This is a genomic window from Photobacterium sp. 270122K, from assembly GCF_059941365.1.
In genome coordinates this window covers 57,672-173,014 of sequence record NZ_JBPOEN010000002.1, presented here as the reverse complement: position 1 = coordinate 173,014, position 115,343 = coordinate 57,672, and the positions used below count along the sequence as shown (strand labels likewise).

The 115,343-nt window shown below is 51.0% G+C and carries 114 protein-coding genes and 2 tRNA genes (1 of these 116 only partly in view); 32 read left to right on the top strand and 84 right to left on the bottom strand.

The window, feature by feature from the left end; all coding sequences use genetic code 11:
* The 27 genes from ACSF8W_RS04025 to ACSF8W_RS03895 all read right to left on the bottom strand — a co-directional run.
* A protein-coding gene (locus ACSF8W_RS04025) for a protein-glutamate methylesterase/protein-glutamine glutaminase (protein WP_500845270.1) crosses the window boundary here: on the bottom strand, nt 1–280 show its beginning. It extends 971 nt beyond the left edge of the window; 280 of the gene's 1,251 nt are visible here — the first part of the coding sequence; it begins with the start codon at nt 278–280; its stop codon lies beyond the left edge, outside the window.
* A 211-nt stretch (nt 281–491) separates the two neighbouring features.
* Nucleotides 492–2,903 carry a chemotaxis protein CheA gene (locus ACSF8W_RS04020; protein ID WP_500845268.1) on the bottom strand — a complete coding sequence of 804 codons (2,412 nt, stop codon included), beginning with the start codon at nt 2,901–2,903 and terminating at the stop codon, nt 492–494.
* Nucleotides 2,904–2,912: 9 nt separating this feature from the next.
* Nucleotides 2,913–3,632 (bottom strand): protein phosphatase CheZ, encoded by a 720-nt coding sequence (locus ACSF8W_RS04015; RefSeq protein WP_428479541.1) that lies wholly within the window; start codon nt 3,630–3,632, stop codon nt 2,913–2,915.
* Nucleotides 3,633–3,665: 33 nt separating this feature from the next.
* Nucleotides 3,666–4,037, bottom strand: a complete 372-nt coding sequence (gene cheY, locus ACSF8W_RS04010) for a chemotaxis response regulator CheY (RefSeq protein WP_047876291.1) — start codon at nt 4,035–4,037, stop codon at nt 3,666–3,668.
* Between the two features lie 53 nt (nt 4,038–4,090).
* Complete coding sequence (locus ACSF8W_RS04005; RefSeq protein WP_500845265.1) at nt 4,091–4,813, bottom strand: RNA polymerase sigma factor FliA; 723 nt, start codon at nt 4,811–4,813, stop codon at nt 4,091–4,093.
* Nucleotides 4,806–5,693, bottom strand: a complete 888-nt coding sequence (locus tag ACSF8W_RS04000; protein ID WP_500845263.1) for a MinD/ParA family protein — start codon at nt 5,691–5,693, stop codon at nt 4,806–4,808. Before ACSF8W_RS04000 ends, ACSF8W_RS04005 begins: the two co-directional genes overlap by 8 nt.
* Nucleotides 5,686–7,494: a flagellar biosynthesis GTPase FlhF gene (gene flhF, locus ACSF8W_RS03995; RefSeq protein WP_500845261.1), complete on the bottom strand. Its 1,809-nt coding sequence runs from the start codon at nt 7,492–7,494 to the stop codon at nt 5,686–5,688. The genes ACSF8W_RS04000 and flhF overlap by 8 nt, the downstream gene beginning before the upstream one ends.
* Nucleotides 7,495–7,569: 75 nt before the next feature.
* Nucleotides 7,570–9,669, bottom strand: a complete 2,100-nt coding sequence (gene flhA, locus ACSF8W_RS03990) for a flagellar biosynthesis protein FlhA (RefSeq protein WP_500845259.1) — start codon at nt 9,667–9,669, stop codon at nt 7,570–7,572.
* Between the two features lie 492 nt (nt 9,670–10,161).
* Nucleotides 10,162–11,292, bottom strand: a complete 1,131-nt coding sequence (gene flhB / locus ACSF8W_RS03985) for a flagellar biosynthesis protein FlhB (protein WP_500845257.1) — start codon at nt 11,290–11,292, stop codon at nt 10,162–10,164.
* Nucleotides 11,293–11,573: 281 nt separating this feature from the next.
* Nucleotides 11,574–12,611, bottom strand: coding sequence for an IS110 family RNA-guided transposase (locus tag ACSF8W_RS03980; RefSeq protein WP_500845256.1), 1,038 nt, complete (start codon nt 12,609–12,611; stop codon nt 11,574–11,576).
* A gap of 483 nt (nt 12,612–13,094) precedes the next feature.
* On the bottom strand, nt 13,095–13,877 hold the full coding sequence (fliR, locus tag ACSF8W_RS03975; RefSeq protein ID WP_500845254.1) for a flagellar biosynthetic protein FliR: 783 nt from the start codon (nt 13,875–13,877) through the stop codon (nt 13,095–13,097).
* 7 nt (nt 13,878–13,884) lie between these two features.
* Nucleotides 13,885–14,154 (bottom strand): flagellar biosynthesis protein FliQ, encoded by a 270-nt coding sequence (gene fliQ, locus ACSF8W_RS03970; RefSeq protein WP_500845252.1) that lies wholly within the window; start codon nt 14,152–14,154, stop codon nt 13,885–13,887.
* The gene (gene fliP / locus ACSF8W_RS03965; RefSeq protein ID WP_500845250.1) at nt 14,151–14,993 is read right to left on the bottom strand and encodes a flagellar type III secretion system pore protein FliP; all 843 of its coding nucleotides are present in this window, start codon (nt 14,991–14,993) and stop codon (nt 14,151–14,153) included. Before fliP ends, fliQ begins: the two co-directional genes overlap by 4 nt.
* Complete coding sequence (gene fliO, locus ACSF8W_RS03960; protein WP_500845248.1) at nt 14,980–15,321, bottom strand: flagellar biosynthetic protein FliO; 342 nt, start codon at nt 15,319–15,321, stop codon at nt 14,980–14,982. Before fliO ends, fliP begins: the two co-directional genes overlap by 14 nt.
* Before the next feature lies 1 nt (nt 15,322).
* Complete coding sequence (fliN, locus tag ACSF8W_RS03955; protein ID WP_428476700.1) at nt 15,323–15,712, bottom strand: flagellar motor switch protein FliN; 390 nt, start codon at nt 15,710–15,712, stop codon at nt 15,323–15,325.
* A gap of 26 nt (nt 15,713–15,738) precedes the next feature.
* Nucleotides 15,739–16,806, bottom strand: coding sequence for a flagellar motor switch protein FliM (gene fliM / locus ACSF8W_RS03950; RefSeq protein WP_500845246.1), 1,068 nt, complete (start codon nt 16,804–16,806; stop codon nt 15,739–15,741).
* A gap of 7 nt (nt 16,807–16,813) precedes the next feature.
* Nucleotides 16,814–17,311, bottom strand: coding sequence for a flagellar basal body-associated protein FliL (gene fliL / locus ACSF8W_RS03945; protein WP_500845245.1), 498 nt, complete (start codon nt 17,309–17,311; stop codon nt 16,814–16,816).
* Between the two features lie 100 nt (nt 17,312–17,411).
* Nucleotides 17,412–19,076 carry a flagellar hook-length control protein FliK gene (locus ACSF8W_RS03940; RefSeq protein WP_500845243.1) on the bottom strand — a complete coding sequence of 555 codons (1,665 nt, stop codon included), beginning with the start codon at nt 19,074–19,076 and terminating at the stop codon, nt 17,412–17,414.
* A gap of 105 nt (nt 19,077–19,181) precedes the next feature.
* Entirely contained in the window at nt 19,182–19,631 is a 450-nt protein-coding gene (gene fliJ, locus ACSF8W_RS03935) for a flagellar export protein FliJ (protein ID WP_500845242.1), read from the bottom strand.
* Nucleotides 19,632–19,698: 67 nt separating this feature from the next.
* Nucleotides 19,699–21,018 (bottom strand): flagellar protein export ATPase FliI, encoded by a 1,320-nt coding sequence (fliI, locus tag ACSF8W_RS03930; RefSeq protein WP_500845240.1) that lies wholly within the window; start codon nt 21,016–21,018, stop codon nt 19,699–19,701.
* Nucleotides 21,018–21,914 (bottom strand): flagellar assembly protein FliH, encoded by an 897-nt coding sequence (gene fliH, locus ACSF8W_RS03925; RefSeq protein WP_500845238.1) that lies wholly within the window; start codon nt 21,912–21,914, stop codon nt 21,018–21,020. The genes fliI and fliH overlap by 1 nt, the downstream gene beginning before the upstream one ends.
* Before the next feature lie 53 nt (nt 21,915–21,967).
* On the bottom strand, nt 21,968–23,008 hold the full coding sequence (gene fliG, locus ACSF8W_RS03920; protein ID WP_500845236.1) for a flagellar motor switch protein FliG: 1,041 nt from the start codon (nt 23,006–23,008) through the stop codon (nt 21,968–21,970).
* Nucleotides 23,001–24,746 (bottom strand): flagellar basal-body MS-ring/collar protein FliF, encoded by a 1,746-nt coding sequence (fliF, locus tag ACSF8W_RS03915; protein WP_500845234.1) that lies wholly within the window; start codon nt 24,744–24,746, stop codon nt 23,001–23,003. Before fliF ends, fliG begins: the two co-directional genes overlap by 8 nt.
* Nucleotides 24,747–24,761: 15 nt before the next feature.
* Nucleotides 24,762–25,073, bottom strand: coding sequence for a flagellar hook-basal body complex protein FliE (gene fliE, locus ACSF8W_RS03910; RefSeq protein ID WP_500845232.1), 312 nt, complete (start codon nt 25,071–25,073; stop codon nt 24,762–24,764).
* A 74-nt stretch (nt 25,074–25,147) separates the two neighbouring features.
* Entirely contained in the window at nt 25,148–26,638 is a 1,491-nt protein-coding gene (locus ACSF8W_RS03905) for a sigma-54-dependent transcriptional regulator (protein ID WP_500845230.1), read from the bottom strand.
* Entirely contained in the window at nt 26,635–27,699 is a 1,065-nt protein-coding gene (locus tag ACSF8W_RS03900; protein WP_500845228.1) for a sensor histidine kinase, read from the bottom strand. Before ACSF8W_RS03900 ends, ACSF8W_RS03905 begins: the two co-directional genes overlap by 4 nt.
* Nucleotides 27,700–27,854: 155 nt before the next feature.
* Nucleotides 27,855–29,321: a sigma-54 dependent transcriptional regulator gene (locus ACSF8W_RS03895; RefSeq protein ID WP_500845227.1), complete on the bottom strand. Its 1,467-nt coding sequence runs from the start codon at nt 29,319–29,321 to the stop codon at nt 27,855–27,857.
* 78 nt (nt 29,322–29,399) lie between these two features.
* On the opposite strand from ACSF8W_RS03895, the gene ACSF8W_RS03890 reads away from it, so the two are divergent.
* Complete coding sequence (locus ACSF8W_RS03890) at nt 29,400–29,531, top strand: hypothetical protein (RefSeq protein WP_500845225.1); 132 nt, start codon at nt 29,400–29,402, stop codon at nt 29,529–29,531.
* A 169-nt stretch (nt 29,532–29,700) separates the two neighbouring features.
* Here the strand turns inward: ACSF8W_RS03890 and fliS are convergent, their stop codons facing one another.
* From fliS to ACSF8W_RS03795, 19 genes are all read right to left on the bottom strand, one after another.
* A complete protein-coding gene (gene fliS, locus ACSF8W_RS03885; RefSeq protein ID WP_500845902.1) occupies nt 29,701–30,102 on the bottom strand; it encodes a flagellar export chaperone FliS in 402 nt (133 codons plus the stop codon).
* Nucleotides 30,103–30,117: 15 nt separating this feature from the next.
* Nucleotides 30,118–30,402, bottom strand: coding sequence for a flagellar rod protein FlaI (locus ACSF8W_RS03880; RefSeq protein ID WP_500845223.1), 285 nt, complete (start codon nt 30,400–30,402; stop codon nt 30,118–30,120).
* Nucleotides 30,403–30,442: 40 nt separating this feature from the next.
* Nucleotides 30,443–31,825 (bottom strand): flagellar filament capping protein FliD, encoded by a 1,383-nt coding sequence (fliD, locus tag ACSF8W_RS03875; RefSeq protein WP_500845221.1) that lies wholly within the window; start codon nt 31,823–31,825, stop codon nt 30,443–30,445.
* A gap of 28 nt (nt 31,826–31,853) precedes the next feature.
* Entirely contained in the window at nt 31,854–32,378 is a 525-nt protein-coding gene (locus tag ACSF8W_RS03870; RefSeq protein ID WP_500845219.1) for a flagellar protein FlaG, read from the bottom strand.
* A 69-nt stretch (nt 32,379–32,447) separates the two neighbouring features.
* Nucleotides 32,448–33,596, bottom strand: coding sequence for a flagellin (locus ACSF8W_RS03865; protein ID WP_500845217.1), 1,149 nt, complete (start codon nt 33,594–33,596; stop codon nt 32,448–32,450).
* 282 nt (nt 33,597–33,878) lie between these two features.
* Entirely contained in the window at nt 33,879–35,045 is a 1,167-nt protein-coding gene (locus ACSF8W_RS03860) for a flagellin (RefSeq protein WP_500845215.1), read from the bottom strand.
* A gap of 254 nt (nt 35,046–35,299) precedes the next feature.
* Complete coding sequence (gene flgL, locus ACSF8W_RS03855; RefSeq protein ID WP_500845213.1) at nt 35,300–36,490, bottom strand: flagellar hook-associated protein FlgL; 1,191 nt, start codon at nt 36,488–36,490, stop codon at nt 35,300–35,302.
* Between the two features lie 15 nt (nt 36,491–36,505).
* Nucleotides 36,506–38,383 (bottom strand): flagellar hook-associated protein FlgK, encoded by a 1,878-nt coding sequence (gene flgK / locus ACSF8W_RS03850; protein WP_500845211.1) that lies wholly within the window; start codon nt 38,381–38,383, stop codon nt 36,506–36,508.
* Between the two features lie 311 nt (nt 38,384–38,694).
* Nucleotides 38,695–39,747 (bottom strand): flagellar assembly peptidoglycan hydrolase FlgJ, encoded by a 1,053-nt coding sequence (gene flgJ / locus ACSF8W_RS03845; protein WP_500845209.1) that lies wholly within the window; start codon nt 39,745–39,747, stop codon nt 38,695–38,697.
* Nucleotides 39,748–39,784: 37 nt separating this feature from the next.
* The gene (locus ACSF8W_RS03840) at nt 39,785–40,846 is read right to left on the bottom strand and encodes a flagellar basal body P-ring protein FlgI (RefSeq protein WP_500845900.1); all 1,062 of its coding nucleotides are present in this window, start codon (nt 40,844–40,846) and stop codon (nt 39,785–39,787) included.
* Nucleotides 40,847–40,888: 42 nt separating this feature from the next.
* On the bottom strand, nt 40,889–41,641 hold the full coding sequence (gene flgH, locus ACSF8W_RS03835; protein WP_500845899.1) for a flagellar basal body L-ring protein FlgH: 753 nt from the start codon (nt 41,639–41,641) through the stop codon (nt 40,889–40,891).
* Nucleotides 41,642–41,677: 36 nt separating this feature from the next.
* Nucleotides 41,678–42,466: a flagellar basal-body rod protein FlgG gene (gene flgG / locus ACSF8W_RS03830; RefSeq protein ID WP_428476678.1), complete on the bottom strand. Its 789-nt coding sequence runs from the start codon at nt 42,464–42,466 to the stop codon at nt 41,678–41,680.
* Nucleotides 42,467–42,485: 19 nt separating this feature from the next.
* Nucleotides 42,486–43,235, bottom strand: coding sequence for a flagellar basal-body rod protein FlgF (flgF, locus tag ACSF8W_RS03825; protein ID WP_500845207.1), 750 nt, complete (start codon nt 43,233–43,235; stop codon nt 42,486–42,488).
* Nucleotides 43,236–43,575: 340 nt separating this feature from the next.
* Nucleotides 43,576–45,000 (bottom strand): flagellar hook protein FlgE, encoded by a 1,425-nt coding sequence (gene flgE / locus ACSF8W_RS03820; RefSeq protein WP_500845205.1) that lies wholly within the window; start codon nt 44,998–45,000, stop codon nt 43,576–43,578.
* A gap of 23 nt (nt 45,001–45,023) precedes the next feature.
* Nucleotides 45,024–45,737, bottom strand: a complete 714-nt coding sequence (gene flgD, locus ACSF8W_RS03815; RefSeq protein ID WP_500845897.1) for a flagellar hook assembly protein FlgD — start codon at nt 45,735–45,737, stop codon at nt 45,024–45,026.
* 19 nt (nt 45,738–45,756) lie between these two features.
* Nucleotides 45,757–46,173, bottom strand: coding sequence for a flagellar basal body rod protein FlgC (flgC, locus tag ACSF8W_RS03810; protein WP_428476674.1), 417 nt, complete (start codon nt 46,171–46,173; stop codon nt 45,757–45,759).
* A 3-nt stretch (nt 46,174–46,176) separates the two neighbouring features.
* Entirely contained in the window at nt 46,177–46,572 is a 396-nt protein-coding gene (flgB, locus tag ACSF8W_RS03805; protein ID WP_500845203.1) for a flagellar basal body rod protein FlgB, read from the bottom strand.
* Between the two features lie 415 nt (nt 46,573–46,987).
* The gene (locus ACSF8W_RS03800) at nt 46,988–47,818 is read right to left on the bottom strand and encodes a CheR family methyltransferase (protein ID WP_500845201.1); all 831 of its coding nucleotides are present in this window, start codon (nt 47,816–47,818) and stop codon (nt 46,988–46,990) included.
* Nucleotides 47,819–47,835: 17 nt separating this feature from the next.
* Complete coding sequence (locus tag ACSF8W_RS03795; RefSeq protein WP_500845199.1) at nt 47,836–48,753, bottom strand: chemotaxis protein CheV; 918 nt, start codon at nt 48,751–48,753, stop codon at nt 47,836–47,838.
* Nucleotides 48,754–48,845: 92 nt separating this feature from the next.
* On the opposite strand from ACSF8W_RS03795, the gene flgA reads away from it, so the two are divergent.
* From flgA to ACSF8W_RS03780, 3 genes are all read left to right on the top strand, one after another.
* A complete protein-coding gene (gene flgA, locus ACSF8W_RS03790; protein WP_500845198.1) occupies nt 48,846–49,553 on the top strand; it encodes a flagellar basal body P-ring formation chaperone FlgA in 708 nt (235 codons plus the stop codon).
* Between the two features lie 180 nt (nt 49,554–49,733).
* Complete coding sequence (gene flgM, locus ACSF8W_RS03785; protein WP_500845196.1) at nt 49,734–50,054, top strand: flagellar biosynthesis anti-sigma factor FlgM; 321 nt, start codon at nt 49,734–49,736, stop codon at nt 50,052–50,054.
* Between the two features lie 23 nt (nt 50,055–50,077).
* Nucleotides 50,078–50,506, top strand: coding sequence for a flagella synthesis protein FlgN (locus ACSF8W_RS03780; RefSeq protein WP_500845896.1), 429 nt, complete (start codon nt 50,078–50,080; stop codon nt 50,504–50,506).
* A gap of 174 nt (nt 50,507–50,680) precedes the next feature.
* On the opposite strand, the gene ACSF8W_RS03775 is transcribed toward ACSF8W_RS03780, so the two are convergent.
* Together ACSF8W_RS03775 and ACSF8W_RS03770 are read right to left on the bottom strand one after the other, a co-directional pair.
* A complete protein-coding gene (locus ACSF8W_RS03775) occupies nt 50,681–51,106 on the bottom strand; it encodes an LPP20 family lipoprotein (RefSeq protein WP_500845194.1) in 426 nt (141 codons plus the stop codon).
* 35 nt (nt 51,107–51,141) lie between these two features.
* Nucleotides 51,142–51,777, bottom strand: coding sequence for a FlgO family outer membrane protein (locus ACSF8W_RS03770; RefSeq protein ID WP_428476667.1), 636 nt, complete (start codon nt 51,775–51,777; stop codon nt 51,142–51,144).
* Between the two features lie 259 nt (nt 51,778–52,036).
* Between ACSF8W_RS03770 and ACSF8W_RS03765 the strand changes: the two genes are divergently transcribed.
* From ACSF8W_RS03765 to ACSF8W_RS03755, 3 genes are all read left to right on the top strand, one after another.
* Nucleotides 52,037–53,173 carry a flagella assembly protein FlgT gene (locus tag ACSF8W_RS03765; RefSeq protein WP_500845192.1) on the top strand — a complete coding sequence of 379 codons (1,137 nt, stop codon included), beginning with the start codon at nt 52,037–52,039 and terminating at the stop codon, nt 53,171–53,173.
* Between the two features lie 60 nt (nt 53,174–53,233).
* Nucleotides 53,234–53,310: transfer RNA gene (locus ACSF8W_RS03760), tRNA-Arg, on the top strand.
* 204 nt (nt 53,311–53,514) lie between these two features.
* Entirely contained in the window at nt 53,515–54,810 is a 1,296-nt protein-coding gene (locus tag ACSF8W_RS03755) for a mechanosensitive ion channel family protein (RefSeq protein WP_500845190.1), read from the top strand.
* Nucleotides 54,811–54,917: 107 nt separating this feature from the next.
* Here the strand turns inward: ACSF8W_RS03755 and ACSF8W_RS03750 are convergent.
* Both ACSF8W_RS03750 and gltX read right to left on the bottom strand, forming a co-directional pair.
* Nucleotides 54,918–54,993: transfer RNA gene (locus ACSF8W_RS03750), tRNA-Ala, on the bottom strand.
* A gap of 283 nt (nt 54,994–55,276) precedes the next feature.
* The gene (gene gltX, locus ACSF8W_RS03745; RefSeq protein ID WP_500845188.1) at nt 55,277–56,701 is read right to left on the bottom strand and encodes a glutamate--tRNA ligase; all 1,425 of its coding nucleotides are present in this window, start codon (nt 56,699–56,701) and stop codon (nt 55,277–55,279) included.
* 610 nt (nt 56,702–57,311) lie between these two features.
* On the opposite strand from gltX, the gene ACSF8W_RS03740 reads away from it, so the two are divergent.
* A complete protein-coding gene (locus ACSF8W_RS03740) occupies nt 57,312–57,509 on the top strand; it encodes a hypothetical protein (RefSeq protein WP_500845187.1) in 198 nt (65 codons plus the stop codon).
* A gap of 79 nt (nt 57,510–57,588) precedes the next feature.
* On the opposite strand, the gene ACSF8W_RS03735 is transcribed toward ACSF8W_RS03740, so the two are convergent.
* The 4 genes from ACSF8W_RS03735 to zipA all read right to left on the bottom strand — a co-directional run bounded on the left by ACSF8W_RS03735 (nt 57,589) and on the right by zipA (nt 63,476).
* On the bottom strand, nt 57,589–58,284 hold the full coding sequence (locus ACSF8W_RS03735) for a DUF2057 family protein (protein ID WP_500845185.1): 696 nt from the start codon (nt 58,282–58,284) through the stop codon (nt 57,589–57,591).
* A gap of 70 nt (nt 58,285–58,354) precedes the next feature.
* Nucleotides 58,355–59,383, bottom strand: coding sequence for a porin (locus tag ACSF8W_RS03730; protein ID WP_500845183.1), 1,029 nt, complete (start codon nt 59,381–59,383; stop codon nt 58,355–58,357).
* Between the two features lie 554 nt (nt 59,384–59,937).
* Nucleotides 59,938–61,953 (bottom strand): NAD-dependent DNA ligase LigA, encoded by a 2,016-nt coding sequence (gene ligA / locus ACSF8W_RS03725; protein WP_500845181.1) that lies wholly within the window; start codon nt 61,951–61,953, stop codon nt 59,938–59,940.
* 140 nt (nt 61,954–62,093) lie between these two features.
* Nucleotides 62,094–63,476, bottom strand: coding sequence for a cell division protein ZipA (gene zipA, locus ACSF8W_RS03720; protein WP_500845179.1), 1,383 nt, complete (start codon nt 63,474–63,476; stop codon nt 62,094–62,096).
* A gap of 435 nt (nt 63,477–63,911) precedes the next feature.
* On the opposite strand from zipA, the gene cysZ reads away from it, so the two are divergent.
* From cysZ to crr, 5 genes are all read left to right on the top strand, one after another.
* On the top strand, nt 63,912–64,673 hold the full coding sequence (gene cysZ / locus ACSF8W_RS03715; protein ID WP_500845177.1) for a sulfate transporter CysZ: 762 nt from the start codon (nt 63,912–63,914) through the stop codon (nt 64,671–64,673).
* Between the two features lie 212 nt (nt 64,674–64,885).
* Nucleotides 64,886–65,854: a cysteine synthase A gene (gene cysK, locus ACSF8W_RS03710; RefSeq protein WP_500845175.1), complete on the top strand. Its 969-nt coding sequence runs from the start codon at nt 64,886–64,888 to the stop codon at nt 65,852–65,854.
* A gap of 315 nt (nt 65,855–66,169) precedes the next feature.
* A complete protein-coding gene (locus tag ACSF8W_RS03705) occupies nt 66,170–66,427 on the top strand; it encodes an HPr family phosphocarrier protein (RefSeq protein WP_500845173.1) in 258 nt (85 codons plus the stop codon).
* Between the two features lie 52 nt (nt 66,428–66,479).
* A complete protein-coding gene (ptsI, locus tag ACSF8W_RS03700; RefSeq protein WP_500845171.1) occupies nt 66,480–68,207 on the top strand; it encodes a phosphoenolpyruvate-protein phosphotransferase PtsI in 1,728 nt (575 codons plus the stop codon).
* A gap of 40 nt (nt 68,208–68,247) precedes the next feature.
* A complete protein-coding gene (gene crr / locus ACSF8W_RS03695; protein ID WP_500845169.1) occupies nt 68,248–68,757 on the top strand; it encodes a PTS glucose transporter subunit IIA in 510 nt (169 codons plus the stop codon).
* 314 nt (nt 68,758–69,071) lie between these two features.
* Here crr and ACSF8W_RS03690 read toward each other — a convergent pair whose 3' ends face one another.
* The 3 genes from ACSF8W_RS03690 to ACSF8W_RS03680 all read right to left on the bottom strand — a co-directional run bounded on the left by ACSF8W_RS03690 (nt 69,072) and on the right by ACSF8W_RS03680 (nt 71,195).
* A complete protein-coding gene (locus tag ACSF8W_RS03690; protein ID WP_500845167.1) occupies nt 69,072–69,968 on the bottom strand; it encodes a Dyp-type peroxidase in 897 nt (298 codons plus the stop codon).
* A gap of 353 nt (nt 69,969–70,321) precedes the next feature.
* A complete protein-coding gene (locus tag ACSF8W_RS03685) occupies nt 70,322–70,726 on the bottom strand; it encodes a hypothetical protein (RefSeq protein ID WP_500845165.1) in 405 nt (134 codons plus the stop codon).
* The gene (locus ACSF8W_RS03680) at nt 70,710–71,195 is read right to left on the bottom strand and encodes a DUF2919 domain-containing protein (protein ID WP_500845163.1); all 486 of its coding nucleotides are present in this window, start codon (nt 71,193–71,195) and stop codon (nt 70,710–70,712) included. Before ACSF8W_RS03680 ends, ACSF8W_RS03685 begins: the two co-directional genes overlap by 17 nt.
* 500 nt (nt 71,196–71,695) lie before the next feature.
* Between ACSF8W_RS03680 and ACSF8W_RS03675 the strand changes: the two genes are divergently transcribed.
* From ACSF8W_RS03675 to ACSF8W_RS03665, 3 genes are all read left to right on the top strand, one after another.
* A complete protein-coding gene (locus ACSF8W_RS03675; RefSeq protein WP_500845161.1) occupies nt 71,696–72,046 on the top strand; it encodes a DUF2956 domain-containing protein in 351 nt (116 codons plus the stop codon).
* A 31-nt stretch (nt 72,047–72,077) separates the two neighbouring features.
* Nucleotides 72,078–72,542 (top strand): DUF1499 domain-containing protein, encoded by a 465-nt coding sequence (locus ACSF8W_RS03670; RefSeq protein WP_500845159.1) that lies wholly within the window; start codon nt 72,078–72,080, stop codon nt 72,540–72,542.
* Between the two features lie 71 nt (nt 72,543–72,613).
* Nucleotides 72,614–72,805 (top strand): hypothetical protein, encoded by a 192-nt coding sequence (locus tag ACSF8W_RS03665; protein WP_500845157.1) that lies wholly within the window; start codon nt 72,614–72,616, stop codon nt 72,803–72,805.
* Nucleotides 72,806–72,957: 152 nt separating this feature from the next.
* On the opposite strand, the gene ACSF8W_RS03660 is transcribed toward ACSF8W_RS03665, so the two are convergent.
* The 6 genes from ACSF8W_RS03660 to napF all read right to left on the bottom strand — a co-directional run bounded on the left by ACSF8W_RS03660 (nt 72,958) and on the right by napF (nt 77,534).
* Nucleotides 72,958–73,095: a TIGR02808 family protein gene (locus tag ACSF8W_RS03660; protein ID WP_500845156.1), complete on the bottom strand. Its 138-nt coding sequence runs from the start codon at nt 73,093–73,095 to the stop codon at nt 72,958–72,960.
* Nucleotides 73,096–73,110: 15 nt separating this feature from the next.
* Entirely contained in the window at nt 73,111–73,686 is a 576-nt protein-coding gene (locus ACSF8W_RS03655; protein ID WP_500845154.1) for a NapC/NirT family cytochrome c, read from the bottom strand.
* Between the two features lie 30 nt (nt 73,687–73,716).
* A complete protein-coding gene (locus ACSF8W_RS03650) occupies nt 73,717–74,184 on the bottom strand; it encodes a nitrate reductase cytochrome c-type subunit (protein ID WP_500845152.1) in 468 nt (155 codons plus the stop codon).
* Between the two features lie 97 nt (nt 74,185–74,281).
* Nucleotides 74,282–76,768: a periplasmic nitrate reductase subunit alpha gene (gene napA, locus ACSF8W_RS03645; RefSeq protein WP_500845150.1), complete on the bottom strand. Its 2,487-nt coding sequence runs from the start codon at nt 76,766–76,768 to the stop codon at nt 74,282–74,284.
* Entirely contained in the window at nt 76,765–77,040 is a 276-nt protein-coding gene (locus tag ACSF8W_RS03640; RefSeq protein WP_500845148.1) for a chaperone NapD, read from the bottom strand. Before ACSF8W_RS03640 ends, napA begins: the two co-directional genes overlap by 4 nt.
* A gap of 2 nt (nt 77,041–77,042) precedes the next feature.
* Nucleotides 77,043–77,534: a ferredoxin-type protein NapF gene (napF, locus tag ACSF8W_RS03635; protein WP_500845146.1), complete on the bottom strand. Its 492-nt coding sequence runs from the start codon at nt 77,532–77,534 to the stop codon at nt 77,043–77,045.
* Nucleotides 77,535–77,904: 370 nt separating this feature from the next.
* Between napF and narQ the strand changes: the two genes are divergently transcribed.
* A complete protein-coding gene (gene narQ, locus ACSF8W_RS03630) occupies nt 77,905–79,659 on the top strand; it encodes a nitrate/nitrite two-component system sensor histidine kinase NarQ (protein ID WP_500845144.1) in 1,755 nt (584 codons plus the stop codon).
* Nucleotides 79,656–80,282, top strand: coding sequence for a response regulator (locus ACSF8W_RS03625; RefSeq protein WP_500845142.1), 627 nt, complete (start codon nt 79,656–79,658; stop codon nt 80,280–80,282). Before narQ ends, ACSF8W_RS03625 begins: the two co-directional genes overlap by 4 nt.
* Before the next feature lie 65 nt (nt 80,283–80,347).
* On the opposite strand, the gene ACSF8W_RS03620 is transcribed toward ACSF8W_RS03625, so the two are convergent.
* Nucleotides 80,348–80,629 (bottom strand): winged helix-turn-helix domain-containing protein, encoded by a 282-nt coding sequence (locus ACSF8W_RS03620; protein ID WP_428476639.1) that lies wholly within the window; start codon nt 80,627–80,629, stop codon nt 80,348–80,350.
* A 324-nt stretch (nt 80,630–80,953) separates the two neighbouring features.
* On the opposite strand from ACSF8W_RS03620, the gene ACSF8W_RS03615 reads away from it, so the two are divergent.
* The 4 genes from ACSF8W_RS03615 to ACSF8W_RS03600 are packed head-to-tail and all read left to right on the top strand — an operon-like array spanning nt 80,954 to nt 83,375.
* Nucleotides 80,954–81,307 (top strand): ArsC family reductase, encoded by a 354-nt coding sequence (locus ACSF8W_RS03615; RefSeq protein ID WP_500845140.1) that lies wholly within the window; start codon nt 80,954–80,956, stop codon nt 81,305–81,307.
* A 14-nt stretch (nt 81,308–81,321) separates the two neighbouring features.
* A complete protein-coding gene (dapE, locus tag ACSF8W_RS03610; protein ID WP_500845138.1) occupies nt 81,322–82,452 on the top strand; it encodes a succinyl-diaminopimelate desuccinylase in 1,131 nt (376 codons plus the stop codon).
* Nucleotides 82,452–83,159, top strand: coding sequence for a M15 family metallopeptidase (locus ACSF8W_RS03605; protein WP_500845137.1), 708 nt, complete (start codon nt 82,452–82,454; stop codon nt 83,157–83,159). The genes dapE and ACSF8W_RS03605 overlap by 1 nt, the downstream gene beginning before the upstream one ends.
* The gene (locus ACSF8W_RS03600) at nt 83,160–83,375 is read left to right on the top strand and encodes a DUF2897 family protein (RefSeq protein ID WP_500845135.1); all 216 of its coding nucleotides are present in this window, start codon (nt 83,160–83,162) and stop codon (nt 83,373–83,375) included.
* A 430-nt stretch (nt 83,376–83,805) separates the two neighbouring features.
* Here ACSF8W_RS03600 and ACSF8W_RS03595 read toward each other — a convergent pair whose 3' ends face one another.
* From ACSF8W_RS03595 to vcdP, 7 genes are all read right to left on the bottom strand, one after another.
* Nucleotides 83,806–85,062, bottom strand: a complete 1,257-nt coding sequence (locus ACSF8W_RS03595) for a glutamate-5-semialdehyde dehydrogenase (protein ID WP_500845133.1) — start codon at nt 85,060–85,062, stop codon at nt 83,806–83,808.
* 33 nt (nt 85,063–85,095) lie between these two features.
* The gene (gene proB / locus ACSF8W_RS03590) at nt 85,096–86,280 is read right to left on the bottom strand and encodes a glutamate 5-kinase (protein ID WP_500845131.1); all 1,185 of its coding nucleotides are present in this window, start codon (nt 86,278–86,280) and stop codon (nt 85,096–85,098) included.
* A 114-nt stretch (nt 86,281–86,394) separates the two neighbouring features.
* The gene (gene crl, locus ACSF8W_RS03585; protein ID WP_500845129.1) at nt 86,395–86,799 is read right to left on the bottom strand and encodes a sigma factor-binding protein Crl; all 405 of its coding nucleotides are present in this window, start codon (nt 86,797–86,799) and stop codon (nt 86,395–86,397) included.
* Between the two features lie 155 nt (nt 86,800–86,954).
* Nucleotides 86,955–88,214: an esterase FrsA gene (frsA, locus tag ACSF8W_RS03580; RefSeq protein WP_500845127.1), complete on the bottom strand. Its 1,260-nt coding sequence runs from the start codon at nt 88,212–88,214 to the stop codon at nt 86,955–86,957.
* Between the two features lie 158 nt (nt 88,215–88,372).
* Nucleotides 88,373–88,831 carry a xanthine phosphoribosyltransferase gene (gpt, locus tag ACSF8W_RS03575; protein WP_428476630.1) on the bottom strand — a complete coding sequence of 153 codons (459 nt, stop codon included), beginning with the start codon at nt 88,829–88,831 and terminating at the stop codon, nt 88,373–88,375.
* Between the two features lie 54 nt (nt 88,832–88,885).
* On the bottom strand, nt 88,886–90,175 hold the full coding sequence (locus ACSF8W_RS03570; protein WP_500845125.1) for an NCS2 family permease: 1,290 nt from the start codon (nt 90,173–90,175) through the stop codon (nt 88,886–88,888).
* A gap of 558 nt (nt 90,176–90,733) precedes the next feature.
* The gene (vcdP, locus tag ACSF8W_RS03565) at nt 90,734–90,823 is read right to left on the bottom strand and encodes a small protein VcdP (RefSeq protein ID WP_489685889.1); all 90 of its coding nucleotides are present in this window, start codon (nt 90,821–90,823) and stop codon (nt 90,734–90,736) included.
* A 681-nt stretch (nt 90,824–91,504) separates the two neighbouring features.
* Between vcdP and ACSF8W_RS03560 the strand changes: the two genes are divergently transcribed.
* Nucleotides 91,505–92,965, top strand: coding sequence for an aminoacyl-histidine dipeptidase (locus ACSF8W_RS03560; RefSeq protein WP_500845122.1), 1,461 nt, complete (start codon nt 91,505–91,507; stop codon nt 92,963–92,965).
* Nucleotides 92,966–93,251: 286 nt separating this feature from the next.
* On the opposite strand, the gene dinB is transcribed toward ACSF8W_RS03560, so the two are convergent.
* The 10 genes from dinB to bolA form a co-directional block, all read right to left on the bottom strand.
* Nucleotides 93,252–94,337, bottom strand: coding sequence for a DNA polymerase IV (gene dinB, locus ACSF8W_RS03555; RefSeq protein WP_500845121.1), 1,086 nt, complete (start codon nt 94,335–94,337; stop codon nt 93,252–93,254).
* 117 nt (nt 94,338–94,454) lie between these two features.
* A complete protein-coding gene (gene nqrM / locus ACSF8W_RS03550) occupies nt 94,455–94,676 on the bottom strand; it encodes a (Na+)-NQR maturation NqrM (protein WP_428476626.1) in 222 nt (73 codons plus the stop codon).
* Nucleotides 94,677–94,686: 10 nt separating this feature from the next.
* Complete coding sequence (locus ACSF8W_RS03545; RefSeq protein ID WP_500845894.1) at nt 94,687–95,682, bottom strand: FAD:protein FMN transferase; 996 nt, start codon at nt 95,680–95,682, stop codon at nt 94,687–94,689.
* A 167-nt stretch (nt 95,683–95,849) separates the two neighbouring features.
* A complete protein-coding gene (gene nqrF, locus ACSF8W_RS03540) occupies nt 95,850–97,073 on the bottom strand; it encodes an NADH:ubiquinone reductase (Na(+)-transporting) subunit F (protein WP_500845118.1) in 1,224 nt (407 codons plus the stop codon).
* Nucleotides 97,074–97,094: 21 nt separating this feature from the next.
* Complete coding sequence (nqrE, locus tag ACSF8W_RS03535) at nt 97,095–97,691, bottom strand: NADH:ubiquinone reductase (Na(+)-transporting) subunit E (RefSeq protein ID WP_428476624.1); 597 nt, start codon at nt 97,689–97,691, stop codon at nt 97,095–97,097.
* Nucleotides 97,692–97,698: 7 nt separating this feature from the next.
* A complete protein-coding gene (locus tag ACSF8W_RS03530) occupies nt 97,699–98,331 on the bottom strand; it encodes an NADH:ubiquinone reductase (Na(+)-transporting) subunit D (RefSeq protein ID WP_500845116.1) in 633 nt (210 codons plus the stop codon).
* A complete protein-coding gene (locus tag ACSF8W_RS03525; RefSeq protein ID WP_500845114.1) occupies nt 98,324–99,118 on the bottom strand; it encodes a Na(+)-translocating NADH-quinone reductase subunit C in 795 nt (264 codons plus the stop codon). Before ACSF8W_RS03525 ends, ACSF8W_RS03530 begins: the two co-directional genes overlap by 8 nt.
* Complete coding sequence (locus ACSF8W_RS03520) at nt 99,108–100,352, bottom strand: NADH:ubiquinone reductase (Na(+)-transporting) subunit B (protein ID WP_500845112.1); 1,245 nt, start codon at nt 100,350–100,352, stop codon at nt 99,108–99,110. Before ACSF8W_RS03520 ends, ACSF8W_RS03525 begins: the two co-directional genes overlap by 11 nt.
* Before the next feature lie 3 nt (nt 100,353–100,355).
* Entirely contained in the window at nt 100,356–101,696 is a 1,341-nt protein-coding gene (locus ACSF8W_RS03515; RefSeq protein WP_500845111.1) for a Na(+)-translocating NADH-quinone reductase subunit A, read from the bottom strand.
* A gap of 836 nt (nt 101,697–102,532) precedes the next feature.
* Entirely contained in the window at nt 102,533–102,847 is a 315-nt protein-coding gene (gene bolA, locus ACSF8W_RS03510) for a transcriptional regulator BolA (protein WP_500845109.1), read from the bottom strand.
* Between the two features lie 202 nt (nt 102,848–103,049).
* Here bolA and ACSF8W_RS03505 point away from each other — a divergent pair, with 202 nt between their 5' ends.
* The 9 genes from ACSF8W_RS03505 to yajL all read left to right on the top strand — a co-directional run bounded on the left by ACSF8W_RS03505 (nt 103,050) and on the right by yajL (nt 111,409).
* Nucleotides 103,050–104,180, top strand: a complete 1,131-nt coding sequence (locus ACSF8W_RS03505; RefSeq protein ID WP_500845107.1) for a methyltransferase — start codon at nt 103,050–103,052, stop codon at nt 104,178–104,180.
* Nucleotides 104,181–104,243: 63 nt separating this feature from the next.
* A complete protein-coding gene (locus ACSF8W_RS03500; RefSeq protein WP_500845106.1) occupies nt 104,244–104,813 on the top strand; it encodes a YajG family lipoprotein in 570 nt (189 codons plus the stop codon).
* Nucleotides 104,814–105,359 (top strand): peptidylprolyl isomerase, encoded by a 546-nt coding sequence (locus ACSF8W_RS03495; protein ID WP_500845104.1) that lies wholly within the window; start codon nt 104,814–104,816, stop codon nt 105,357–105,359.
* 49 nt (nt 105,360–105,408) lie between these two features.
* Nucleotides 105,409–105,771 (top strand): hypothetical protein, encoded by a 363-nt coding sequence (locus tag ACSF8W_RS03490; RefSeq protein ID WP_500845102.1) that lies wholly within the window; start codon nt 105,409–105,411, stop codon nt 105,769–105,771.
* 231 nt (nt 105,772–106,002) lie between these two features.
* Nucleotides 106,003–107,376 (top strand): AmpG family muropeptide MFS transporter, encoded by a 1,374-nt coding sequence (locus tag ACSF8W_RS03485; protein WP_500845100.1) that lies wholly within the window; start codon nt 106,003–106,005, stop codon nt 107,374–107,376.
* 369 nt (nt 107,377–107,745) lie between these two features.
* A complete protein-coding gene (locus ACSF8W_RS03480; RefSeq protein ID WP_500845098.1) occupies nt 107,746–108,501 on the top strand; it encodes an outer membrane protein OmpK in 756 nt (251 codons plus the stop codon).
* Nucleotides 108,502–108,885: 384 nt separating this feature from the next.
* The gene (locus tag ACSF8W_RS03475) at nt 108,886–109,710 is read left to right on the top strand and encodes a nucleoside-specific channel-forming Tsx family protein (RefSeq protein ID WP_500845097.1); all 825 of its coding nucleotides are present in this window, start codon (nt 108,886–108,888) and stop codon (nt 109,708–109,710) included.
* 180 nt (nt 109,711–109,890) lie between these two features.
* On the top strand, nt 109,891–110,793 hold the full coding sequence (panE, locus tag ACSF8W_RS03470; protein WP_500845095.1) for a 2-dehydropantoate 2-reductase: 903 nt from the start codon (nt 109,891–109,893) through the stop codon (nt 110,791–110,793).
* Nucleotides 110,783–111,409 carry a protein deglycase YajL gene (gene yajL, locus ACSF8W_RS03465; protein WP_500845093.1) on the top strand — a complete coding sequence of 209 codons (627 nt, stop codon included), beginning with the start codon at nt 110,783–110,785 and terminating at the stop codon, nt 111,407–111,409. The genes panE and yajL overlap by 11 nt, the downstream gene beginning before the upstream one ends.
* 248 nt (nt 111,410–111,657) lie before the next feature.
* Here the strand turns inward: yajL and thiI are convergent, their stop codons facing one another.
* From thiI to pomA, 3 genes are all read right to left on the bottom strand, one after another.
* The gene (gene thiI / locus ACSF8W_RS03460; protein ID WP_500845092.1) at nt 111,658–113,106 is read right to left on the bottom strand and encodes a tRNA uracil 4-sulfurtransferase ThiI; all 1,449 of its coding nucleotides are present in this window, start codon (nt 113,104–113,106) and stop codon (nt 111,658–111,660) included.
* A 230-nt stretch (nt 113,107–113,336) separates the two neighbouring features.
* On the bottom strand, nt 113,337–114,251 hold the full coding sequence (locus ACSF8W_RS03455; RefSeq protein WP_500845091.1) for a flagellar motor protein MotB: 915 nt from the start codon (nt 114,249–114,251) through the stop codon (nt 113,337–113,339).
* Nucleotides 114,252–114,259: 8 nt separating this feature from the next.
* A complete protein-coding gene (gene pomA / locus ACSF8W_RS03450; protein WP_500845089.1) occupies nt 114,260–115,021 on the bottom strand; it encodes a flagellar motor protein PomA in 762 nt (253 codons plus the stop codon).
* Nucleotides 115,022–115,343 lie beyond the last annotated feature (322 nt).

Here is a 115,343-nt window from a genome sequence, read left to right as displayed (position 1 = left end):
CCAGCGTGGCTTTGGCACCTTCTTGCGTCAGGGATGAGAACATCAAAATCGGGGTAGGATTGGCCTGCATGATCTCACGCACCGCCGTGATCCCATCCATCACGGGCATTTCGATATCCATGGTGATCACATCAGGTTGTAGCTGACGTGCCATCTCTACCGCTTCTTTTCCATTAACGGCATTGCCAATCACGCTTAAACGCGGATCCGCATTCAATATTTCACTCACACGTCGGCGGAAAAAACTTGAATCATCCACCACCAATACTTTCACGGCCATGCTTATTGTTGTCCCGTTAATGTGCTTTATACCCAAATCCCCTTCCGCTCACGCCTACGCGGCGAGGAAGCAAAAAGACAAAGACATTTGGGTATCTACAGATAAAAAATGCGCTATTAAGGCGTCGGATTTTAGGTGATAAGCCTCACTCTTCACCCGAGTGAGGCTTGTTTCATGCCACTGTGTGTGGCTAGGTCTTTAGCGCGATGGCTTAGCGACCGGCGTAATGCTTGAGCAAGTTCGGTACATCCAGGATCAAGGCAATGTGACCATCACTGGTGATCGTCGCGCCCGCCATGCCCGGTGTCCCTTGCAGCAAGTCATCCAGCGGTTTAATCACCACTTCTTCTTGCCCAATCAAGGTATCGACCACAAAACCAATACGCTGGTGGCCAATCTGCACAATCACCACGTGACCATGGTCGCGAGCACGTTGGGTCGAGCGCATACCCGACAACCAATCTTGCAAGTAGAACAACGGAATGGCTTTATCACGCACGATGATCGTCAACTGGCCATCAACGGTGTTGGTCTTGCGCAGATCCAAATGGAAGATCTCGTTCACGCTCGCCAATGGCAAGGCAAACGGCTGCTCACCCACGCCCACCATCAAGGTCGGTAGGATCGCCAAGGTCAACGGCACTTTGATGTCAATCCGGGTGCCTTTGCCCAACGCAGAATCAATGGAAATCGATCCGTTCAGCTGGCTGATCCCGGTTTTCACCACGTCCATGCCTACGCCACGCCCCGAAATGTCCGAGATCTCTTTCTTGGTCGAGAAGCCCGGCGCAAAGATCAGGTTGTAACACTCGCTGTCCGTCAGACGGGACGCGGCATCACTGTCCATCACACCGCGTTCAACGGCAATCGCACGCAGTTTGTCTGGATCCATACCGCCGCCATCGTCTTCGATGGTCAACAGAATGTGATCCCCTTCCTGCGAGGCTGACAGCAACACCGTCCCCTGACGCGGTTTACCGGCTTTTTCACGCACATCTGGCATTTCAATGCCATGATCGACCGAGTTTCGCACCAAGTGCACCAACGGATCCGCCAGCGCTTCCACCAAGTTCTTATCGAGATCGGTTTCTTCACCGCGCATTTCCAGCTCGATGTCTTTATTCAGGCTACGCGCCAAATCACGGACAACGCGAGGGAAACGGCCAAACACTTTCTTGATCGGCTGCATGCGGGTCTTCATCACCGCACCTTGCAAGTCCGCCGTCACCACATCCAAGTTCGCCACGGCTTTCGCCATGTCTTCATCGTTGCTGTTCAGGCCCAAGCTCACCAAGCGGTTACGCACCAATACCAGCTCGCCCACCATGTTCATGATGGTATCGAGCGTGGAGGTATCCACACGCACAGTGGCATCAGCCACTTTGGCTTTTTCTTTTGCGGCAGCACGCACAGGCGCGGCTGGCGCGGCTGCTTGAGCGGCATACACCGCAGCGGCCGCAACCGGCGCGGGATCCGCAACCACAGGCGCAACAGGCGAGGCATTCATCATGCTCGAGGCAACAGAAGCAGCGAACGCATCGTCCACTTCCACCGCCGAGGCACTTGGCAATGCCGCCGCCGAGGCTAAGACGTCATCCAGCATATTCATGACCGGATTGGTCGCTATATCCAGCTCTTCCGCAGAAGGGCCTTTGCCGCTACCGTGCAATTCATCCAGCAGGCGCTCGAACTCGTCGTCGCTCATCAGATCATCGCTGTCGCCCATCATGCTGACACTGGCAGCCGGTGCCGCGGAAACTGGCGAAGAAGCGGCAGGCGCTGACATAACCGGTACGTCAACAACCGCAACATCGGCGCTGACGCCCACGCTGCCTGGGGCGTTGCCCGCGCCGTGCAATTCATCCAGTAAACGTTCGAACTCGTCGTCCGTAATGTCACCGGTTTCGGTTTGGATTTGGCTTACAATGTCGTTGCTGACGGGTGCCACAGTTGCAGATGCAGCCGGCGCAGAGTCCAACGCCATGCCCGGTGCACATCCCATTCCGTGCAGCTCATCCAATAGACGATCAAATTCATCCTGCGTCATGTCATCCACTGAATCGCCCGCAATTGCCGTTGATGCCATTGCCGGTGATGCAACCGAAGCCGCAGGGAGATCAAACGCTGACATATCCAAGGCTGGGACAGCTATCGGCTCTACCTTCTGCTCAGCAAGCTGTTCAACAACCTGCTCAATAACGGGCGCAGCAGCCTGTTGCAGCTCGGCGGCTGTCGGTGGCAAGCTGAAGCGGTGCAGGGCTTCCAGCAACGCCGGATCCGCCGGATCAACCGGTTCACGATCTTGCACCTGACCAAACATGACATTGATGGTATCCAATGCCTGCAAAATCACGTCCATCAGCTCGGCATTCACGACACGTTTGCCGGTACGCAGCAGGTCAAAGATATTCTCAGCCCCGTGGCACGCGTCCACCAGCTCGCCGAGTGACAAGAACCCTGCCCCGCCTTTGACGGTATGGAAACCACGGAAGATAGCGTTCAACAATTCACCGTCATCAGGACGGCGTTCCAACGCAACCAACTGCTCAGAGAGTAACTCTAAGATTTCCCCGGCTTCTATCAAAAAGTCCTGCAGGATATCTTCGTCTAAATCAAAGCTCATTTCGTTCCCCTAAAATCCTAGGCTCGATAGCAGGTCGTCGACATCGTCCTGGGTAGACATGACATCTTCGCGCACTTCGCTGTTCACGATTGGGCCTTCTGGTGCCAATCCACAAACAGGACGAGGTGTGTCCGTGTTGTCATCTTGTTCCATACCAAAAGCTTTAAGGATTTCAACCAGCTGATCTTCCACTTCATGCACCAGTTCAATCACCCGACGGATGATTTGACCAGTCAGGTCTTGGAAATCTTGTGCCATGAAGATCTCAGTCAAATGGCTGCGCAGCACCGTACCGTCACTCTCGACCTGAGTGAACAGATGATCAATGTCGTGACAAAGCGATTTGAATTCCATCAACTCAATCTGTCCGGCCATCAGCCGTTGCCAGCGCGGGTGAATTTCTTGCAGGGTCTCCCCCATGCGATCCGCCAAAGGCTGAATGGCATCCACCGCATCCATGGTTTTATTGGCTGCTGCTTCCGTTTTATCTATTACATACATTAAGCGATCGCGGGCATCCGGGATGTCCGTCTTCGCAAGATCGTTAATACGCGGATCGAGGCGGAAATTGGCCAGTGAATCATGCAACTGGCGTGTTAATCGGCCCACTTCGGCATACACAGGATCGTGACTGTCTGAAACGAGGCCTGTCAGCATCCTGTTCGCATCGTCTTGGTTACCCGCTTCAAGCAGACTGACAAGCGTTTTGGCCTGATCAAGTGTAATCATGGTAATGGTTGTCCTTTTACGCCCGACGATAACTTATTGCATGCGCTCGAAAATTTTATCCAATTTTTCTTTCAGAGTGGCTGCGGTGAACGGCTTCACGATGTAGCCATTCACGCCCGCCTGTGCCGCTTCGATGATCTGCTCACGCTTGGCTTCCGCCGTGATCATCAATACAGGCAAATGGCGTAGCTGCGCATCGGCACGGATATGCTTAAGCAAATCGATACCTTGCATACCTGGCATGTTCCAATCTGTCACGACGAAATCAAAGTCACCTTTTTTCAACATCGGCAGCGCTGTCAATCCATCGTCCGCCTCTTGGGTGTTGTTAAAGCCCAAGTCACGTAGCAAGTTCTTAACGATTCGGCGCATTGTTGAGAAGTCATCAACAATGAGGATTTTCATGTTTTTATTCAAAGTTGCCTCCACTGCGGTCACAGTGTTTTAGCTAATGGGTATTACGCCGTCCAAGCTTTGAGCTTGGACCGCAAACGTTGCATCGCCTGACTATGTATCTGGCAAATTCGGGATTCACTCACCCCAATCACAGCCCCTATCTCTTTGAGGTTGAGTTCCTCGTCATAGTAAAGCGATAGGACCAATGCCTCTCTTTCAGGCAGTGTTTTTATGGCATCCGCCAGTGACTGGCGGAAATTATCGTCTACAACCCCCTGAAAAGGAAGGTTTTCATCGATAGATTCATCATTAGAGACCACATCTTCCGCGACACCCAGATCATCCATCCCCACTAAACGACCACAATTGACGTCATTCAGGGCTTGGTGATACTGCTCAAGCGGCATCTCAAGGTGGGCGGCAATTTCCTGATCATTGGGATCGCGCCCTAAGATGCCTTCAAGCACTGAAATGGCTTCGGTGATGCGGCGGCTGTTTTTGTACACCGAGCGCGGCACCCAATCACCGCGGCGAATGTCATCTAACATTGCGCCTCGGATCCGGATCCCGGCAAAGGTTTCAAAGCTGGCCCCTTTGGTCGGATCGTAATTTTGCTGCGCCTCCAGCAAGCCAATCATCCCGGCTTGGATCAAATCTTCCAGCAAGATGTTGGGGGGTAATCGCCCCATCAGGTGGTGCGCGATGCGTTTTACCAGCGACGTATAACGCGTGATAAAAGCCTGCGGACTTTCCTGATAACGGCCATAGGTCAGTGCTTTATTCACTGAGCGACACCTCTTGCTGTGTGCGCTTGATCAGGAGTTTTTCCACAAAGAATTCTAAGTGGCCACCCGGACTCGCCGGTACCGGCCAGGTCACGGCTTTGTTCGCCAGCGCATTCATCGCTAACGCGGCAGGGCTACGTGGGAAGGCTTCCACCACCACACGCTGACGTTTCACCGCTTGGCGCACGCTGTCATCAAGCGGAATACACGCGACCAATTCCAAATTGGCCTGTAAGAAACGTTCGGTCACGCGGGTCAGCTTGGTGAATAAATCTCGGCCTTCACGGTAGCTACGTACCATGTTGGCGACAATTTTAAAGCGCTGAACATCGTATTCACGGCTCAGAATTTTGATCAGTGCATAGGCATCGGTAATCGATGTAGGTTCGTCACACACCACCACCAATACATCTTGCGCCGCGCGTGAAAAACTCAGCACCATGTCTGAAATGCCCGCGGCGGTATCCACCAGCAACACATCGATGTCGTCTTCTAACGTACTGAATGCACGGATCAATCCCATGTGTTGGGCGGCGGTCAGTTCGGCCATGTTCTGCGTACCGGAAGACGCCGGGACAATTTTCACCCCGTACGGCCCTTCGACGATGATGTCTTGCAAATCACAGACACCCGCCAACACATGGGACAAATTACGGGTCGCACGCACCCCGAGCATCACATCCACATTGGCCAGACCCAGATCGGCATCCAACACCATCACGCGCTTACCTTGGCGAGCCATGGCAATGGCCATGTTCAAGGTGACGTTTGTTTTTCCTACGCCGCCTTTACCGCCCGTAACCGTAATCACTTTGGTCGAGGTAAGCTGTGTCATACGGCGCAAACCGCTCGCTTGATCGTACATGCTGGTCTCAATCATAAAAGTCTGCCGACTGGTTGTCAGAGCTATCGCTAGTCCAGTAATGGGGTTGCTGACTTAACTCTTGTTCTAATAATTCATTTGCTCGTGCAACCAAGTAGTTACCCGTAGCGACCTTGATATCTTCTGGCACGCGTTGCCCGTCGGCCAAATAGGCGATCGGCAACGCATGTTGAATCGCGACACAGACCACTTCTCCGAGGCTGAGCGATTCATCCAATTTGGTCAGCACGCATCCCGACAACGGAATACGGCGGAAATGTTCGATGGTTTCATGTAACACGCGGCGTTGAGCCGTCGCCGGGAGTACTAAGAAGCTGCGGATCTGTGATCCACTGTTTTTCATCAAAGTATCCAGTTGCTCAGACAAGCGAATATCACGCTGGCCCATACCGGCAGTGTCTAACAAAATCAGGCGGCGATGACGAAGCTGATGAAGTATATCGGCCAACTCTTCGGCATCTTTAGCCACGCGTACCGGACAACCCATAATGCGGCCATAAGTAGCCAGTTGCTCATGTGCCCCAATACGGAACGTATCGGTGGTGACCATGGCGATCTGATCCGGCCCAAAGTCCATCGCTGCGCGCGCTGCCAGTTTGGCGATGGTGGTGGTTTTCCCCACCCCCGTCGGCCCCAGCAACGCCACCACGCCACCGGTATTTAAAATGCAATCGTCCGTTGTGCTGATTTGATCGGTCAGCAGATCTAATAACGCTGGCCACGCTTCATTGGGCGGCACATCTTCTGGGATGTAACACGCCAGCTGGTCCGCCAATTCTGGCGACAAGCCCATTTTTTCCAAGCGCTTGATCATCATGGCGCGCATCGGTTCACGGCGTTCCACTTCCTGCCACATCAACCCGGATACTTGGTGTTCCAGCAAACGGCGGATCGAGGCCAGCTCATTGCGCATGGCATCCATTTCCCCTTCGCTGTGCTGCTGGGCTTTCGGATCATAACGGCTCGGATCGAGTCGGTTGCCGCCACGGTGATATTCGGATGCTGCCGATGTTCCCTGCGAGGCATGACGACGTTGTCCGCCCACGCTGTCAGGCTGGCGCACTTCCGGCCGGCGGTAATCACCGATGTCCAGCGCGTGTGGCTGACGACCATAACCTTGTGCCGGCTGTGATGGCGCACCTGAAGCATGAGCCGATTGCCCCATTCCACCGCCGTACGGGCTGCGCATTCCATTGTCTGCAGCACGCGATCCTGCTGAGCGCATGGCCGGTGATGCGGTACGTCCCGCCGGTTCGCGGTCATAACCGCCCTGTCGGAACCCCGCATTCAGGGGATCTTGGTCTTGATAGCGGTAATCACCGTGCATCTCACCACGCGGAGCACGCTGCCCTTCTCGATGCGGCTCTCGGTGCGACTCGCGGCGTACGTCTTGATGCGTTTGAGCATGGGACGGTGAATGCGTGTGCTTCGATTGGCGCTGCAACAACGCCGACAAGGAATCGGCTTCTGGCTCCACCTCTGCCGCGTCGCTGCCGGTGTCACTGCCGGTATAGTTTTGCAATACATTGGCAAAACGGCTGACGCTGGATGACTGCTGCAACTGCACTTTGTCATCCACCAGCTTACGTTTTGCCTGACCCAAACGCTCTGCCAACATGTGGCGCGTAGACGTCGATGCTGGCGGCGTGTTGTCGGCATCGGTATCTACCGCCGCCACAATCTCCACCCCGCCCGTCACTTTCTTGTTGGACATGATCACGGCATCCGCGCCCAACTCTTCTTTAACCTGACTCAGGGCTGTGCGCATGTCCTTGGCAAAAAAACGTTTAATTTTCACTGTTATAATCCTGCTTCATCATGCTGTGTCTCTGACGCTTACCCGCAACGCGATACTTCACGTACACCTTTGGCATTACTGGTTACCCACGGCACTGACGATACGTATTTGTTTCTCGTCCGGCACTTCTTGATAAGAGAGCACCCGCAAAGAAGGAATGGTATTTTTCACAAACTTCGCCAACGTCGAGCGCAACACGCCCGATGTCAGCAAAACAGCCGGTTCGCCTTTCAGCTCCTGCTGTTGGGTCGCTTCTGCCAAGGAGCGTTGTAAACGCTCCGCCAGCCCCGGTTCAATGCCCGTGGATTCCCCACCGGCAGACTGCATTGTCTTATGCAATATCTGTTCCAACTCAGGCACCAACGTAATCACCGGCAACTCAGGCTCTATGCCATTGATTTCCTGACAAATCAGGCGTTTTAGGCTAATACGCACCGCTGCCGTCAAAATGTCAGGATCTTGACTTTTTGCCGCGTACTCAGACAAGGTCTGAACAATGGTGCGCACATCACGGATAGGGATCCCTTCATGCAGCAAGTTCTGCAGCACTTTCACCACCGCACCCAACGGTAACTGCTCCGGCACAAACCCTTCCACCAACTTCGGTGTGTTCTGCGCCAGCATTTCCAGCAAGTTCTGCACTTCTTCGTGACCCAGCAATTGCGAGGCACAATTGGTGAGGATTTGGCTCAGGTGAGTGGCCAACACGGTGGCGGAATCCACCACGGTGTAACCCAAGGCTTGTGCGTGCTCACGCTGGGATTCCAAAATCCACACCGCGTCCAACCCAAAGGCCGGATCACGGGTCGCTTCGCCGTCAATGTGACCAAACACTTGGCCGGGATTAATCGCCAACTCCATGTTCGGGTGAATATTCGCTTCACCGCAGGCGACCCCCATCAGACTGATCCGATAGGTATTGGGCGGTAATTCCAAGTTATCGCGAATGTGGACCGGCGGAATAAGGAAACCAAAATCTTGCGACAGTTTTTTACGCACGCCTTTCACGCGGTCAAGCAATTCGCCGCCTTGCTCTTTGTCCACCATCGGGATCAAACGGTAACCCACTTCCAAGCCGATGATATCAACCGGTTGCACATCATCCCACGACAGCTCTTTTTGTGGCGCGGGCGCCGTAAGATCGGTCGCTGGTTTCTCCGCTTCTGCAACCGCGGCGGCTTGCGCTTGTTTAATGCGCCAGTAGGCAAAGCCCCCCACCAGGGCAGCGAAGAGCAGGAACGGGATATGCGGCATGCCCGGCACAACCCCCATCACAAACAAGATCGCACTCGTAATGACTAAGGCTTGCGGGTTGTTGAACATTTGATGGGACATTTGCTGCCCCATGTCTTCGTCAGTATTTTGACGCGTCACCAACATTGCGGCGGCGATAGACAGTAACAATGAAGGGATCTGCGCAACCAGACCATCACCAATGGTCAGCAAGCTGTAGATTTCCATTGCGGCACCAAAGCCAAGGCCATGCTGACCCATGCCGATCACGACCCCGCCGATAATGTTCATGAACAAAATCAAAATACCGGCAATGGCATCCCCTTTGACAAACTTTGAGGCACCGTCCATTGAACCGTAAAAGTCGGCTTCTTTGGTCACTTCAAAACGGCGGGTACGGGCCTGATCTTGGTCAATCAAACCGGCATTCAAATCGGCATCGATCGCCATCTGTTTACCCGGTAAAGCATCCAAGGTGAAACGGGCACTCACTTCCGAGATACGCCCCGCACCTTTGGTGACGACCATGAAGTTGATGATCATTAAAATCAAAAACACCACCAAACCAACGGCATAGTTACCACCAATCACGACAGCACCAAAGGCATGGATCACATGGCCCGCCGCTTCGGGGCCTTCATGACCATACAGTAAGACGACACGGGTTGAGGCCACGTTCAATGCCAAGCGCAACAACGTCGCGATCAGCAATATAGTCGGGAAAGCGGCAAAATCCAGCGGACGACGGGCATAAATGGTGACCAATAAAATCACCATCGCCAAGGCGATGTTGAAGGTAAACGCCATGTCCAACAGAATGGGCGGCATCGGCAAGATGACCATGCCGAGCGTGGCAAGCACCATGATCGGTGCGCCGATAGCCGGCATCGACCCTAGCCGTGAAAACGGTAATTTATCGGAAAAAGGTAAAGAAAATTTCATGTCATCCGGTTACGGCAGTAAAGCACTCTGTAATACGCAATTATTTAACGATATTGCGCTAATAGTTCCGAATTGCTTGCAATAATCATTCCAATAAAGCGTCAACAAAATGACAGGGATGTGTAGGGGCGAGTTTTAAGTCTAAAGGGACGAGGGGCGAGTCACGCTTCGCTTCGAGGGACGAGTCTCGGGTAAAAGCGGAAGGGTAAAAGAGCTTATGGGATCCTGTGGTCCGACAGTATCGAGTAACTAGAAACGAGATCCTAGAAAAAGCAAAAGCTGGTACGAATAACACGAAATTCACCCGCCTTAGCTTTTCGCTTTGACGCGCTTCTCGGCGTGAAGCATCACTCGATACTCGTTACCGCACTTACTCGCCCCTTTAGACTCGTCCCACGTCCCTACTTTGCTTTCCCATAGGGCCTCAGGGCCTTAGCTCCGTTTTCCTTTCCGCTCTTACTCGTCCCTCGAAACTAGGTTCTCGCCCCTTCCTCAATACTGAAATTCATTCGGAATATTGGTCGCTTCTTTCGACAAGGCCGGTTTTCTGCCCTGCCCTTTACGGTATTGCTTCAACTGGAACACATACGCCAGCACCTGTGCCACGGCGCTGAACAGCCCATCGGGAATTTGCTGTTCGATTTCCGTGGTATGGTATAACGCACGGGCTAATGGCGGGGCGGGCACAATATCAATCTTATGCTCGTTGGCAATTTCCCGGATCTTCAACGCCAAGAAGTCGGTGCCTTTGGCAATCACCACCGGCGCAGCATCGATTTCTGGCTTGTAACGCAATGCCACCGAAAAGTGCTCCGGGTTGGTAATGATGACGTCAGCCTGCGGCACATCGGCCATCATACGGCGTTGGGCCATCTCCCGTTGCAACATACGAATACGCCCTTTCACTTCCGGTTTCCCTTCGGTTTCTTTGTATTCGTCTTTGATTTCCTGCTTGGTCATTTTCAACTGTTCGTTGTGCTGCCAAATTTGGTACGGCACATCAATCGCCACCACGATCAACAGTGAACAGCTGATGAGCAAAACAAAACCGAGCAAGAGATCGAGCGCATGAAACAGGTTCTGCGGGTAGACTTCAATGGTTAACTGGAACAAGTCTTCCAATCGGCTCTTCATCAACACAAACGCCATGCCCGCCACCAGCACAACTTTGAGGATGGATTTGATCAGCTCGACCACGCTCTGTTTGCCAAACATCCGACCGAAGCCACTGATCGGATTGATTTTCGACAGCTTCGGCATCGCCGCTTCCATCGAGAAATTGATCCCACCTAACCCAACCGCACCAATAATGGCGGCCACAAACAAAAACACCAGCAAGATAAACAGCGGCATCGTCACATGCATGACCGCCGCGCTGATCACGGCAAACAGCCGGTTAAGATCGAAGATCTCCTCCCGACTAAGGGTAAACAACTTGGTCATCATGTCCGCTAAGCTACGGCCAAGCGGTTCACCAAACCACATTAACCCAACGGCACCGGCAACCAGTACAGCGGCAGATGCTAATTCTCTTGAGCGCGGTATTTGCCCTTTTTCCCGCGCCTGCTGAAGCCTTCGGGCCGTGGCGTCTTCGGTACGTTCTTGACCGTCAGCGTCTGACATGGATGCATCTCACGTAAAAGTTGATGGAAAAATAGGGGCGAGGAAGATCAAAAGGGGTCCTGTGGTCCTTATATGGACTCCTAGAGAAAATCAACAAACAGCATGAAAGCAGGAATTGATACGCGCTTATATACGGGCTACTTTGAGGAGCGACCTCGCCCTACTATGTATTCGCACCAACAAGCTTATTCTATGGGGCGGTATAACTTACCATGAACCACAACGAGCTTTTGTTGGTCGGTCTGACCTGTTTCACATCGTAATTTGTTGATTACTCATATTCATAAAGCCAAACAAACAGGCTTATATTCTGAGTCATGTTTTAGTAGTGCGTACGCGGTACGCACTGTTTTGTTAGCTAACGCTATAGCTGCAATTTTCTTACCTCGACGCTCGATTAAGGATTTCAGCCAAGCTTCTTTTTGAGTTCGTGGTTGGATATGAACCACCTTACACACTACGGCAAGCGCACCTTGAAAAAGGATACTACGGAGTCGCTTGTCTGCATTACGTTTAGAGATCCGCCCTAAGCGCTCTTTCTCACCCGAACTATACTGCTTGGGGGTTAAACCGATACTGGCTGCTGCATCTTTGCCATTAACAAAATTTTCGCCTTTACCCAAGCGGATAGCTAATCCAAGCGCCCCAATTGGGCCGACGCCCTCTAACGCCATCAACTTTTGACAAGGAGCATGAGCTGCTACCAAAGCTTCCAATTGCACATTTAAACTATCTACATACTCAAGCTGCACTAATAATCTTTGCCAGGCCTGAAATAATGTCTCTCTGAAACTATGAGGTAAGCCGTTCTCGGCATCTTCTAAAATCAAAGGTAGGCTACGTTTTAACGCTGATAGACCTTGAGGAAAAATGATACCGAACTCACTGAGTAACCCCCTTAGTTGGTTACTTAATTCAACTTGTTGAGCAATCGCTAACTCACGCACTCGAGATATAGATTGTAGGCCTTGCTCCTCTTCAGATAACACCCTCACACTATGAATGTGTAATTGCGTAGCCGCTACGGCTATTGCAAGCGCATCATTTCGATCTGTTTTCTGCTTATGTTGGAATGGCTTAACAGCCCTAGCACTCATCATCTTTACTGAATGCCCGGCCGACTTTGCAAGTCTTGACCAATAATGCGCGCTGGCGCACGCTTCCATTGCGACCAGCGAAGGCTTTTCTTTCCATATCAATTCAATGAGCTTTTGTCTGGACAACTTTCGGTTGTATAGCACGTTGCCTAACGGGCCAACTTTGCAAACTTGAAAAACATTTTTTGCCAAATCGATGGCAAGCACATTATGGTTACTCATGTATGGGCTCCTCTTTGGCTAATTCTTGCTTGAATTAATACCGTACTCCCCTTGGTGGGAAGGAGTCCATACATCTGTGGTCCTGTGGTCCTGTGGTCCTGTGGTCCAGTGGTCCAGTGGTCCAGTGGTCCAGTGGTCCGACAGTATCGAGTGGCTAGAAACGAGATCCTAGAAAAATCAAAAGCAAAGCACCACTAAGTTAAATCAGTACCGATTCTTTGCTTTTTCTCGTCCCTTTAAACTCGCCCCGCGTCACTGCTCTGCTTTTTCCATAGGGCCTTAGGACCAAGGGCCGCTCTTGCTTTTACTCGGAGCGCAGCGTGACTCGTCCCTAGCCACTCGCCCCTTCAGACTCGTCCCTGCTCCGCTTTTCCCATAGGGCCTTAGGACCAAGGACCGCTTTTAAACCCGCTTTTGCTTTTGCTTCCGCTTTTACTCGAAACTCGTCCCTAGCCACTCGCCCCTTCAGACTCGCCCCTCCCCCTAACACTCCACCCGCACGAGCGAGCAGATTTGGCTGAAGCCGAGTCCCCAGTTGTGTTCATACTGCGGCATGATCCCCCCGACCAGAAACCAGCTGATCACAAAGCCCAACAGCAAGGCCACGGAAAAACCCAAGGCAAAGATGTTCAGCTGTGGTGCGGCACGGGTCATGACACCGAACGCCAAGTTAATCGTCAACAGGGCGATGATCCCCGCCAGCGACATATTCAGCCCCAGCTTAAACATCAGGCCGAACCACGTCGCCAAGTCGTAATAATCGCTCGGCCGTAACATCAATTCGCCCACGGGCAAGGTCTGGAAACTGACGATCACCAATTGCAGCAATGCCAGATGCCCGTCGGTGGCCAAAAACAACATGATCGATAACATCATGTAGAGCTGGCCGAGTACCGGGGTGTTTTGACCGTTAGCCGGATCCACCATCGAGGCAAAACCGATACTCGATTGCATCCCCAAAATCTGCCCGACCAAGACAAACACTTGGGTGACAAACTGCGTCACCAACCCCATCGCCACACCGATGATCACTTGCTGAGCCGTGGTCAATAAACCGGCAAACGACAGCAACGCAATCTGATCGTTGACTTTGGGTAGCATTGGCATCGCCGTGAAGGTGATCGCCAAGGCTAAATACAGTCGGATTTTGGCCGAGACAAAGCGCGCGCCGAACACGGTCATCACCATCATCATGGACGAGATGCGCGTCAACGGCCACATGTAGTTGGCGACCCAATCAAGCAACACTGCAGAGGTGAAATTCATCGTGTTCTCAGTACAGTAAGCTCGGGATCTGTTCAATGATGCGGTGGAAATAGTCCATCAACATCTGCGTCATCATGTGGCCAAAGAACATCAAGGCCAGCAAGGTCACGATCAAACGCGGCAAAAAACTCAGCGTCTGTTCGTTGATGGAGGTCGCGGCCTGAAACACCGCCACCACCAAGCCGATCAACAAACCGGGGATGACAATCACGCAGACCATCACCAGCACCATGTACAGCGCTTCTTGAAAGATCTCGACAAACGCTTCTGGGGTCATGTACCAAAGCTCCCTGCCAAGGTCGACAATATCAAGTTCCAACCATCGACCAACACAAACAACATCAGCTTAAACGGCAACGACACAATCATCGGTGACAACATCATCATACCCATGGCCATCAGCACCGACGCGACCACCAAGTCAATGATCAAAAATGGCAAGAACAACATGAAGCCGATTTGGAAAGCGGTTTTCAGCTCCGAGGTCACAAACGCGGGGATCAGCACCGTCATGGGCACGGTTTGCGGATCCGTTGCGGTCGAACCGGAGATTTGGACAAAGGTTTCGAGATCTTTGACCCGCGTTTGCTTGAGCATGAACTGGCGCAGCGGCTCTTGCGCCGCCTCAAACGCTTGGGTCGCGGTGATTTGTGCATTGATATACGGTTGCACCGCGTCTGTATTGATCTTGTCTATCACGGGTGACATAACGAAGAAGGTCAGGAACATCGCGATACCGATGATCACCTGATTCGACGGCGTTTGCTGCAAACCCATGGCTTGACGCAAAATCGACATCACCACCACAATACGGGTGAACGAGGTCATTAAGATAATAATGGCCGGCAAGAAACCGAGTGCCGTCATTAACGCCAAGATTTGCAAGGTGACCGAGTAGTCTTCGCTGCCGTCCGGATTCATGGTGACCGAGAACGCAGGAATGCCGCCGCCTCCGCCTTTGGTCAAGGTCATTTGGGTTGACCCCGCTTCCTGCTGCATCTGGCTCAGCGTGACACTTTGTGCCGCGCCGACCGACGTGGTTTCCGCCAAGGCCGGGAAAACCCACAACAACGAGAAAACCGCCAGAACGGCGGCAATCAGATTACTTCTTTTCATTTTTCTTCAACATCTTGCTCAGCTGTTGGGCAAAGTCGCCGCCAGGCTGCTCAACATCGGTGGGCAACGGCGTATCCAGTTTCCCCAAAAGGGAAATCTGCTGTTGCGTCACTCCCACCAGCATCTGCTCATCACCCACTTGCAGCAGCACAATGCGCTCGCGCTGCCCCACCGGTAACTGGCGAAGAATACGCAGGGGAGAAGGCCCACCCGGCATTCCCGCCCACTTCATGCGTTTGATCAACCATGCCAGCAAGACGATCACCATCAACACCACGATTAACGCGGCAAAGGTGGTAGCAAGGTTTAATTCCGGTCCGGTAGCCATGTTAGCGCAGCTTCTTAATACGTTCGGTTTGACTGATCACATCCGTCAAGCGGATCCCGAATTTATCGTTGACCACCACGACTTCACCGTGGGCAATCAAAGTACCGTTGACCAGCACATCCAGTGATTCACCGGCCACGCGATCCAGTTCAACTACCGACCCTTGGTTCAATTGCAGCAGGTTACGGATGCTGATTTGAGTGCGCCCCACTTCCATGGAAATGGTGACGGGAATATCCAGGATCGTGTCGAGCTTACGGCGCTCATCCTCACCGATCGGGGACGGTTCATCCGTTAATTCTTCCAAGGGTGCCAAGTGCGTGCTTTCGTCCAAGGCTTGCTCAGCCAGTGCCGCCGCCCAATCATCAGCCATTTGTTGGTCATTAGACATGTTTCTACCTCTTTGGACAGGCGTCCTTAGTTATTGCTGTCTTCGTTATGCAGGTTCAGCAGCGCTGTCCCTAATTCATCCCGATCAAGGAAAGCCAAATCGCTTTTCACCATATCCGGACGTTTTAATTTATCGGTAATTTTCAGCGCCACGTTGTCGCCCGACTTGCCCATTTTGGCGCGATAGGTCGGCAGATCTTCCACAAACACGGTCGCGGCTTCTGGCATATCAATCGGGATCACATCCCCCGGTTGCAACTCCATCAAATCGCGTAAGGTCAGCGTCACGTCCAACAACTTGGCGCGCATGTTCACCGGTACATCCATGATTTCGTCACGCAGGGCTTTGCTCCAACGCACGTCGGTATCCATCTTGTCACTCTGCACACCGGCATCAAGCAATTCGCGGATCGGCTCCACCATGGAATACGGCATCACCACATGAAAATCACCGCCGCCGCCATCCACTTCGATATGGAACGAGCTCACGACAATCACTTCCGTCGGGCTGACGATGTTGGCCATGGTCGGGTTCACTTCCGAGTCAAGGTATTCAAACTCAACCCCCATCACGGGTGACCAGGCTTCACGGTAATCTTCAAACACCAACTTCAGCAGCATCTGAACAATACGGCGCTCTGTGGGCGTAAACTCACGACCTTCGATTTTGGCGTGGAAACGCCCATCACCGCCAAAGAAGTTTTCCACCAAAATGAAAACCAGACGGGCTTCCATGGTGATCAGTGCGGTGCCTTTTAACGGGCGAAAACGCACCATGTTCAAACTGGTTGGGACATACAGGGTGTTTTGGTATTCACCAAACTTGATCATCTGCACCCCGTTGATCGACACTTCCGCCGTTTTGCGCAGCATGTTAAACAAGCTGATGCGCATATGACGGGCAAAGCGTTCATTGATCAATTCAAGGGTCGGCATCCGCCCACGGACAATACGGTCCTGTGAGGAGAAATCAAACGAGATAATACTGCCGCCATTGTTGCTACCGCTACCACGGCCAATATCATCATCGTCGTCGCTATCATCGACCCCATGCAAAAGGGCGTCGATTTCGTCTTGGGTTAATAAATCACTCACGGTCAACCTATTGCATGACAAAGCCCGTGAAGAGCACCCGCTCCACCACAGGACGGCCAGATACTTTCACCAGTGCATCTTGCACTGCCTTGAGGGCATACGTGCGCAATTCTGCACGTCCACCTGGGGCTCTTAATTGTTCAACGGTTGCCGCACCAAAGGTTTGCAGCAACGTGCTTTCCACTAACGGAATGTGTTGGTTCGCGGTCGCTTCATTGCGCTCGCCACGCACCAGCAGTTGTACTTTGACTTGCACCAAGCGATCCCGTCGGTCACCTGTCACATTGAAAATAAACGGCTGCGGCAAAATCACATAATACGCAGGCTCTACCACTGGCGTGGTCGTCGCGGGTAAGGTACTGGCCGCCGGGCTCATTGCCGCCGGTGTCGCCTCGTTGCCAAACATCCACCATGCGCCCATTCCGCCGCCCACCAGCAATAGCACAACACCGATGATCAACATCAGGCGTTTTTTCTTGCTACTTCCGTTTGAGTCCTCAGCCATCGCTGTTATTCCTTTACTGTGTCCGTTGTTACGGCTTGCTGTTTGAATTATCAGTATCTATTTTAGGGGCGCCATAGTAGCAGAGTCCCCCTTGTTTCCACTAGGCGTAATAGTCGACGCCGTCTTTGGCTTGTGACAGCCAGAAGTCCTGTGGACTCATGACATCACTGCCGTGTTCTCCCGGTAACGTGCCAGCTCTGGATGCGTCACCCTGTCGGCCATTCCCCGGACCATTTTGACCTTGCTGCGCGTGTTCATGCTGGCCTTGTTGTCCAGCAAACTGACGGCTGCTTTCTTGCTGCACCGAGGTTTGCGCGAGCTGCACCCCTTGCTGATTCAATAGCTCACGCAGGCGTGGCATGGCTTGTTCTATCAATTCTCGGGTCTGCGGGTTTGCCGCCGTAAACTGCACGCTGGCCTGATCGTTATTAATAGATAATCGGATCTGTAAGCGTCCCAATTCCGGTGGATCAAGGCGAATATCGACGTGTTTCAGGTTTTTCGACAGCATCATTTGCAGGCGATCAGCTAACTCATCCCCGCCTTGGGCTTGTGTCAGTAACAACGGCGGTTGAGCATTGGCGGCGGCCGGATCGTTCAATCGCGTTTGCATGGTCTGCATCGGTGACGCGGTGTGTGTTGCACGCACGCCTTCTGCCGCGTCATCGCCCCCTAATGCGGCCAATAAGGCTTTGGTTTCCTGTTCACTGCCCCCGGGGGTCGCAGCCGTCAGCAAGGCTGCATCGGCACCAAGCATGCCCATCGCACTGTCTGCACCGTCTGCACCGTCTGCGGTTACAAGCGTATCAAGCCCGAGGGGCATTTCACTGGTGTCGCCCGCCTGGGTGCTGGTGAGATCAATGGGCATACCACGCGTCTGGCTATCACGCTGCATCTCATCGGCGATCGTTGCCGATGAGGCGGGAGTCCCCGCGACCATCTGCGCTTGCGTGAAGGCAGATGCCGCACGCTGACCATCAGCGCTTTGCATCATGTTCTCGCCCTCTACCGATGTCCCCGTTCCCCCACCAGCATGTTGCGCTGTTGGGGCAAAAACCGACGACCAGACCGGCTCACTCTCAGGCTCACTGGCGCTCTCAACGTCAACCTCGGTACGTTGGGCTTCTGAGCTATCAGCCTCCGCACTCGCTACCTCAGCGTTAAGCTCAGTCACGGTATCGCCATGGGATGCGAATGGGGAGGAAAGCGGCAACATTTTGCCAGCCGCGTCTTCCGTACCGGCGGTAGCCGCTACATCAGAATCACCAAGTACCGTGCTCAATTGACGCTGATACTCTGCCATCTCTTGCAAAAAGGCATCCCCCTCTTGCATCGCTTGCTGGCTATCGACAGCCGCGCTGGCGCTGTCAGCAGACAAGGCTAAATCGGTTTCACCCGTTGGGATATTGTCACTCGCCATGGCTTCGGCAGCATTTTCAGCAGCACTCTCCGTTGCCGATGAAGATAACGAATCCGCCTCTTTTTCAGCGATCTCCTCGATACTGTTCTTGCTGCCTTCCTCAACCGCCGCAGCATCCGCCGCGTCGGAAAGCGAATGCCCAGATGCGCCAGACACCTTGTCGGCGTTGTCCGTGTGTGATGCACGATCAACAGGCTTACGCGCGGCGGGCTCAACGGCATCCGTCAGTCGGTGGGAAAAGTCATCACTCCCCGCCTCACTGACAGCACGCGCCGACGATGAGGCTGTTCGGCTCACCGGGGCGGAAGAAGAAGGATCGGAGGTAAACAAACGCGAAAACATCATAGTAACTCAGGGACTCATCAATCAGGCTAACACCCAGCCGTCAGACGGCTGACTGTCTCTATCAAGGTAAGCATCCATGCAAAAATCAAACCATGTATCTTTCGATCAGCGTTTCTCGACCATCCGGCGGGCAAACTGCAAGGTGGCAAATTCATCTAACATTTTCTGTTCTTGCCGATCGAGAAACTGCTGACGTTCCGTCTGTTTTTTCTCTAGCAACCATTCAATGGAGCGGCGCTTTTTTCGCATTTCATTCCAGTGGTCACTGCACTGCTCAACCTGAAAATCAAACTGGCTGGCGGCTTGTTTTTGTTTGGTGAGGGTTTCGTCAAGTTGGTTCAAAAACTTTTGTAAATGCCCGTAGGAACTGGCGGTTAAGCCTTGCTGTCCCCGCTCCGACAACTGACGGCAGTAGTCCAAGCGATACTGTTCAATCTGCTGGAGCTGGACATAATAGTTGTCCCGTTCAGTACGGGCCTGACTCAGCGCCAGCGAGGCGTTGTGCTCGTCATCTTTGGCGCGATCCAAGATCAGCGCGAGCGCGTGGTTTGACATTCTTTTCTCGATATCACGTTATTCGTCGGGCGCACGTTTATTTGGCTCGTCGTCATGGGACAAGGCCCTACCCGCCGAGCACCGAACGCAGCATGTTGATACACATATCGTACGGCACCGATTCTTTCATGGTCTGCTGCAAGTACCCGTCTAACCGCGGTTTAAAGGTAAATGCTTGGTCAATGGCTTGGTCGGTACCGGGCTTATACGCCCCGATCGACACCAAGTCTTGGTTTTTGCGACAAATCGACAAGATCTGTCGCACGGCCTTGGCCATCAACATGTGCTCTTCGCTCACAATCGCAGGCATCACACGGCTGACCGAGCGTTCCACATCAATCGCCGGATAATGACCGGCATCGGCCATTTCACGTGACAAGACAATGTGACCGTCCAAAATAGCGCGCGAGGCATCGGCAATCGGATCTTGTAAATCATCCCCTTCACTCAATACGGTGAAGAAAGCGGTGATCGAGCCTTGATGTTCGCCACCGTTACCGGCGCGTTCGACCAGCGCGGGCAGTTTGGCAAACACCGACGGCGGATACCCTTTGGTGGCCGGTGGCTCCCCGACTGACAGGGCGATTTCACGTTGCGCTTGGGCAAAACGGGTCAATGAGTCCATCAGCAGCAACACATCCAGCCCCTGATCACGGAAATATTCGGCAATGGTCAGGGCGGTTTGACAGCCTTTCAAACGCATGATGGGCGAGGCATCGGCAGGTGCCGCCACCACCACCGCACGCTGGCGGCCTTCATGGCCGAGAATTTCATCAATGAACTCTTTCACTTCTCGACCACGCTCACCGATCAAACCCACCACGACCACTTGGGCCGTGGTACCTCGGGTCATCATGCCCAAAGTCACCGATTTACCCACACCGGAACCGGCAAATAAGCCGATACGCTGGCCTTTGCCCACCGTCAACAGGCCATTGACGGCTTTCAGGCCGACATCCAGCGGCTCTTTGATCGGTTTACGGGAGAGGGGGTTGATCGGATCGGCGGTAAACGCTGCGCGCTGGGCGGTGTAGATCTCACCGAGCCCATCCAGCGGATTGCCGACACCGTCAATGACGCGGCCAAGCAATTCCATCCCCACCGGTAGACCGGCAGCTTGCAGCACGGGGGTTACCCGCGCGCCCGGCATCACGCCGGTTAACTGCTCACTGGGCATCAAAAACAGGGTATCACCGGAAAAACCGACGACTTCCGCTTCCATCTCGCCCGTTAAGGTTTCGACTTTGCACGTACTGCCGACGGGGGCGCGGCACCCGACAGCTTCTAACGTCAACCCGACGACCCGAACTAAGCGGCCCGATGCGACCGGTCGACGGGCCAAGTTATCAGTTTGATAACGCGCAAGACGCGCTGCCAACGCGGCCATTACACGGTGCCTTGCGGTACATCAGCGCTCGCTTCGCGGTCAGCCTCAGTCGCCTCTGCCGTTGATTCGCTTAATGCGCCATCTTGTGCCGCATCAGCCTGCATGGCCTGTTGGGCGTTACGCCCGATGAAATCGCTCAGCACATCGCGGATCCGGCTTTCCATTTGATAATCCACGGTCGAATCGCCGGCTTGCAGTTGCAAATCCCCCCGCTGTAACGCGGGTTCGGCCTGCAAACGCCACTGACGTTCGGCCAGATTGTCCTCACCGTAGGCGGTTTTCACTACCGCCAAGTCATCCGGATGCAACTGAATGGTCACGGTTTGGTTCGCGATCGGTAAGGTCGCAATACCGTCACGCAGGGTCTGCACAATCACTTGGGTATTGGTTTTCAGTTCCACTTGGATCACCTCGCGGGTCAGGCAAGTCACCAAGCGCAATAGCTCTTGCTCGACCGCGTTATCGACCTGTGCCAGCGGTGTCGCCAGTTGCTCAATCAACTGGGTCAGGTGCGTAACCTGCTCTGTGATTTGCTGTTGGCCTTGTGCCAACCCTTGCGCTAACCCTTGTTCCAGCCCTTGCGCGGTACCCTGCTCAAGGCCTTCGGTTTGTCCTTGTGTAAAGCCGTCCTGATAGCCCGATTCACGCCCTTCGGTCTGCCCTTCTTCATAGGCAGACTCACGGATCGCATCTAAATCAGCCGCGGTGAGTGGCGGCGGCCCCGGCTCTTCCTCGTCTTCAAACGCAGGCTCATGCCAGTCATGACGGTAGTTCAGGGCGTTATCTGACGCACTCTCAACCTCGTCGCTGTAATCGGGGTAAGCCCAACGCTCAAGCTCCTGCGCCTGATGTTCGGCCACGCGCATAAAACCACGGTGACGATCAGTAGACATCATTCACCTGCTGACAGCTATGCCCACGTGTACGGACGCACAAGTTCGACGGCATGTTATAAGAATTCATCCGCGCCGCCCCCTGTCAGCATAATTTCACCGGCATCGGACAAGCGACGCGCCACCGACAAAATTTCTTTCTGTGCCGCTTCCACATCCGCCACACGGATAGGCCCCATGGCTTCCAAATCTTCTTGCAGCATTTCTGCCGCACGCTTAGACATATTGCGTAGGATCTTCTCGCGTAACGTGTCATCCGCCCCTTTAAGGGCTTTCTGCAGCAGATCTTGCGGCACATCACGCAACAAGATTTGAATACCGCGATCGTCCACGTCCGACAGGTTGTCGAACACGAACATCAGATCTTCAATCTGGGTCGCCATATCTTCGTCATTGTCACGGATCTGATCCATCAGTAGCCCCTCAACATTGTTGTCGAGGTAGTTCATGATTTCGGCCGCTGCCTTCAGGCCGCCCATCTTGGCGGCTTGCGCGCCAGCTTGACCCGCAAACTGTTTCTCCATGATGTCATTCAACTCATGCAATGCCGCCGGTTGAACCTCTTCAAGGTTGGCAATACGCATCATCAAATCCAGACGTACACGCTCAGGGAACTGCGACAGAATTTCTGCCGATTGTTCCGGATCCAAGTAGGACAATACGATGGTTTGGATCTGTGGGTGTTCGTTATGGATGATGCTGGCCACCTGACGTGGATCCATCCATTTCAAGGAATCCAAACCACGCGAGCCGGTTCCCATTAGGATTTGATCCACCAAGTTATTGGCTTTGTCTTCACCCAGTGCCGCGATCAGGGTATTACGCACGAAGTCTTCGCTGTCCATCCCGATCCCGGTGTATTTCTGAATATCTTCGAGAAAGTGACGGTGCACAGCCGAGACTTTTTCTTGGCTGAGATCGCTCATGGAGGCCATGACGCCCCCCACGCGTTGCACTTGTTTCGGTTCAAGATGGCGAATAATACTGGCTGCATCCTGCTCGCTAAGGCTGAGCAGCAAAATCGCGGCCTTTTCTGATCCACTCAGTGTGGTCAGATCAAACTTTTTCGTTTCTGTGGTTACAACGTCATTAGCCATCTTCGTTTACCCAACTTCTTACAACTTGTGCGGCGAGATCCGGCTCATTAGCCACCAGCGCACGTACTGCTTTCAATAAATCTTCATCTCGGTGCAGGTTCGGCAGATCCATATTGCTGCTGCTCAGCTCCAGCGCGTCCACGCCATCCAGCTCACCACCCAGCAACTCCACACCGTCTCCACGCGCCAATATCGGTCGGCCATGTTCATCCAGCGGGGTACCGTCAGCGGCTTGGTTCGGATACAGCAACTTACGCATCGCCGGACGCACCAAGACCAGCATCACTACCACAATCACCAGTGCTGCCGCCAGCCAACGGACCCAAGTGTTGAAACTTGGGTGTTCCCATACTGGCAAATCGGCCATCACTTCTTGCTCTGGCACCGCGAACGGCATCGAAACCACTTCCAGCATGTCGCCACGCGCGTCAGAGAAACCGACACCGCCTTTCAGTAAGCGGCTGATCTTCATCAATTCGGCATCACTGACCGGCACACGGGTCGCTTCACCGGTTTCCGGATTCACCACCGACTTGTAGTCAATGGCCACAGAGACCGTTTGACGCTGTACCGTACCGGTTTGCGCCCGCTTGTGGCGGATCGTGGTGTCTAATTCAAAGTTACGGGTCGATTCACGGTGTACCGAGCCATTATCGCCGCTTTTCCCTGATTGCAGCTCCGCCACATCTTGCGGGATGGCACTGTCTGACGGCGGCTGGTTACTCAGCGCCCCCGGAATGCCGGCCACGGTTTTACCGTTGTTATAGTCTTCTAACGTGAATTCACTACGGGTAGAGGCTGTTGTCGGATCGTACTGCTTGTGGGTTTCCTCCACCGCACTGAAATCCATCGCCACATCCACCTGCGAGGTGTAGTTACCCAAGCCCAAAATCGGGATCAGGATGGCATCAATTTTTTCTCGCAACGCCTGCTCTTGTTTGCGCTCCAGCTCATACTCTTTACGCTGCGCGGTGGCGCTCGCATCTTCGGTACCGGAACTGAGCAAACGACCATGTTGATCGGTCACCGTCACGCGGGTCGGTTTTAGCCCCGGCACCGCCGTGGCCACCATGTCCACAATCGAGTCCACTTCTTGCTGGCCGAGTGCGCCGCTGGCCCCCAAGGTCAGAAAGACGGTCGCGGTGGCTTCTTGGTTATGACGCACAAACACGCTTTGCTTGGGCATTGCCAGCAACACCTGCGCTTTACGCACTTGGCGGATCTGCTCAATCGCACGGGCTAACTGGCGTTCACGACTGAGTTTTAAACGTTCTTGTTCAAGGCGCTGAGAGACCCCAAAGCCCATGTCTTGCAGCAGAATGTCGTCCCCTTCCGCCACGCGTTCATTCAGCCCGGCACGGGTCAGCTCTAGCTTCACCGACGCATAGTTATCGGCTGGCACGCGAAGCGTATTGCCTTCTAACGCGTATTCAATTTGCTTTTGGTCAAAGTGATCCAAAATCGGGATCAGCTCGGCGGTTTCATACGTCCCTAACGGGCGCATTTCCGGCTCTTTGATCCACGAGACGACCAACACGATCAAAGCGACACAGATCGCCACCGACAGCACCAAAATCACCTGACGCAGGAGATCCAAATTCCCCAGCATGCTATCGACACGCGACGGGTTTTTCTCTTCCGCTTCCGGCTGAAGGGCTAAATCATTGTCGGCCACTGTCGTTGCAGACGTATTGCCCGCGAGCGCGAGTTCGTTGTTGTTAGTTGAAGGATCTGACACTCAAGTATTCCTGCATTAAACCGGCATGTTCATTAGTTCTTTGTATGCTTCGACCATTTTGTTACGGACTTGCACGGTGGCTTCAAAGGCCACGCTGGATTTGTTGCGCGCGATCATCACATCTGACAGGGACACACTGCGATCCCCTTGATCAAAGCGTGTCGCCAAATCACTCGATTGCGCTTGCAACCCATTCACCGATTTAATCGCATCCCCTAACAGGGCACCGAAATCCGCACTGACCTGCTGGCCCGTGGCCGGACGTGAGGTATTGGTTGCTTCCAGCTTCATGGCCTGCAGCTCGGCTTGGAGTCCATTAATGTTCATTCTGCGTGTTACCTCTGCATAGGGTTATGTGCAGCCGTACCGAAACGGCACGGCGGTGAGCATGATTATGCGCACTAGACCGAGATGTCGATCCCAGCGTCTCGCATTTTGGCTAATTTGTAGCGTAAAGTTCGTGGACTGACCCCCAACTTCTCAGCGATGTCCTTGCGTCGCCCTTCACAGGCGCGAATGGCGTCTAGAATAATCGAAAACTCTTGTTCTCGCAGCTCATTTCCTAGCCCATCCCCCCCTGATGGTACGCTGCCTGTGACCGGTGCGGAGGCGGCAGGCACAAAGGGTGATCCTGCTTCAGAGAACGCGGCAGATGCTGACGCAACAGCCACCGATCCGGGGTCGACCTCACTGCATTGTTGCACGACCGTCAACTGTGGGGAAACGGCCTGTTCCACCGCCTGCTGTAACCCGCCCGCATCCAGCCAATCGAGCCCTTCCAGCAGAATGTCACTGGTACTGATGGTGGCGCCATTGCATAAAATCAGCGCACGCTGTACCACGTTGTCCAGCTCACGCACGTTACCCGGCCAACCATACTGTTGCAATTTGATCACCGTTTCCGCTTCCAGTGCAGGCACCGGCAACCCTTGCTTCATACAGTGGCGTTCCAACAGGTATTGGGCTAACGGGGCGATATCACCCGGACGTTCAGTCAGGGCTGGCCACGTCAGTGGGAACACATTCAGGCGATAATACAGATCCTCACGGAAATGCCCTTCTGTCACATACTGCTTCAAATCGCGGTTACTGGTGGCCAGCACCCGCACATCCAGTTTGATGCTTTTGCGACTGCCAAGACGTTCCACTTCACGCTCTTGCAAAACACGCAATAATTTCGCTTGCAGGCTTAATGCCATTTCACTGATCTCATCGAGCAAAATGGTACCGCCCTGGGCTTGTTCAAACTTGCCCGGACACGCCTGCACAGCGCCGGTAAACGCACCTTTTTCATAACCGAACAGGGTCGCTTCCAGCATGTTTTCCGGGATCGCCGCACAGTTGATGGCCACAAACGGCCCATCACGGCGCATCGAATGGCTATGGATATAACGCGACATCACTTCTTTGCCTGAGCCACTCGGCCCGAGCACCATTACATTGGCGTCGGTTTTCGCCACTTTTTCTGCCAATGCCAGCAATTTCAGCGATTTTTCGTCCGCCACCACCGCATGACCGATCTCTGTCTTCACGGGCGCATAGCGACTGATCATGTTCAGCAGCACTTCGGGCGCAAACGGCTTGGGCATGTAATCAATCGCGCCGTCCTTCATCGCAGACACCGCATCTTCAATGTTGGCGTAAGCGGTCATCAACAAGACAGGCAGTTTCGGCCAATGGTGTTTAATACTGCGCAGCAGACACAAACCATCCATGCCCGCCATTTGTACGTCGGAGACCACGATGTCGACCGCTTCCGCTTTAAGCAGTAGCAGTGCCTGCTCAGCACTGTCGGCTTCCAGCCAGTCATACCCCGCTAAAGCAAGGGTATCGACCAAGGCTTCACGCAAGCCTTCGTCATCTTCAACCACCAATACGCGGCTTTGGTTCATGGTGTTACTCCCATCGTGGTGTCTTCGGTATGGATCGTGGCCGCACAAGCAGCGGAGGTCGCTTTGGGAAGGCTCAACGTAAACGTGGCACCTTCACCCAGTACAGATGCCACCGTCAATTGGCCTTTGTGCGCATGCACCACCATCTGTACCACCGCGAGCCCGAGGCCAGTGCCTTGTTGTCGCGTGGTAAAGAAAGGTTCGAGAATTTTTTGCTGCATATCAGGCGCAATGCCCGGACCATTGTCACTCACGGCAATGTGTACCCACTCCTCTTGCACGCTCAGTTGCAAACGGATCTGCGCCTGTTTGCCTGCCATTTGAATGGCATTGGTGATCAGGTTACTGATGGCACTGGCCAGTGCATTGGCATTGCCCAGCACGGCCACCGCTTCATCATCACAATCGATACTGAAATCCACGTGACTCGCCAACACTTGGGCTTCCACCATGCGCTCAACCTCGTTCAGCAGGGTTTCCAAGCTAAACGGCGCGACCACTTTATTGTCGCCGCCTTTGGCAAACAGCAGCATGTCATTCACTTGCTTTTCCAAGTCATGCAGGCGGTCTACTAACTTGGTTTGAAAGCGTTCACGCGTCGGCTGTGTCAAATTCGGGGACGACAAATTGGCGGCATACAGCAAGGCACTCGACAACGGGGTACGCACTTGATGCGCCAATGACGCCACCATGCGGCCTAATGACGACAAGCGTTGCATGTCACTGATCCGCGACTGCAATAAGCGGGTTTCCGTCATGTCGGTAATAAAAATAAGCTGGCCACTGCTGGAGGCAGAGATCGCCAGTTTAACGCGGCGACCATTGCGCAATGACACTTCATGACCATCATCGTCACGCGGGGCAAACGCACGCTGGATCACATCAAACCAACGGACACCCGTTAACGGTGCGCCGAGTAAACGCAGGGCTTCTGGGTTGGCGTCACACACCACACCGGTAGAATCAAGAAAGATCACCCCTGACGGCATCACATCCAGTGCTTGCTGATAACGCGATACTTGTTGTTGCAGAGAGACTAACGAGGTGTGGGTGTCATCCATGTGTATCCTGATAATGCAAAAAATTGCTATAAAATCGTCATTAATGGACGATATAAAGCATTTTCCGTGCCAATAAAAAATACTGATTATCAGTGAGTTATGGATTAAGGAGGAGAGGTGACGGCGTCAAAAAAATGACACCGTCAAAATAGTACTTAACGCAGGGCTTCTTTGCTTAAGCCGTATTTACGCATTTTTTCGACCAGCGTAGTACGACGCATACCCAACATGTCGGCCGCGCGGGCAACGACACCGGTTTGTGCTTCCAGCGCCTGACGGATCATGTCGACTTCCAATTCCGCCAACATCTCTTTCAGGTTCAAGCCTTCAGGCGGCAAATCGCTCATGTTCACCGCTTCTTCCAACGCAACCGCGACAGCAGGCTCACACGCAAACATGTCAGCCAACGCACCACGCTCTTGCTCTTCCAATGAAAGGAAAGACGTTTCAGGCTGGAATGCCGGGATATCCGCGTAACGGTACTTCATTGGCAGGTGATTCACGTCCACCATTTCGCCCGGATAGAGGATGATCAAACGCTCCACCAGGTTCGCCAATTCACGAATGTTCCCCGGCCAGTTGTGCTCCATCAGTGATGTGATCGCACGTGGCGTGAAGTAAATGGGCTTCGCGCCTTCTGCTTCCATACGTGCCAACAATTCTTGCAGCAACAACGGGGTATCTTCAATGCGCTCACGCAGCGCAGGCATTTCGATTGGGAACACATTCAAACGGTAGTAGAGATCTTCACGGAACACATTCTGTTTGATCATCTCGTCCAAATTGCGGTGTGTTGCCGCCACAATGCGCACGTTCGCCTTGATGGTGCCACTGCCACCGACGCGCTCAAAGCAACGCTCTTGCAGCACACGCAGCAACTTCACCTGCATAGACATCGGCATATCACCGATCTCGTCTAAGAACAGAGTACCGCCTTCTGCCAACTCAAAACGGCCTTTACGGGTTGAAATCGCCCCCGTGAATGCGCCTTTTTCGTGACCGAACAGCTCGCTTTCCAGCAAATCGGGCGGAATAGCGCCACAGTTCACAGGGACAAACGGGCCTTTACCACGGGAGGAATGGTAGTGAATATTACGCGCAACCACTTCTTTACCCGTGCCTGATTCACCCAAAATCAGTACGCTGGCATCAGTCGCAGCCACTTGTTCAATCAAGTGACGGATCTGGCTGATGGCCTCACTGCGCCCCACCATACTGCGGAACAGGGTGTTTTTACGGCTAAGTTGTGGCACTTGGAACGCACGTTTACCTTGGTACTCCTGACAATGGCGCAATGCATCCATCAGGGGACTGTAGGTCAACGGCAAGTCTAGGTTGCCAACATAATTGGGAAAGCCTGCCAACTCACTCTCGTGGTTCGATAAGGCAATCACCGGAATGTGGTGATGAATACGTAAGTAATCCAGAATACGACTCAGTGATTTACCCGTACTGATCTGACCCAGTAAACAGGCACTCCACTCGTTTTCCCAGAGCGTACTGTCGACCTCGGAGCCTGAGATAACTTGATGTGATTCACCCATAAAGCCAAGAATGACACTAAGGTCATGGCGGTGATTAGGATCATCATCAATAACGAGGGTTTTTGCTAAACCTTGCATAGGAAAGATATTGCCTGCCTTTATAGGTGTTTTCTATTCTGTGGCGTTACATCATCTGAATAGTGCGAGTGATGCGCAATGCACAGTCCTTGTGATGTCACAGTAACCGAATTCTTTTTATATGATCTCAATCGCCTGATGGCGACAATCACAGACGATGCGTTTGCATTATCTGCCCATGACGAGATCCGATTTGGTTTAGCATTGTAATAAATGCTCACCAGAAGGCAACTGGGGACAACCAAAAGCTGTGACCCCAGTACAAAGGAAGATGCTCACTCTGGGCGATGTGATGAAAATATAGCCAATTGATATTCCCAAACTTTCATCATCACGGGAGTGATATCTCACAATTTATAACGCCATTCAGGGGATTGGCTTAGCCCAACTGCGTCATGTTGTGGAATTCAGCCGGGATCTGATCCCATGCCGATTTGATTTCACGCAGCATGCCGATAACATCATCCAGCGGCTCTGTCGTATTTTCACGGTTTGCTTTGTAGATTTGGTGGATCATGAAATCGTACAGCGCATCCAGATTCGCCGCAATTTCGCCGCCATCTTCCATCGACAAACAGGTACGCAGACTGATCACGATATCCAGCCCTTTACCGATGCGCTCCCCTTTCACTGCGATGTTGCCTTGCTCCATCGCCGCTTTTCCTTGGATCAAGCGTTCAATCGCCCCTGCCATCAGCATAGAAATCACACGATGGGGGGATGCTGATGTCAGCTGGCTGTCTACCGACACACGTTTATACGCTTGAAGCGAGCCTCTCATTGCCATTTTTATAACCTACCGAAATTTATTGTACATCTGTAACGAGCGTTGCCCGTGTACTAAGCGTTGCATGTGCTGAGCTGATTGTTCGCGATGATGCTGTACGTGCGCCATCAACTGAACGGTGCGGTCAATCGCCGCTTGCCACTGCACTTTTTCAAGCCGCGTGGGATCAGCCTGTAAGTGTTGCAACACCTGCTCACGCTGAGCGAGCAAGTGTTCAAGTAAGGGTGTATCCACCTCGCCGACGTGGGTCAGCAAGGTTGTAAGCTGTTGGTCAAGGTCTGCTAATTGCTGCATGTCGCGTTACTCTGTCTGCGGTTCGGGCGTTTACCGATGCTTACCCCGGCATCATGCTCATCATCGAGCTCAGCTGGCTTTTCATCTGCCCCATCGCATTGTCCATGGCCGTGAACTGATCATGGGTACGCTTTTGCACACTTTCCATGCGGCGATCTAACGTGGCCTGATCGCTGTTTAACTGCGACATCTGATCATTGAGGCTATTTTGGCGACTTTTAATGCTGCCGGTAATGCCGGTATGCGCGTGGATCAAATCTTCAATTTTACGGGCAAAGCCATCTTTGCTATTGAAGAAGGCACCGACATCGGTAAAGTTTTGACTGAGCTGGCGATCCAACAAGTCATAATCAATTTCCAACCGCCCTTCCATGGTGCTCATCACCCCAAGCTCACTCAGGGTTTTGACCGTGTCCGGCGCGCCGGCGACCGGGCTGGAGAACGCATTACGTAGCTGGTTATCCACCGAGCGAATAATGCTATCGCCCACCAGCGGGCCTTTCTCTTGGGTTTCCGGGTCAAATTTCCCCAAGTCTTGCGCCGTGGTATAGAACTGGTTGTACGCATTGACAAATTGCTCGATGGCACCGCCGACCGCGTTGCGATCGTAGGCCACTTCCACGGTCACCGTGTCTTTGATCGACTGGCCGTCTTTTTCCGATGTCATGGAAAGCAAATCAAGATCGACCCCTTTGATCGCATCTTCAATGGTATTGGTGTCACTGGTGACTTCGGCGATGCCGTCAATCAATACCTTGGCATCGGTGGCCGCTTGCATCTGTGTCATCGGGTTGATGTCGTTATGACGGTTAAACCCGAATTTTTGCAGTGTACTGTCAAACGGGGCATCGACCCGCACCTGCACTTGGTTGGCTTCCCCGCTTTTATCGGCGGTTAAGACCAAACGGGCGCCCACATCGTCTTTGATGACCGCCGCCATGACGCCTTTATTGTCAGGATGGCGGTTGATTAAACGCACGACATCCAAAATATTGCTTTCTTCTTTGGGGATCTCGACATCAAACATCGTGGTGCCGAGTGACAAAGACAGCGTGCCCGCGCCCAGCGGTTTCTCGTCATTGAACGGGCCGGAGACAATTTTATGCGCTTGCGCTAATTGCTCGACCTTTACATTGTATTTGCCCGGCAAGGCTTCATAGCTGGCTGTCGCCTTCAGCATGTCGCTGTTATCGGTACTCACGGTGCGCGCTGACAAGGTATGGTTACGGCGAAAATCCGACATCATGTATTTCATGTCGTCGAGCGATCCTTTCAGCTTGCCATAGGCACTGATACTGACATCAATATTGTCGCGCTGACGGGTGATACGCGCTTCTGTCGGCGCACGCTCCGCATCCACAATGGTTTTCACCATTTTATTGATGTCTAAACCAGACGCCGTTGCGGCTGCTCCTATGTTCATGAAATACCTCTTGTCACGGGGGTTGCGTCTACACTTTCGTCGTCACCAGACCACCGGAATGATTCACCAATTGGCGTGACAAGGCGAGCATGTCTTCATCGGGAAGTTGGCGCACCACATCGCCGGTACTTTTATCGTAAATGGTCACGGTATGCTTACCGGACGCTTCATCGATCCGAAAAGCCAACCCTTTGTTTAGCGTCGAACCGACAAACTCTTCAATTCGCTCGACCACTTTTTCTAATGCTTCTCGCTGCTGCTGACGCTGTTGTTCAACATCATGGCTCGATTCGGCCTGACGCGCGTCGTTCACTCGGTGTGTCGGTGATAACGGTGCTGTCGATGAGGCAGAAACAGGCTGTGCCGCGGAGGATGCCGTACCCGTGTTAACGGTGTGCATGGAATGCGATGTCACATCGCCTGCACGCTGAGTGGCATGGGTACCACTGACCACACGTGTAGCACTAGCAACATTTGTGCCAACAGGAGATTGAGAAACCGAGGGGGACGTAAGAGGAGGAAGTGAAGACGCAGAAATTGGGGGAGTATCCATCTTCTTTCACCGTCTAACAACGTGAAACGGCAAGGGAGGCGGGCTCCCTTGCCGTTATCATGTTGCGGATTAACCCAATAGGCTCATCGCCGCTTGCGGCGCTTGTTTCGCCTGCGCAAGGATAGACGTTGATGCCTGAGATAGGATCTGGCTCTTCGTCATTTGCGTGGTTTCTTTCGCAAAGTCTGTGTCACGAATACGGCTGTTAGACGCAGACACGTTCTCGTTCACGTTGTTCAAGTTGTTGATGGTGTGGCTTAGACGGTTTTGTGACGCACCTAGGTTCGCACGGTCTGAGTCAATTTGCTTCAGGGCGTTATCCAGTACGGCTACCGCTTGCTGAGAACCACCCACTGATGACACATCGATGTTCTGTACAGATGCACCGCCTGCGCCCGCTGCTGCGTTCGTCAGACCCAATGCAGCTACTGTTTTCGCGCCTTCAAAGTTGATCGCTTTGTCAGATTCAGTCACGACTTGCAGTGCAAGACCTTTGGTCACGTTGCCAGCTTCGTCTGTGGTTTCTACAGTCGCAACAGAGGCGTTCACGCCGTCAACCGCACCATTGATCTTGGTCGCTAGCTCTTCAAGGTCGTCGCCCGCTTTCATTTCAACTTTGGTGCCGTTGATTTTCAGATCTTCGGTTGCAAGTTCTGCTGACACTTCCCAGTCAGAGCTCACGCCTACGCTACCTTTGGTCGACGTACTGTTCATTGCATCAGCACGTAGATCGCTCATGGTTAGCTGTACCGCTTCACCTGAGTCTGCACCGACCTGAATTGAACGGCTACCGAACGTACCGTTGATCAGCTTTGTACCACCGAAAGACGTGGTTTCTGCGATACGGTTCAATTCGTCTTTCAACGACGTCACTTCGCCTTGGATCGCGTCGCGGTCTTCTTGTGAGTTCGCGCCGTTCGCAGACTGTAGAGACAGGTCACGCATACGCTGTAGGATGCTGGTTGATTCCTGCATAGAACCTTCAGCCGTTTGCGCCATTGAGATACCGTCGTTGGCGTTACGTACCGCAACGTCAAGACCACGGCTTTGCGTCATCAAACGGTTAGAGATCTGAAGACCTGCAGCATCGTCTTTTGCGCTGTTGATCTTGCTACCTGTTGCCAAGCGCTCCATAGATTTTGCCGATGCATCAGTTGCCTGATTCAGGTAACGCTGAGCGGTCATTGCAGAAACGTTAGTGTTTACGGTAACTGCCATAATGTATCTCCTTAAATCTTCAAAATGGCTTGACCAGCCCCGCCGGTAAAACCTCGATATTCTTTATACAGGTTCTGTAACGGCATGCTTTCAAAAACCTTTAAGACTTTTTTTTGAATTTTCCCACAACCGCTGAAAATAGCGTCAGAGTTCCCCACAAGGCTATCTTCAAGCAAGAGTCCAATCCAACTTAAGACAAACAGAAACGGCAAGAGGTTGCCCCCTTGCCGTTTCTGTTTGCCTCTTTGCCTTATCGCTGACCGCTAACGATCCAACAACGACTTACTGCAATAGGCTCATTGCCGCCTGTGGCACCTGCTTGGCCTGCGCCAAAATAGAGGTACTCGCCTGCTGCAAGATCTGGCTTTTGGTCATCTGCGTGGTTTCTTTGGCAAAATCCGTATCACGAATGCGGCTGTTTGATTCCGACACGTTTTCCGACACATTCGCCAAGTTATTAATGGTATGACCCAAACGGTTTTGTTTGGCACCCAGATCCGCACGCTGGCTATCAATGTATTTCAGCGCGGCATCCACAATGCCGACGGCTTTCTGTGCGCCACCCACCGTGTTCACGTCAATGTCTTGTACCGTGGTCGCCGTACTGGTGCCAGCAATCATGCTGGTTGCCGCACTGGCTGGGTTATTTTTGTCTGCCAGACCGGTGGCCATCACCGTGGTGCTGTCAATCACGATAGGCTCATCGCCTTCCGAGAAGATTTGCAGCTCACCCTTTTCGGTTACTGACGCAGACACGCGATCCGTCTGACCGTTAATGCGGGTCGCCACTTCTTCAAGATCATCGCCTTCAGGCAAATCAATGCTGATCTTATTTTCGGGTTTGCTGGCATCGCCCACCGAAAACACAATCTTATTGCCCGCACCGGTTTCCCAATCTGGCGTCGCCTGACCGGTACCTTTCACTAACTGGCCGCCCATTTCTTCATAGTCGCCACGCACACTGGTGATCCCCATGATGATGGCTTCACCCGAGTCCGCACCGATCTGGAACGCGGCTTCACCAAAGGTGCCGTTAAGCAGTTTACGGCCACCAAACGCGGTCGTTTCTGCGATACGGTTCAATTCATCTTTTAACGAGGCCACTTCGCCTTGAATAGCTGAACGATCTTCATCGGAGTTTGCCCCGTTCGCAGACTGGAGGGATAAGTCTCGAATACGTTGCAAGACATTGGTGGATTCCTGCATCGCCCCTTCGGCGGTTTGAGCAATGGAAATACCATCGTTAGCATTGCGCATGGCCACGTTTAAACCACGAGTCTGTGCCACCAAACGGTTCGAGATCTGCAGGCCGGCTGCATCGTCTTTTGCGCTGTTGATCTTACTGCCAGTCGATAGGCGTTCCATCGACGTATTCAGATCACTGGTTGCCTTACTCAAGTAACGCTGCGCAGTCATGGCAGATACGTTGGTATTAACAGTTACAGCCATTTTGCTCTCCTCTGATTTCCGCCCATCGGCGAAATCACCGACCCGTCACCATCAGAATGCTTAAAAAACAACGCGGTGGGATCAGCAATACAATAAATGATGGCGGCAAGGTGTGTCCGTTGCCGCCTAATAGCGACTTATAAGCAAGCTCTATGCCAAAAGTTAAAGCCATTATCGCCATGGCGCATATTGCTGTTGTGCATATTACCCGCATGCATGGCGATGTTACGGCTTGGCGTTTTACGCTTGCCTTATTAGATATAATTGAACAGGTTCAAATCTTTGGTTTTGGCAAAGGCTTGTTGTGAGGCTTGCAGTGCGGTCATGTTTTCGTTCAGTTCAATCACGGCGCTGGCGTAATCGAGATCTTCCAACGTCCCGCGCGCCTGACTCATCACTATTTTGAAATCTTGGTGCATGTCTTCTTGGCGATCCAAGGTTTGCAAACGGGTACCAATTTCCGAACGGGCACGGTTAATGTGCTTAAACCCTTGCGACAGTTCTGCTGATACCTGATGCAACTCGGCGGTCGCACTGGCGTCAGACACCTCGCTATCGGCTAAAGCGATCCCACGCTTGAATGCATCAAACACATTCACCGTGTCTTGTCGCGCCAGGCTGATACTGTCGCCGGGTTTGATTTCCCCTTCCACTTTCACTGCCAAGGTGCCAAATTGGATCCCCTCACGCGCATCGTACGCCGCGCGACTGACCAATTGGTCGTTCTGGAACAATTCATAGTTGGTGCCGTTACCGGACGATGAAAACGCAATACGGTAGGCCGCGTTATCGGTATTGTTGCTGTTGGTCGCTTGCGACAGCAGCAGTAACGAACCACTTTGCAGATCGTACTCTGGCTGATAATCACCAAACGGGTTGGGCACATCCATAAACAGCTTGTCACCGGCATCGTTCACCGGCACGGAGACAGACGCCCCCACTTGTGCCATACGCTGATAACTGTCGCCAGCATAGGTGACGCTGCCCGTGTTATCGCGAAAGAACGGCTGTTTGTCGTATTGGTTACCGGCAAACACATAGTTGCCGGATTCATCTTGGCTGTTAACCTGATTCATGAAGGAATCATACAAGCCTTGCAAATCCTGCTTGTGCGCCAGACGGTCATCACCCGACAAGGCACCGTTGACCATCATCATGGATTTACGTTTGGCTTCATCAAGCAAATTTTCCACCTCGGTGATCGCCGTCTCTTCGTTATCAAGACGGTTACGGGCCAGTGTGATGGTTTTAATCGACTGGTCGATCTGGGTGTTTTGCTGATCGAAATTCTGGATATAAATAGAGGCAACAGGATCGTCACCGGCTGTCAGCACGCGCTGACCCGAGGCAAGTTGCTGCTGATTTTCCGCAACCCGCACCTGCTGACGATTCATGTCATTGGTGACAGATTGGTAGTGGTGAAAACTGGCAATACGACCGATCATACGGGGTCAGGCTCCTTAGCGAGCTACGTTCAGTAGGGTGTCAAACGTTTCATTAGCCACGGTCATGATGCGCGATGACGCCATGTAGGCTTGCTGAAATTTCATCATATTTGCCGCTTCTTCATCGAGGTTGACCCCCGAGATCTCCGCGACACGGCTGGCCGCCGCTTCTTTTTCGACATTGCCCACGTCTTTCAAGCGGGCTGCCGAGGCTTTTTGCACCCCCATTTCGGTGTTTAAGCCTTGGTAGACATCCAGCACGCTGGCGCGGCCTTCATCCATAATTTTGGCACTCTGCAACGCCTGCATGCGCAGCAAGTTACCGTTGTCACCTTGAGCGGCGCGCAGGTTCACGGCGAACACATCGCCACCCGCTGCCCCGCCCGATAACGTAAACGCGGTGCCGTTAACAGCCACTTCACCGCCCGGTGGGTAAGGGGCGGGATCCTTCAAAATGCCGCCCTTCATATCCAGTACCGCGTATTGGCTGGCATCTGGCGAGATCGCCACCTGAAATTCGCTCAATGGCCCCCGTTGGGTCACGGCAAAATCGGCCTGTCCCTGTATTTGCGTGGCAGAGCTTAAATAACTTTGGGCGGCAATTTGGCCCGGATCCTTGATGGCCACGCTGATGTCAGCGGCACCGGTGCGGGTCGGGCGCAGTAAAATTTGCTCACCCGCACGCAACGGGGCGTCCATTTCAACGCGGAAGCCATCCACCGTAAACGCGGCAGGGTTACCGCTCGGCATGATTTTCTGACGCTCACCGTCTGGCGTGACCAACGCATGTTGGCTACCGTCAAACGACAGGGAATATTCGCCCTTTTTCAACGCATTCAGATCATCAATATACACTTTCACATCGGCGGTCGAGTCAGGCGGTAACACCACACGGGACGCCGCCAATGCCGGATCATTCATGTCACGGAACATGACGGCACCCACTTGCCCGTTCAAGTCCATTCCCTGCTGCTGCAGGCTATTCACGCTATGGGCAAAGCCCATTGCCATGCGACCGATTTCATCTTGTGCATGGGTCAGGGTTTCATCGCGGAACTGGAATAACGCCGCCATTTTGCCGCCAATGCCGTCATTACGAATGGTCTTTAACGACTGGCCTTCTTGAATGGCCAATTGGGTTTGTTGCGTATCCGGCTTGCCGCTCACCATGCGCAATTCACTGGCTTCGGTGCCCGAAACCAAGGTGTGACCACTGCCGATCATGATATTGAAGGTGTTGTCGTTTTTGGGCGTGACACTCACCTTGGTGTATTCAGACAGTTCGTTGATCAACGCTTGATGGCGATCCAGCAAATCGTTATTCACCGACGGCGATTTGATCAAACCATCGTGCACATCCACCAACTCTTTGGCGATATCATTCACACGATGCAACGTACGTGACAGCACTTCGCTGGTCTCTGACTTTTGACGCGCCAGCACGCTGTAGTTTTCGTTCAATCCCGCCGCTACCAACTTGGCTTTTTCCATCACGACTTTGCGCGATCCCATGTCATTGGGCGAGTCCGACAACGCTTTCACCGCGTCGTACCAGTCGTTCATGTCTTCCGGGATTTTTTTCGCGCTGTTGGACAACATGTTATCCAACCGGCCCAATTGCGTGTCTCGCTCATTGGCATAGCTGAGATTGGTGGTGGTCAGGTTCAGCTCATTACTGGCAAATTGGTCATAGCTGCGGCGAACTTCTGCCACATGCACACCGGTGCCGTGCTGATTGCCCCCCCACCAAATCGGATCATTGGTCTGCTGCTCCACCGACTGGCGGCTGTACCCTTCAGTGTTGACGTTATTGATGTTATGACTGGTCGTATTCAGCTGCCGCTGTGCGGTAAACAGACCGTGCGAGCCCATATTGAGCAAGTCAAACGCCATAAAGCCCCCTGAAGGTTGAGAAAAAAAGACAATAACGGGAAGATGTTAAGCGAAAATCGTGCCAAGTTTGGGAAAGAAAGGGACGAGTGCCGAGGGACGGGTCTCGCTTCGCTCCGAGGAAGAGCTGGGAAACAGTGGCGAGTATAAAGGAACGAGTAAGAGCGGAAAAACAAAAGCGGTAAATGATAGGAAGAGAAAATATATCGTGGTGCAAGGAAGTCAGTTCGTCATTTATGCTTTTACTTTACACTCGCCGACTCGACACTCGCCCCTTAAAACCGCTCTTCCTAGCCCCTCGTCCCTTCGATTCCCTAAGATCCTGCGCTGTCTACGTCCATATACCCTTTCACGGAATCCATCACGCCAATGATTTTATCGGCGTATTTCGGATCGGTGGCGTAGCCAGCTTGATGCAAGTTACGGATAAACTGCTTAGGATCTTCCGGTTGCGCCAAGGCATCACCGTAGCGCGGGTTGTCATTTAAGAAGCGTACGTAATCATTAAAGCTGTCTTGGTAATTGGCATAGGCGCGAAACGCCGCTTTTTCCTGTACGGGGATCCCTTGGTGGAATTCCAACGTATTCGTGGCCACCTTGCCGCCGTCCCAGCGAGGATCGGCTTTGATATTAAACAAGTTATGGCTTGAGCCTGCGGCATTTTTGATCACCTTTTTGCCCCACCCGGTTTCCAGTGCAGCTTGGGCGATCAATACTGCCGGATCGGTGCCTAAGGCTTTAGCGGCCTTCTTGGCAAACGGCGTCAGGCGGGCCACAAAGTCTTTCGGGGAATCAAACACTGGCTCGGCCTGACGTTTTTCCACTGCCGCAACCGGCGCAGAAAAGATCGAGGCAAAATCCACGCCCGATTCAGCCGACAGCGCCTTTAACACCTGTCCGTTTTGAATGGCTGCATCATTGTCTGGCGAGATATTGGCAGCAGCATGTTTGCTTGCCACCGGCGCGGCTTGAAAAATCTGTCGAATTTCAAATTCATCGCTCGCACGCTCAGCTGACAGCGCAGATTTAGCCTTATCGCCTTCCCCCTGCATTGCCGCTTTTTCTTTTTCACCGCCAAGCTGTTCAACAATCAAATCGGCCAACCCCAAGGAGCCTGAGCTACTCAGTTCACTGGCCATCTGCTCATCGTGCATCTGTTCAAAGAACTTACTGTTGCTGCTGCTCATTAAATCCGATTCAAAGGCTTCGTTGGCCTGTCGCATCGACTTAAACAACATCTGAGTAAAAATGGCTTCAAACTGCTGGGCTGCCGCTTTCAGCGATTCCCCTTGGTCGTTACCGATGCCCGCACGCAAGCGGTCAAGGTTAGCCATATCATGGATAAAACCTGGCGATGTGGTTTTCATACAGCCTCAATCAACGTCAGTAAATTCAATGAACACATTACAAAATGATCAGCTGGCCTTCGATGGCACCGGCTTGTTTTAAGGCCTGCAAAATGGCCATCAGATCTGACGGCGCAGCGCCCACCTGATTCACCGCACTGACCAATTCATCCAAGGTCACGCCCGGTTCAAATTTGAACATGCGTGATTCTTCTTCATTGACCTGCACGCCCGAGTTAGGCAGCACCACGGTTTTACCGCCCGAAAACGCATTCGGTTGGCTGGCACTGTAACTCTCTTTGATCGAGACCGTCATGCCACCGTGGGTGATCGCCGCAGGACGCAGTTTCACGTTCTGGCCGATCACGATGGTACCGGTACGGGAGTTCACGATGATCTTGGCCGCACCCGCCGCCGGATCAAATTCGAGGTTCTCAATCGTCGACAAGAACGCCACACGTTGACTCACATCACGCGGGGCGCGCACACGCACCGAGGTGGCATCCACAGCGGCGGCCATTTGCGGCCCCAAGAAACCATTGATCGCGTCAGACATGCGCTGTGCGGTAGTAAAGTCGGACTCAAACAGGTTAAACGTCAGGTAGTCACCGCGCGCAAACGGGTTCGGGATCTCTTGTTCAACGATCGCACCGTTACTGATCCGCCCCACGGTTGGGGTGTTCCCCACCACTTTAGAGCCGTCCGCACCGGTGGCCGAGAAGCCCCCCACCATCAAGCTGCCTTGGGCCACGGCATACACTTTGCCGTCCAAACCTTTTAAAAAAGTCTGTAGCAAGGTACCGCCGCGCAAGCTTTTGGCGGAGCCCAAAGACGATACCGTAATGTCGATGGTCTGGCCTTGTTTGGTGAACGCTGGCAAGGTGGCGTTGACCGCAACAGCAGCGACGTTCTTGGTTTTCGGCTTGGTGCCCGGCGGCAACTGAATACCGAAGTTTTGCAGCATGGCATTGAAGCTTTGATCGGTAAACGGCGTGGTTTCCCCCGTTCCCGGTAAGCCCACGACTAAACCGTAACCCACCAATTGGTTGCTACGCACACCGGCCACTTGTGAGACATCTTTGATCCGTGCGGCTTGCGCCGACCCGATCACACACATCATCACGGCGCCCAACAAAAAGTGCAATTTCACGCTGTTGTCCTGTTAAATACTGACGTTGAAGAAGCGAGACAACCAGCCTTGCTCTTGAATATCTTGTTGTTCACCCGTCGCCGAGTATTGGATCCGTGCATTGGCCAAACGGGTTGATAACACGGTGTTGTCCTGATCAATGTCGTCCGGACGTAACGTGCCGCTGACACGGATGTACTCTTCACCGGTATTGAGCATCAGCCACTTTTCACCCCGTACTAACAAGTTACCGTTCGGCAATACCTCAATCACTTCGACGGTGATCGAACCTTGTAGGCTGTTGCTTTGATCTGCCGAGGTACTGCCGGTAAAGGAGTTAGCATTGCTCATGCCGTAAGACAGATTACGATCACCAATGGTGACGTCTTTACCCCCGAGCATCACAGGATCCATCGACAAATCGGTCGATTTATCCAAATCAGCACTGGCGCTTTTTTTCGCCTGCGTGTTTTCTTCCAACATGATCGTCACGATGTCGCCCAAACCACGGGGTTTGGTGTCGTCATACAAGTCTTGCATGTAGGCGGTACTGAACAGTGAACCCGTTGCTGTTGCGTAATGTTCTGGCTTTTCTGGCGGGCGGATCGGCGCCCATGCCGGATCCCCAGCTTGCGGGTCTTCACGACGACGCAGTTTATCCACCAAGCCATCATCGGGCTGTGTACTGCCTTCTACCGCATCCACCGTGGTGGTGCCCGCGACCACATCCGACCCTTCGTCCGGTGTTTGCGCGCAGCCTGTCATGAACGCGGCAAGGGCGATCAACAGTGCCCAATGGTTATTTTTCACAGTCATTACTCGTTATAGCTGCTGGTTCACGTAGCTCAGCATCTGATCCACGGTCGAAATCACTTTGGAGTTCATTTCGTACACGCGCTGGGCTTCGATCATATTGACCAGCTCTTCCGTCACGTTCACGTTTGAGGTTTCCAGCATGGATTGGCGAATCGAGCCCAATCCCGCTAAGCCGGGAACGCCTTCCTGCGGATCGCCGCTGGCACCGGTTGGCAAGAACAGGTTCTGACCCACAGGCTCAAGGCCGCCTGGATTGATAAAGCCCACAGTGGTGAGCTGACCCAATACCTGGTTTTCTTGCTGGCCACGAATACGCGCCGACACTTCACCATCGGTACCGACCGTGATGCCAACCGCATCTTCCGGCACCACGATTTCAGGCTGCAACACATAACCGGAGCCCGTCGTAACCAACTGCCCGTCTCCATTCAGGGTGAACTGGCCGTTACGGGTGTAACCCATGTTACCGTCAGGCATCAAGACTTGGAAAAAGCCTTCCCCTTCGATCATCATGTCCATCGCATTATTGGAGGTTTGCGTGTTGCCTTGGGTGAACACTTTCTGTGTCGCCACCACTTTCGAACCCGCACCCAGCATCAAACCGGTCGGCAGTGTCGTATCCTGCGTCGCCTGGCCGCCAGGCTGGTTAATGTTCTGATAAAACAGATCCTCAAACACCGCACGACTTTTCTTAAAGCCCACGGTCGAGGCATTCGCCAAGTTATTAGAAATGGTCGAAATATTGGTTTGCTGGGCGTCAAGGCCGGTTTTACTGACCCATAAAGCTGGATGCATCTGAATTTCCTTTTATCGGTTAGCCTAAACGCAGCAATGATGATGACGCGGCATCCATTTCTTCTGCGGTTTTCATGAGTTTGACTTGCATTTCAAAGTGGCGCTGAAGATCGATCATACTGGTCATCTCCCCCACGGCATTCACGTTGCTGCCTTCCAATGCACCCGTCAGCAAGCTGACTTCCGGCGACGCATCGTAGGTTTCACCGGGAACGTTAGTCTTAAACAAGCCATCGGTATCTTTAAACAGCGATTTGTGGTTTGGCTTGACCAGTTTGATCTGATCAATCACTTCCATCGCATCCGGTGGGGCGCCCTGCGGCAACACGGACACCGTGCCGTCTTTGCCGATTTGAATTTTGCTGATTGGAAGAGGAATGAAGATCGGGCCGCCGCTGTCACCTACCAGCAAGTTACCATTGGTGTTCTGCAATAGGCCGGTTTCGTCTATTTTCAAATGCCCCGCACGGGTAAAGCTTTCTTGGCCCCCCGCATCTAATACGGTCAGCCAGCCATCGCCTTCAATCGCCACGTCGAGGTCACGACCCGTGGTCATCACAGATCCTTGCGCAAAGCTTTGTCCCGGACGTTCCGTCATGGCAAACACGCGGCTCGGTAAGCCTTCGCCATACGCCTGCATGCTTCGGGCCTGTTCGAGATCTGCGCGAAAACCGGTTGTTCTTACGTTAGCAAGGTTGTTGGCGTGTACTTGCATGCCATACATGTCTTGCTTCGCGCCACTCATGGCCAAATACAAAGCACGATCCATTATTGACTCTCCCAATCACTGTTGGTGATTTTTAAGCAATAATTATGCCACCGAGAGAGGCTCACGGTGATTCAAGGCGTTATTGATAAAACGAAGAGAAATGTCACGCTCAACCATGAAAGATACAAGTCATGGCAACAAACAGTCGTCAATATTTTGACGATAAAGATGAAAAGGAAAAGAAAAGGCTTATCGCAACAGAAGATAAAGCGCATCACGCCCCTTTTTACCGCCAATAATATGACGATACGAGAAAGAAGCAGGATAAAAAGAAAGAAGAAACGCGATGGCGAACCGTCCAGTAGACAGCGCCATCGCGCACCATACGTACAATCGCCGATTAACGGATTTGCAAGATGGTCTGCTGAAGCTGATTATCGACTTCCAATGCTCGGGAGTTAGCTTGGAAGTTACGCTGCGCGGTGATCAAGTCCACCAACTCTTGGGTCATGTCAATGTTGGACTGCTCCAGAGAGCCGCTCTTGATCGAACCAAAAGCGCCTTGGGTCGCTTCGCCCCAAATAGCCGCACCCGAATCTTGGCCTGACACCCACTGCGTGCCGCCTTTCGACACCAAGCCTTGCTCGTTCGCTACTCGCACCATGGCCACACGGCCAAGGGTGACGTTCTCACCGTTACTGTACGTGGCAACAATGGAGCCTTTGCCGTCGATGTCTACTTTGGTCAAGAAGCCGGTGGTCGCGCCATCTTCATTAAAACGGCGAATTTCAAACGGCGCTGCGTATTGGGTCGGCTGATCAAAATTGATGTTCAAGGTTTGTGCCATATCAGCACCGTTCATGTTCACCCCTGCGCCGCCTTGCTCTTCACTCGTACCCAAAGCTTGCGTGATGATCGGGTTGCCGTTGTTCACAGACTTCACCGAACCGTCGGTGTTAAATTCAATAAAGTGACCCTGATGACCGGTGCTGCCCATCGGGCCAGACGCCGCGCCAGAGGCCACTTCACCGTCACCTTCCGGTGTCATGTTAATGTCGAGCGCTTTCTCGCCCGTCGAATCGGTCACGGTGTAGTAGACCGCCCAGCGGTTTTCAGCCCCCTGACTTTTTGCACCTTCAACTGGCTGACCATCGGGACCCAATGGCGGCTCAGCCGAATCACCGCCGTTGTCTTTCACGTAATACGAGGTCATTTTGTACGGCTGACCCAGTGAGTCATACATGGTCACTGAGGTGGATTTGTTGTAAGTGCTCGGATCGTTAAAGTCAAAACGCGCCGGATCTTTTGCCGGTGCGGATGCCGGTACGTTCACACCAATATTGATGTTCTGCGATTCACGAGGCTGACCAAACTGATCCGGTACCACCATGGCTTGGGCTTCGTAAGAGCTAACCTGATCCGTGCCTTGGTCGACCTGATACCCCAACAGGTACTGACCTTCGGAGTTCACCACCTGATTGTCTTTGTTCAGGTGGAAGGCGCCGTTACGGGTCAAATTGTTGTTCTGTGGCTGCAATTTGTCATCGGCCACGGCAAAAAAACCGCTGCCGGAAATACGTAAGTCCATCGGGTTATTGGTGTACACACTCGAACCTTCGTGGAACTGCTGTGCGACAACCGATGTTTGCACACCGCCACCCGTGGTGGTTTTGGCGTTAGAAAAAATAGAGCTGGAATACACATCGCCAAACTCAGCACGCGACTCTTTAAAGCCGTAGGTGTTGGAGTTCGCAATGTTGTTACTGGTGGTATTCAGATCTTTTTGTGATGCACCGATACCGCTGAGTGAAATGTTAAATCCCATGGGGTGATTCTCCTACTGTCCGTTTAGACCTGACCGACTTCAAGTACGTCGGACAGTTTGAATGGCGAGTCAAACCCCGCCAGGTTTAGCATCACACTGCCGCTGCCATTGCCCAGCAGCACACTGTTCACGTTGGCATAGGTGGATACATCAAATTCGCGGTTATCACCGCCCACTAAGCCCGCCACTTTCAGGGTGTAACGCCCTTCCGGCAAAGGATTGCCACTTTCGTCTTTGCCGTCCCAGTCAATACGGTGCTCACCCGGTGGTTTCGCGCCCATATCGAAGGTTCTCAATAACTGACCTTGTTCGTTTTCAACACGTACCATCATGTTGTCCAACGCTTCCGGCAAACGTACCATGCCAGCCATGCCCCCCTCGGCCCCTTTCACGGAAGTCGAGCTTGGGATCAACACATCACGGCCAACCAATGACGACGCTTGCAGCGCTTGGTTCGAGGTCATCGCGTCATTCAGACTGCCGAACTGTTCGTTCATCTGGCTGATACCATCCACGGTGGCGAATGACGCCATCTGAGCGATCATCTGATCGTTACCCACGGGTTTAAACGGGTCTTGTTGTGCCAACTGTTTGGTCAGCAACGACAGGAAATCTTCTTGCTTGAGCTCATTCTGCCCGGTCGCTTTCTGGTTTTCCTGCAGCTTTTTCTCTTGCATCCCCTTGAGTTGGTCAAGATAGGACAGGCCGCTTTGACCGGCGCCTTGAATACTGGTCATCACTGAATCTCCTTAATCCTTATTTGCCCATCTGCAAGGTGCTCATCAGCATTTGTTTGCTGGCGTCGGCAACTTGGACATTACTTTGGTATGAACGGGACGCGGAAATCATGTTCGCCATCTCTTCCATCACATTGACGTTCGGCTTGTAGATAAAGCCTTCGGCATTGGCCAGCGGATGATCCGGGTTGTACTCCGCACGCAGTGGTTTTTCGCTTTCTACGATGCCTTTGACTTGTACCGGTACACTGTCTTCACGCTGGTAGCTGGCACTGTCGAGCGCCGCCGCAAAAATCGGATGACGGGCTTTGTACGTTTCATTGGCCGAGCTGCTCACGCTGTTGGCGTTCGCCAAGTTACTCGACGTGGTATTCAAACGTACCGATTCCGCACTCATGGCTGAGCCGGATACATTAAAGATATTAAACAGACTCATGCATTATTGTCCTTTCAATGCCTTGCTCAGGTTTTTAAACTTTGAGCCAAGAAAATCGAGCGACGCTTGATACTCAATCGAGTTCTGCATGAACAAGTTCTGCTCGAGCTGGGCGTCTACGGTATTGCCGTCACCGGTATCCGGTTGGGTAGGTACGCGGTATTTCTGCTCACCCGACACCTGTGTGGAGGCAGAGATATGCCGACCATTGGTGCGGCTGAGGCCAATATTTGCCCCTGACGTTGCCGCATTCAATGCGCGTTGAAAGTCGATGTCTTTTGCCTTGTAGCCCGGCGTGTTGGCGTTGGCCATGTTACTTGCCAGTGTTTCCGCACGTTTGGCACGGACACCTACGGTGTACTGGTGCACACCCAATGCTTTATCAAAAGAGATGGACATAAACTGCCTCCAAAATTCATTGCGAATTAAGAAGCAAAGGTTGTGCCAGTTTTATGAGAGAGGGACGAGGGGCGAGTTAAAAGGGACGAGGAAGAGCGGAAAAGCAGGAAAAACAGGGACTAGGGCAAAGGGACGAGTCAACGAGTATCGAGTTTCGAGGAAAGGCAGAAGAAGCGGGTGGGCCTGTGGGCCGGTTTTCAAAAACCATAAAAAAAGCAAACGCTTTCACGCTTGCTTTTCTATCGTGTCTCGTGCCAAGAACCGCTTTTACTCGTCCCTCGGCGCGCAGCATGACTCGAAACTCGAACCTGCTTTTACGCTTTTACTCGAAGCGCAGCGAGACTCGTCCCTAGAAACTCGCCCCTGCTTTACCCGCTCTTCCTCGTCCCTTCAGACTCGAAACTCGCCCCTGCCCTTATTTCAGCTTATAAATGATCCCAGGATTACAGCGGATCATCTCAAACTTGTCGCTTAGGCCGGTCAAGGACTCGGACGCGCCCAGCAGCAGGTAGCCGCCCGGGTTCAGGCTCATCGCCATTTGGTTTAGCACCTTGGCTTTCATTTCTGGCGAGAAGTAGATCAATACATTACGACAGAAAATCACATCAAACTTGCCCAGTAGCGCGTAGCTGTCTTTCAGGTTCTGCGGACGGAAGTTCACCATACGCTTCACCTTATCATTCACACGCATGCGACCATCGCCATTGTCTTCAAAAAACTGACGACGACGCTCCGGTGACAAACCACGGCTTAACGCCAAGTTGTCGTACGCGCCGGCACGGCACGCATCCAACATGGTCTGCGAAATGTCAGTGGCGGTGATCTGCACGCCACCGGCCAATACGCCCGGACGGCGCATCTGCATTTCCAGTGTCGTCATCGCAATGGAATACGGTTCTTGACCGGATGAACTGGCCGCCGACCAAATTTTGATCGGACGCTTCGACGCCGCCAATTCAGGCAAAATTTTATCAGCCAACACGGTGTACGGGTAAGTATCACGGAACCACAGCGTTTCATTGGTCGTCATGGCATCCACAGAGGCCACGCGCAATTCACGGTTGCGCCCTGAAATCACCAATTGCAGTAATTCAGATAAGGTGGTGAGCGAAAAACGACTGAGCAGAGGCGTCAATCGGCTGCGCACTAAATATTGTTTACTGTCACCGAGAACAATCCCACACTGGGCTTCAAGAAAACGACAAAATTCACGGTATTCTTGATCGTTGATGGTTATGGCTGTCATCTGCTTCTCTAATTGTTTTATTTTGGCATCGCGGCTTTTACCGCTGCACCGAGTTCATCCGGGTTAAATTTGGGAATAAATGCATTCGCACCCACCCTTTCAACCATGGCTTGGTTGAACACCCCACTCAGTGAAGTATGCAAAATCACATGCAGATTCTTAAGCGACGGATCGTTACGGATCTCAGCCGTCAGGGTGTAGCCATCCATTTCTGGCATTTCAATATCCGAAATGACCAAAGCCAACTGCTGATGGATATCGCCTTCCTTCGCCATGTTGCGCAGCGTCGTGATGGCTTCTTTGCCATCTTTCACCAACAGGCACTCACAGCCAATGGCTTCAATCGCGCGCTGCACCTGCTTACGGGCAACACTGGAGTCATCAGCCACCATCACGCGGCGCACCTCTGGCAAGGCATCCACGAGTTCTTCAAGTACGGTGCCAGAAATATCGGTATTCACCGGTGAAATCTCATCCAGGATCTTCTCAACATCCAAGATTTCAACCAACTCACCATCAATTTCCGTCACAGCCGTCAAGTAGTTAGCTCGTCCCGCCCCTTTGGGTGGCGGCAGGATCGATTCCCAGTTCATGTTGATAATACGCTCAACAGAAGACACCAGGAAGCCTTGGATCGAGCGGTTAAACTCAGAGATGATCACAAAGCAGTTATCCAAATCCTCGATCGGACGGCCACCGGTTGCCAAGCTCATATCAATCACTGAAATCGTCTGACCACGGATGTGCGCGATCCCTTTCACCAACGGGTGCAAGTTCGGCATGGTGGTCAATTTAGGGCACTGCAGTACCTCTTTCACTTTAAAGACATTGATTCCGTAACGCTGGCGACGCTGTAACCGGAACGTCAGCAGCTCAAGACGGTTTTGTCCCACAAGCTGCGTACGCTGGTTAACTGAATCCATGATCCCCGACATAAGGATGACTCCATGTTATTCGTTTTTATTTGTTGATATGTGTTCAATGGGAATTATCATGCTAATTCGCCTATCAGTATCGAGTGACACCTGTGATCCAAAGAACAAAATTATCATTCATTTGGTCTATCATCGGCCTCATTGGCATTTTCTTTAGCACATTTATTACGGCTGCGCCTTTATCGCCACAAGAAACCGTACAACAGACGGCTGAACAGTTTGTTTCCGCGCAAATTAACCCGCCCCATAATGCTACGTTGCAGGTTGAAGCCGCCGCACTCGACAGCCGCTTACGCTTTACCGACTGCCCGACACCGCTGGAAGCGACAATACCCGGTAAGCAAACCTTAAGCGGCAATGTCACCGTACTGATCCGCTGTGCCCAGCCGCAATGGCAAGTGTATGTGCCAGTCCGCACCCAGTTGTTATTGCCACGGGTCGTCGCGACGCGTCCACTGGGGCGCGGGCATGTGATCACCGCAGACGATCTACAAGTTCAGCACATTGAGCTGCGCTTTCAGCGCGGTGTGGCCTTTGATCGCCCAGAACAAATCGTCGGAGCCAAAATAAAGCGCAATGTCCAAATGGGCGATGCGGTGCTCGGTAATGATATTTGTGTCGTTTGTCGCAATGATGCGGTGACGATTCGCGCGGGCGGCAAGGGATTGCGTATTATGACCAAAGGCATCGCCCTGTCTGACGGTTCATTGGGCGAGCAAGTTCGGGTACAAAACAGCAAATCTAAACGCATTATTGATGCGGTGGTCACCGGGGTTAGCGACGTGAGCGTCAGCTACTAGGTCACGAATTTTGGACCGATAACGATGGTGCAAATAATTAAGGGACACACCCTAAGTGCTCTTGCGCCTTATGAACTATGCTGTATAGAAATAAAACAGACACAAATTAGGGCTAAAGTTCTGCCACTTACCGCCGACATAAGCCGTGTATTTCGATTTTTTCGTCCAAGGACTTCGTTTATGGCAAGTATTGACGCTTTTCGGTCCAGCCAACCTCTGACTGCCCGTACTTTGCAGAACACTGCAACCGGTTCGTCAGCCGGTGCGACGCAAGGCGCTTCACGCTCAACCTCTGAGCACAAAATGGGAGATGCCGTGTCACTGAGCTCACAAGGTAAAGCTGTCGGTCAGCTTCATCAGCAATTAGCGACAGAACCCAGCTTTGACAGCACCAAAGTGGCGGCGATCAAAGACGCCATTGCCAACGGCAGCTATGTGGTTGACGCGGAAAAGCTGGCATCTAACATGCTAAAATTTGAAGATGAATTACGCGGCATGTAGCGCATGCCAATAGAGAACCCATGATGTCTGCGTCGCTAGAACAATTACTGTCATTACAACACGCCACCTTGGTGTCGTTGTCGCGTTTGCTTGAGCAAGAGAAAGCAGCCATCGTTGAACGCAAAGCGGCGGATATCGCCCAATTGGCGAGCGAAAAACTGGCGTTGATCCATAAAGTCCAACAACACGATCATCAAATTGCCAGTCATGCCCAACGCCAACTGTTAGTCGATGATGCAACACTGGCAGAGCAAGTCACGCAGATCAAACACACCGTGGCTCGCTGTAAAGAGAGCAATCAGATCAACGGCGAAGCCCTGCAACGGGCACAGCTTAGCTTTCACAAACTCAATAACCTGTTTCAGCAAAGCCGCGGCAAACACCAGATGACCTACACCAGCGAAGGGATGGCACAAAACATTCGTTCACTGGGGACGAATATCAAAGCCTAAATCAACACCAGACGCGGGCGCCACTCGTTCACGGCGCTCCAGCTTTTGCTTTTTCTCGTCCCTGTTTTTGCTCTTCCTCAGGCTCTTGCTCGTTCCGCTTCTACTCGCCTTTGCTTCTGCTCTTTCAGCTTTTACGCGTCCCGCCCCTACTCGTCACTCGCCCCTGCGCTTCCCTTAAAACAACGTCTCTTGATGGGTCGGTACTTGATACACTTCACCGTGGCTCTTCATGCGCTCCATGCGGCGCAAATCCAACTGCAGTTCGGTCACATAACTGTCACCCACCGGGTAGCTGCGTAGTACCTCTGCCCCGCGAATAATGCCATCGACGGCGCCATCCGTGGTTTCCATGCCGAGCTGTTGATCTTCCATACCGGCACGGGCGCTGATGCGCATGCCATACACTTGCTCGGTCAGTTCACGGTACGCATCGATTTTCGACGCCCGCATCGCGCGGATACGCTTTTCTTCATCCGTGCGGCCACGCTGCTCGCTGACCGAGGCATAGCCGACCGCCGAGAGCACATTTTCATTGCGAATTTCTGCCAACGGCTGGCAACCCACTAAGCTAAACACCACCAGCCATAACCAGTAACGCATGTTGTTCTCCACTTTTTTCAACTTAAGCGCGGTGCTTAAGGTTTTAAAATCACGTTATTGCGGTCAAATTTCTGTGTGTCACTGCGCATGATCACACCATTTTGAAGGCGCATTTTATTTAAGGTATCCAAATCACGACCAATGCGATCTGCCGGCAAAAAGCCTTGCGCCGAGGCAATCACGACCCGTGAACGCATGCCGATAATACGGGCGTTCACCAAAATACCGCCGCCCTGACGCAACATCGTGCCCGTCAGCACATAATCCACCGGCTGCTCAGACGCTAACTCACGCCAATTACGGCTGATAGCAAAATCCCCTTCCGGCGTCACTTTGATCCCGCCTGTGGCTTTATAGTCCACCACGGTGTAACCGCGTTGCTGCATCTGGTACATAAACCCTTCGGTCACGATGTTGCCTAGCCAGTTGGTTTCATTCATGGCCTGCAAGTCGACAAACGAGGTCACCGCCAACGGCGTTTTTGCCGTCAGGTATTGATTAGAAGTGACAAGCTGCTCGGTCATGCTTTCGATAAAAAAGTCCATGGTATGGCGCGGGGTTTCTTGTAACAGAAACGCGCTCCCGGTGTACGGGGCTTTACCGTCATAGATCGGGGAGTAGGCGCAAGATACGGTCATCATCGCCAGTATCAAGACAATCCAATTTTTCATTCTAACCAGCTCCAGGTAAGGAAAGACGTGCGGCTGTATACCCAATTAACTTGTTATCGTACGACGCGATAAAAACTTTATCGATTCATCCTCAACGGGCTAATTCATCCCATGTTGACTAATGGGAACACTCTTTGCATAACGCTTATCATTGCGGTGATCGAAGGGGGCCAAGCGCCCACACAAAACGGTCCGTTTTCTCTTTCACTTGCCAAAGACTAGCAATATTCATACCCATGTTGAGCCTGAGTGTTAATTAATGAAAAATCGTTGTCTTATCGTGTTGAGTAGCCTGAGCCTGCTGTTCTCTTCTCCCCTGTTTGCAGCGTGGTTTGAAGTCACCGGCTCTGCCGTGCAGCTAGAAAGTGAAAGTGCTGCCCGTCAAAACGCACTCGAAGATGCGGTGTATCAGGCCATGCAGTATTCCGGTGCGAACATTGCCAGCATGCACAATTTGCGTGACTACTTGGCGACAGAGCGCAAAGAGTACCAATTCAGCGGCAGCGAAGTGCGCCATGTGTCGGTGATCAAAACCCGTAAGCGGGGCGGCAAGTTTTACCTCACCGCACGGGTGGATGTGTACCCATCGGCAAAAACTTGCCACAAGGTACAGTACAAGAAAGGCATTCTGCTCAGCGAGTTCACCCTCACGTCGCCACAGCACGCCGCTTTAGGGGCGATTTACCCGATCGGTCAATCTTTTACCCGCATTTTACAGCGTCAAATCAGCCGTCAATCTCAAAGCTTTGTGGTAGCCGATGTGACGCGCGTTCCAATCAATCCAAGCCAAGCCGATGCGATGACCATGCTGGCCGATGATAACGACGCGCAATACATTGTCAGCGGTGAAATTACCGACCTGACCTCCACGCTAGATCAAAAAGGCCGCAATGATGACAACATTCATCGCCAGTTTGCAGCGAGCTTGCAGATCATGGACGGTAAAACCGGCGAAATTCTGATGCAGAACAACTACCGCGAAATCGCTCAATGGCCCTTCGCGCGCGTCAGCCAAGTGGACACCCAGAGTGCACGTTTTTGGCAATCCAGCTATGGCCAAGCGGTTCAGCGCATCAGCCGTAATATGATGCTGGATCTTGAAAGCAACCTTTCTTGCCGCGCTAGCTTGCCGCAGGTGGTCAACAGTTATGGCAATACGGTGCAAATTAACGCTGGCCGCATTCACGGGGTGCAAGCGGGTGATCGCCTGGCGTTATGGCACAGCGCGGGCTTTATTGATCAAAATGGCACCCCACGTAACCGTATGGTACAAACCGGGATCACCTTAACGGTCGACCGGGTGTATGAAAAATCGGCAGAATTACACGTTGAGCAGGCAGAATTGGCAAGCAGCATTCAGCCTGGTGATTTGCTGACCAAACAGATTCAAAATTAAAAGTTACGCTTAATCTCTGGCGATAATTTTGTATAATACCCGCTCAAGCAATGACTTGCTGCTTCCTTAGCTCAGACGGATAGAGCGTCCCCCTCCTAAGGGGAAGGCCACTGGTTCGACTCCAGTAGGGAGCGCCATCTTCATCAAAACGCCCAGCCTATGCTGGGCGTTTTGCTTTCTGTTACCGCTTGCCGCTTTCTCCTCCTCTTCCCTTACCCTTTTGCCTTATTTCCCCTTCGTGAGCATCAATAAAAGCTGATGAGAACTAGACTTACAGTCTGATGGGATGAAAACACACTGCCACGCCATCCTTTTCTTTCTCTCGAGTATGGAAGCCGGCTATGACCTTGAAAGCAAAAGACGAGCTTTTATTGAACCACAGCGTCCGAAAGTACATTACGGAAAAATTAAACAGCACAGGGGCGACTCATTCCCCTTACGATACGGAACTCACCGCGGTCTTCATTTTTGCCGCAATCGGGATCGCGGTGGTGGTCTACCTGATCGTGCACCGGATCCTTGTACGCTTGATTAATTCGATGTTAAAGCGCAATAAAGAAACACTGGGCAACAGCCTGACGCAATTTGAAGTGCTGGAAAAACTCGCCCTACTCATTCCTGTGATGATCCTCGATCAACTCATTCCCGAAATACTGAGCCACGATCACTTACTTTCGACCATCACTGATCGGGTACTGAGCGTGACGTTTGTCGTCATCTTTCTCTGGATGCTGTTTGCCCTACTTGATGCCCTGAATGACATTGCCTCCGTCAAAGGCATCACCCGCCGCATGCCCATTAAAAGTTTTGTTCAGTTAATCAAGCTATTCACGTTTCTTATCGGTATCGTCGTCGGCATTTCAATTCTCTCCAACGAATCGCCGGTCATTTTCCTCAGTGGCTTAGGCGTGGCCACCGGCTTTGTCATGTTGATTTTCAAAGACACCCTTTTAGGCTTTGTCGCGGGGATCCAGCTGTCGGCGAATCGCATGATCAGCCTGAATGATTGGATTGAAATGGACGGCTTCAGCGCGAACGGTACCGTTGAAGAGATTTCGCTGACCACGGTAAAAGTCCGTAACTTTGACAATACCATCAGCATGTTGCCAGCTTATGCGTTAGTGCAAAACCCGTTCATCAACTGGCAGGGAATGTCGGATTCTGGTGGCCGTAGGATCATGCGTTCGGTCTATGTCGATGTCACCTCAATCCGTTTTATGACGCCGGATGAGATTGAAGCATTAAAAGAAGTGAGAATACTGCGCGAGTTTTTGTTTGAAAAAACGAAAGAGATTGATGCCTTTAATGAGGCGCTGGATGACATTCCTCATACCCTCAATACGCGGCAGTTAACCAACATAGGGATATTCCGTGCGTACTTGAGTACATACCTGCGTTCACACAATGACATTCACCAATATATGTTACTGATGGTCCGTCAGTTGGCGCCTACACAAGAAGGGCTTCCATTACAAATTTATGCATTCACGAACAGTACGGATTGGGCGTATTACGAGGGGGTACAGGCCGATATTTTTGACCATATTTATTCGATAATGCCGTTGTTTGACCTGCGCCCTTATCAGGCTTTTGGTGGCTATGATGCCAGCTTAATTGGCACCAAAGAGAGTCAATGAGCTATACCTGATGTTTTATGCCTAACATAAAGCATCTGGCATAAAAAACAGGTATAAAAAACGGGCATAAAAAAAGACCTGACAATGTCAGGTCTTTTTCTGAAATTTGGTGGAGCTAAGCGGGATCGAACCGCTGACCTCTTCGCTGCCAGCGAAGCGCTCTCCCAGCTGAGCTATAGCCCCAAAATCTGAAACTGATAATAAAAACTTAAGTAAATCATGTCAATACACCGATACCAACAATGTATGAGAACACACGAAAACTGAGAAAACGATCACATTTATGCCGAGTATCGAGTATCGAGTATCGAGTATCGAGTATCGAGTATCGAGTATCGACAAGATAGAATCAGAAAAGCAAAAGAAAAGAATGAAGATGAGAAAAAGTGAAAATAAACCGATAAAAAAGCGGAAAGCTTTCGCTTTCCGCTCGAGATTTTCACGCTATCACTACGACAAGCAATGATTAGCTGTTTGCTTCACGCTCAGCAATAAAGTCTAGCGCCATCTGGATACGTGCCATAACGCGCGCTTTACCCACAAGTTGCATCACAGCATCAACAGACGGTGATTGGCCTTGACCGGTAACAGCTACACGCAACGGCATACCCACTTTACCCATGCCTAGCTCAAGCTCTTCACACACTTGTGCAATCACAGCATGTAGGTTTTCAGTGGTCCATTCAGTCAGTGCATCCACTTTCGTCAATGCCAACGCTAGCGCGTCTTTCGCCACTGGGCGTAGGTGTTTCTTCGCCGCACCCGCTTCAAACTCGTTAAAGTCTTGGAAGAAGTAACGAGACTGCTCAGCCAATTCGATCAGCGTATTACAACGCTCACCCACTAGGGTGATCACGTCTGTTACTGCAGGACCGTTTTCAGTCGAAATTTCTTTCTGATCAAGGTGCCATTGCAGGTACTTCGCCACATACGCTGGCTCAGCCGTTTTAATGTAGTGGTTGTTCAACCAAAGTAGCTTGTCAGTGTTGAATGCAGAAGCAGACTTGCTCACTGATTCAAGGCTGAACAGATCAATCATCTCTTGCAGTGAGAAAATTTCCTGATCACCGTGAGACCAACCCAAACGCACCAAGTAGTTCAGTAGCGCTTGTGGTAGGTAACCTTCGTCACGATACTGCATCACGCTTACCGCACCGTGGCGCTTAGACAGTTTCGCACCGTCGTCACCCAGAATCATTGCACAGTGTGCAAACTCAGGCACTGGCGCACCCAATGCTTCATAGATGTTGATTTGACGTGGGGTGTTGTTGATGTGGTCTTCACCACGTACCACTTGGGTAATACCCATATCCCAGTCATCAATTACTACACAGAAGTTGTACGTCGGGCTACCGTCAGTACGGCGGATGATCAAGTCATCCAACTCGCTGTTTGCGATTTCAATACGGCCACGGATCTTGTCTTCAAAGACAACCGTGCCTTCTTTCGGGTTGCGGAAACGGATACAGAACGGAGACGCTTCTGTTGCCGCGGCGTTTGCTGCCACAATTTTCGGGTGATTTGCATCGTAGCGCGGCTTCAGGCCTGCAGCCATTTGCTCTTCACGCAGTTCGTCAAGTAGCGCTTTCGGGCAGTAACACTTGTACGCTTTATCTTCAGCCAGTAGCTGATCAACCACTTCATTGTAACGATCAAAACGTTTGGTCTGGTAGTAAGGACCTTCGTCCCAGTTCAGCTCCAACCATTCCATGCCTTCGATAATGGCATCGATCGCTTCCTGTGTAGAACGCTCTAGATCTGTATCTTCGATACGAAGTACGAATTCGCCACCCATGTGTTTAGCAAACAACCAAGAATATAGCGCTGTACGCGCACCACCTACGTGCAAGAAGCCTGTTGGGCTAGGTGCAAAGCGAGTTTTAACCGTCATTGAACATTACCTAATTAATGAAGTTACAGCGGATCAGATCCCGCTGATCGGGAAAATGGCTGTTATTCTATCACTGTTGGCTAAATCTACAATCATGAAGACAACCTGCCATACAGAGCAACAGCAGGGCATGAGGGCTAAACAACAGGTGCCATCAACAAGCGCCTTCGTAAGCACGACAAGGATCAAGTGCCATTTTCATCACCGCCAACGTGAATATACCGTTCCTCTCGTTATCGTCACTTTTTCATTTATTTAAAATAATAATGCCTCATTAAATCGAGCAGGATAGTACTTATTTTAAATTCATCCTGTCGTAAATATAAGACAATGAAGCGTATTTATATTTACACGAAAAGAAACTTCACTCTTAAAAATAAGAAGCACGATTCACCCCTCATCCCCACAAAACCAATAATAACCATAAGCAACTGAAATAAAAGAAAAATAAATAAAACACTTAATTGAGAATAAAAAATTAGATTTATTTGTGTGTTTTTTTTGATCTTTTGTGACGGCTATACATAAACTTAATTCAACGATAAGCAACGGATTGAATTATCTTCGTTTAGTAAAGGAATACACTTTCCCTACGTTCATCGAGGTGTGTATGAAAGGATTACTAATTGCAGCAATGGCTACGATGCTATTTATTTCTGGCAGTGTTTTTGCGAGTGGCACGCAAGGCGGTGGGGGTAATGGTTCTTCCGCGGCAGGGCCATGGGTTGATTGCAAACTGCCTGACGGCAGCGTCGACTACATCCCATTAATGATCTGCACCATGCAAAAAAACGGCAAGTTGAACTAGTAAAGCAGTCAGGGAGTGGTGAGACCACTCCCTAGGAATACTGTTGGTCGATACGTCAGTTAGACGTATGACAAAAAGATTATTGCTGATTCGCCCATTTAAGGAATGATAGGCGTTGTGCTTCAGATAGGCGCAAGAAATCGGCTTGCATCAGAATCATCGCATTGTTTCCTGACACCACAGGCTGCTGCACTGCAACTGCCGCTTGTGTATCAACGCTACCTGCACCGATAATTTGGAATGTTTTTGGTTCAGGTGCTGGGGCGACTTTCGCTGCTGCTGCAATCGCATAACCTTGTGAGCGATTATACATCGCCAATTCTTTGTCAAAATTACGGCCAAAAAGCGTTGATGTATCACCCGTTTTATTTCTCGGTAAGATATCAATGTTCGCCTTCACGGCACTGCCATTTTTAGCAACAATTTTCATTGATGGGTCAGCATCAAAGTTACTTTGATCAATGGCACTGATCAAGCGCATCGTTGGCTCAATCATAACGGTTTGGTCTTTCGCTTCAAACGTCATCACGATTGGTACAGAGCGGTATTTTTCTAATTGCCCCTGCCCTTCGATTAATTTCGATACGCGGACAACAACTTGGTTTAAACCATTATTGAGTGTGACGTTTTCAGTCGATTCTAAGAGATTAAGCTTTTTTTCTCCATTCACAAACATCGACTCTACGCCTGGTGCAAATTCGACATTTACGGCTGCTTGTGCACTGCTCATTGCGGCAAACACACTGGCAAAAAGTACGGCTTTTCCAAGTTTCATTAATCTCTCCTATAAAAAACGAGCATTGAAAATCAATGCTCGTTCTGGTCATTCTAAATCGGGTTAGGAATTAGAAGTAGTATTCAACACCCATTAGTAGACGCGTTGTGTCGCCTGCATCTGTACCGCCATCCATGTTGTAGTGACGGATGTCAGTGTATAGGTATGCGCTTGGTAGTAGGTAACCTAGACGACCTGTGATTGCCATATCGTCTGTATCAGAACCTGTTGTGCCATCAGCGTAGTCTGCTTCACCTGTACCTGCGAAGCCTACTTTGTAAACCCATGCACCGTTGTGAACGTACTGTGCTGTTGCAGAGTATGCCCACTGGCTGTCTTCACCGCCACCGATGTTATCAACAGTCATGTACTTACCAGCCGCCGTTAGCGTGATGTTACCGAAGAACATCGAACCACCGAAGATGGTGTATGCAGAACCGTCTGATGCCGCTGTTTCTTCAGTGTTTAAGTAGTAACCCGCGTGAACACTGAACATGTCTGCGCTGTAAGATGCAGCAAGGCTGTAAGCGATGTTGTCAGTCGCTGTGTCCATGTTGCTTGCAGTCGCTTGGAAGTTAAAGCCACCAAAGTTTGCAGAGTCAAAACGTAGCACGTGGTTTGCACGGTCTTCGAAGTTTGCTGAAATGTCGTTGTTCCAGTCAAATACGTTACCTAGACCTGGGTTTGAGTGTGGCCAGTCAACGTAGTTGTAAGCAGCAACTAGCTGACGACCGTATTTGAATGAACCCACGCCATCAAAGTCGAAACCTAGGTATGTATCACGGCCACCGAAGCTACCAGTACCGTCAGCGTTACCGCCGCTGTTTGATGCATCACCACCTTCGATTTGCCATACTAGGTTTGGACCGAAGTTGTCAAAATCCACTGTGCCACGGAAACCGATACGTGATTCGATGTTAGCAGTGATAGTGTCATCTTTACCAGCAGCATCAGGTGAATCGTACATCATGAAACCAGCAGCCTGTCCGTAAAGCTGCACGTTGCCGTCTAGAAGATCGATTGCTGCGTTAGCACCTGTTGAAGCCATTGCTGCTGTTGCGATTGCAGCGCCTAGTAGCGTACGTTTGAACATTTCCATGGAAAAAACTCCTAAAAATACTAGCTGTGTTTACTTGCGCCTTAAAGGTTGGCCGCCGAAGGCTGCAAGTAACTCTCCCGATATGTCAGCCGGTGAATCCGACTAATTCATATTTTTTTAGCGCTTTGATTGAACCTATTGGTTGAACCTCTGTCTGCTTCCTCACTAAGACTACTTTCGCCCTGAAAAACATCAATGAGAACTTAATTTATTGTGTTAAAAATATGACTCAGTGCAAACTTTGCGCGTATTAGTGATCGCGATCAAAATACCGCAACCAAGGCAACAAAAAAACAAACAAAACAAATAAAAACAATTACTTGCAAAAAACCTACGTATTAAAAATGCGAGTCACCTCGAAAGAATATTTTATTTAGCAAATTAGTTACATCTGTCATTTTTTGCCTTAACGGCTTCCGTTTACCTGCTAGGTTCGGAGTACAAAAAAACCGTTGCCCGCTATTTTCCTCCACTTGTAAGCAAAAAAAAGCTCCGCCACATGCATGGCAGAGCCTGATCTTTTGACCAAAATTCACACATTTATAGCAATGTGCTTAACGGGCGAGTAAATCAACCAACGCTTGCTCATCCCAAATCTCGATCCCTAACTCTTGGGCTTTCGCCAATTTTGACCCCGCGGCCTCACCGGCGACTAGCAAATCTGTCTTTTTAGAGACACTGCCCGTCACTTTCGCGCCTAGTTGCTGCAAAGCGGCTTTTGCATCCGAACGTGACAGTTGAGACAACGATCCCGTCAGTACCACAACCTTGCCTTCTAGCAGTCGCACTGCGCCCTCTTCCGGCGCTTCAATCACCGGCCAATGAATACCAACGGCAAGCAATTGTGTGATCACATCAAGGTTATGGGCTTCGCGGAAGAAGTTATACACGTGTGCGGCCACAATGGTGCCCACGTCCGGCACTTCAATCAACTGCTCTTTTGATGCTGACTGAATCGCTTCCAGTGTCTCAAAATGGTTAGCCAGGTTCGCAGCGGTCGCTTCACCGACTTCGCGAATGCCTAATGAATACAAGAAACGTGGCAACGTTGTGAGCGTGGAAGCCGCAAAAGCATCCACCAGCTTTTGTGCCGATTTAGGCCCCATACGTTCCAATACCGTCACGACGCCTGCTGACAGGGTGAACAGATCGGCTGGTGTCGTCACCATTTCACGATCAACCAACTGCTCGATGACCTTTTCACCACAACCATCAACATCCAACGCTTTACGTGACACAAAGTGCTTCAGGGCTTCTTTGCGCTGTGCCTGACAGAACAAGCCACCGGAACAACGCGCAACCGCTTCGCCTTCGACGCGCTCCACTTTAGAGTCACACACAGGGCAGGTTTGCGGGAACACAATCGCTTGAGCCTCTTCGGGACGGCGAGATTCCACCACCGACGCCACCTGCGGGATCACATCTCCTGCGCGGCGGATCACTACGGTATCGCCAATCATCACACCTAAACGCGCAATTTCATCGGCGTTATGCAAGGTGGCATTGCTGACCGTTACCCCGCCGACGAATACCGGCTCCAATTTGGCGACAGGCGTGATCGCGCCGGTACGGCCAACTTGAAACTCCACATTTTTCAGCAGGGTCATTTCTTCTTGTGCTGGGAATTTATACGCGATCGCCCAGCGTGGCGCACGCGCTACAAAACCCAATTGTTGTTGAATTTCAATGGCATTGATCTTAATAACCACGCCGTCAATCTCATACGGCAACGCCATGCGTTTCTCACCAATGGATTGATGGTACGCAATCACCGCATCCATCGAATCCAACGCGTGGATCTCCGGACACATTGGTAAGCCCCACGCTTTGAGCTGGACTAAGCGCTCGTACTGGCCATCTGCCAACGTCATGCCTTCCACCACCCCGGTAGAATACGCATAAAAGCTTAACGGACGTGTGGCGGTAATACGGGAATCCAACTGACGCAAACTGCCTGCAGCGGCATTACGTGGGTTAGCAAAGGGCTTCTCGCCTTTCTTTAATGCGCGTTCATTGAGCGCATCAAACCCTTTTTTCGGCATGAATACTTCACCACGCACTTCCAACTGCGCTGGCCAATCGCTTCCTTGCAGTTTCAGCGGGATGGCACGAATGGTACGCACATTCTCGGTAATATTTTCACCGGTAGCACCGTCACCGCGTGTCGCCGCTTGCACCAATACACCATCGACATACATCAAACTGACCGCCAAGCCATCCAGCTTCGGTTCACAGCAGTAAGACACATCAGTGTGACCCGGCAAGCGATCACGCAGGCGTTTTTCAAACGCACGTAGATCGTCGTCATTAAACGCGTTATCTAACGACAGCATCGGGATCTCATGCTTCACTTGGGTAAATCCGTCAAGTGGTGTACCACCGACACGCTGGCTTGGTGAATCCATGCTGATGAGTTCTGGGTGCGCGGCTTCTAATCGCAATAGCTCTTGCATCATGCGGTCATATTCAGCATCCGGGATCTCAGGATTATCTTCGACGTAATAGCGATGACCGTGATAGGCAAGACGATCGCGCAGCGCATTCAATTGCTGCTGAATATCATGACTCATTGTTTTTCCTATTCATATTCGATGACTCCGCCCTCTTTCATGACGGACTTCATGAACAGATATCGCGCAGTACAAAAAAACAAAGCCCTTTATACAACAAGGTATAAAGGGCTCAAAAAATAAAGGTGTCGCCCTGCGGCTTAAGCGTGCGAGTAGCGCATCGCTTTCTCGCGGTATTCCGTGATACGGCGTGGTGTGATCAAGTTACGTTCGTGATCAAGCACATCCGCTTCCAGAACATCCGCAATGCGTTGGACGGTTTGCAACATCAAGTTAAACGACTGATCGGCGCGTCCCGCTTGGCATGGCAACATCAAGTAGAACGCCACCCCAGGGGTTTCAAACTGCTCGTTCCCACCATCCGGGAAGTGCGCAGGGTGCACCATGTTGGTTGCGCAGAACAAACTCGGCCCTGTCCCCGCCATATCACTGTGACGGTGATAGACCGCGTTTTCACCAAAAATAAGATTGTGTTGTTCAAACGCCGTGAAGAGCTTATTACCGCGTAGCACATCACCATGGCGAGCATGCACGTTCAACACCAAGAAATCCGGTGGCAGCACTTCTGGCTCTGGCTCTGGCTCTGGCTCTGGCTCTGGCTCTGGCTCTGGCATAACAATCTCAGGCTGCGGTGCAGCAGGCGAAACCACCGCGGGCTCCGGCACAACAACTGAAGCGTGTTGCGGCTGAGCGATCGGTTGTTCAACCTGAAGAGGTTGGTCGCTCGGTTCAACCACAATCATATCTTCCACTGCCGTTTGTTGCTGGCCGCGTTCAATGTCTTCAATGGTCAACGTCGGCTCAATCACAGATGTCTCATTCATCGCACTTAACGTCGGTTCAACGCGCGTTTGAGCAGCAGGTGCTGCCGATTCTGGCATCGCAGCCGCCGGGGTAACCACAGGCTCAGTGATTGGCGCAGGCGCAGCAGCAGGGGCGGATGCCGCAGAGGTTGCATGTGACACTTGGCGGTGAGTCACTGGATTCTGAGGCGTCTGGCTCTGAGGAACAGGCGCCTGTGCTTGAGGCGTCACAGACACCGCCGGCGCTGTCACTTGCGGGGAGGTTACCTCCGCCGTCGGCGCTACATTTTGTGCCATCGCACGCTGTACAATGTCTTGCGCCGCCGCTTGTGGCGCGGCAACCGGTTGAGGCTCAATCACAGGCTCAGGGGCGACGACTGGCGTACTGTTTGCTGGAACGTTATCCGCAGGGTGACTATCCGCAGAGAAATTATCCAGTAGCGGATCCGCTTCCGGTTTCGCCCCGAAATGTAACGCTGGTTCTTTCCTTTCCGTTCGAAGAGGTTCAACGGGCGCAGCCTCATTGTTCATCACGCGAACACTGCCTACCCCATCTTGATCGAAACCGTCTGAATCACGTGATGAATCATCCAATTTCCCTAATGGTTTCTCACCAAATTTGGCGGGTTTTTCCTTTCGGCTACTCCATAAACCGTGCAACAGCAACGCTGCGATCGCAAGGGCACCGACAATAATAAGAACCAGACGCAATTCCTGCATATGAATACTCTGAATTTACTTGTTACCCATCAAGGGTGAATCAACCAAAAAGCACCACCTGTCTGGATATCCCTTCAGGCACTACCACAATTATTACAAATCCCTCTGTCTCTATTTACCGACCACAGAGAAATGGCGTTGGTTCCAAGGTAAAGAGACGGAACTCTGCTACGTATCACATTTTGACGGTTTCATCGAAAAAAGAGACGCCCACCTAATGTATCAAAACTCAAAACAGAATGAGAAGGTGAATGTGGCGATTCATGCAATATAGCGTTATTGAGCGCACAATCGACCAATCCTTAACCACTTACTGCCCCTCTGATTTATGCTAACGGCACCGATTTGCTTCTCACAAGCTAACACCGTTAATATCATTGATAGTCATGGCCACGCCAAATGTACAAAAAAATCAACGATTGCCAAGGAGCCTTTATGCAACCCCCTCAGCCAATCCAAGCGCCTCTCAGTGGTGCGGGGTATTTTTTCCGTGGATTATCTTTAGCAATGCAACCGGGTACACGCCGTTTTGTCTTGTTTCCACTGCTTATCAACATGGTGCTCTTTGGCACTGCATTCGGCTTTATTCTCAGCCAATTGAGTGACTGGATTGACGGCTGGATGGCGCTGTTACCCACATGGCTCGACTGGCTCTCCTACTTATTGTGGCCTCTGATCACCGTTGCCGTGCTGGTCACTTTCTCTTATTTGTTCAGCACCATTGCCAACTGGATCGCCGCCCCGTTTAACGGACTGCTCGCCGAACACCTCGAAGCCAAATTGACGGGCCAACCCGCGCCCGATGCGGGCATGGCCGCCATCATGAAAGATGTGCCTCGCATCATGCACCGTGAATGGATCAAGCTGAAATATTACCTGCCTAAAGCATTAGGGTTATTCATCTTGCTGTGGATCCCTGCGATCGGCCAGACCGTTGGGCCGGTGCTGTGGTTCTTGTTCAGCGCATGGATGATGAGTATCCAATATGCCGACTACCCGTTTGATAACCACAAAGTGCCGTTTCCCACCATGCGTGACGCGCTAAAAGTCAAACGCGGTAAGTCCCTCAGCTTTGGTAGCTTGGTCATGGTTTGCACCATGACGCCGATCGTAAATCTCTTTGTGATGCCGGTTGCCGTCTGTGGCGCAACGGCAATGTGGGTAGATAATTACCGAGATCAATACCGCGCACACTAACCCTTCCGAATTCATGGCACAGCAAGGCAGATCCTGCCTTGCTTTTCTCCCGTATCAAACACGTATTTCATTGTCTTCCCACCTCGCCTTTTTATTCTGCCATCCTCCTTCATAACAATAAGATATAACCACAAATTCCTTTCCAATCTGCCTGCATTGAGTATGCTGGGTGTGTCATTTAAATTTGAACGTGTTACGAAGGAACGATCACTATGAGTAAGATTTACGAAGATAACTCTCTAACAGTGGGTAATACTCCGCTAGTACGCCTCAACCGTGTCAGCAACGGCAATGTGCTGGCTAAAATTGAAGCCCGTAACCCAAGTTTCAGTGTTAAGTGCCGTATTGGCGCGAACATGATTTGGGATGCAGAGAAAAAAGGCCTTCTGAAAGAAGGTGTTGAACTGGTTGAGCCAACCAGTGGTAACACCGGTGTCGCACTGGCCTTCGTTGCCGCAGCACGTGGTTACAAACTAACATTAACCATGCCTGAAAGCATGAGCCTTGAGCGTCGTAAATTGCTCAAAGCCCTCGGCGCGAAACTCGTGCTAACAGAAGCGCCAAAAGGCATGAAAGGCGCAATTGAAAAAGCCGAAGAAATCGTCGCTTCAGCCCCTGACAAATTTTTGCTGCTTCAGCAGTTTAACAACCCCGCAAACCCTGAAATTCACGAAAAAACCACCGGCCCAGAGATCTGGGATGCCACCGACGGTGAGATAGATGTCTTTGTCTCAGGCGTAGGTACCGGCGGTACGCTAACGGGCGTTAGCCGTTATATCAAGCAGACCAAAGGCAAAGCGATTACCACGGTAGCTGTCGAGCCAAGTGAATCCCCAGTGATCACCCAAGCGCGTAACGGCGACGACATTAAACCTGCGCCACACAAGATCCAAGGGATCGGTGCTGGCTTCATTCCGGGTAACCTTGAATTAGCTTTGATTGATGAAGTGGAGCTGGTAAGCTCTGACGACGCCATTGAAATGGCACGTCGTCTGATGGAAGAAGAAGGGATCCTTGCCGGTATCTCATCCGGTGCTGCGGTCGTTGCCGCTAACCGTGTCGCAGAGCGTCCCGAATTTGCGGGCAAAAACATCGTCGTTATCCTACCAAGTTCAGGCGAACGTTATTTATCCACCGCGCTCTTTGCCGGTATTTTTACTGAAAAAGAAACCCAACAGTGATCACACTTTCACATGATGAGTTACCGTTTTTCAGCTAAAAGCCTCCCCTTGGGGGGCTTTTTTGTTGCATTTTGATTTTAGCTCTAATATAAAACCGTTGTGTATTATTTCTAGCTCCGAAATAAAAGGTCATGAAATGGCCATACCGGAGAAAGAAAAGAGAGAAAAGTCACAAAAAATTGACTTGGATTAATCTCAAACATCGAACTGTTGGGTAGTTTATACTCATGTGAGCGAATAAAGCCCGAACAGGCAAGCTTCACTGACAGTTACGTTAAAAAATTAAATAATTATTATCTATCATCGGGGTGAAAAATGTATCAGAAGCAAGTTGAGATCACTGCAGAAAACGGCCTACACACTCGTCCAGCAGCACAGTTCGTTAAAGAAGCTAAAGCTTTCGACGCAGACATCACAGTGACTTCAAACGGCAAAAGCGCTAGCGCAAAAAGCCTATTCAAGCTTCAAACTCTAGGTCTAGTAAAAGGCACAGTAGTAACTATCGCTGCTGAAGGTGCACAAGCTCAAGAAGCTGTTGACCACCTAGTTGCTCTAATGGACGAACTGCACTAATACGCAGCCCGCTATTACTTCCCCTAGTTTTAAGTTAATTTAAGGTAAGGCTATGATTTCAGGTATCCTGGCGTCTCCTGGTATTGCTTTTGGTAAAGCACTACTTCTGCAAGAAGAAGAGATTGTATTTAACAAAGCTTCTATCGCTGCAGACCAAATCGAGAACGAAATTCAGCGTTTCTTCGATGCTCGAAAAAAATCATCTGAGCAACTAGAAGTTATCAAAGAAAAAGCACGCATCACCTTTGGTGAAGAGAAAGAAGCCATCTTTGAAGGCCACATCATGTTGCTTGAAGATGAAGAGCTAGAAGAAGAAATCATAGCCTTCATTAAAGAGAACAATGCCTCTGCTGATGTTGCGATCCACGCAATCATCGAAGAGCAAGCGATGACGCTTGAATCCCTAGACGATGAATACCTCAAAGAGCGTGCAACCGACATCCGTGATATCGGTAACCGCTTTGTTAAGAATGCACTGGGTATCAGCATTGTTAACCTGAGCGCGATCAACGAAGAAGTGATCCTGGTTGCTAACGACCTCACCCCTTCTGAAACAGCGCAAATCAATCTAAATTACGTGCTTGGCTTTATTACTGATATCGGTGGTCGTACATCACACACCTCTATCATGGCGCGTTCTCTAGAACTTCCAGCTATCGTAGGTACAAACAACATTACCACTCAGGTGAAGAACGGCGACATGCTGATTCTTGACGCGATCAACAACAAGATCGTGATCAACCCATCTGACGATGAGCTAGCCCAATTCAAAGCGATCCGTGACGCGCACCTAGCTGAAAAAGAAGAGCTAGCGAAACTGAAAGATCTGCCTGCTATTACCCTAGACGGTAAGCAAGTAGAAGTGTGCGGTAACATTGGTACAGTGAAAGACTGTGACGGTATCAACCGTAACGGTGGCGAAGGTGTTGGCCTTTACCGTACTGAATTCCTGTTCATGGACCGTGATGCACTTCCTACTGAGGAAGAGCAATACATCGCTTACAAAGAAGTTGCAGAAGCGATGCATGGCGAATCTGTGATTATCCGTACTATGGATATCGGTGGTGACAAAGACCTGCCGTACATGGATCTACCAAAAGAAATGAACCCGTTCCTGGGCTGGCGCGCAGTGCGTATCAGCTTGGATCGTCGTGAAATTCTACGCGACCAACTACGTGGTATTCTTCGTGCGTCTGCACACGGTAAAATCCGCATTATGTTCCCGATGATCATTTCTGTTGAAGAGATCCGTGAACTGAAAGCGGCAATTGAAGAATACAAAGCAGAACTTCGTACTGAAGGTCTGGCATTTGATGAAAACATCGAAATCGGTGTAATGGTTGAAACGCCAGCAGCTGCTGCGATTGCTCACCACCTAGCAAAAGAAGTTGAGTTCTTTAGTATTGGTACTAATGACTTAACCCAGTATACTCTTGCGGTTGACCGTGGTAATGAGCTGATCTCTCACCTTTACAACCCACTCTCTCCAGCAGTGCTAACTGTGATCAAGCAGGTTATTGATGCTTCTCACAAAGAAGGCAAGTGGACAGGTATGTGTGGTGAGCTTGCGGGTGATGAGCGTGCAACCCTACTACTACTGGGTATGGGTCTGGACGAATTCAGCATGAGCGGAATTTCAATTCCTCGCATTAAGAAAATTATCCGTAACGCAAACTTTGCTGATGTAAAAGCTATGGCTGAGCAAGCGCTTGCTATGCCTACTGCTGCTGAAATCGAAGCACACGTAGAAAAATTCATCGCAGAAAAGACCATCTGCTAAAATACCTGCAGATAAAATAACAACGCTTAGGAGCAACGATATGGGTCTGTTTGACAAATTGAAGAAGCTGGTTTCTGACGACAGCACTGAAGCTGGTGCTATTGAAATCATCGCACCACTATCTGGTGAAATTGTAAACATCGAAGATGTGCCAGATGTTGTGTTTGCAGAAAAAATCGTTGGTGACGGTATCGCTATCAAACCTGCTGGCAACAAAATGGTTGCACCAGTAAACGGTACTATCGGTAAGATTTTTGAAACTAACCACGCATTCTCTATCGAGTCTGACGACGGCATCGAGCTATTCGTTCACTTCGGTATCGACACTGTTGAACTGAAAGGTGAAGGCTTCACGCGTATCGCGGAAGAAGGCCAAACTGTGAAAGTGGGCGACACTATCATCGAGTTCGATCTAGCATTGCTAGAAGAGAAAGCGAAATCAACTCTGACTCCAGTTGTTATCTCTAACATGGACGAAATCAAAGAGCTGAACAAACTTTCTGGCGCAACAACTGTGGGTGTTACTCCAGTTATCCGCATCAAGAAATAAGATTGCTTCAATCTTTGCAAAAACGCTGCCTACGGGCGGCGTTTTTTTATACTTAAAATTCGAGTCGCGAGTTTACAGGGACGAGTAAAAGCGGAAGAGCAAAGAAGGGGCAGAAGCGAGTCACGCGTTGCTATATTGCCATAGGGCCTCAGGTCCATAGCACCGCTCTTAAACCGCTTTTGCTTTTCCGCACTGACTCGCCCCTCGGCGCGCAGCGAGACCCGTCCCTAGACACTCGCCCCCTTTCTTTGTCAAAAAAATCCCCGGCCTTTCGACCAGGGATTCATCTTTCAATGCGGATTCCGCTTCAACGCTTACAGCGCAGCAAGCACTTCCATTGACGGTGCAAAGAAGTATGCACCCGTTACTGCGGTGGTAAAGCGCAATAGCTGATCTGTCTTGCCGTCTGTTTCGCCGTACATGCTCTCTAGCATCACATTAAAGTTATGCTGGTTATTACAGTATGCAATGAACAGTAGGCCATGATCGCCCGTTACCGTGCCGTATGGCAGGCTATGGCGTACAATCTTCAGGCCTTTACCTTCTTCTTTGATATCCACACGGCCAACGTGAGAGGCCGCAGGTACGTCTTCCAGCTCGACGGAATCCGCACGTGTACGACCAATCACTTTTTCCTGTGCTTGCATATTCAAACGGTTAAACGCCGGTAGATTGTGTACAAAACGCTGCACCATCACAAAGCTACCACCCGCATAATCACCGCTTTGGATCAGTGCGACATCAGAACGTGCTTCGCGCGTTTTCGGGTTTTCTGTGCCATCGATAAAGCCTGTCATATCGCGAGCATCAAGGTATCGGAAACCGTATGTCTCATCCATCACTTCCACTTGATCCGCAATTGGCTGCATGAACTGGCGTAATAGGTAGAAGTTCAAATCGTGGCGGCTGGAGTTCACGTGCAGCAGAATATCTCCCCCTGTCGCAGGGGCGGTAATGTCGTCTTTGCCCAACGCAACGAAGTTATCGAACTCCGCAGGGCAGCCTTTTTCTAACGACAACCAGAAATCTTTACCAAATGCGATACTTGCACGAAGATCAGAATGCGGCTGCAGTTCGTTCAACGCAGCAACTTGATCATGGATCTGCTGACATTGTGCCAACACCGCTTTTGCGTCACCTGTCACTTTCATTACTGCATACAATGCAAATGGACCTGCCTCAGGCAAAATCAGAGGTTGTGCAGTGGCCATACTCTTCTCCTAAATAGCGAGTGCTGATATGTATCCTGTGTGATCGGACACCGTATATTGCACCAAACGTGGGCATTACGGGCAATCACATCAGGATAAACTGAATTCGCAAGGATTATAGCGCGATTTACATCCGGAAAGTTGATCATTGTCAGCACTCACCAATAACCTAACACGCTCACCAGATTTAATCGTTGTAGCCACAAGAAGGGATTCAGCGGCAGGGAAAAGGCGGTCATTCCGAAAGAGCCGGATAAAGAAAGGCAAGGCGTGGCAAAATCATAGGGGCCGAAAATAAAAAACGCGCCTGATAAGGCGCGTTTTAATGAAGCATAAAAGACAAAATGATTTCCTTATACGGTTGTAACGGCCACCTGTAACTTCACTTGCTCATCAGCACTGTCGGTCGATTCAAACAACGCCGGCGTATCCAACCCCGTCGATAATGTCGGTGCAATCACGGTACGCCAGCCACCGTCATCCAGACGCTCTTTGACTTTAAACGCAATCGTCACTTCTTCCGCAGAAATCGCGAGCAGTTCAGCACTGCCAACCAGTTCACGCGCACTTTGATCGGCATCTGCCGTACCAAAAAAAACAGTTTCTTCACCCGGCAACAATGACAGTGATGTGTTCACTGACTGCGTAATACCCGATGCACCGGTCACTTCAAAATTCACATCTAACAGCCAGTCAGCCATCGCCAGTGGGCTTAATAGCGCACTGAACAGGACTAAGCCTTTACCCCATTCGTTCATGACTCTTTACCTCTTCTAACGGCTTATCCGCAAATGTATTCCTGACCCGCGAACTGCGGTAGAGGTAAAACCCGAGCCAAAGTGTAAGCAATAAACTTAACGCGCGGGTCCAGCTGAACTCACCGTGGGTGAGGATCAATTGGTACACTTGCAAAGCACAATCAACGGTATAGCTAAACAAAAGGACATATTTACCTTGCTGCCATACCCAATTTATAACCTTATTATTTTTGTGTCGGTAACCGGCAAGCCACATGAAGATCACTGCGGGTAATCCCAGCCCCATCGCCAGATACAAATTTTCAGGCAGTGGGTACAGTATCTCGAGCACTTGCGCACCATGTTGTCGACTGGCCCCCGCCATCACAAAGACAATCCATGCCTTCGCACTAAACCATAAACACAGCCACAACATGGCTGACGGTTTCAACAAGCCATGCTTGTCGTAGGCTTCTATTGGATATAACACTGACTTTCCTCATTAACATTGCTCTTTATGCAATGGAGGTGCGTCAGCCATTTTTCAATAGCCAGCCGGCGGGTCGTCGTACACTTGGTCAATACCTCCTCATCTGAAAAAGCCAAGAAGGTGTTGTTGTCATACCGTATCGTCAAGATAATCCTTTCCACGACTACCACCACACCAAACGCTAAATTCTGTGGCGAACCGCACTATTTGGATATACGTCTTGTAAGCCAGATCACGTTTTTTCCGTTCTAAAATGGCGTTTTTCTAATTTTATTACAGCCATCACAACACGTGATCTTATTCAAATCTCACCACGACATACGCACATTACCATTACTTTTCATGAGTTTATTGCATAACAAAAGCATAAATATTGTGTTCACACCCTGTACATTTATTGAAATATAATTACGTTCTTTAGGACATCTTTTACCACCGCTTACCATTTACTTACGCTATCGGTATAATTTACTTATCCTCATTCTGACTGATAATATTTCATGGCGACGAAAAAAGTACATTCAACTCCCTCACCGGAAACGCAACAAGAAGCGATGAATATTGCCCGCGCCACGCAAAAGCCAGGGCAAACCAAAGAACAAACGAAACTCATCGCTCAAGGGATCCAACACGGCATTGAACTGTATAAAAAGCAGCAAAAGGTCAAATCCCGCGAACGCGACAAACAGCGTAAGAAAGGCACCAAGGAAAAGCCGTCTCTCGTAGACAGCGCAGCAGCCACCACTGCCAATACATCTGCCCAGCACACGGTTCCTGCCCGTACACAGTGGCTACCTTGGGTGTTATTGGTCGCCTCTTGGGTTGGATTCATCATCTATACCCAGCTCTGATTCGCGTACGGCCATATAAGGAGATATCACCATGCGCCCTCACCTTTATCGGACACTCACCTTGGTTGGCCTTAGCAGCCTACTGATGGCCTGTGGCAGTCACGAACATACCGACCCGACCGTTAACCGTTATCACATTAACCAGATCTGCAGCGACAGCCCCAATTGTGTCTCTACCCTGGATGAGAGGGAGCAACATGTGCTGTCTCCTTTTGTCCTCACAGACAAAGGCAGTCACCGTTGGAAGCAAATTCAACGCTTAGCCCTGACGTTGCCGGGTGCCGCATTGGCCGATGAGCAAACGCAGTATTTTCGCGTCGAATGTACCAGCATGATTTTCCGTTTTATTGATGATTTTGAAGTCAAGCGGGAGGGTAATCATTTAATAATCCGCTCTGCATCACGCGTCGGGTATTCCGATTTTGGGGTCAATCGAGAACGTGCCGAACAATTTCGCCAGCATTTACTGACAGCGGGTTACTTAGTGCAAGAATAACGCACACAATGATTAATAATGATTCTCAATGCGATCTATACTTCGTACAGTGATGCATTGAGGGTATATCGATGGACAAAGCCAGTTTCCAACTTTTTTGCCTGCTTGGCCTCGCCAGCATGGTTATCTTGCAAGTGATCGACCTCATTGTCGAATCACACACGCTCTGGCTTTTCCTGCAAGAATGGGGACCGATTGACCTGTTATGGTTAGGTTTAGCCGCCATTGCGCTTTTTTCCCCTCACCGAATGCCATCACGCTGACCTGCCAGCCCGGCGACCTCTTTCATCTGAAGATGAATCCAAAATGACAAAAATAAAAAAGCCATGCTGAGACACCAACATGGCTTTTTGAACACTGCTCACACCGCCTTTCACCCGGTGTAGGCGCGTTTATCGCGCCGATCTTTGAACACTCAGTCTTTGGCTTTGTCTTTACCCAGTGAGAGCAACCACACAGAGACAGCCGCGACTGCGACAAAGCCACTCAGGATAATCACCGGCATGGCCGCGTAACCCAAGGTGTGCCAAATGATGGATTCAAGCGTACTCATTCTTCTCTCCTTTCGTTACTGCCAGCCTTCCACACCTTTCATGTCCGGCAGCTTATGGGCAATCCCCTTGTGGCAATCCACACAGGTTTTATCGCCGGATGCCAACGCCGTTGAGTGCTGCTTCACACTGCGTGGCCCTTGCTCTGAGAAATCCATGAACTCGAACTCGTGACAGTTTCGGCATTCTTGCGAGTCATTGTCTTTCATCCGCTGCCACTCACGACTGGCCAAATGCCCCCGTCGCGCCTGAAACTTCTCTTCCGTATCAATGGTCCCTAATGCATGAGCCACCAGCTCTTTTGAAGCCTGTACTTTACGCACCATTTTGTCGGTCCAATTGTGTGGCACATGGCAATCCGAACAGATCGCACGTACCCCAGAACGGTTAGAGTAGTGCACCGTTTCTTGAATTTCTTTCACGATCGGCGCATGACACCCCGAACAGAATGCTTCGGTATTGGTCGCTTCCATGCCGGTGTTAAATGCACCCCAGAACAGCAAACCGCCCATGAAGCCCATGAATAACACCACGCCCACCGCCACTTTACTCGGTGACGTTAAACGGCGCCAAAATGCCTTTATGATTTTCATCTTTAGCCTCTCTCTGCTTCTTGGCGATGGTTAGCGCAAGGCATCAACACGTTTAAAATCGTTACCGACCAAGGGTTTTGCATCCGCTTGCGGCACATGGCACTGCAAACAGAAATAACGCGCCGGTGACACATCTGACAACACCTGCCCTTCACGTGGCGATTGGTAGTGTGTCACGCTGATCTTGGTGGCACCCATTTCTTTGGCATTTTTCCAACTGTGACAAGCCAAACACTTGTTGGCGTTTTGCGACACTTCGTAGTTACGGATAGTGTGCGGGATCAACGGTGGCTGATACACATAATCGCTATCAATCACCCCTTGGTCACGCGGATATCGCTTCATCGGATCCGCCGCGCGCGTGGTCTCTAACTCACTCACCCCACGCAGTGATTCCACACCACCAATGCCTCCGGGATTATGCAGGGCTTCTGCACTCTGGACAGCACCGGCCACCAACATGCCGAGCGCCATCACCGCAATGATTACTTTTTTCATGTTCTTCTCCGCCTACAGGCAAAATTCAGTCAGCACATGTCCCGCCCCATGCTGTAAGGCCAGCGCGAGACATGCACAAATAAAAGGGATGGCGTCGTTAGACTTTCGTGATTTTAATCGGGCATTTTTTGAAGTCAGTCTGCTTCGATAACGGATCTGTCGCATCCAAAATCAGTTTGTTGACCAAAATGCGCGCATCAAAGAACGGCACAAACACCAAGCCTTCTGGTGGGCGGTTACGGCCACGGGTTTCGACGCGACAACGCACCTCACCCCGACGTGATGCCAGCAGCACCTCATCGCCACGGCGTACACCACGGGCTTTCGCATCTGCCGGGTGGATATAACACACCGCATCCGGTACCGCTTTGTACAACTCCGGCACGCGGCGGGTCATGGTACCGGTATGCCAATGCTCTAACACACGGCCGGTACAAAGCCACAAATCGTATTCGCTGTCTGGCGTTTCAGGCGCGGGCTCAAACGGGGCAAAAATAATGTTGGCCTTGCCGTCTTTGTGGCCGTAGAAACGGAATTTCTCACCGGCTGGCACATAAGGATCCGAACCTTCAGCAAAACGCCATTGGGTTTCTTTGCCATCCACCACCGGCCAGCGCAGACCGCGCACCTGATGGTAAGTGTCATACGGGGCCAAATCGTGACCGTGACCACGACCAAAGCGGGCGTATTCTTCAAACAAGCCTTTTTGGACGTAGAAGCCCTGTGCTTGTGCGTCATCATTCAACGGTTGCGCTTCTGACAGCGGGAACTTGTCCACCTCGCCGTTGCGGAACAACACGTCGTACATCGTCTTACCACGGTACTGAGGGGCTTTCACGAGCAGTTCTTCACCCCACACTTCTTCCACGGTAAAGCGCTTAGAAAACTCCATGATCTGCCACAGATCCGATTTTGCTTCCCCGCCCGCTTGGACCTGCTGGTACCACACTTGGGTACGACGCTCGGCGTTACCGTAAGCGCCTTCTTTCTCCACCCACATGGCCGTTGGCAAAATCAAATCAGCCGCTTGTGCCGTGACTGTCGGGTACGGATCAGAACACACAATGAAGTTGGCAGGGTTACGGTAACCCGGCAGGCGCTCTTCATTAATATTTGGGCCAGCCTGCATGTTGTTATTACACATCACCCAGTAGGCATTGAGCTTACCGTCTTTTAGCATGCGATCTTGCACAACGGCATGGTAGCCCGGCTTCGGTGGGATCGTCCCCTCCGGCAGTTGCCAGATATCTTCCGCAATCGCACGGTGTTTCGGGTTCGCCACCACCATGTCAGCCGGCAAGCGGTGAGCAAACGTCCCCACTTCACGGGCTGTGCCACACGCAGACGGTTGGCCGGTTAACGAGAAAGGACTGTTACCCGGCTGCGAGATCTTGCCGGTCAACAAGTGAATGTTGTACACCAAGCTATTCATCCACACCCCACGGGTGTGTTGGTTCATGCCCATGGTCCACAGTGACATCACTTTACGGTTGGGATCCGCATACTGCTTGGCCAATTCAATCAGTTTGTCTTGTGGTACGCCTGACATCTCAGACGCTTTCTCCACGGTGTATTCCGCCACCGAGGCTTTATATTCTTCAAACGTCATCGGGAACATTTTGCCTGAGTTGGCGTGTTTGGCTTGCTGCTGCAACGGATGCTCATCACGCAGGCCATAACCGATATCGGTTTCGGCGCGTTTGAAATGGGTGTGCTTATTGACGAAATCCCAGTTCACGGCATCGTTTTGGATGATGTAGTTGGCAATGAAGTTGGCAATCGCCAGATCCGTTTGTGGTTCAAACACCATGCCGTTATCGGCCAATTCAAACGAACGGTGGGTGTACGTCGACAACACGTTCACTTTCACATGCGGGTGACTCAGGCGACGATCCGTGATGCGTGTCCACAGTACCGGGTGCATCTCTGCCATGTTCGAGCCCCACAGCACGAACGAATCCGCATGCTCGAAATCGTCATAACAACCCATTGGCTCATCAATACCAAAGGTACGCATAAAGCCCACCACAGCAGAAGCCATACAATGGCGCGCGTTAGGATCAATGTTGTTGGAACGGAAGCCCGCTTTCATCATTTTCGATGCCGCGTACCCTTCCATAACGGTCCACTGGCCAGAACCAAACATGCCCACACCGGATGGCCCTTGCTTTTCCAGTGCGGCTTTCCATTTCTCCGCCATCACATCAAAGGCTTGATCCCATGTGATCGGCTGAAAATCACCGTCTTTGTGGAACTTACCGTCTTTCATACGCAACATCGGCGTTTGCAAACGGTCTTTGCCGTACATGATTTTCGACAGGAAGTAGCCTTTGATGCAGTTCAGGCCCTTATTCACGGGCGCTTCGGGATCCCCTTGGGTCGCCACAACGCGGCCATTTTGGGTGCCCACCAACACAGAACAACCCGTACCACAAAAACGACAAGGCGCTTTGTCCCACTTAATTTTGGTTTCATCTGCACTCACAATTAAGTTCGTGGCAGAAGCAGGCAGCGTAATACCGGCTACAGCGGCGGCCGAAACGGCGGCATTTGCTTTCACAAATGCACGTCTTGTCATTTTCATGAATCATCCTCAGATTGCGCGTCAATGTGTTCGATTTGGTGGAACACTAAAAACGTGGTCAGAACGTGTTCTAAGTTGTTAATTTTATCTATGGTGTCAGTCACATAGCCTTGATTTTCAGTTTCAAGCACCACAATGACCTTCCCTTCTTCGCTGTCGCCATATATCTCGGCGTTGGGCATTGCCTCAATCTGCACTTTCACCGATGCCAGATGCTGAGGTTTAACATGCACCACTAAACTCGAGATGTGCACTTCCTGTAATGATGACATTGCTACTCTCCTTCTGGATGTTGTAGGGCAAGGGTGATGGCCGACGTCGGGCAAACCGCCACGCACGCACCGCATCCGGTACAGGCATCCGCCTCAATCATGGGTGTTGCTACCCCGCCCACTTGCAACTTGAAACCGATCGCCTGTGTCTCACACATATCCCCGCAACTGCGGCACTCAACGTTTTGTTGGGCTAAACACCCTGTGTTAATCGTCGCGGTGATGTGCCACGGTGACTCAGCCTGCGGGCGAAATAACGGCTCCGGACAGGCATCCGCACAGCGATAACAAAACGTGCATTCACCTCGCTGAAAATCGACCATCGGAAACCCCCCGTCCCCTTTGGTGATGATCTGCGTTTCACAGTGCGAGACACATTGATTGCAACGGGTGCAGTGATCGGTGAAAGTGTCTTCATCGACCACCCAAGGCAGACGCGGAAAATCCGGTTGCTGGCGTCGCATGAATAAACGACGACGGGAACGATCAAACATCGACACATCCTTTGTAAAAAGTTATGAACAAAATGATCGTGACGGTTGAAGGGCTCAGCCACTACAACGAGGCACACACGACATATATCGGCGTTAGTTGCGACTAATTTTTCACAAATTGTCACTTTTATATGCGGTAGTGTAAATCTCGTCACAATTACCTAAATACCCCGTTAGGGTTAATTAGGGGGCAAAATTGTTTTAGATCAATAAATCAAATTGATACTCTTCACACTATAAGCACGTGCTGCGCGTTGCAGCGTGACATCGCCACCACACGAAGCCAGAAATCGAACGTCATCCTCCACGGCCCCGTGTGCTCGGTACTCTTTGACTATAGTTGAGACACGCACAGACAAGGGCCCCATTGATGCACCTAAAAGAAGGGAATTATTTGCAGACTCAGCCGCTTAAACCCGTCACCAGTACCATCGCCCGCGCCATGCTGGTGATCGTCCTGCTGTCTGTCCTGACCACCAGCTTCGCCTTACTGACGTTGGCATCCAGCTTAAATGATGCCGAAGCGATCAATGTATCCGGCTCATTGCGCATGCAAAGCTACCGATTGGCTTACGATATCCAAACCCAATCACCACAATTGAATGAACATGTGGTGCATTTTGAGCAATCGTTATTTTCCCCTTCCATGGCGGCACTTAACCACTGGACCGTGCCCAGCAGCATTCAACAGCATTATGATCACCTGATCGCCCGCTGGGCGGATTTGTACCCATTATTGCAAAACGGTCATGAGGCACAATTTCTGACTGACGTAGCACGCTTTGTTGATCGCATTGATCAATTCGTCTACGCGTTACAGGAGTTTTCTATCGTCAAATTGCAGTTATTAGCGATTGTTGGCGGGATCGGCCTGAGTTTAATTTTGTTCATCACCCTGTTCATTATTCACTTCACTCAGCGAAAAATTGTCAACCCACTCAACCAATTGGTCATTGCCAGTGAACAAGTACAGAATGGGCATTTTGATCTGGTCTTGCCGGTAAAAAGTGACAACGAATTGGGCGTATTAGCGGGGGCATTCTCCACCATGGCCAGCGAATTGGGTAAGCTGTATCGCAACTTAGAACAGCAGGTGGATGCCAAAACCCGCCGTTTACGCCAAGCCAATGACTCTTTACAAGTGCTGTATGATTGTTCCCAAGAACTCAAAGAAAGCCGCCTGAGCACAAAAAACTTCCATGCCATGCTGGACACCATGATCACCATCGAAGGGCTGACGGCGGCCAAATTGATCATCGAGGAAAGCAACGGCGCCAATACCGAATTAACAGCAGGCCAACCAACCGATGCCAACTGGCACTATCAAGAATTAGAGATCGACGGCAAAGTACAAGGCCACCTTGGCTGGCAATACACCCTGCCTTGTCCGGATCACAGCCTGATCGAAAACATCAGCCGTACACTGGCGCGCGGTATCTATTACAACCGCGCCCAAAAACAGGCCGAGCAATTATTGTTGATGGAAGAGCGCGCCACCATTGCACGCGAACTGCACGATTCATTAGCCCAGTCGTTGTCTTACTTGAAAATTCAAGTCACACTGCTTAAACGGCAAGTGAACAACCCAGATGCCGCCAATACCGTGATTCAAGAGATCGACCATGGCCTGTCTGGGGCCTATACCCAATTGCGTGAATTGCTCAGTACCTTTCGTCTCAGCATTAAAGAAGCCCATTTGGGCGAGGCGTTACGGGCGATGATCACCCCATTGGAAGCACGAAGCTCAGCGTTGATCACCCTTGATAACCGGTTATCGTCTTTGAATTTGGATGCCCACCATCAAGTGCACTTACTGCAATTGATCCGCGAAGCCGTACTGAACGCCATCAAACACGCAAACGCCAACACCATTACCGTGCGCTGCCAGCAAAATCACGCGTCCTCATCCCCCGCTGAACACGACGCGGAAAGCGTCACGATCAGCATTCACGATGATGGGCAAGGCTTTGACCCCAACGATCACAAGCTCAATCACTATGGCCTTGCGATCATGACCGAACGTGCCTCTCGTTTGCACGGTACACTGACTATAACAACCGCCCAAGGCGAAGGTTGCACCGTCAGCCTTCACTTTACGCCCAAGCCGCAAGGATACAGAGAATGACGTGCTGGAAAATATTGATTGTTGATGATCACCCGCTGATGCGGCGGGGGATCAGCCAACTGTTAAGTTTTGAAGGGGAATTTGAGATCGTCGGCGAAGCCAGCAATGGGGCCGATGCCGTGCAACTGGCACTCGATGTTGACCCCGATTTGATCTTGTTAGATTTGAACATGAAAGGCATGTCAGGGTTAGATACCCTCAATGCAATGCGCCTCGAAGGCATTCAAGCGTGCATTGTGGTACTCACCGTCTCTGACAGTCGCGCTGATATGTATGCGTTGATCAAGGCCGGTGCGGATGGCTATCTGCTAAAAGATACAGAGCCCGATCAACTGATCGCCCTGCTTAAACAAGCCTTATGTGGCGGGCACGCCTACAGCGATCTCGTGCGTGAATGTTTAGCCGACAATCAGGTGCAGGATTCTTTGCTCGATACCCTGACCGAGCGAGAAATGCAGATCCTCAAAGAAGTTGCCCGCGGCCACCGCAACAAGCAAATCGCGGATACCTTGTTTATTTCAGAAGCCACCGTGAAGGTGCACATGAAGAGTTTACTGAAGAAGCTGCAAGTGAAATCGCGTACCGCAGCGACCGTGCTTTATCTCGAAAGCCAAGGTCGATAGGCCAGAACGAAAAGCACATCGGCCAATATTTAGCTAATAAAAAACCGCATCACTGCGGTTTTTTATTAGCAAGAGACCGATGAAATGATATCCCTTTCACGCGACTCGACCCACTGTAGATCAAACGGGCCCCAATCACTCAACTGGTAGTAGCCATCGTTGTGGCGCTTGCCATCTTGAACGAATGCCAATTCAATGCCGAACCCCGGCAAAGCTTTCAACACATCCTGAATGGTGCGGCGTGGCCAACCCGTAATTTCAATCAACTTTGGCACGTTTGGGCGTTCAAGTTGTTCAACTAACAGCGCTAAATAAAGACGACGAGCAAAAACCGGATTCAATTCCATTGAGACCTCCATAATTTGAGGATTTCATTATTCCGTCTTCTGCAAATCGGTTGTTGCGTTCGATCAAATTGAGGCACGATTTCACCTCGCCTCACCGCCGTGTTGAGTGACCCTGCTCACAAAACTTTTCACAAATCATTTAAAAACCATAAAAATAACAACTAATCAACAACTTGAGTGTCGATATCATCCCATTTGTGGTGCGACGCTTAGACACATTCAACGCCGACGCGCCATCCCCGCGCCATACCGCCCCGTTGCGCCTGTTGAGGATTCCCGTTATAAAGAGAGACCAAGTTCACAACATAAGTCAGCCGAATAAAAATGAATACCATTGCTTACGGTATCAAGAACTGCGATACCATCAAAAAAATGAAGAAATGGCTTGAAGCCGAACAGATTGCTTACCAGTTCCACGACTACCGCACGGACGGCGTAGATCGCGACATGCTGACACAATTTGAAGCGGCATTGGGTTGGGAAGCGATGGTCAATAAACGTGGCACCACTTTCCGTCAGCTCAACGACGAACAAAAAGCCGGCCTGGATAAAGACAGCGCCATTGCGCTGATGCTGGAACAACCGGCGATGATCAAGCGCCCGTTGCTGGTGCATAACAACCAGTACCACTTGGGCTTTAAGCCTGATCAGTACCACGCCATTTTCAACGATAAATAATGAAGGATACAAGGATGTCAGACAGCCCCGTTATCGCGCTGGCGAAAGATTTAATGAGCCGCAAATCAGTCACACCGGAAGATGAAGGCTGCCAAGACGTAATGATTGCGCGCCTTGAGCAACTCGGCTTTACGATCGAAACCATGGTGTTTGAAGATACTACCAACTTGTGGGCACGCCGTGGCACACAAGCGCCACTGTTCGTGTTTGCGGGCCATACCGATGTAGTGCCTGCCGGTAACCTTAGCCATTGGCATACTCCACCGTTTGAGCCCACCATCATTGATGGTTACTTACACGGCCGTGGCGCGGCAGACATGAAGGGCTCGCTGGCCTGTATGGTTGTCGCCATTGAGCGTTTTCTGGCAGACCATCCGGATCACAACGGCTCTATCGCCCTGCTGATCACCTCGGACGAAGAAGGCCCGTTCATTAACGGGACCACGCGTGTGATCGACACCCTTGAAGCGCGTAACGAGAAAATCGACATGTGCATTGTCGGTGAGCCATCCAGCACCCATGCCGTGGGCGATGTGGTGAAAAATGGTCGCCGTGGTTCCATCACCGGTGATGTGATCTTTAAAGGGGTACAAGGCCATGTGGCCTACCCGCATTTAGCGGATAATCCTGTGCATCGTGCAATGCCAGCATTAGCTGAATTGGCTGCGACGACGTGGGATAACGGCAATGCCTACTTCCCACCAACAAGCTTCCAGATCGCTAACGTGGCAGCAGGTACCGGTGCTTCCAATGTGATCCCGGGCGAGTTCCATGTGCAGTTCAATTTCCGTTTCAGCACCGAACTGACTGTCGATGACATCAAGCGTAAAACCCAGTCTGTTCTGGACGCGCATGGTCTTGACTATGATCTGACTTGGACATTCAGTGGTCATCCGTTCCTCACCGACAAAGGCACCTTATTGGAAGCCGTTGTCGCTGCGATTGAAGAAGTAAACCACCAGCAACCGGAATTACTGACCACCGGTGGCACCTCCGATGGCCGCTTTATTGCCCGCACCGGCGCGCAAGTGGTGGAGCTGGGCCCGGTGAATGCCACTATCCATAAAGTGAATGAGTGCGTGAAAGTCGCGGATTTGGAAAAGCTGACGGACATGTACCAGAAAGTGTTGGAAAAAGCCCTTTGATGTTCACACATCCTACACATGCTCGGCCCCACACGGCCGAGCAACTGACAGGCCAAGACACCAGCCATCTTGTGGTCATTAACCCGACCACCGGCCAACTCGTGCATACCGATATGGCACCGGCCATGCTTGCCTTACAAGCCGCTGCGCTTGAAGCCGGTTTTGATATGCGACTGGCCAGCGCGTTTCGTCCGTTTGATCGCCAGCTGTGGATTTGGAATAACAAGTTCACCGGCCAGCGACCTATTCTGGACTGCAATAGCCAACCACTGGATACCGATGCATTAAGCGATATCGAGAAAATTCATGCCATTCTGCGTTGGTCTGCCCTGCCGGGTGGCAGCCGCCACCACTGGGGCACCGATGTGGATGTGTACGCCGCCAACTGCCTACCAGAAGGCACTGCTCTGCAATTAGAGCCGTGGGAATATGAAATCGGCGGTCACCAGCATGCCTTCGCACAGTGGTTACACCGCACCATGCCGGATTATGGTTTTTACTTACCTTACGCCGAAGAGCGACAAGGGGTTGCCTGTGAGCCTTGGCACATCAGTTACTTTCCGGTCAGCCAACACTTACTGCAACAACTCACACCAGACATGCTCAGACGCACACTGCAAGACACCGACATCGCCGGAAAGTCGCAGATAGTGGCAAACATTGATATTCTGTATGCAAGGTACATTGCAAATATCAGTGAGGTCTAAATGGAATGGCTATTTAACCCTTGGGTGATCAGCTTCATCGTCGTCGCAGTGGTCGTCAGTAATATCGCCGCATTGAAGTACACCGCCCACATGAAATTTGGCCAGCGCGATAGCGTGAAAGGCACCCACGAGAAAAACAAACGCGAGCAAGAGTTGGATGATCTGATCAGTAAACAGGCAGAGAACGACAAAATCACCCGCCGTCATGAGAAGTAATTAAGCGTATTAAGGGGCGAGTTTGCGAGGGACGAGTAAAAGCAGAGATAGAGCAGGAACGAAAGGCAGATGTGGTCCTGTGGCCCTGTGGCCCTGTGGCCCTGTGGCCCTGTGGCAGGATGTTTGATACTGTCGTAGATACAAACACTTACATCCCTATTCATGCCTCACGCTCACGGTTCCGAGCTCTTCCATAGGGCCTCAGGGCCGCTCTTGCTTTCTCGCGCTTAACCCGCTTTTCCTCGTCCCTTTAGACTCGCCCCTGCTCTCCACATACAAAAAATCCCCAGCCTTTCGACCAGGGATTTTATAATTCACCGCGTATTATTTCTCAGTCAGCCTTGTGAGAACAAAGCACAAGCGCGGCGTTTATGACCATAAATGAGTACTTTCGATGCAGTTATCGCTGATTCTGACACAGTGAAAGAGATTAAGCCCGAGAAAGGTAGTCCGCGATGCCAACCCACTTATAGCTCGTCAGCTCTTCCAACCCCATCGGGCCACGGGCATGCAGTTTCTGCGTCGATACCGCCACTTCTGCCCCTAAGCCAAACTGCGCACCATCGGTGAAGCGTGTTGACGCATTCACGTACACGGCAGCAGAGCCGGCAGCATTGACGAAGCGCTCTGCCGCGATCAAGTCGTTGGTCATGATCGCATCCGAATGGCTGGCGTTATGCTTGCGCATATGCGCGACCGCTTCTTCTACGTCTTTCACCACTTTCACGCCAAGCGTGTAGCTAAGCCACTCTGTGTCAAAGTCACCGTCAACGGCACTACGCAACGAAGCAGCTTTACCTTCAAGCAGTGCATAGCTGGCGTCATCGGCCACGAACGTCACTTTGCTGTGGTTCAGACGCTCTGCCAAACGCGCTAGGAAAGCTTCGGCCACGGTTTCGTTAACCAGTAGCGTATCCAATGCGTTACAGGCTGATGGACGCTGTACTTTCGCATTTTCAACCACGTCCAGTGAGCGAGATAAGTCCGCACTCGCATCCACGTACACGTGGCTGATACCGAAACCGCCAATGATCACGGGAATGGTGCTGTTTTCTTTACACATTTTGTGCAGACCGGCACCACCACGAGGGATGATCATGTCTACGTACTGATCCATTTTCAGCAACTGACCGACCAATTCACGGTCCGGCTGTTCAATGTACTGCACCGATGCCGCAGGCAGACCCGCTTTATCAAGAGCCGCTTGGATCACTTTGACCAACGCCATGTTGGAATGGAAGGTTTCACGGCCACCGCGAAGGATACTCGCGTTACCGGTTTTCAGACACAATGCGGCGATGTCGATGGTCACATTCGGACGTGCTTCATAGATCACGCCCACCACGCCCAATGGCACACGGCGACGGCTCAAACGCATGCCGTTTTCCAGCACTTTGCTGTCTAGCTCAGCGCCGACAGGGTCGTTTAAGCTGATCACATTACGTACATCGCCAGCGATACCGGCCAGACGATCTGCATTCAACAGCAAACGGTCAATCAAAGCGTCACTCATGCCTGACGCTTTTGCCGCATCAATATCCAGCGCATTCGCTGCCAAGATAATATCTTGGTTCGCTTCCAGTTCATCAGCGATGATCGCCAATGCACGGTTTTTCTGCTGGGTCGCCGTGGTCGCTAGCGTAAATGCCGCTTGCTGTGCCGCTTGGCCCATCACTTCAAGATTCATGTCTTCTTTCCTTTTCGCGGAATTCGGTTCGCGTTAAATAACGACCAAGTCGTCACGGTGGATCGCCACCGGACCGTACTCATAGCCCAATACCTGATGAATATCCTGGCTGTGCTTGCCGGCAATTTTCGCCAAGTCTTTACTTGAGTAACGACTGATCCCACGGGCAAGTAACTCGCCGTTGGCGTTAAAGATACGCGCCACTTCACCGCGCTCAAAGTCCCCTTTGACCAAGGTGATGCCTTTAGATAACAAGCTGCTGCCTCGAAGCTGTACGGCGGCGGCGGCGCCATCATCAATGATGATGTCACCGGCTGGCGGAGGCCCAGCCAAAATCCAGCGCTTACGGCTTTCTAGTGGGGATTCAAGCGGAAGGAAACGGGTACCGACAGACTCGCCTTTGGCTAAATCAGCGACCACATCCGGACGGCTGCCCGCAGCGATGATCACTTCAATACCGGCACGGCGTGCCACATCAGCCGCTTGCAACTTGGTGGCCATGCCACCGGTGCCCAAGCCACCGACACTGCCACCGGCAATTTTGCGCAGGGTTTCGTCAATGGTGTGCACTTCACGGATCAGTTCTGCATCCGGATTGTTGCGCGGATCCGCCGTAAACAGGCCCGGCTGATCGGTCAGCAGCAACAATTTATCTGCGCCGGCCAAAATACCGACCAAAGCTGACAGGTTGTCGTTGTCACCGACTTTGATTTCGGTTGTTGCGACCGCATCGTTTTCGTTCACGACAGGAATAATGCCGTTATCCAGCAATGCCACAATCATATCGCGCGCATTCAGGTAGCGCTCACGATCGTCTAAATCGGCACGGGTTAACAACATCTGGCCAATGTGCAGACCATAGATCTCAAACAGGCTTTCCCATTCTTGGATCAAACGGCTTTGACCTACCGCCGCCAACAATTGCTTGCTGGCCATGGTTTTGGGTAGCTCGGGGTAGCCAAGGTGTTCACGACCGGCAGCAATCGCACCGGAGGTCACAATAATCACTTTGTGGCCGTCACGACGTAGCGAAGCACACTGGCGAACCAATTCAACCATGTGTGCGCGATCGAGTTTCAAGGTACCGCCCGTTAATACACTGGTGCCCAGTTTAACAACGATAGTTTGTGAAGTCTGTTCGACAGCTTGGTGGTGTTGCACCGCGTGTGCCCCCGCCAAATCCGTCTTCTGTCCATTGAAGGAATTTGTCTCTGCCATTGGGATCAATCAAAAATGATGAATAGACAGATGTTGTATCAATACCCTTCTTAAATCACAAGAAAAATGCACCAACTCGGCGCATTTTTCTTCAGTGAAATCGCAAAATGAGCATTACGCCGCGCTGCCCAGCTCAGGCTCTTTCAGCGATTTGGCCGCATTGAGTGTCAGTTTGAGTTCATCCTGAAGCAAACTCGCCAATTTAGGATAAAAGGCTTCCAATGTCTGGACGACAGCTTGCTCATGTTTGGCTGGTAGCGCATCTTTTACCCACTCACCATCACCGTTATAACGGCCGAAAAAGTACTGATACTCAAAGCCGGTGTCGGTCGGTGTCATGGTTAACCACCACCCCCAAAACTCACGCTCTTCCGGGGCTTTTTTGGCGCTGATACAACTGGCGAGGCAGTCAAAGAAGAAATGGCCATCCGATGATTTCGGTTGGCGCAGGTACGGGCCCAATGCCGTCAATTTAGTCATCAGGCGTCCGTGTGGCGGAAAAATGCTGTCTGTACTCATAAAAACTGTCTCCATCCCTAGTCTATGTCATCATGGTGGTATCCCACCTTGATCGCTTTTCAGTACAGAGGAATACCGTCCTCTTTATATATACCATTTAAGCCATAAAACGACGGCATAGCAACACTTTATTTACAAACCAGACAGCCAGGCGGTCAGGCTAATTTATCTTTCAGCCAGTCCACCACCGCGACCATGGTTCGGTGATAGCCATCATGCAGTGGCGTTTCCGGCAATTGCAGCGCCTTCCCCCCACGGCTCGACATCGCCACCAATTGGTTATCAAACTCACTGCACACCGGATCCCCTTTCAGGCCAATGGCCAACATCGGAATGTCCAGCTTGCGGCGTCCCAACAAGCCTTGCAGTTTCAACGACCAAGCTGGCAAGTGTGAGGTCAGGCTCTTTTTTGAGACCCCGTGTTTACCCATGCGTGACGCAATCATGTCCAGATACATCCGCGGCATCGCATCCAGGCGTTTGGGATCCGCCAGAGAACTGTGCAGCGCACCGCCGATACTGATGGCCGTTTTCAACCGCGATGGCTCAAGGAAAGCCAAACGGATCGCGGCATTCGCCCCAAAACGTAACCCCAACATCGCCACACGGGTATGATCAACCCAAGGCACCTCTTTCACTTGCTGCAGCAAGGCCTGATGCAAACGGCTGGTGTCTTCGGTTAAAGACCAGTGACTACTGTGACCGACAGAAGGCATATCCAAGGTGATCATGGCAAACCCTGCCGGGCCGAAATAGTCACGGTACAAGCGCAGCAGATCCGATTGCAAGGTATCTAAGCCGCCGCTGACAATCACCGTCGGTAACAGCTTGTCGGTACGCGGCAAGTGAATAAACGCCTGGAAGGTTTTGTTTTCGTATTTCACATCAATGGTGCGCATCTGATGCGGCAGGTACGTCATGGCATCGCGGTAGGTTTGGTTGGCTTGCACTTCGGCTTGCGCGGCTAAACCATCCCCTTTCAGGTGCGGGTACGCCGCAATGCTGTAATACATGCTGGCAGACAACAACTGCTCGGCAGCTTGCTCGGGCGCATTATTGTCTAGCAAAGCGCGGGCGGCTTTTTGGTATTGCCCGCCGATTTGGCTCCATTCATACACCCAGTTACCCGGCTTATAGCCAATGACGGTATCCAATAATTCGTCACGTGTGCGAGGGGCATCGGCGTTGGCCATACGGGCAAAAATGGCTTCCATTTCAATAGGATCAATACCTTGCCAAATCCACTGAGGACGGCGGAGTACACGGTACCAGCCCGCTTCACTGTCGCCATCTAACGCATTGTGTACAGGGGTATCCACCACATGGGCGAGCTTAACCAAACTGGAGGTTTCTTTGGTGGTTTGCCGAGGGGCAAAAAGCTGTTCGGAAAGGTTCTTTTTAGACGAGTCAGACACGGTAGGCTCCAAGTGATGTTGTCATGCCACAGCAACGCAGGCATCCTCTCTCAGAGTATATCACTTCCCCTTCCTTATGAGGGTAACACGTTATCACGATTGAAAAAAAAGGAGCCATCAGGCTCCTTTTTTATCTGTCTTTAAATCACTCTCGGGGCTTATCGCTTCGCGATAGGCTCAACGAAAGTCACGGCCATATCCCATGGCTGTTCGATCCACGTGTCTTGTGCGATATCGACAACATAGTCATCAACCAAATGCTTACCAGCAGGTTTCGCACAAACAGTCACGAACTTGGCTTTCGGGTACATTTGACGGATCAATTCTGCTGTACCGCCCGTATCAACCAAGTCATCGATCACGATGAAGCCTTCACCGTCACCTTCCGCTTGCTTCAGAACTGTCATCTCACGCTGATGATCGTGGTCGTAGCTTGAGATACATACTGTATCAACGTGACGAATACCAAGTTCACGAGCCAGGATCGCAGCAGGAACCAAACCACCGCGGCTCACCGCAATGATGCCTTTCCATTGATCGGCAGGCAGCAATTTTTCTGCCAACTGGCGGGTATACATTTGCATGTTATCCCAAGTGATGATGAACTTATTACTCATATTCGATGAACCTCTGAGTCAGCGGCATAACCGCTGCGTGGATGTATAAAACTGTTATAAGAAGATAATTTTAGCAAGAAATAGGGAAGCAATAACCCAGACACTTACATTAATATCTCGTCCTTTGCCGCTCATGACTTTCACAGCTGCATAGGTGATAAAACCAAGACCAATACCTTCTGCAATGGAATATGTCAGAGGCATTAGTAAACACACGACAACAACCGGTGCCGCTTCTGTTAAGTCGCGCCAGTCAACGCTCACCAATCCTGACATCATCAGAATCGCGACGTAGAACAATGCGCCTGCCGTTGCGTAAGCTGGCACCATACCCGCTAATGGGGCAAAGAACAGAGCCAGCAAGAATAGCACACCGACTGTAACGGCTGTTAGCCCTGTTCGGCCACCAACTGCGACACCCGACACACTTTCAACGAAAGAGGTGGTATTTGATGTCCCCAATACCGCACCCACAGAGGTTGCCGTACTGTCAGCCAACAGCGCGCGATTCAAACGCGGCAGTTTACCGTCTTTATCCAGCAAGTTACCTTTTGTTGCCACGCCGACCAAGGTGCCAGCCGTGTCAAACAAATCAACAAACAAGAAGGCAAAAACAATTGAGATCATGCCCACTTCAAACGCGCCGGACAGATCCATTTTCATGAAGGTCGGGGCAATGCTTGGTGGCATTGACATGATACCGCTGTACTGGATGTCACCAAACAGGATGCCCAATACGGTCACCACAAGAATGGCAATCAACACGGCCGCTTTATAGCCACGGTGTACTAGCGCAATGGTCAGGAAGAAACCCAGACCTGCCATCACAGAAGAGAAACTGGTCAAATCACCCACGTGTACCAAGGTCGCTGGGTTATCGACAACAATGCCGGAACTCTGAAGCGCGATAAACGCCAAGAACAGACCGATACCCGCAGAGATACCCGTACGCAATGCATGCGGAATGGCGTTAATGATCCACTCACGGACACGCAGTACGCTCAATGCGATGAAGCACAAACCCGAAAGGAAAACCGCACCTAATGCAACCTCCCACGTGTGTCCCATCCCCATCACCACGCTGTACGTGAAGAAGGCGTTCAAGCCCATACCCGGAGCCTGCGCAACCGGATAGTTAGCGACAAAGCCCATGATAAAACAGCCGACCATCGCCGCCACACAGGTAGCAACAAAGACAGCACCTGCATCCATCCCCGTTTGTGCCAACATTGTCGGGTTCACAAAGATGATATAGGCCATGGTCAAAAAGGTCGTTAGACCCGCTAACAGCTCGGTGCGGACATCCGTACCGTTTTCTTTGAGTTTGAACAGTTTCTCAAGCATTGCTCTCGATTCCTTGGAGATATTAAGCAATTGTTGTGGCACAAGGCACCGTCGGCAGCAAAGACGCCAACCGTCACCTCACTAAACTGAAATAGAAAACGTTTGCGCGCTCTCTTTTTAGGCGGGGATTATATGCTGGAAAAATGTCAATTTCCAGAAAATAACGCAACTATCAGTAGCGAAGGGCGACAAGCGGATAAAAAAACGGCGGGGGATCGAGCAGCATTAAATCAAAAGATTTAAAATCAATAACTTGAGACAATATCCGGCAGGGTGTTTTTTGCACACATTGCATTTATCTGCATTGCGCAATCGATAATATCACCCTGTTAAGCCCTGTATTTGCCACATTAAACGCGGTGTAATCGACTACACTGCAAATGATGAGATTGATTACATTGATTTTTTGGAGAGATAAAAAAAACGCCACTCCAATTGGAAGTGGCGTTAAGAATGTGACTATAACCGAAATGCGGTTATCAGAAATTCTCAAATAAGGGGGTGAACAATACTGCTCTCTCGCTGATAGGTCAGGCCTTATCAGCAAAAGATAAAAAATTAGTAACCGAACGAACTTGGGTAATGGAAGTTGCCGGTGTAAACAGCGCGGTTATTCCAAAAAGTAGCAACAGATTCAAATAGTTTCATTTTGTATCACCATAAATATTAAGTAATTAAAACACATAAACAAGAGTGCTCAGCCGTTTGGCCTGACTTAATCTCGGTTCCTTGGAGGCGATATTTCGGGCTCATCCTAGAGCGTTTGCTATGTCGTTCGTCTTCTTCTTTGAAGATGGTGAAACTATAATCTTAACGTAATAAACTTTCAAGTGTTTTCTTTAACTTCGTCACACTTTTCTCATCTAAAGTGCCTAAAAATGCCTTTTCTGTAATTTTATTACAGAATTAGACGCTGTGATATGTATTAAAAACCAACACAAATGAAACAGTACACCTATCCAGCCCCCAGCAACATACAGATAAGAACTTCACTCACCCCCATACGATGCGATAAAGGAATAGAAGCGTCGTTATTGTCATAGTCATCTTCCATTGGGAACGGCCAGATTGAACACCTCTCCTGTAAGACTTACACGTCACCCTGTGAGCCTTTTCACGATATTCATCGATAACGCCGCCTGACTATGCGGTTATCGTCTCATCACCGCCCCGTGCCCGTGGTGCACCACGATATTTCACTACCCCCTATGTAGGCACAGTGGTATCCTGAGGTTAATGGCGATAGCGAAATATGCGTCAATTTTAAAGATTGCGTTAATTTTCAGCTAACAGAACGCTCGAGACCAAAAGTTTATAAAGGAGACTGCTGTGTCTGAAATCAGTCAACTGTCACCCCAACCGGTGTGGCAATTCTTCGATCAAATTTGTTCTATTCCTCACCCGTCTAAGCATGAAGAGCAACTTGCTCAGCACATCATCCAATTTGCACAAAGCGAAGGCTTGGATGTACGTCGTGATGCTGTCGGTAACGTGTTCATCAAAAAACCGGCAACCCCGGGCATGGAAAACCGTAAAGGCGTGGTTCTGCAAGCACACATTGATATGGTGCCGCAGAAGAATGAAGAGACTGAGCACAACTTCGAAACCGATGCGATCAAACCGTACATTGACGGTGAGTGGGTAACGGCAGAAGGCACAACCCTTGGCGCAGATAACGGCATGGGTATGGCAGCTTGCTTGGCGGTACTGGCAGCGAAAGACATTGAGCACGGCCCACTGGAAGTGCTACTGACCATCGATGAAGAAGCGGGCATGACCGGTGCATTCGGCTTGCAAGCGGGTTGGTTGGAAGGCGACATCCTACTGAACACGGATTCTGAGCAAGAAGGCGAAGTGTACATGGGTTGTGCTGGCGGTGTGGATGGTGCACTGACGCTAGACATTACCCGTGAAGCCCTACCGACTGACTACCAGACGGTAAAACTGGTCGTGAAAGGCTTGAAAGGCGGTCACTCTGGCTGTGATATTCACACCGGCCGCGGCAACGCAAACAAACTACTGGGCCGTTTCCTGTTCGGTCATGCCGACGAGCTGGGCCTGCGCCTAACCGCATTCACTGGCGGCAGCCTACGTAATGCGATCCCTCGTGAAGCGAGCGCGATCGTGAGTCTGCCGGCAGCCAACGTGGATCAGCTTAATGCGTTGTTTGCCCACTACCAAGATGTCTTGGTGGCTGAACTTGGCCGCGTAGAAACCGACATCAACCTGTTCACAGAAATCCTCGCTGCGGCAGAAGACGTCTTGGTAGAAGCGGATCAAGTCCGTTTCATCAATATGCTAAACGCCTGTCCAAACGGTGTGATCCGCATGAGCGATGACATCGAAGGTGTGGTTGAGACCTCTCTGAACGTGGGTGTGATCACTACCGAAGCGGACAAGATCACTGTACTGTGTCTGATCCGCTCTCTGATCGACTCTGGCCGCAGCAATGTGGAAGGCATGCTGAAAGCTGTTGGCTCACTGGCTGGCGCAAACTGCGCATTCGGCGGTGCTTACCCTGGCTGGAAACCGGATGCAGATTCTGAAGTAATGCACCTGTTCCGCGAAACGTACGAGAGCATCTACGGCCGTGTACCCAACATCATGGTGATCCACGCGGGTCTTGAGTGTGGTCTGTTCAAAGAACCGTACCCAGAAATGGATATGATTTCTTTCGGTCCAACCATCAAGTTCCCACACTCGCCAGATGAAAAAGTACAGATCGAAACCGTTGCCCTATTCTGGGAACAAATGGTGGCGATTCTGAAGAACATTCCGGTGAAAGCGTAAGTTTCAACGCATTGAGTACGCGTCTTAAGTGACGAGTAATGAGAAAAGCGAGCTCCGAAAGGGCTCGCTTTTTTGTGTCCCGTAAAAAGGGACGAGTCATGCTTCGCGCCGAGTTTCGAGGGGCGAGAAAAAACATTCAGTCTAAAGGCATGAGTCTACGAGTCTCAAGTTAACGCTTTTTTCTCGGAGCGCAGCGAAACCCGTCCCTAGAAACTCGCCCCGGCTTTTTCCGCTCTTCTCCCCCGCTTTACTTCGTCCCTTTAGACTCGGTACTCGCCCCTGCTTGTCAAAACAACGACAGTTGCTGTGCTTTGGTGCCTAATTCCAGCCCGACGCTGATCCCGATCAGGCGGATCTCCCGACCTTTCTGTCGCGTTAGCGCTTCTTGCAATAATCCGACAAACTGGGCTTTATCCAGTTTCGGCTGGGTATGCTCCACCGTGGTTTGCTGAAAATCCGCGAACTTCACTTTGACGCCCTGCTTGGCAATATTCAGATCCGGACGTACACGTTGAAGGCGCTTTTCTAATTCAGGATACAGGTGTTCAATCACGTCCCAACACTGTTCAAAGGTCGCGATATTACGGGAAAAAGTACGCTCGACCCCTACCGATTTTCGCTCCCGTTCCACCACCACTTCTCGCTCATCAATGCCGTGTGCACGCGACCACAGTGACTGACCGAATTTGCCGAACTGCTGCAACAACAAATGTCGATCGTACTGCTGCACATCACGCCCGACATACAGGCCTTTTTCGTGCAGTTTTTGTATGGTCACTTTGCCCACGCCCGGGATTTTTTCCAGTTTTAACTCTGCCACAAAGTCGGGAATATCATTAGGGGTAACCACAAACTGCCCATCGGGTTTGTTGAGATCAGAGGCAATTTTGGCAATGAACTTAACGGGGGCAATACCGGCCGACGCGGTCAGATCCAACTCTTCGCGGATCACATTACGAATATCTTGAGCAATCAGCGTGGCAGAGCCATGATGCAATTCGCACTCGGAAACATCCAGATAGGCTTCATCGAGCGACAACGGCTCAATTTTGTCGGTATAGCGCTGGAAGATCTCGCGGATCTGTTGCGACACCTCTTTATAAACCGCCATGCGGCCTGAAACCACGGTGAGGTGCGGGCACAGTTGCAGGGCTTTCGCGGTCGACATGGCTGAACGCACCCCGTACTTACGGGCAAGGTAATTACAGGTACTGATCACGCCCCGTTGTTCAGAACGCCCACCAATCGCAATCGGAATATCACGCAACGCCGGATTATCCCGCATTTCGACGGCCGCAAAAAAACAATCCATGTCGACATGGATGATCTTTTTCTGTTTTTCCGAAGACGCCGAAGCGAACAACGCTGGCATGCCTAATACCACCTGATAACTGGTCGTTTATACAGTGGTTATTATAGGCGATAGTACGGGCCAGAAACAACACAGCCCGGACAATGCCGGGCTGAATATTAAAGGTTGAGCGTCAGGTTAGAGAATTTGGTTTTTCTTCCACTCTTCCTGACGAGCAGCACGCGCTTCACGCTTCAAGCGCGCATCACACGGCTCTGGGCAATCACACTCTTTGACGATACCGATACCATCAAGGCCGCCGCAACTGCCACTGACTGTTTTGCGCTGGAAGATATAACCCACGGCCATGGCCGCAATCACTAACAAAAAGACCGCAAAGGTTGTTAGATAAATCACCATTCGATTATCTCTACTTCTGTTTCATGTAAGGGATAAAGGCATCCGACGGATACTCTTTGAAGCCCTGCTCGGTTTTCACAATCAGCAGCACAGCAAGCTGCTCTTTATTGGCCAGTGCCAATGCCTTGTCTTCTCCCATCACAGAGAACGCCGTGGCGAGTGCATCAGCCGTCATGCAAGACGGATTCAACACAGTGACAGAAACCACGTGGTTAGCAATCGGCATACCGGTCTTTGGATTAATCAGGTGCGAATAACGCACACCGTTTTGCTCAAAGTAATTACGGTAATCCCCTGATGTTGCCACAGCCATGTTGCCCGGTTCAATCACTTCTTGAATCGCGCGGCTGCCATCTTCAGTGGGCTTTTCAATCGCGATGCGCCATGGCACACCCTCGACATTCTTGCCTTTCAAACGGATTTCACCGCCCACTTCAACCAAGTAATCAGCAACCCCTAATTGTTCAAAGTAGTCAGCGACGACGTCCACACCAAAGCCTTTGGCGATAGACGACAAGTCCACGTACAAATCGGGGATATCTTTGATCAGGGTATTACCCTGCTCACTCAGGTGCTCAATACCCACTTCTTTACGGCGTTCTGCCAGTTCGTCAGGGGTCGGCGTTTTTTCTGGGCGCGCTTCTGGGCCAAAGCTCCACAAGTTCACAATCGGCCCAACCGTCACATCCAGCGCCCCGTCTGTCAATGCAGAGATGCGCAGGGCTTCTTTCACGACCTTGGCCGTATCGGCAGATACAGGGAAAGGCTCGCTGGTGCGGTGTTGGTTAAATTGGCTGAGCTCGGAATGCTTACGGTACGTCGACATCTGATCATTGACCAGTTCTAATCGACGATCAATCTCGGTTTGCATGTCTGCGGCAGACGGCAAGCCTTCCTGCTTAATCAACTTAATCGAATAATAGGTGCCCATAGTGGCGCCATTAAGGTGGATCAGTTCACGCTGATCGCTACACGCTGACAAGGTCACTGCCAGCACGAACATCATCAATGCTCGTGTTAGGAACGTCTTCATCCTACTACTCTCCAAATGAAAGACCGTTTTATCAATTCGCTTTGCTGGGACAATCCCAACAGAGTATGGGGTTACAAAGTGCATGATAAAAAAAGGCCGGCTCTACAGAGAGCCAGCCAGTTTTATTCGATCAAGGCTACTTAGCCCCCGAAGTCATCCAATAGGATGTTTTCGTCTTCAACACCAAGATCTTTCAACATGCCGATTACCGCTGCGTTCATCATCGGTGGACCACACATGTAGTATTCACAATCTTCTGGCGCTTCGTGATCTTTCAAGTAGTTCTCGTAAATCACGTTGTGGATGAAGCCTGTGTAACCATCCCAGTTATCTTCTGGTAGTGGATCAGACAGGGCAACGTGCCACTCGAAGTTCTCGTTGTCAGCCGCTAGCGTATCGAAATCTTCTACGTAGAACATTTCACGCTTAGAACGCGCACCGTACCAGTAAGTCATCTTACGCTTAGATTGCAAACGTAGAAGCTGGTCGAAGATGTGAGAACGCATTGGTGCCATACCGGCACCACCGCCGATGAACACCATTTCGTTGTCAGTATCTTTCGCGAAGAACTCACCAAATGGACCTGAAATCGTACACTTATCGCCAGATTTCAGAGACCAGATGTACGAAGACATTACGCCTGGTGGTACGTCTGGGTTGTTTGGCGGCGGTGTTGCGATACGCACGTTCAGCTTGATCAGGCCTTTCTCTTCTGGGTATGACGCCATTGAGTAAGCACGGATCGAATGCTCTTTTACGATAGACTCGTAACGGAACAGGTTGAACTTGTCCCAGTCACCACGGTATTCCTCAGGAATATCGAAGTCTGCGTATTTAATGTGGTGCGGTTCCGCTTCAATCTGAATGTAACCACCGGCACGGAACGGTACTTCTTCCCCTTCAGGGATCTGAAGCACAAGTTCCTTGATGAAGGTTGCTTCGTTGTCGTTAGAAAGAACAGTACATTCCCACTTTTTAACGCCGAAGATTTCTTCAGGTAGCTCGATGTCCATGTCAGACTTCACGTTAACCTGACACGCTAGACGCTCGCCTTCACGCGCTTCACCTTTAGTGATGTGGTCAAGTTCTGTCGGCAGAATATCACCGCCGCCAGATTTGATTTTCACACGGCACTGGCCACATGAACCACCACCACCACACGCTGATGATACGAAAATGCCGCTTGCTGAAAGAGCATTAAGCAGTTTGCCACCCGCAGCGGTTGTAATCGCTTTTTCTGGGTCGCCATTTACTGAGATAGTGATGTCGCCTGATGGTACCAGCTTAGATTTAGCGAAAAGAATCACTAGAACTAGAGCCAGGATAATCAGGGTGAACATAACTACACCAAGAATAATATCCATTGATTATTCCTTTTATCCTGATTACAGCTGAACGCCGGAGAAGGACATGAAGCCCAACGCCATAAGGCCAACGGTGATGAATGTGATACCCAGGCCACGAAGACCAGGAGGTACATCTGAATATTTCATCTTCTCACGGATACCCGCAAGCGCAATGATGGCCAACGTCCAACCAATACCTGAACCAATACCGTAAACGACAGATTCAGCAAAGTTATAATCACGCTGTACCATGAAAGATACACCACCGAAGATCGCACAGTTAACGGTGATCAACGGTAGGAAGATACCTAGCGCGTTATAAAGTGGTGGGAAGAAGCGGTCCAGAACCATTTCCAGGATCTGTACCAGTGCTGCAATCACACCGATGAACGTAATAAAGTTCAGGAAGCTAAGGTCAACACCCTGCACAATCGCGCCGTCTTTCAACAGCAAGTTGTAAATCAGGTTGTTCGCTGGTACCGCGATAGCCAATACCACGGTTACTGCCACACCCAGACCGAAAGAAGTTTTTACTTTTTTCGATACCGCCAGGAATGTACACATCCCCAGGAAGAACGACAGTGCCAAGTTCTCGATAAAAATCGAACGAACTAGAAGGCTTAGATAATGTTCCATGATCCCCTTACTCCTTCGCTTCTACTTGTTCTGGACGGATGGTACGGATAGCCCAGATCATAAAGCCGATCAGGAAGAACGCTGATGGTGCTAGGATCATCATACCGTTTGGCTGGTACCAACCACCGTTAGACACAAGTGGCAATACTTCAACACCGAATAGCGAACCTGAACCCAGTAGCTCACGGAAGAACGCAACAGTGATCAGTACGAAACCGTAGCCAAGACCGTTACCGATACCATCAATGAACGATGGCAGTGGCGCAGACTTCATGGCGTATGCTTCTGCACGGCCCATAACGATACAGTTTGTGATGATCAAGCCAACGAATACAGATAGCTGCTTAGAGATATCGTATAGGAACGCTTTCAACACCTGGTCAACCACGATTACCAATGACGCGATGATCGCCATCTGTACGATGATACGTACGCTGTTTGGAATGTGGTTACGGATAAGAGAAACAAACAAGTTCGCAAACGCGGTTACAAACATTACCGCGATAGTCATTACGAAAGCTGTTTCCATTTTGGTGGTTACTGCCAACGCAGAACACACACCAAGGATCTGAAGCGCGATCGGGTTATTGTCGATAAACGGCGCAAACAAGATCTTCTTCATTTCTTTAGTATCAGCCATTGTTTAGTTCTCCTGCACGCACTTTAGCAAGGAACGGACCGAAGCCCATGTTACCCAACCAGAAGTCGAAGCTGTGCTGAACACCATTCGCCGTCAATGTTGCGCCAGATAGGCCGTCAACACCGTAGATGTCACCTTCAGGAGCGCCACCTTTAACAATGCGAATTGCTGGTTCGTTGTTGTCATTAAACAGTTTCTTACCAACAAACTGAGCGCGCCATGTTGGGTTCTCAATCTCACCACCCAATCCAGGGGTTTCACCCTGCTGGTAGTAAGTGATACCCGCTAAGGTGTTACCGTCAGTTTCTACCGCGATGAATGCATACATCATTGACCACAGACCGCCACCGTGAATCGGTAGGATCAGCTTCTCAATTTTGTTGTCTGCATCTTTCACTAGGTAAACAGTTGCGATGTCAGCACGACGAATGATCTTCGCTTTATCTTGCTCGCCCGTTAGGCGGATAGACTGTGCTGGGTCTTTCGCAGCATTACGCTGATTGTACTGAGCAGCTGTAGCACCTGTTTCAGATTCAGCAACGAACTCACCGGTTTTCAAATCAACCAATTTTGGTTCAATGAACTGCTGGTATGTTTCAGTTACGTTTGTGCCATCTTGTAGAAGGCCGGCAACTGACAGGATGTTACGCTGAACGTCAAGTACCGCATTTTTCTGCTGTAGAGGACGTAGCGCAACCGCTGCTGCTGATACCACGATCGAGCACACTAGGCTCAGTGCGATAACAACAATCAGCGTCTTTTTAATGCTATCGTTATTACTTGCCATGACGAGCTAGTCTCCGCTTGATATTGCCCTGGACTACAAGGTTGTCAAATAGAGGTGCGAATAGGTTAGCAAATAGGATTGCTAGCATCATACCTTCTGGGTACGCAGGGTTAACCACACGAACCATCACAGCCATTGCACCGATAAGTGCGCCATACCACCACTTACCTTTATTGGTAAATGACGCAGACACTGGGTCGGTTGCCATGAACATCATACCGAATGCAAAGCCACCAAGAACAAGGTGCCAGTGCCAAGGCATGCTGAACATTGGGTTGGTATCAGAACCAATGATGTTAAATAGCGTCGCCGTTGCAACCATACCGATCATGGTACCCGCAATGATGCGCCATGACGCAATGCGCATGAACACGATCATCGCACCACCAAGGATGATGGCTAGCGTTGATACTTCACCGATAGAGCCTGGGATACGACCAATGAATGCGTCCATCCAGCTTACAGGTGAACCTGTTACTGTGTTGATCACAGCAGACTGGCCACCGTGTGCCCACTGGCTTAGTGCTGTTGCACCAGAGAAGCCATCTGCCGCTGTCCATACAAGATCACCAGAGATCTGTGCTGGGTAAGCGAAGAATAGGAACGCACGACCTGCAAGCGCAGGGTTCAGGAAGTTACGGCCTGTACCACCGAAAATTTCTTTTGCGACAACTACACCGAAGGTAATACCTAGAGCAGCCTGCCAAAGTGGTAGTGTTGGCGGTACGATCAATGCGAACAAGATAGAAGTAACAAAGAAACCTTCGTTAACTTCGTGCTTACGCACCATACAGAACAAGACTTCCCAGAAACCACCTACCGCGAATACAACCGCATAGATAGGCAAGAAGTAGGTTGCACCGAGTAGCATTTTGCTACCCCAGCCAGCGTCTGCTGACATCGTGCCGCCCAGCATCTGGGTCAACCAGTAGTGCCAGTCGCCAGCAATAATAGTGGCAAGCTGTTCACCCGCGTAAAGATGGTTTAGCGCAACAATGGCCTGATGACCGGTGTTGTACATACCCCAGAACATCGCTGGGAATACCGCAAACCAAACCATAATCATGATACGTTTCAGGTCAATACTGTCACGCACATGAGAGCCAACACGTGTTACTTGACCTGGGGTATACATAAGCGTTGCGAACGCTTCATACAGCGCAAACCACTTCTCGTGTTTACCACCAGGCTCAAAATGGTGCTCAACTTGCTCGAGTAAATTCTTGAGACCCATGAATTACCCTTCCTTCTCAATTGTGTCCAGGCACTGACGTAGCATTGGACCAAATTCATACTTACCAGGACATACGAACGTACATAGCGCCAGATCTTCTTCATCTAGCTCTAGTGCACCCAACTGGGCTGCGCTGTCGTTATCACCTGCACACAGGTCACGAAGCAACAGTGTCGGCTCGATATCAAGCGGCATAATGCGCTCGTAGTTGCCGATTGGCACCATCGCACGCTCAGAACCGTTGGTGGTCGTTGTCATGTTGAACAATTGACCTGGGAAGAACTGGCTCAGGAATGAACGGGTAACAGAGAACTTGTTCTTACCTGGAACAATCCAGCCAAGGAACTCTTTCTCACGACCTTCACGTAGGGCTGATACCTGTAGGTGGTAACGGCCTAGGTACGCGTGAGGACCCACTGCATGTACACCATTTAGCACAGAGCCAGATAGCACACGCAATTCACCCGGCATGAACTCAGCATCAGTTAGCTGCTCAAGAGAAGCACCGATTTGAGTACGCACAAGGCGAGGTTTGTTCACTGCAGGACCTGCCAGCGACACAACGCGGTCAGTGAATAGCTCACCAGTCAGGAATAGCTGACCGAAAGCAATCACATCTTGGTAGTTGATATGCCATGCCACGTTTTGCAGACTCGCGCCAAACAACGTGTGGATATGCGTACCAACCAGACCCGCAGGGTGTGGACCATTGAAGACATGTTCTTCAATGTTGGCTTCTTTTGAGCGAGGAAGGCTAGCACCAGATTTACATACCATCACTTTGCCGCTGGTTAAGCGAGAAAGCACAGTCAGGCCAGCAACAAACGCATCACTTTGTTCGTTGATAACCACTTCTGGGTTAGCTGCAAGAGGATTAGTGTCGACAGCAGTAACAAAAATCGCCTGGGTTTCAGCATCAATAGCAGGTACTTTGCTGAATGGACGCGTACGAAGCGCTGTCCACATGCCCGACTCAACCAACTGCTCAACAATCGCAGCACGCTCAAGAGAGGCTAGCTGGTTTGCTTCATAGCGGTTAAATGTCACTTGCTCATCGCCTTCTACGTCAATCACGACTGACTGTAGAACACGCTTCGCACCACGGTTAACTTCTGCAACCTTGCCGCTGGCTGGAGCAGTGAATTTCACGCCTGGATTCTTCTTATCTTCAAAAAGAACCTGACCTTTTTTCACTACATCCCCTACGCGGATATGCATTGTAGGACGCATACCAACATATTCTTCGCCAAGCAAGGCGACACGGGTGATGGACTTACCATCATTTATCGCCTGGGTAGGAGTCCCTGCAATTGGGATATCCAAACCCTTTTTTATTGTAATCATACGCACTTGCACTACATTAACGGGAAAAAAAATTTTCTATTGCGCAATTAGACACGACTTTCCTTCGTCCGAAGCCGGTTTTCATCCGCTACCAGCACCGCAACATCCTATTCACTTGTTCGTCACACTTTTTGCATGGAACAATTTTGAGGCCGGAATTTTAGCATTATTTGACGGGAATTTACCATGCCAAACCATGCGAATCAGATCGAAAATCGAGTAACTCTTTAAACACAATAGGCTTATATCGCTATTATTTTGAACTAACGCACAAAAGTGAAAAACCCTTACTTTTAATAAGTCATTTTCACTCATGCTTATAAATTAATAACTTCACAACAAAACACAAACACTTACAACAAGACTGCAATTTCGCCGATCTTTATTTGTTTAAATTTTGTCGCAATGTTAAACGTTTTTTACACGCTTCGCTGCTTTCATGTCTCGAACTGCACGCTGACCGCGCAAAAACTGACGGTATGGCATGAAAATGGACTGAATATCAGCACTTCGCTCACTCTTTCGCTCAAGAATCCACCGTCTTACTTCGTCTAACGGTTGTAACACCTCAGCTCGGAGGCCTTCGCCGGCTCTCGCTGTTCGTTATGCAACACTTTTCTTTCATAGCCGTTGCTGAGCGTGATCAAAAGCAGGCGCAGGGATAATCATAGTACGTTGCAGCCTGATGGCAGCCCTTTCCAAGCATCTCTTACTCGCCAGTGTACAAAATTCAGCCAACCAATATTGCCGCTAATCTCAAACTTCAGATCAAAAAAACCGCCTTAGTGGCGGTTTTTATAGAAAGAAGCACCGAGCCTTTGGCTGGGTCAATGGCATTATCCCAAATGGAAGCCACCCTTACAATTGGGTGATGTCGGGGCGCTTTCTTGCTGCGCCTGCCACTCATCCGGCGTATAGGTATGGATAGCCAGCGCATGAATATCATTGGCCAATTCCTGTGCCAATGCCGTATTTACCGCGCGGTGGCGCGCTAATAGACGCTGACCGGCAAATGCCGTGGTCACAACCACCACTTTAAAATGGCTTTCCGACCCTTCGGGAACATTGTGCATATAACTTTCGTTCACCACCGCCAAATGCTGAGGGGTAAACGCATGCTGTAGTTTCTCTTCAATGCGTTGTTGAATCATGACTGACTGCCTCCGAAGGCGTTAATTATACTGTTTGGCCTGTCTGTTCAGGCTCTGTTTTGGGTGTCTGCCTGATCGATATTCCCCCCAGCATGGCATCTTGAGCGGATTTAACACGCTAGGGTTTAAATATAGGTTTGCAGTGCAGGCAGGTTTTGCGAAAATACCTATAACGAGTAAACATACCGCAAAGAACCCTTTAATGAAACCAGAGCTAACCCTGCATGGGCGCACGCTGACGTTACAGCGTTATCCCGTAAGGCAAAATGAAACCCTGCAAGCATGGGATGCGGCAGATGAATACCTCATCAACACGGTAGAAGCCGCCCCACAAGAGCGGGATCCGACGCGTCCGATCCTGATCCTTAACGATGGTTTCGGTGCCTTAAGCTGCTGGTTCGCTCAGCATGGCAACGTCACGCTCGTCACGGACTCTTTCATTGCCAAGCAAGCGTGTCTCGCGAACCTGCAAGACAATGCGTTGCCAGCCGTGAACGTGATCGATGATCTGTCTGCGTTGCCAAGCAACCCACAGTTGGTGCTGATCAAACTGCCGAAAAACAACCGTCTTCTAACATGGCAGCTGCACAAGTTGTGTCAGGCTTTGCCTGCTGACTGTACCGTGATTGCCGCCGCCAAAGCCAAAGACATTCACAGCTCAACCTTGAAGCTGTTTGAAAAACACTTGGGCGAAACGAAGACGTCATTGGCCGTCAAGAAAGCCCGTCTGATCTTTTGTCAGCCTAATGCCGATCTCGCGAAGCCCCTGCCTGAACCGCTGCAGTGGACGGTGCCTGAGCACGGGATCAGCCTACTGAATCACGCCAATGTGTTTTCAGGTGAAAGTCTGGATATCGGCGCGCGCCTGTTGCTGGAACATATTCCGGTACGCCCTGAGCTGCAGGACATTATCGATCTGGGCTGCGGTAACGGCGTCATTGGTATTAAAGCGGCCCAACTGAATCCTCAAGCCAATGTCTTGTGTGTGGATGAAAGCTTCATGGCCGTGGCGTCGTGCTTGCACAATGCCAGCGCCAACTTAACCAACCCGGCGCAGCTGCGTGCCGCCGCCAATAACTGTTTGGATGACATGCCGGCGCACAGTGCCGATCTGGTGCTATGTAATCCGCCGTTCCACCAGCAAAACACCATTACGGATCACATCGCGTGGCAGATGTTCTGTGATGCAAAACAGACCCTACGTCCAAAAGGACAGCTCGTGGTGATCGGTAATCGCCACCTCGGTTACGGTGAGAAACTCAAACGCTTGTTCGGCAATGTCACCGTCATCGCACAAAATAATAAATTTGTCATTTATCAGTCAGATAAGTAACTTAATAACGTATATCCGGTCGTCATGAAACGGCGACCGACTTTTTTCTTAAGGATAAAACACATGAAGAAGCTTCTGCTTGCCGCCTCTGTACTTGCACTGACTGCCTGTTCAGCCCCTTCTGAGCCACAATTGACGCTGACACCACAGCCTGTGATCGCCAGCCAGCCCGTTGTACAAGGTAAAGCGTTGTCACTAGAAAGCCGCGATCTGCGTACGGCACAATTTATTGCCGTTGTGGACAGTGGCCGTGAAAACGTCCAGCCCCTACACAGCACGCAGAACCTCCGTATTACTCTGGAAGAAGCCCTGTCACGCCAACTAACCGCCCAGGGGTACACGCTAACCGCAGACAGCCAAGGCACCCTGCGTTTGGATGTGCTGGAAGCCATGGTGAACGTCAAACACAGTGTGATGAGCCACGATCTGAACAGCAAATTGCAGCTACAGTTGGTGGTTGAAACCCCGACCGGTAAATTCATCAAGCGTTACTCAGGTAAATCTGAGCGTACGGGCGCAATGAGTGCTTCGGTTGAAGACATGGAATTGGCGATGAACAATCTGATCACCGCAGTATTGAAAGATATCTACGCCGACCAAGAGTTGAATACATACATGCAGGAGAACCTATAAATGCCACGTTTTATTGCCGCGCTACTGCTTTGTCTGGCGTTACCCGTCAGTGCTGCCACGCAAGTGCAAGTCACCACTAACTTGGGCGACTTCGTGATCCAACTGGATGAAGCAAAAGCCCCGACATCCAGCGATAACTTTTTGAAATACGTGAAAGATGGCAGCTACGTTGGCACCATTTTCCACCGCGTGATCCCTGGGTTTATGGCTCAAGGCGGCGGCTTTGACAAAGACATGAAGAAGCGTCCGACGTATGCGCCGATCAAGAACGAGTCAGCCAATGGCCTACCCAATGATCGTGCCACTGTCGCGATGGCACGCACACAGGATCCACACTCGGCAACACGTCAGTTCTACATCAACTATGAAAACAACAGCTTCCTGAATGCGCGTGGTAGCCAGCCAGGCTATGCAGTATTTGGTAAAGTCGTCAAAGGTTTCTCTGTCATCGAAAAAATGGCAGAAATCCCAACCACGCGCGCTATGGGTATGAAAGATGTTCCACAACAGCCTATAGTTATTGAAGCGATGAAGATTATTAAATAGTAGGCATAGATAAGGTCACCGACGCCTCATCTATGAGCAGGTGACCTTTATGCTTGAACTTGTCGTCTCCAACCGCGAACCCCCTTCCCATCGCATTCAGCAACACATTGCTGCTCATGCCCCAGAAATCGCGCTCAGTGCCCTGGGGGCCATTACCGGTCACGTGCCTTATTCCGCCCTCAAAAATACCGTCACAGAACACTTATTTACCTGGTGGCGTTTATCGGTTCCTGCTGGCCCCACGCAAGACAGCTACGAGTCCACCTATTGGTACCTGATCCACCTGTTAGAATCGCTCGAAGAACACGAGTTACTGGGCAATCACTTTGTTCAGTTTAAGGTCCGTACAGCGGCACATTTTTTGTTAGGGCTGGGTGATCGCCCAGAAAAAATCCAAGGGATCCGCCCTTAGTCACTGAACAACTAACTGGCCAGCATCGCAAGAATCCTGTCAGGTTTCATTCTCTCGGGTGCTTTTGCTGTCTTTTTCCCGCAAAAATCGGTAGCGTGCACATAACCCCAAGCGCCCCGGCTCCCTGACAACTTCCCTACTTTGTCTCGACCTTGTCTCGCATTTCCGTGCCGCGGCCTCTTGGGTATAATCTCACCCTATTTCCGACACGCGAACTTATCAGAGGGACACATGGCGCACTCTATCGACAATACACAAGGCTGGCGGGTCTATCTGGAAAAGAAAGTCCTGATCATGCTGGCATTGGGCTTTTCTTCCGGTTTGCCCATCTTACTTGTGTTCGGCACGCTCTCTTTTTGGCTCCGTGAAGCCGGCGTCAGCCGCACTGATATCGGATTCTTCAGTTGGGTCGCGTTAGCCTACGGATTTAAATGGATCTGGTCACCGTTGATTGACCGCTTTCCTATCCCCATCCTCTCCGCCTTACTCGGCCGTCGCCGTGGCTGGATGGTATTCTCACAAGTGATGATCATTGGCTCACTGATTGGCATGGCCGTCAGTAACCCGCAAGGTGATTTGGTACAACTGGCGATTTTTGCCCTTATTGTCGCCTTCTCTTCCGCCTCACAAGACATCGTCATCGATGCTTACCGTATTGAATTAGCCACAGAAAAACTGCAAGCCGCGCTAGCCGCCGCTTACATGACCGGTTACCGTCTCGCGATGATCATGGCAGGGGCAGGCGCCTTGGCATTTGCCGCATGGTTTGGTTCTAATAGCGAATACGATCCGGCGGGCTGGCAATATGCCTATTTCATCATGGCTGGCTTTATGCTGATTGGACTGATTACGGCGCTGTGCATTCATGAACCGACCATCGACAGCACTGCGATCGATAAAATCGAAAACGACTACAAGCAGCAGTTACTGGATCGCGGCTATTCACCGCAATGGGCCCGCTTAGCCGCATGGGCGTACACCGCCGCAGTGATGCCCTTCTTGGACTTCTTCTCTCGCTACGGTAAACAGGCGCTACTCATTCTGGCGCTGATCAGCTGTTATCGCATTTCCGATGTGGTCATGGGCGTCATGGCTAATGCGTTTTATGTCGATATGGGCTTTAGCAAAACAGAGGTCGCATCGGTTTCAAAAGTGTATGGCGTGATCATGACCTTGCTGGGTGCCGGACTGGGCGGGATCTTGGTGAGCAAGTACAATACCCTGCGCATATTAGCGCTGGGCGCGGTGTTAGCCGCGTGCACCAACTTGGCATTCATGTTGTTTAGCTACATTGGCAACAGCTTACCGATGCTGACCGTGGTGATTTCATTGGATAACCTCAGTGCGGGAATTGCCACCGCAGCCTTTATCACCTTTATGTCCAGCCTGACCAATGTGGCGTTCTCAGCGACCCAGTACGCACTCTTCAGCTCAATCATGCTGCTGTTCCCTAAATTTATCGCGGGTTTCTCTGGCCTGTATGTGGATATGTTTGGCTACAATATTTTCTTCCTCAGCACCGCACTGATCGGTTTGCCGGTACTGGTGTTGATTTATATTCTCAATCGCCAACAAGTCGGCAGCCCCCAATCCATCAAACCATAAAATCCCCGGCTCTGTGTGTTTTTCGCTTTAATAGGCGAAAAACACATATTCACCCCCTACCCTGTTGATAATTCATACTACAAATCAATTTCACCTCACCAATAGATACCTTTAAGGGATACCCAAAGACCTCTTAGATGCGCGTGTTCACACTTAGTTCAGAAAATCCACGACAGAACGCATAAAAAACACGCTTTTGATCACTTTACCACCGAAATGTAATCGATTACACGAGATCGAGATCACATCTCGCAAAGGATTGCGCAAACGTTACATTCCCAAGCGTGACAGAAAGCAATAGAATCACCGCCAACAGAACACGGGAGCCTATAATCCCGGTCATAAAACACAATTAGCGAGAGTTCACCCATGCGTAAATCACTAGTAGCACTAAGCGTACTTGCAGCGGCAGCAGCACTTCCTGCACAAGCTGAATACCTATACGGTTTTGGTAACGTAAGCGTTAGCTACCTAGACTGGTCTAACGGCACTGAAGACCGTTCAAACAAAGAAGACTTCAGCTACGTAGAGCTTGAAGGTGGTGCGGGTTTCACTTGGGGTGAGCTATACGGTTTTGCTGACGTTGAAAACCTAGAAAATGGTTTTGATGAAGCACGTACAGCAATTAAAGGTTCTATCGCAGTGAAAACTGGCCTGAAAGAACTACGTGCATACGGTCAACTTTACAACACAAACAGCAACAGCTTCACTGCACAAAACACTGTAGCAGGTATGTCTTACAGCTTCGGCGGCGAAAACTGGGCATTCAACCCATGGGTTGGTTTCCACCACACCATCACAACCAAAACGTTTGGTCCTAAAGATACAGGTTCATTCTCTGGCATGAACGGCGGTATGTTGGGTTGGTCTGCAATGTACAACTTCAAAGCATTCGGCGAGAGCTTCATGGTGTCTAACTGGCACGAAACTGAATTCGCACGTGATGATGCCTACCTAGCACTGGCTGGTGAAAGCGACGATCTAACAGCAAGCGGCGCACTAGCACTATGGTGGAATGTAACTGACTCAGTGACAACCGGTGTTCAGTACCGCTACGCATACAACAAACTAGGTCAAGCGGGTTACGACAACGCGATGATCTACACTGTGAAGTACAACTTCTAAGTTGCCCTCCCAGTCAAAAAAAGCACCTACGGGTGCTTTTTTTTGTCCCGTCACTTTCCACCTACACACGTAGCCTCTCAAAAATAAGATGCTAATTTTTTTCGAGACGCCTTCGCTTTACCCTTATTTTCACAGCACTTTTTTCCTTCCTGTTGCGCTCCTAGAAACAATACTTTGCCCCATCGCTAAGACACCGCACCAACAACAAGTCCTTCCGCTACATTTATTACTTATAAAGAAGGCGCTTTTTGACGCCCTTTATTCACCGCTTCTATTCCGAGAACTTCTCGACCACTGAGAAGTCACAGCCTGCACTTATACTAACTTCAGCAGCAATCGGAAAAGGAAGAAAAAGCAATGGCAAATGGTTAGCGAGACGACATAATGAAAAAACTGACAACCTTTACGATCTGCTCCGCTTTGGCCTATTCAGGTGCCAGTTTCGCCGTCGACTATTCCGACGATATCCATAAAAACGATTATAAATGGCTGCAATTTAACTTGATGTACGCACTGGAAGAGCTGCCTCGCTCACCGGATGCGCACTCGGGGCATGACTACCTTGAAATGGAGTTTGGTGGTCGCTCTGGGATCTTCGATCTTTACGGTTACGTGGATGTGTTTGATTTAACCGACCACGATGCCAGTGACAAAAATGATCGGGCAAAAATCTTCATGAAGTTTGCCCCTCGCGTCTCACTGGATGCGTTAACCAAAAAAGATCTGTCAATTGGCCCGATCCAAGAATGGTATATCGCCACCCTGTTTAATTGGGATGGGGGGTACAACAAAAACAGCGACTTTCCACCGGTGAACAACTCGTTCTGGGGGATCGGTTCCGATGTGCAAGTCCCTTGGTTTGGTAAAGTCGGGGTCAACCTGTACGGCCTGTATGACATTAATAACAAAGACTGGAACGGTTACCAGCTATCGACCAACTGGTTTAAACCGTTTTACAATTTCTCTAATGGCAGCTTTATTGCCTACCAAGGTTACGTCGATTACCAATTTGGCGCAGACAGCACGTTTAAAGGCAATAGCCAAGCCCACAATGGCGGAGTCATGTTCAATGGCTTTTACTGGCATTCCGATCGTTACTCGCTCGGGTATGGCTTCAAGCTCTATCATGATGTGTATTTGATCCGTGATAGCAACGATTTTGAATCCACTGGGATCAGCCACTATTTCTCGGCCACGTATAAATTCTGATCGCCCCGTATCCCTCGCCTGACATCGCAACACTATCGAACTTTACTCATACACACCGATGAACGACGAGGGAGTCCCGCTCCCTCGTACTGCCTACTGCCTACTGCCTACTGCCTACTGCCCAAGTGATCGTGTTATGATCCCTGCTAATCAATCTTGTTCAGCAAGGAAGCATCACTCGTGGAAATCACCATTGTTGGCGCCGGTGCCATTGGCTTGCTTTGGGGCACGCATCTCTCCCCTTTTCATCACGTCCATTATTGGACCCGAGATAATGTCTCATCGCTGACCATTGACGCCCAGCGGTTTGAGTCGGCACATACTCACCCCATCCGTTTTGTCGCCAATCAACCGGACCGTATTTTGCTGGCTGACTGCGTGTTAGTCACCGTCAAGGCGTTTCAGGTTGAACAGGCGCTGCAGACCGTCGTGCCGCATCTCTCGCCTAAAACGCCAGTGATCATCATGCACAATGGCATGGGCACCCATGATGCGGTAAAAGCCCTGCTGCCTGAGCAACCGTTGTTGTACGCCACCACCGCCCAAGCTGCATTTCGAGCGCACCGTCACCATGTACAACATACCGGCCATGGTGCCACCGGGTTGGGCGCAATGAATCCGCAAGGTGAAGCCCACCACGCACTGGTCGAACCGTTGCACCGCGCCTTAACGCCGTGTCAGTGGCACCCTAACATTCTGCAACCCTTGTGGCAGAAACTGGCGATTAACTGCGCCATTAATCCACTGACGGCAATCCACCAATGCCGAAACGGGGCACTGGCACAACCGGCTTTTGATACGGTGCTCACGCACGTCTGTCAGGAAGTGGCAGCCGTAATGTGTGCAGAAGGCCTCCCGACGGAAGCTATCGCCTTACGCGAACAGGTCGACAAAGTGATTCACGCCACTGCCATGAATTTTTCATCGATGCATCAAGATGTTTCCCACCACCGCATGACTGAAATCGACTATATTACCGGGTATCTCCTTGCCCGCGCCAAGGCACATCACCTTGCAGCGCCTGCGAATACGCAACTGTGGCAACAGGTCAAACAATTGGAGCAACACAACCATGACGCATGACATCTCCCCTTCCTCAACCATCAAAGTGGCCGTTTGTATTGCCCCAGGCAGTGAAGAGATGGAAGCCATCAACACCATCGACATTTTGCTACGGGCGGGTTTTGACGTCACTGTGGCGAGCGTCGCCTCTGACGGCGCACTGATCATGCCCGGATCACGCGGGATCAAACTGGTCGCCGATGTGCCGCTGGTCAATGTGGCCGATGAGCCGTTTGATTGCGTGGTCTTACCGGGCGGCCTTGCCGGTTCTGAATGTTTCCGCGACAGCCCACTGTTGGTGGAATTTGTGAACCAACATAAGTACGACGGCAAGTTGGTTGCCGCTATCTGCGCCGCCCCTGCGGTGGTATTGGAACACCATGGCATGTATCCCAATGCGATCATGACCGCCCATCCGGCCTTCCATGATCAGATCCCCGCCCACCGTCTACGCGCCAAGCGCGTGGTCTTTGACGTAAACAGCAATTTGCTGACCAGCCAGGGCCCAGGAACGTCACAAGAATTTGCCTTGGCCATCATCATTCAGTTGGCGGGTAAACAGAAAGCGGTAGAAGTGGCGGAACCGATGGTGGTATGGCCAAACATGCATTTTGTGATGAGAGACGAGCAGAAGTAGAAGGCAAGTGTCGAGTTTGTAAGGGACGAGTATCGAGTCTCACTGCGTTTCGAGGAAGAGCGAGTGAAAAGCGAAAAATAGAGCTGGGTTCTGTGGCCCATAGCACCACTCTTTACCGCTTTTGACTTTCCACTTTTACTCGGATCTCGTCCCTCGGCGCGAAGCATAACTCGCCCCTGTAATTCGCAAAAAAAACGAGCGCCTAAGCGCTCGTTTTTTATTTTACAACCAACGGGGTAACAGCCGTTTTATGGGCGGTACACTTTCACGTTGTTGAAGCCATTTTCTTTCAGGTATAGCGCCTGAAGACGGCTCATCACACCACGATCACAGTACAGTAGGTACGTTTTGTCTTGTGGCAGATCGCCAAACTGGGTCGCCAGTTTGTAGAATGGCAGGTGTTTCACCTCAACATTCTCCAGCGCCAATGGGCTTTCGTCTTCTTCGTCTGGGCTACGAATATCAAGCACAATCGCGCCAGCATCAATCTGATCAACCAGCTCGATTTCAGGGGCTTTTTCTTGGCTCTCTTTTTCGATGTCACGAATATCCATCACACGGGCCTCAGCAACCACACGCTCCAGAATGGTGAAATCAAACTTGGCTTCTTCTACTTCCAATTTCGCTTTCACCGCTTTCACGGTTGGGCTCTTAGAAATCACACCACAGAATTCTGGCATGGTTTTCGCGAAATCTTCGGTACCGATCTCACGAGCAAGGTTGATGATGTCTTCTTTGTCCCAGTTGATCAGTGGACGCAGGATCAATGAATCCGTCACACCGTCAATGTGGCGCAGGTTCGTTAGGGTCTGGCTAGACACCTGACCCAGTGCTTCACCGGTCACCAATGCCTGAATACCAAAGCGCTCTGCCACCATGCCGGATGCACGCATGAACATACGTTTAAGCACCACGCCCATCTGGCCATCATCAATGTTTTCAAGGATCTGGCCAACGACCGGATCAAAGTCAATTGCGATAAATTTAACTTTGGCAGACGAACCGTATTTCTTCCATAGGAAATGCGCGACTTGCTTCACGCCAATCTCGTGCGCAGGACCGCCCAAGTTGAAGAAACAGTAATGCACTTTACTGCCACGCTTGATGTGCAGGTAGCTGGATACGCCCGAGTCAAAGCCGCCAGAGATCAAACTCAGTACGTCTTCTTGTGTACCAAGCGGGAAACCACCCAAGCCTTTGTGGCGCGCCAATACGTGGTTTAGCTCATTGTGAGACACTTCAACACGCACGGTAATGTCTGGGTTTTTCAACTTAACAGACGCCGATGCCACCGCTTGGTTCAAGCCGCCGCCGACATAGCGCTCTAGCTCAATCGAGGTGAAATCATGTTTACCCACACGCTTTGCACGCACACAGAAGGTTTTACCTTCTAGCTGATCGCGAACACGCGGCAACGTCTGCTCGTAAATATCGTGCAGATCGGTAAATTCTGTTTGCTCAACTTCCAGCACATGGTGAATACCCGGCGTTTGCGTCAGTACCGCTAGCACTTGCTCACGCAGGCTATCATCGCTAGATGTAACCTCAATGTAGGTACGGCGGTTGATCACCGCAACTGACTCAGACAAACGCTGGACGATAATGCGAATGTTGGAATCCAAAATTTTGATAAAACGCTTTTTAACCGAGTCGCTTTTTACAAAAATTTCAGGATGGGGTTTAACAATAAATTTCATAACACGCTTCGCTTTACTGGGCCAAACACTACATACATGAGATCAAACAAGACCGCATGAGATCAAAGGCGCAAATTATACAGCAAGCCGGCAGTCGCTGAAACAAGGATATACCGTGCGGTGACGTTAACCGTCATGATTACCTATAGTGTAGGCACTATTTTTCACCCGCAACAAAAAAGCCAGCCGAGAATCTCTGGCTGGCTTTGGGTGTACATCACCGACAAGTATTAAGGCTGTGCGCTACTGATCGGCGGTGAGTAACGCGGCTCACCCTGCATGATCGAGATTTCAACCCGTCGGTTTTCTCTGCGCTCTGCGGCGGTACGGTTACCATTCAACGGTTGGGTATCGGCCAAGCCCACCACGCGTAAACGGTGATGATCAAAGCCTTTCACTTTTTCCATTTCCTGCGCAACAGACACGGCACGCTGGGCAGATAGATCCCAATTCGAACGGTACAGTTCCGAATCCAGCTTCTGGTTATCGGTATGGCCACTGACGCGAATGATGCCCGGCACGTCTTTCACCAAGTTAGCAACTTGCTGTACCAGTGGTCGGAACTTCGGCTGCAAAAACGCCGAGCCTGCCGGAAACGCCCCTTGCTCTTTAATCCGGATCACTAACTGCTGACCCAGATTTTCCAGTTCCACCGCACCCTCGGCCACTTCGTTCTCAAGGGCTTTGCGCAAAATATCCATCATTTGCTGCTGCGCTTGACGCATTTCGGCTTCCGTATTCTGGTTCTGCTCGGTCGAAATATCCGCACTCTGCCCACCGGTCAACTTACCGGCATCACGCCGGGTGCCGCCAGCCCGCTCTGAATCCCCTTCGTGGAAATCCAGCGTGCGCTGCGTCATGTCGATGGTTTGCTGCATGATCACTTCAATCGGCGTCGGCTCCGGCCGCCCCGGACGAAATTCCTGCGCGATCACACTGGTGCCCTTCGGGATGTCTTTCACTTCCAGCATGTTTTGTACCCCGAAGGCGTACTTCATCGAGCCGGCGATCTGCTTGAACTTCAGCACATCCATTTCCGAAAACGACAACAGCAGTACGAAGAAACACATTAACAACGTCATCAAATCAGAAAACGTTGCCATCCATGCAGGCAGACCGGGCGGTGGACACTTATGTTCTTCCATCAGACACCCTACTCGTCAATGTTGACGGTACGTTTCTTTTCATTGAGGTAATTTTTCAGGTAGCCATCGATCACACGCGGGTTTTGCCCGTCTTGGATCGCCAGCACCCCATCCAAAATCAACCGGCGATTGAGTTTTTCTTCGTCTTTACGTAGCCCCAATTTGGCGGCTATCGGCAACAACAGCATGTTCGCCATCACGGCACCGTACAGCGTCGTCAGCAAGGCCACCGCCATGGCAGGTCCGATCGATTTCGGATCGTCCATGTTGGACAGCATCGCCACCAATCCCACCAAGGTACCGATCATGCCCATCGCGGGGGCCACTTCGGCCAATGCTTTGAAAATACTGATCCCTTGTTCATGACGGTCATTGGTCAAGCCGATGTCTTTTTCCAGCGTGGCACGCACAACGGCCGCATCGTGACCATCCACCAACAAATCAACTCCTTTGCGCAAGAATGAGTTGTCGACTTCCATTTCTTCCAACGCCAGAAAGCCCCCTTTACGGGCAGCATCCGCCATTTCGACAATCTTTGCGATTAGGTCTTCAGGATTATCGTTTTTAAAAATAAACGCTTTGGCGGCAATCTTTGCTGCACCCAAAAATTGACCAAAATTGTATTGCATTAAGGCAACAAACATCGAGCCACAACACACGATCAGGATTGACTGGGTATCAACAAACATGCCCAAGCTGCCACCGAGTACCATTGCCATGATGACAAAGGCAAACGAGCCAATTAATCCTATAAGGGTCGCCAAATCCACTTGATAGTCTCCGATTTGTTACATTAATTTGCGAGTGAGTTTACAGTCGCGCATTGTATCTGGGTGTTCGTCCCTTTCATAGCCACGCAACTGAAAGCGAGAGCATGATTCACCGTTCACACGACAACGCAGGAACTTTCTGCCCTTTTTCCACGCGATCGCTCGGTTCACCCTCCGCGTCAATAAGATATCTATCGGCACCGTGTGGGTTTGGTTTAGCTTTCTGGCACGAAAAGATGAAAATTACTGTCTGTCACACAGATTACTGTGAGATAATTTGACCCTGTTTCCGCTCTACGCTATTTTTTCGAGCAAAATTAAA

What these genes read in the sequence shown, in the direction of transcription:
- ACSF8W_RS03455 (WP_500845091.1), bottom strand. Translation starts at nt 114,251, where the DNA reads ATGGAAGAACATAAGTGTCCACCGCCCGGTCTGCCTGCATGGATGGCA.
- ACSF8W_RS03520 (WP_500845112.1), bottom strand. Translation starts at nt 100,352, where the DNA reads ATGGGTCTCAAGAATTTACTCGAGCAAGTTGAGCACCATTTTGAGCCT.
- flgE (WP_500845205.1), bottom strand. Translation starts at nt 45,000, where the DNA reads ATGGGATTTAACATTTCACTCAGCGGTATCGGTGCATCACAAAAAGAT.
- cysK (WP_500845175.1), top strand. Translation starts at nt 64,886, where the DNA reads ATGAGTAAGATTTACGAAGATAACTCTCTAACAGTGGGTAATACTCCG.
- ACSF8W_RS03690 (WP_500845167.1), bottom strand. Translation starts at nt 69,968, where the DNA reads ATGGCCACTGCACAACCTCTGATTTTGCCTGAGGCAGGTCCATTTGCA.
- fliI (WP_500845240.1), bottom strand. Translation starts at nt 21,018, where the DNA reads ATGGCCGCGTTGGCAGCGCGTCTTGCGCGTTATCAAACTGATAACTTG.
- ACSF8W_RS03675 (WP_500845161.1), top strand. Translation starts at nt 71,696, where the DNA reads ATGGCGACGAAAAAAGTACATTCAACTCCCTCACCGGAAACGCAACAA.
- nqrE (WP_428476624.1), bottom strand. Translation starts at nt 97,691, where the DNA reads ATGGAACATTATCTAAGCCTTCTAGTTCGTTCGATTTTTATCGAGAAC.
- ACSF8W_RS03490 (WP_500845102.1), top strand. Translation starts at nt 105,409, where the DNA reads ATGCTTGAACTTGTCGTCTCCAACCGCGAACCCCCTTCCCATCGCATT.
- ptsI (WP_500845171.1), top strand. Translation starts at nt 66,480, where the DNA reads ATGATTTCAGGTATCCTGGCGTCTCCTGGTATTGCTTTTGGTAAAGCA.
- fliN (WP_428476700.1), bottom strand. Translation starts at nt 15,712, where the DNA reads ATGTCTAATGACCAACAAATGGCTGATGATTGGGCGGCGGCACTGGCT.
- ACSF8W_RS03940 (WP_500845243.1), bottom strand. Translation starts at nt 19,076, where the DNA reads ATGATGTTTTCGCGTTTGTTTACCTCCGATCCTTCTTCTTCCGCCCCG.
- ACSF8W_RS03765 (WP_500845192.1), top strand. Translation starts at nt 52,037, where the DNA reads ATGAAAAATCGTTGTCTTATCGTGTTGAGTAGCCTGAGCCTGCTGTTC.
- ACSF8W_RS03545 (WP_500845894.1), bottom strand. Translation starts at nt 95,682, where the DNA reads ATGATGTTCGTGCTGGCAGTGACCTTGTCAGCGTGTAGCGATCAGCGT.
- ACSF8W_RS03485 (WP_500845100.1), top strand. Translation starts at nt 106,003, where the DNA reads ATGGCGCACTCTATCGACAATACACAAGGCTGGCGGGTCTATCTGGAA.
- nqrM (WP_428476626.1), bottom strand. Translation starts at nt 94,676, where the DNA reads ATGGTGATTTATCTAACAACCTTTGCGGTCTTTTTGTTAGTGATTGCG.
- ACSF8W_RS03890 (WP_500845225.1), top strand. Translation starts at nt 29,400, where the DNA reads ATGCACAGTCCTTGTGATGTCACAGTAACCGAATTCTTTTTATATGAT.
- ACSF8W_RS03900 (WP_500845228.1), bottom strand. Translation starts at nt 27,699, where the DNA reads ATGGATGACACCCACACCTCGTTAGTCTCTCTGCAACAACAAGTATCG.
- zipA (WP_500845179.1), bottom strand. Translation starts at nt 63,476, where the DNA reads ATGCAGGAATTGCGTCTGGTTCTTATTATTGTCGGTGCCCTTGCGATC.
- ACSF8W_RS03685 (WP_500845165.1), bottom strand. Translation starts at nt 70,726, where the DNA reads ATGAACGAATGGGGTAAAGGCTTAGTCCTGTTCAGTGCGCTATTAAGC.
- dapE (WP_500845138.1), top strand. Translation starts at nt 81,322, where the DNA reads ATGTCAGACAGCCCCGTTATCGCGCTGGCGAAAGATTTAATGAGCCGC.
- ACSF8W_RS03840 (WP_500845900.1), bottom strand. Translation starts at nt 40,846, where the DNA reads ATGATGTGTGTGATCGGGTCGGCGCAAGCCGCACGGATCAAAGATGTC.
- fliG (WP_500845236.1), bottom strand. Translation starts at nt 23,008, where the DNA reads ATGGCTAATGACGTTGTAACCACAGAAACGAAAAAGTTTGATCTGACC.
- ACSF8W_RS03530 (WP_500845116.1), bottom strand. Translation starts at nt 98,331, where the DNA reads ATGGCTGATACTAAAGAAATGAAGAAGATCTTGTTTGCGCCGTTTATC.
- ACSF8W_RS03980 (WP_500845256.1), bottom strand. Translation starts at nt 12,611, where the DNA reads ATGAGTAACCATAATGTGCTTGCCATCGATTTGGCAAAAAATGTTTTT.
- ACSF8W_RS03495 (WP_500845104.1), top strand. Translation starts at nt 104,814, where the DNA reads ATGCCACGTTTTATTGCCGCGCTACTGCTTTGTCTGGCGTTACCCGTC.
- nqrF (WP_500845118.1), bottom strand. Translation starts at nt 97,073, where the DNA reads ATGGATATTATTCTTGGTGTAGTTATGTTCACCCTGATTATCCTGGCT.
- ACSF8W_RS03660 (WP_500845156.1), bottom strand. Translation starts at nt 73,095, where the DNA reads ATGAGTACGCTTGAATCCATCATTTGGCACACCTTGGGTTACGCGGCC.
- fliO (WP_500845248.1), bottom strand. Translation starts at nt 15,321, where the DNA reads ATGGCTACCGGACCGGAATTAAACCTTGCTACCACCTTTGCCGCGTTA.
- ACSF8W_RS03570 (WP_500845125.1), bottom strand. Translation starts at nt 90,175, where the DNA reads ATGCTTGAGAAACTGTTCAAACTCAAAGAAAACGGTACGGATGTCCGC.
- flgK (WP_500845211.1), bottom strand. Translation starts at nt 38,383, where the DNA reads ATGGCGTTTGACTTGCTCAATATGGGCTCGCACGGTCTGTTTACCGCA.
- flgJ (WP_500845209.1), bottom strand. Translation starts at nt 39,747, where the DNA reads ATGAAAACCACATCGCCAGGTTTTATCCATGATATGGCTAACCTTGAC.
- fliE (WP_500845232.1), bottom strand. Translation starts at nt 25,073, where the DNA reads ATGAACATTAATGGACTCCAAGCCGAGCTGCAGGCCATGAAGCTGGAA.
- ACSF8W_RS03865 (WP_500845217.1), bottom strand. Translation starts at nt 33,596, where the DNA reads ATGGCAGTTACCGTAAACACTAACGTTTCTGCAATGACCGCTCAGCGT.
- fliP (WP_500845250.1), bottom strand. Translation starts at nt 14,993, where the DNA reads ATGAAAAGAAGTAATCTGATTGCCGCCGTTCTGGCGGTTTTCTCGTTG.
- ACSF8W_RS03500 (WP_500845106.1), top strand. Translation starts at nt 104,244, where the DNA reads ATGAAGAAGCTTCTGCTTGCCGCCTCTGTACTTGCACTGACTGCCTGT.
- fliS (WP_500845902.1), bottom strand. Translation starts at nt 30,102, where the DNA reads ATGAGAGGCTCGCTTCAAGCGTATAAACGTGTGTCGGTAGACAGCCAG.
- ACSF8W_RS03640 (WP_500845148.1), bottom strand. Translation starts at nt 77,040, where the DNA reads ATGTCATCATTACAGGAAGTGCACATCTCGAGTTTAGTGGTGCATGTT.
- ACSF8W_RS04000 (WP_500845263.1), bottom strand. Translation starts at nt 5,693, where the DNA reads ATGATTGAGACCAGCATGTACGATCAAGCGAGCGGTTTGCGCCGTATG.
- ACSF8W_RS04015 (WP_428479541.1), bottom strand. Translation starts at nt 3,632, where the DNA reads ATGATTACACTTGATCAGGCCAAAACGCTTGTCAGTCTGCTTGAAGCG.
- cysZ (WP_500845177.1), top strand. Translation starts at nt 63,912, where the DNA reads ATGCAACCCCCTCAGCCAATCCAAGCGCCTCTCAGTGGTGCGGGGTAT.
- ACSF8W_RS03525 (WP_500845114.1), bottom strand. Translation starts at nt 99,118, where the DNA reads ATGGCAAGTAATAACGATAGCATTAAAAAGACGCTGATTGTTGTTATC.
- vcdP (WP_489685889.1), bottom strand. Translation starts at nt 90,823, where the DNA reads ATGAAACTATTTGAATCTGTTGCTACTTTTTGGAATAACCGCGCTGTT.
- napA (WP_500845150.1), bottom strand. Translation starts at nt 76,768, where the DNA reads ATGAAAATGACAAGACGTGCATTTGTGAAAGCAAATGCCGCCGTTTCG.
- ACSF8W_RS03740 (WP_500845187.1), top strand. Translation starts at nt 57,312, where the DNA reads ATGAAAGGATTACTAATTGCAGCAATGGCTACGATGCTATTTATTTCT.
- flhB (WP_500845257.1), bottom strand. Translation starts at nt 11,292, where the DNA reads ATGTCAGACGCTGACGGTCAAGAACGTACCGAAGACGCCACGGCCCGA.
- dinB (WP_500845121.1), bottom strand. Translation starts at nt 94,337, where the DNA reads ATGCCAGCGTTGTTCGCTTCGGCGTCTTCGGAAAAACAGAAAAAGATC.
- flgD (WP_500845897.1), bottom strand. Translation starts at nt 45,737, where the DNA reads ATGACCAGTATTCAAGGCGCCGGTCAAAGCGGCCTGTCCTATCTTGAC.
- ACSF8W_RS03880 (WP_500845223.1), bottom strand. Translation starts at nt 30,402, where the DNA reads ATGCAGCAATTAGCAGACCTTGACCAACAGCTTACAACCTTGCTGACC.
- fliD (WP_500845221.1), bottom strand. Translation starts at nt 31,825, where the DNA reads ATGAACATAGGAGCAGCCGCAACGGCGTCTGGTTTAGACATCAATAAA.
- ACSF8W_RS03665 (WP_500845157.1), top strand. Translation starts at nt 72,614, where the DNA reads ATGGACAAAGCCAGTTTCCAACTTTTTTGCCTGCTTGGCCTCGCCAGC.
- crl (WP_500845129.1), bottom strand. Translation starts at nt 86,799, where the DNA reads ATGAGTACAGACAGCATTTTTCCGCCACACGGACGCCTGATGACTAAA.
- flgG (WP_428476678.1), bottom strand. Translation starts at nt 42,466, where the DNA reads ATGCATCCAGCTTTATGGGTCAGTAAAACCGGCCTTGACGCCCAGCAA.
- flhA (WP_500845259.1), bottom strand. Translation starts at nt 9,669, where the DNA reads ATGAAATTTTCTTTACCTTTTTCCGATAAATTACCGTTTTCACGGCTA.
- yajL (WP_500845093.1), top strand. Translation starts at nt 110,783, where the DNA reads ATGACGCATGACATCTCCCCTTCCTCAACCATCAAAGTGGCCGTTTGT.
- ACSF8W_RS03475 (WP_500845097.1), top strand. Translation starts at nt 108,886, where the DNA reads ATGAAAAAACTGACAACCTTTACGATCTGCTCCGCTTTGGCCTATTCA.
- fliJ (WP_500845242.1), bottom strand. Translation starts at nt 19,631, where the DNA reads ATGTCAAACCACGCGCTCGCGCTGATCTTGGATCGCGCCAAAGATGAC.
- flgF (WP_500845207.1), bottom strand. Translation starts at nt 43,235, where the DNA reads ATGGATCGTGCTTTGTATTTGGCCATGAGTGGCGCGAAGCAAGACATG.
- ACSF8W_RS03895 (WP_500845227.1), bottom strand. Translation starts at nt 29,321, where the DNA reads ATGCAAGGTTTAGCAAAAACCCTCGTTATTGATGATGATCCTAATCAC.
- ACSF8W_RS03615 (WP_500845140.1), top strand. Translation starts at nt 80,954, where the DNA reads ATGAATACCATTGCTTACGGTATCAAGAACTGCGATACCATCAAAAAA.
- ACSF8W_RS03655 (WP_500845154.1), bottom strand. Translation starts at nt 73,686, where the DNA reads ATGAAAATCATAAAGGCATTTTGGCGCCGTTTAACGTCACCGAGTAAA.
- napF (WP_500845146.1), bottom strand. Translation starts at nt 77,534, where the DNA reads ATGTTTGATCGTTCCCGTCGTCGTTTATTCATGCGACGCCAGCAACCG.
- ACSF8W_RS03480 (WP_500845098.1), top strand. Translation starts at nt 107,746, where the DNA reads ATGCGTAAATCACTAGTAGCACTAAGCGTACTTGCAGCGGCAGCAGCA.
- ACSF8W_RS03670 (WP_500845159.1), top strand. Translation starts at nt 72,078, where the DNA reads ATGCGCCCTCACCTTTATCGGACACTCACCTTGGTTGGCCTTAGCAGC.
- ACSF8W_RS03755 (WP_500845190.1), top strand. Translation starts at nt 53,515, where the DNA reads ATGACCTTGAAAGCAAAAGACGAGCTTTTATTGAACCACAGCGTCCGA.
- ACSF8W_RS03605 (WP_500845137.1), top strand. Translation starts at nt 82,452, where the DNA reads ATGTTCACACATCCTACACATGCTCGGCCCCACACGGCCGAGCAACTG.
- flgL (WP_500845213.1), bottom strand. Translation starts at nt 36,490, where the DNA reads ATGATCGGTCGTATTGCCAGTTTTCACCACTACCAATCTGTCACCAAT.
- cheY (WP_047876291.1), bottom strand. Translation starts at nt 4,037, where the DNA reads ATGAAAATCCTCATTGTTGATGACTTCTCAACAATGCGCCGAATCGTT.
- crr (WP_500845169.1), top strand. Translation starts at nt 68,248, where the DNA reads ATGGGTCTGTTTGACAAATTGAAGAAGCTGGTTTCTGACGACAGCACT.
- ACSF8W_RS03795 (WP_500845199.1), bottom strand. Translation starts at nt 48,753, where the DNA reads ATGTCGGGGATCATGGATTCAGTTAACCAGCGTACGCAGCTTGTGGGA.
- proB (WP_500845131.1), bottom strand. Translation starts at nt 86,280, where the DNA reads ATGGCAGAGACAAATTCCTTCAATGGACAGAAGACGGATTTGGCGGGG.
- fliL (WP_500845245.1), bottom strand. Translation starts at nt 17,311, where the DNA reads ATGGCTGAGGACTCAAACGGAAGTAGCAAGAAAAAACGCCTGATGTTG.
- flgC (WP_428476674.1), bottom strand. Translation starts at nt 46,173, where the DNA reads ATGAGTCTGTTTAATATCTTTAATGTATCCGGCTCAGCCATGAGTGCG.
- ACSF8W_RS03730 (WP_500845183.1), bottom strand. Translation starts at nt 59,383, where the DNA reads ATGGAAATGTTCAAACGTACGCTACTAGGCGCTGCAATCGCAACAGCA.
- narQ (WP_500845144.1), top strand. Translation starts at nt 77,905, where the DNA reads ATGCACCTAAAAGAAGGGAATTATTTGCAGACTCAGCCGCTTAAACCC.
- thiI (WP_500845092.1), bottom strand. Translation starts at nt 113,106, where the DNA reads ATGAAATTTATTGTTAAACCCCATCCTGAAATTTTTGTAAAAAGCGAC.
- ACSF8W_RS03800 (WP_500845201.1), bottom strand. Translation starts at nt 47,818, where the DNA reads ATGACAGCCATAACCATCAACGATCAAGAATACCGTGAATTTTGTCGT.
- ACSF8W_RS03620 (WP_428476639.1), bottom strand. Translation starts at nt 80,629, where the DNA reads ATGGAATTGAATCCGGTTTTTGCTCGTCGTCTTTATTTAGCGCTGTTA.
- fliH (WP_500845238.1), bottom strand. Translation starts at nt 21,914, where the DNA reads ATGATGTCTACTGATCGTCACCGTGGTTTTATGCGCGTGGCCGAACAT.
- flgM (WP_500845196.1), top strand. Translation starts at nt 49,734, where the DNA reads ATGGCAAGTATTGACGCTTTTCGGTCCAGCCAACCTCTGACTGCCCGT.
- fliQ (WP_500845252.1), bottom strand. Translation starts at nt 14,154, where the DNA reads ATGACCCCAGAAGCGTTTGTCGAGATCTTTCAAGAAGCGCTGTACATG.
- flgB (WP_500845203.1), bottom strand. Translation starts at nt 46,572, where the DNA reads ATGTCCATCTCTTTTGATAAAGCATTGGGTGTGCACCAGTACACCGTA.
- ACSF8W_RS03905 (WP_500845230.1), bottom strand. Translation starts at nt 26,638, where the DNA reads ATGAACCAAAGCCGCGTATTGGTGGTTGAAGATGACGAAGGCTTGCGT.
- gpt (WP_428476630.1), bottom strand. Translation starts at nt 88,831, where the DNA reads ATGAGTAATAAGTTCATCATCACTTGGGATAACATGCAAATGTATACC.
- gltX (WP_500845188.1), bottom strand. Translation starts at nt 56,701, where the DNA reads ATGACGGTTAAAACTCGCTTTGCACCTAGCCCAACAGGCTTCTTGCAC.
- ACSF8W_RS03770 (WP_428476667.1), bottom strand. Translation starts at nt 51,777, where the DNA reads ATGAAAAATTGGATTGTCTTGATACTGGCGATGATGACCGTATCTTGC.
- ACSF8W_RS03860 (WP_500845215.1), bottom strand. Translation starts at nt 35,045, where the DNA reads ATGGCTGTAACTGTTAATACCAACGTATCTGCCATGACTGCGCAGCGT.
- ACSF8W_RS03705 (WP_500845173.1), top strand. Translation starts at nt 66,170, where the DNA reads ATGTATCAGAAGCAAGTTGAGATCACTGCAGAAAACGGCCTACACACT.
- ACSF8W_RS03515 (WP_500845111.1), bottom strand. Translation starts at nt 101,696, where the DNA reads ATGATTACAATAAAAAAGGGTTTGGATATCCCAATTGCAGGGACTCCT.
- ACSF8W_RS03650 (WP_500845152.1), bottom strand. Translation starts at nt 74,184, where the DNA reads ATGAAAAAAGTAATCATTGCGGTGATGGCGCTCGGCATGTTGGTGGCC.
- bolA (WP_500845109.1), bottom strand. Translation starts at nt 102,847, where the DNA reads ATGATTCAACAACGCATTGAAGAGAAACTACAGCATGCGTTTACCCCT.
- ACSF8W_RS03870 (WP_500845219.1), bottom strand. Translation starts at nt 32,378, where the DNA reads ATGGATACTCCCCCAATTTCTGCGTCTTCACTTCCTCCTCTTACGTCC.
- ACSF8W_RS03625 (WP_500845142.1), top strand. Translation starts at nt 79,656, where the DNA reads ATGACGTGCTGGAAAATATTGATTGTTGATGATCACCCGCTGATGCGG.
- ACSF8W_RS03600 (WP_500845135.1), top strand. Translation starts at nt 83,160, where the DNA reads ATGGAATGGCTATTTAACCCTTGGGTGATCAGCTTCATCGTCGTCGCA.
- ACSF8W_RS03775 (WP_500845194.1), bottom strand. Translation starts at nt 51,106, where the DNA reads ATGCGTTACTGGTTATGGCTGGTGGTGTTTAGCTTAGTGGGTTGCCAG.
- ACSF8W_RS03505 (WP_500845107.1), top strand. Translation starts at nt 103,050, where the DNA reads ATGAAACCAGAGCTAACCCTGCATGGGCGCACGCTGACGTTACAGCGT.
- ACSF8W_RS03780 (WP_500845896.1), top strand. Translation starts at nt 50,078, where the DNA reads ATGTCTGCGTCGCTAGAACAATTACTGTCATTACAACACGCCACCTTG.
- ACSF8W_RS03595 (WP_500845133.1), bottom strand. Translation starts at nt 85,062, where the DNA reads ATGAATCTTGAAGTGATGGGCCAAGCGGCACAGCAAGCGGCATTTACG.
- ACSF8W_RS03735 (WP_500845185.1), bottom strand. Translation starts at nt 58,284, where the DNA reads ATGAAACTTGGAAAAGCCGTACTTTTTGCCAGTGTGTTTGCCGCAATG.
- ACSF8W_RS04020 (WP_500845268.1), bottom strand. Translation starts at nt 2,903, where the DNA reads ATGAGCTTTGATTTAGACGAAGATATCCTGCAGGACTTTTTGATAGAA.
- ligA (WP_500845181.1), bottom strand. Translation starts at nt 61,953, where the DNA reads ATGAGTCATGATATTCAGCAGCAATTGAATGCGCTGCGCGATCGTCTT.
- fliR (WP_500845254.1), bottom strand. Translation starts at nt 13,877, where the DNA reads ATGAATTTCACCTCTGCAGTGTTGCTTGATTGGGTCGCCAACTACATG.